Genomic DNA, 115,343 nt, shown 5'->3' with positions numbered 1-115,343 from the left:
GACGATACAGCCGACTTCCTGTTCATGCCAGTGAGCGACGCCAGTGCTTCGGATCCTGCTCGCCGCGGCACCCACTGGTCGCTGCTGCTCGTTGACCGTCGCGAGCGGGCAAGTCCAGTTGCCTATCACTATGACTCTAACCAGGGACAAAACGACGAGCTTGCAGAAATGCTCGCACAACGGCTGAGTGCTCGTCGGGAGGCAGCCGGCATGGCCCAGCAGCAGAACGGCTATGATTGCGGCGTCTTTGTCGTGGACGGCACGCGGGCGCTGGTTGGGCGATTGGCCCAAAGCCAGCGGCCAGCCCTGCGACATCTCGACAACCTCGTCGTCGATCGGCCGGCATTACAGGAACGACTGATGGGTGATGCCCCCTTGAGCCGACCGCCTCGTCGGCGGCGATAATGCACTGCTGGGAATCGATGATACCGCGGTGCCGAAGAAGGGCGAACGCTCGGTCGGTGTCGCAGCCCAATATGCATCGTCGCTTGGCAAGACGGCAAATTGCCAAACGTTGGTGTCGCTTGCGCGCGGCGATCTGGGTCGGAAGAGCGCGGCAACCTGGGGTTCTTCCGCATATTTGGTGCAGGTCCCTTTTGCTTTTCATCGAGCGCATTGTGCATTGTCAGGCGGCTGCCAGCAGCCTGTTTTTGAGCAGTGCATATCCTGAACGCCCATACATCTGGCGCTTGATCGTCTTGAGACGGTTGATCTGTCCCTCGACCGGGCTGGTGCTCCAGGGTTGGTTGATGGCTGCGCGGACAGCTTCAATGTCGCGACCGACGCCTTGCGCAAGCGAGGCCAGTTCGCTCCTCGATGCATCCTCGATCCATTGATCTAGACCCGCGTCATCGTTGCCCCGTATCAATGCCGCGAGCCGTCGAGCGAGCTTGCGTGCGTTCGAAAGCTCCGGCGCATTGTCATAGAGATGATGAAGGAACCGCTCGGTCTGCTTGTCAAGCGATGTAGGCTCTTTGCTCAGGAACCATGCACAGTTGCGGCGCGAGGGCAGTCGCCAACGCACATTTGGCCCAGCCGTCGATGAGCCTCGCTGGCAGGCAGTCCAACGGTAGACAGTCCCTTTGCTGCCTTCAAATCCGCGGAGCTTGATTTCGGTCCACAATTGCAAACCGCGCCGTTCACCTTCCTCCCAGCGCTTTGCCAGATAATCTCGAAAAGGATCAATGAAGACAGATCTGCCGGTGGCCGCCGGTGCTCAGGCTCACCGCCTGCAGCAAGCCAGCGTTCGACCGTCCTCACGTTCATGCCGATCCGCGGCGCGCAAATCGATAATTTCGGCATAGAGTGAACGGCGGTGGCCGCGTATTCCAGGGATGGTGATCAGCGATACCAGGCGATTGCGATCACGGATTCCAGTGATCGTGATCACCTTCGCCCCATGGAAGCGGGCTCGGCCTTCGGATCCACTCTTTTTCGAGGCCACATTGCGTTCACTGTTGTTACGGCCCGGTGACTCGTAGCCTCCCCAAGGGAGACCTTGTCGATAAGCTTCAGGACTTTGGTTTCCCGCAGCCCTGCTATCCAAACTACGGGGCGCCTGACTTTTGCCCCGGCAGGCTTACCCCCTGCTGAACACACCAGCCTTCACTGGTCGCACTTCCGTGTAAGGTATGCACACGAGGAGGGCCGCGTGATCGGCTCGTGCGCTCGTAAACGGTCCGCTCTATGATCGTCGCGCGTGAGGTTCAGGCCGCCCGCTGATCGGCAGTGGCCTGTTTTTTAGCTTCGAGCAGGCGCTTCCACTCCCAGGGCAGCAGTTCGTGCAGGTGCGAGGCGGGCAGATCAGCGATACGGGCCAGGACGTCGGCGAGCCATGCTTTGGGATCGACGTCGTTCAAACGGCAGGTAGTGATCATCGTCAGCATGACGGCGCAACGTTGAGCGCCGCGCTCGCTGCCTGCAAAGGTCCAGTTGCGCCTGCCCACAGCCACGCTGCGCAGCGCTCTTTCTGCGGCATTGTTCGTCAGGCAGATTCTACCGTCGTCGAGGAAGCGGGCGAAGTCGTCCCAGCGGCTGAGCATGTAGTTCATTGGCTTCAGGACCTCGGAAGAACGCGAGAGGGTTTCGCGCTCGCGCAGCAGCCAGGCGTGCAGTTCGTCGAACAACGGCTTGCTCTTTTCCTGGCGCACGGCACGCCGCTCGGCGGCTGTCTTGCCGTTGATCCCACGTTCGATCTCGAACAAGGCGTCGAGCCGTTTGACCGCCTCCAGCGCGATCGGGGAGATCGGCTTGCCCTTTCCGCCGTCCCGGGCATTCTTCTCGATGTCGGCTAGCTCGAAGAACCCCCTGCGGGCATGGGCCATGCAGAAGGCGGGCGTGAGCGGTCGGTCCTTCCGCCGTTCGTCGAACAACGGATTGAGACCGCTGTAACAGTCAGCCTGAAGGATGCCCTGGTACCCAACCAGGTGTTTCTGGGGATGTTCACCCCGTCGGTCGCTCGAGGCGTAATAGACTGCAGCTGGCGGAGCGGTGCCCGCGAAGGGCTTGTCATCCCGAACATAAACCCAGATGCGTCCAGTTGTGCACTTGCCCTTCGCCAGGATGCGGATGGTGGTGTCGTCGCCGTGAAGACGCTCGGCCGCGAAGACATGCTTCTCGATCAGCTCGAAGATCGGAGCCAGGGCGAAGGTCCCGTGGCCGACCTGGTCGGCCAGCGTGGTCACCGGCATGTCGATGCCCTCGCATTTGAACCGGGAGCTCTGGCGGTTGAGCGGGATCTGCATGCCGTACTTGTCGAACAGGATTGTCGCCAGCAGCTGCGGACCAATGAAGCCGCGCGGCGTGGCATGGAACGGCGCCGGTGCCTGGCTGACCTGCCCGCAATCGCGGCAAGTGAACTTCTCGCGGACCGTCTCGATCAACTTGAACCGGCGCGGGATCTCCTCCAGCGTCCTGTTTGCATCCTCGCCCAGCTTCGACAGCCGCGACCCGCCGCAACAGTGGCAGGCCGTTGGAGGATCGATGACGATGCGCTCGCGCTCGATGTCGTCCGGCCAGGGCTTGCGCACCGGCCGCTTGCGCGTGAAGGCGCGTACGCTCTGCGTCTTCGCCGCTGCAGCGGCCGCGGCGAGCTCGTCCTCGGTCGCCGACATAACAACATCTTCAAGCTGCAGTTCCAGCTGGTCGATCAGTCGCGCCCCGCGCTCGGAGCGCTGCCCATAAAGCTCGCGTTTCAGCGTCTCGATGCGCAGCTCAAGATGTGCAATCAGCGCTTCGTTGCCGGACAGCTTTGCCAGCGCGTTGGCTGCTTCGGCCTGCGCACTCGCAGCCTTCGTCTCGGCTTGCTGACGCGCTTCTCGTTCGGCCCGAAGAGCCTCGCGCTCAACCCGCAACGCCGCCAGGGCGCTCGCAAGGTCAGAGGGAAGATCGTCCGTTTTCGATGTCACGAAGCCATCGAATCAGATCAGCACAAATATGCAATCGCAAAATGCTATCCGACACGCGTCGGGCGCCATGTTTCCTGCGGATGACGCCAATCTATTCCGGACAGAAGATAACTCAGCTGCGCCGGCGATATTGGAACAGCGCCTCCATCAACGGTAGGCCAGATGAACTTCCCACGTTCCAATCTTTTTGTAAAAAGGCATGCGCCCTGGCCATCGTGCCAGATGCACTTCAAAAGCGAACCACTGCGACCGCGGAAGACGAAGAGATTGCCCTCCATCGGGCTCATTCGGAGCACCTCCTGTACCCGCAACGCAAGAGACGGGAATCCACACCGCATGTCGGTATAGCCCGTCGCTAGCCACACACGCACGTTCTGGCCAGAGGGAAGCGATATCACCGCAGCGTCTCCAGACCACGCATGATCCGAATCAGCACGTCAACATCGACGCCCCTATCCACAATCACCCGACAACCGTTAGAAGCCACAATCTCCATACGACTGCCGGCCGCGCTCGTCATCGGCGTCGCGGGCGCCGCCGGAACCTCCGGCACGATCACCGCTGGCACAAATCCTTCAACCGAAGTCGAACCAAAACGCCCGGCCCGGGCTGCGTTACGCCAATCAGCCAACTGCGAGCGCGTGATCCCGTATTTGCGGGCCGTGGCCGACCCTAAACGGGGCAATGAATAGCTCTCGGCGACGATTTTCAGCTTGGCCTCGTCGCTGAACCGACGTCGACCGCCCCTATCAACGATCTCAAGCCGACTGACAGAATTGACTGTATGCACGTCCATACAGGCGATTTCTCACCTGTTCGCCAAAATTCACAACGCGCAATTCAGCGGTCATGGTCGTACGCGTACCGTGTAAGAGCCTGCCATCAGGATCGTGCCGCCTCTACACCGGTCGTCACCCATCCAGTAACCAGGCTCCCGATCGGCTTGCTCCCAAGGAAGGGTTGACCCCTTGGTTTCGACAACGTCTGTACTGGTTTTCGATGCTTCATCGGCGGTTCGCTTCCGCTCGCCTTCCTGAGGCTTACCTGACGGGCTTGCGCCCGCCTTTTCCAACAACGCTCACCACCTCGACCGTTGTGTCGAAGCAGCTTGTGGTGGTTTGGACTCTGATCCTGCAATCCGAGCCCGAGGGGCCTACCCTCATCTCTTGCACAGCAAGGCTGTTTGAAGGTTTTAGGTCAACTGATCTTCCTCCTTCTTCGCGCCGTCGTGGCGCACCAATCCCGGCCAGCTCCGACGGAGTGATCACTACCGTCGCTCTACGGGGAGACAAGGAATTGCAACTTGACAATACCCCGTATTAAAGGGCCGAAGCGGGCGTCGATGAGGCTTGCGGCGCGCTTTGCCCACCTCAGGAAGCGATTCTACGAGCTGCACGTCAACCAAAGCTCGCGAGTCGACGCAGACCGTCACGACAATCGCTGAGCTATGGGAAATCGAGGCCGACATCCGCGCCCAGGATCCCGCAACGCAAGCGACAACGCGCCTGAAAAGGTCGATGCCTATCGTCTCGCTCGACTTATGGGAAAGAGAACTGCGGCGCCTGTCGGCAACTCCAAGCTCGCTGAGGCGATCCGCTATGCTCTATCGAGGCGTGCCGCTCTCGAACGCGTCCTGACCGAAGGTCGCAACGAGTCGTCAGATGCCTAAACTCGCACAGTGATCTTGGCAACCGCACACCCACCTAACACGCCAATCGCAGCGATCCTGAGCCGCAACGGGGCGGGACGCTGCGCTATGCGGAGGGCTCCGCGCCCCGCCCCGGTGACTCCACCGAGACCTTATGGGCGCAGATGGCATCGGGCCTCTCCCCATCGCTGGATGAAACGAGGGGCTCAGACACCACCTCGTATGGCTTGGGCCTGAATAGCTGTGGGGCCACACCGCGCCTCGCTCGCCATGGTCGGCGCCCATTCGTCGGCCTAACCAGCTTGTTGGATATCGATGCTTTTTTACGCAGGGATACCTGCAGCAGATCTACAAGTCCCGAGTTGAAAACGCGCTCTGACGAATCGAAATAACGCTCATAGTGATGAAACAACGGCTCGCCGTATCGATCGATAACCTTTGCCCGACTCTTGATGAGGCGAGCTTTCCATTCCGAAAGCGTTCTAGAGTAGTCTTTACCGATGCGCCGGAGCTCCATGACCTCGTAAATCCCGCTGCTCGCCTCCAAGACGTCATCAATGTACGGAAGCGCCGAACCCCTGAACACATCTTCAAGTAGAAACCGTACATCGCGCACCTCGCTCAAATCGCGCGGAGGCCGGGTGGAGATGATCGTCTGCAGGCCAAGGCTGGCCTGGTCCACCGAAATATCCGAGCACCACTGAAAGAACTTCCTATAGATGTCGCGATGAACATTTTCTGCGCGATCTTCCATCGATGCAAAATGCTCAAATGCGCCTACCGACATCACCGCGTCAAATTTCTCCATTGGCGCAGGATAGTCGGCCCATGAGCGAAGCTCCACACGGATGGTCTCTCTACTTCGTCCGGAGATATAGGCGAACTGATCGTTGCTTAAAGTAAGCCCGACCGCTGAAGCGGCGCCAAGTTCATCCAATGCGTAGCGAATCAAGCCACCCCATCCACACCCTACATCCATGATCCGATCCGAAGCTTTCACCCGGGCAAACGAAGCAATTCGGGCCAACTTTTCTTTTTGCGCATGCTCAAGGTCAAGCGCACCATCCCAGACGCCACAGCTATAGGCCATGTGATCCTTGTCCAGGAAGACTGCGTAGAACTCGTTATCTACATCATAATGATAGGAAATTTCGGATTGCGTCGCCATGCGTTATAACTCTGCTTCCATTTCAGTGTATTTAAGCTTTTTTCTGAACCGCTGGAGATCATTTGACGAATCGAACGTTTCGCCGAAAGCCGATGAGAGATTCACGAGGATCGCGTCCTTCACCTTCTTTCCCAGCCGGTCGCATTTGGAGTTATTCAGTTGACGGCGCTCAGCCTGCGCCGAGAAGTTGATTTCGGAACTCTCGTAGGCCCACGTCTGTTAGGAAGATCGGCGCTGCAATCGTCGTGAGGGCCAGAACAACATAGGCCGCCGGCAACCGACGCTTCGCACGCCGATAGTAGAATACCCGAAAGCTGAACCGTGCTTGTTCAAGCTGCGTTCTGATGAGACCGGTAATCAGGAAGCCCGTAATCACAAAAAACATATCCACGCCAAGATAACCCCGAGCGAACGGGCCAAGACGAGCATGGAAGAGGACAACCAGCAAAACAGCAAGCCCCCGCAAGGCCTGGATATCAATTCGAAAATCTCCCGACATAAAGGACCAATTATCGATCTAGCTAGACTAACTGAATGTTCAGTATTCTTGTGTTGTAAAATCGTTTGTTTAAATTGCATCTATTTGTACTGTGGATTGATCAAGACATGCGCTTTCAAATGCCTCCTCTAGGTGTATTCCGACGGGAACGACGTCCAGGAATTTAGCCGAGTTTGCCTTGTCCATCTGACCATCGCCGCCACCGGGGCCGTCCCCACTCTCTCAGGCCAACCACTTCGGCGACGACATACTCAGTTTGTGCGAGGATCATGAGAAAGGAGCCGAGCCGCGCGACGTAGTGGATTGTCATCGAAGCCAACAACTGTGGAGTAGTCGGTCCCGCTATGCACCTCGATGACGAAGCAGTGTGCGCGCTGCCATGATCGAGGCCAGCGCGAGCTCGTTCTGGCTGAGGCCATCATAGATTGCGGGTGGTTTCAGTGAGCACCGGAGCGGCCGAGACACCGTCAAGCTCTGCGCAGGCTTCGCCGATGATCAAGGCAAGCCGCTTGCTATCGTGGGCGACGCGCTGGCACACATAAGGTGCGCTTCGGAGGAGCAATTGGCGCTTTCACAGCTCTGGCCCGTTGCGCTCGATCATTGCGCCCGCAGGCCACTCGCTCATGGATCGCGCGATAGGGAAGACCACGAGCAGCGCATCATCGACGCGAGTTGGCGGCAAGTTGTCATAGAGATCGGGGAGAGTGGACCGCACGCGAATCCCCGAAACAATTGTCGCCAACCCCGGCCGGCCGAGTAGCCTCGAGATATGCTCTTTGAGTTCGTGTCGAACCGTGCCGAACCCGAAGGGAACACCAAGCTCCTGCAGCACCGGATAGATCACGCGCATAGCATGGCTGATTCCGAGTCCCTCCAGAACTGGACTGACCTGCCACTGAGTTTTCGTCCCGCGGCGGTTAGAGACTCGGGGTTTTTACGCCAAGTGGCGCGGGTGGAGAAACGGACGATCGGCGGAGCTGGTCGGGGTTGGTGCGCCACGACGGCGCGAAGAAGGAGTATAGCGCGACAAACAGGATGAGAACGGCGCGTCAATCAAGATGAGACAAAGCGGCCGAGTCAGGTGATGATTGACGCTGGCTGCGGGTTTGGCAAGCCCTGATTGACGCTGCGCGACAATCAAGCGGCATTTCCAGCGTCAATCACCGCTTTGTCGAGTTCGTTTGGAGTGGCGTGAACCGGCGGCCGGCCTGGACCGCGCTTGCGATCGAGGGCAACTTTTCGACGGTAGCTCTCGACGTTCATCTCGAGGATCGTGGCGTGGTGGACCAAACGATCGATGGCCGCCAACGTCATCGCTTGGTCGGGGAAGATTCGCCCCCACTCGCCGAATGGCTGATTGGCTGTGATCAGCAGCGAACGACGCTCGTAGCGGGAGGCGATCAGCTCGAACAGTACGCTGGTCTCCGCCTGGTCCTTGCTCACGTATGTGATGTCGTCGAGGATCAAGAGGTCATAGCGATCGAGTTTGGCGATCGCGGACTCCAGCGCCAGCTCGCGCCGCGCGACCTGCAGCCGTTGCACCAGATCAGTGGTGCGGGCGAAGAGAACGCGCCAACCGTTCTCGACGAGAGCCAGGCCGATCGCCGCGCCGAGATGGGTCTTGCCGCCGCCCGGGGGACCAGCGTCATAATGCCGGGTGTCTGGGATCTGAGGTGGAGATCCTTTATCCGTTCCATCCGCGATGCGGAGCGTCAGTCGTCGTTGTCGCCTGCAAGCGGCTTGGGGGTGAGACGCATTTTGTTATCAGACAACCTGACGCCACGTTAACGCTGCTGCCGGCATGGATGGCGGCTCCCGCCGCCGCTTCCTGCCATCTCAAAGCTGATCCGCGGCTTCCGGTGGATCGTCTACTGGAGGCGCGTCTTCTTGTCGACGCGCTCTTAGCCTCCTCTTCCAGGGAATCGTCCCATTCGCGAGGAGGCGGTCATGGCGGACGCATCACGTCGTCAGGGGGATCTGTTCGAGAGCCCTCCGACATACAGCAGCATTCCAATCGAAGCTCAGCAGCAAATGCTGGAGCTCTTAAAGGAGCTTCTGACCGAAGCGCTCACCGACAGCGTAGTCGAGGCACACGACGTGAACCGGGAGGACAGCGGTGAGCAAGATCACGCCTGAGCACCTTGCTCGCCAGGCCGTCGTCTACATTCGTCAGTCGACGGCCGACCAGGTTATCAACAACCGCGAGAGCCAGCGCCGCCAGTACGGCTTGGCCGACCGTGCGCGGCAGCTGGGCTGGAGCGAGGTGGTCGTAATCGACGACGATCTCGGTCGCTCTGGTGGCGGCACCGCGCGTCCCGGGTTCGAGAAGCTGCTCGCCGCCATTTGCGAAGGGCGAGTTGGCGCTGTGGTCTCGATTGAGGCCTCTCGGCTGGCCCGCAACGGCAGGGATTGGCATACGCTCCTGGAGTTCTGCGGGTTCGTTGGAACACTGATCGTCGATGAGGATGGCGTCTACGATCGATCATGTTGATACCTTCATTTGTTTGCTCTCGGGTCGAAAACGAGGTGATCTCGAGCTCCTGTTTTAAGCTCTCGCAATGCGACAATGCTGGCTTCCGTATCAGGAAAGAGGAATCGCTTGTCCCAAGGATCGCGCTGGATATCAATGGTGCCGCTGCGGATACGTCGCTTGATCCAAGAACTCGAAACTCCCAAACGCTTTGCCATTGCGGTCACCGGCAGCCAGCCAGCAATGTGACGAGCACGCGTTGCGACGCCGTCCTGCAGTACGCGATGGCGCTGCCGCACGATCTGAACGGTTCGTACTGGAACATAATTTCGGCGCGGTGAGCGGTGCCCCTCCTGGGTCAAGGTGTTGGCGATTTCGGCATCATCGAAACCCTGGCGGGCCAGCTCAAGGATCCGTGCTTGCATCTCAGTCCCTCGAGTTAGAGCATGCAGGGCATGGACCCTCGGCTCGACTTCCAATTCGGATATCTCGCCACCACACCAGACGATCCGGACCGCGATTCGATCGCGCGTGATGCGGTGGAGAACAACCTTGTCAATCAGCGTTCGTAATAACTGCTTCTTATCTGCCCGGCTCACATCAGGCCGCCGCCAGAGCTCAGGCAAGTGTGGACCAAGCGCAAGAAACTCATTCTGCTCCTCTGGGGTCAACATGGCTGATTTGCTCTTCGTGGCTCGGCGGGTGGTCAGCGCCTCTTCAGCCTGCCGGAGTTCGCGTAACGCTTTTTCCCATCGTCGCTCCAGCTCAGCGGCGATGAGGCGATTGTCAGGATCGACCCGATTATACTGTCGTTCGGCCAGGAGCGCCTGATAGCGCAGTCGCTCAACCTGCTGCTCTTCGGCGCGATCAAGCGCTTCGTCAGTCTGCTGCCGCGCATTGAGCGCACGCCTCCAGGCCTCCACCTCAGCGGGAGCGATCGCTGCAAAGAATGCAGCCACCACCTGTGCGTCGATCGGATCGGCGGGAAGATGCTGGCATAGCGTCTTGCCTTGGTGGTTCAACAGGGCATTGCAGACGTAGCGAGACCCGCCCTTGTATTGTATCGACATCTTGTGGCCGCACCGGCCGCACCAGGTGATGCCCTGCAAGATAGCGGCCCCCTCTCGGGGCACGCCACGCGTTTGATTGCGTTGGTATTCGGCATGGTTGTCGCGCAACATGGCCTGGATCCGCTCAAAGCCATCCCAATCGATGTATGCAGGATAGCGGTCCTTTACTACTACCTTCCACTCTGCCATTGGGCAGCGGGCCGTCTTCAGTTTACCACTTGCATAGGTCGTGCGGCAGGACCTGGTACGGCCATAGACGAAAGCGCCAGCATAGGCCGGATTCCTCAAAATTCCGGAAATCATGCTGGCCGATGGTGTCCGCCACGCAATATCGCCGAACCGGTCCCGCCGCGGTATGGAGAGCGCACGATCTCGGAATGACCGGATTACCTTGCCTACGGAGCCTCCCTCCAGAAACGTCGTGAAAACCAGTGATATCCGCTGCTGCACCTCCCTGCTTGGATCCTTCGATGCCACGCCATTGGCGTCACGTTCCAAACCCGCCGGTAACAGTAACGTCAACTCGCCGCGCTCGGCCTTGGCGCGCAGCCCCGCCGTCAGACGACCGCGCAGAGTGTGCAACTCCACTTCGGAGATTGTGCCCTTTAAGCCGAGTAACAGGCGCCCATTGGTTGAGCCAGGATCGTAGACGCCGTCGCGATCCGCAATGAGGCATTGCCGGTAGCCGCACAGATCGAGTAGCGGGTACCAATCAGAGCAGTTGCGCGCGAGACGCGTCACCTCGTAGGAGAGAATGATTCCGATTTCACCCAACGTGACGCGAGCGATAACGTCCTTGAAGCCCTCGCGATGCGCTGCTGTCGATCCACTCAATCCAAGGTCGGCATCAACGACATCAACATTGGTATCATCCCAACCGAGATCGGTGGCTCGCTGTCGCAGTGCATACTGCAGTCGCAGGCTCTCCTGGTTGGTCATCACCTGATGAGGCGTGGACTGCCGAATGTAAATTACGGCTCTGCGACACAGGTGGCTCCCCGTCACGAGATCCGACCTCATGGCTCTCCTCCCAGCGAACCACGCGAGCTCGCCAATTTTGATTCGGAGCCGTGCCCTAAAGAATCATTTGTCGGCTGATTCGCCAAGCTCGTCAGCACCACTTCTCTTGAAAGCCGAAGCAAGTCTCGAATGCTTTCGAGCGAAAGCTTGCTTGACGGGACAGACAGCCGCTCGCCATAGAGGTTGGTTGCTGCAGCTCGAACTCTCAGCAAAATGCCGTCGCGATAATGAACGAGAACGCAGCCGCCGGGTCGGAGCGAGCTTCCGGCCGATACCAAATCAAAGCACCGTCCGTATAGTGGATGGGTTGGGTCGGTTACGGTAATCTGCTCCAACTGATCAGATGGCTCCCGAATAGGGGCATCATGCGGTGTGGTCGTACGACCCGCGCCACCCCAACGATCGCCTTCTGCTCGGCATGAAGGGCACGATGAGCGAAATGGAGCTGTCTATCTTTCGGCAACGCTCGCTTGAAGCCTTGAAGCAGAAGGCACGCAGGGGTGAGCTCTTCCTCAACGTCGCCATCGGCTATCTCAAGGTCTCCCACGATCGGATCGAGAAGGACCCTGATCGGCGCATTCAGGAGGCGCTCGCACTCGTGTTCACCAAGTTTGCCGAGATGCAGACACTGCGCCAGGTCCACCTCTGGTTACGGCAGGAGCGAATCACTTTGCCCGCGGTCGGCCGTGGCCCCGAGGGCCGCCACGTCGAATGGAAGTTACCAGTGTACAATACGATCTACCACATCCTGACCAATCCCGCCTATGCTGGCGCCTATGTCTTCGGGCGCTCGGGCAGTCGGGTGACGATCGAGGCCGGCCGCAAGAGGATCGTGCGGGGCTTCCGGCGCGAGCGCAACGACTGGGATGTTTTGATCAAGGACCACCATGAGGGCTACATTACGTGGGCGGAGTTCGAGAGGAATCAGCGCCTGATCACCGACAACGCCAACGGAAAAAGCTTCATGAGTCGTGGCTCGGTCCGCCGCGGCGAAGGCCTTCTCGCGGGGCTTCTTCGTTGCGGCCACTGCGGCCGCAAACTTCACGTTGCCTACAGCGGCACGCACAGTACTGTCGGGCGCTATCATTGCCGCGGTAGCCAGATCAACCATGGTGGAGATCCGTGCATCTCATTCGGCGGTCTGCGCGCGGATCGCGCGATCAGCGCGGAGGTCATCGCGCGGCTGCAGCCGCTGGGTGTACAGGCGGCGCTGGCGGCCATGGAAGCGCGCGGGCGTGAACACGCCGACAAGCTGCGTCAGCTCGAGTTGACTCTGGAGCAGGCACGCTACGAGGCAACTCGCGCTCGTCGGCGATACGAGGCTGTCGATCCGGACAATCGCCTTGTTGCCGGCGAGCTGGAGCGGCGCTGGAACGAACGCCTGGTCGCTGTCCGCGAGCTTGAGGGTGAGCGCGAGACGTTGTTGGCTACGCCGGAGATGACGTTGAGCGACATCGATCGCGATCGGTTACTTGCGCTTGGTGCCGATCTCGAGAGAGCTTGGGAAAGTCCGGGTGCAACAGCTGCGACGCGCAAGAGGATCATCCGAAGCTTGATCCATGAGATCGTTGTGCGCATCCGCGACGAGGTGCTGGACTTGATTGTCCACTGGCATGGCGGCGATCACACGGCATTGCAGGTGAGGAAGAACCGCACCGGCGAGCACCGCGGCAGATGTGGTCGATCTCGTTCGTGTCCTCGCGCGTCAGATGCCCGACAGCACCATCGCCGCGGTTCTCAACCGCGCCAGTAAGTCGACGGGGCGGGGCAACAGTTGGACCCGTGTCCGCGTTCGCAGCCTGCGCAACCAACACGCCATCGCGGCCTACCGAGAGGGCGAGCGCGCCCAGCGTGGAGAGGTCACTTTGGACGAAGCTGCAACTGCGTTGAAAGTCAGTCCTTCGACGGTTCGCCGTCTGATCGAAGAACAGAGCTTGCCTGCGCAGCAGCTATGCAAAGGAGCACCGTGGATGATCAAAGCAGTTGATCTGGAACATCCAGATGTCAAGCGCGCCGCGCATGCGCGGCGGTTCCGGCGGCCATCGTCTGGCGATCCGGGTCAAAAAGAACTTCAACTCTAAGGGGGTAGTGAGATGGGCAGTATGAATCTGACTCGGGTGGACCGAACAAGAGCAAATTGGCGCCGGCCTTCAACCAGGCGTCGCCGGCGGCGAGCGCCATCGCCTGTGCCTTTGATAGCATTGGCACGCATTCGAAGTCGAAGGTGGCGAGCGTCTTGCCGGCGGGCAAACGCGCTTCCACCATGTGTCGCTCGATCCGACGGCGGGTGCGATCGGCGGCCTCGTGCTCGGCAAGGGCGGCGAGGAAGCGGGCGGCAGGCCACCCTTCCTTGTCCGACTGTGCGGCGAGCTTCGGCCAGATCGCCTTGACGCCCGGCAGGCGGAGCTCATTGAGAAGCAGCTCGACACGTGCAGCATCGATGGAGGTAGCGATACCGGTCATGCTGCCTCTCCCAGGTTCGAGCGGCCCGACATGACGCTGACAGAGGCGAGTTCATCGTAGACGTCGAGCGGCGCCAGCTTGACGGCGACACGCGGGATCGAGGCCGCCTCGGGTCGGAAGTGGTCGCGTAGCGCGGCAAGATCGGGTAACTGTCCGGCGTCCAGATCCATCGCGATCGCCTCGGCGAGTTCTGCTTCGCAGGCGCGCTCGTGAGCCAGCGCCAGAAGCTCGACTGTCACCTTGCAGGCGCGCCGGTCATCACCATGCTCCCGCAAGGTCTCGAACAGACGTTTGTAAGCTGCACGCGGGAAGAGTTGGTCGCGATAAACGAGATTGAGGAGCGCCATCGGCTTGCGCCGCAGGGCATGGATGACGTGCCGGTAATCCACGACATGACCGCCCTGGCTCTCGGACACAGGCCGACCGCGCCGCAGCGTCACGACCGGCGTGACGCCAAGGAAGCATTCGAGCCGGTCGTCGAAGATGCGCACACGCAGGCGATGGCCGATCATCTTGAAGGCACGGTGTAGAACACGCGCCGCAGGATGAAGCCGCCTGACGACGTCACCGGGATCACTTTCTCCTCGAAGTCGGTCGTGCGGCCTTTTGGCGGCGGCGTCAATGCCTCCTTCTCGAGCGCGATCGGCTTGGCGAGGTTAGCGTTGCGCCGGCCGACAATCTCGTCGACAAAAGCCCGGTACGCATCGAGACTGGCGAAGTCGCGCGTCCCTCGCAGCAACAGCGCATCTTCCAGTGCTCGCTTAAGATGGCCGTGCGCGCTCTCGATCGAGCCGTTCTCATGTGCGATGCCCGCATTGTCGCGCGTTGGCGCCATGCCATAATGGCCCATCAGGGTGGCGTAGCGCTGCGTCAGATCCTCCCGTGCGTCGGCCGCCAGATTGCGGAACGCTGCCGACAGGCTGTCGCTGCGATGCTCCCGCGGCACGCCGCCAAGCGCCCACAGCGCGTTCTGCAAGCCCTCCGCCAGGGCGACGAAGCTTTCGCCGCCGAGCACGACATGGGCATGCTCGAAGCCGGAGAACGCCAGCCGGAAGTGATAGAGCCGGTGATCGAGCGGCTCACCCGCGATGGTGATGCCGAGCGCGCTCGTGTCGGTGAAGTCGGATAGACCCAGGCGGCCGGGCTCGTGCTGCTGGCGGAAGATCACGTCCTGTTCGGGGCCGTTGAGCGCCCGCCAGGCGTTGATGCGCCGCTCCAGCGTGCGGCGGATGTTCGGGTTCAAGTCATGATGCCGTCGGCGCAGCTCGTCCAGCACGCCGATCACGCGGATGCCGGGCGCAGCCTTCAGGATCGGAACGATCTCGGCCTCCCAATACTGCGCGAGCGGATCGGACCGGCGCCGGCCCCTCGGCGTCTTCTTCTGCGATGGCGGGCGACAATCGCCCTCGATTCGATACGCGCTTGCCTTCGAGAACCCCGCCTTTGCCGCGGCGGCCTCGGGGGACAGTGTCTGTCGGTAGGTCATGTACAGCCTTCTGTGGTTGCCGCCCGTAATGCAAGAAGTTTCAGACCCTTTTGACGTGTGATCGAGTGCGGTCTTCTGTCAGGCCTTCTTTTACGGCATTTTCAGAAGCCGCTGGCCGGTATGGTGATCCGCGGATCAGGTCCAATTCTCATCTCCGAGCACGACGGCTCTTTGGCTCTAGCTGGTTTTCCTGATCCAGATCTGTTCGATCGTTGCGCCCATTCGGGTCGTCGCCTTCTCACACCCCCTTCACCAACGTCAGGCTATCTCGTGCTGCATGCGATCATGCCGTCACTGCCTGCGCCGGGTTCCGATAATCCTCCTTCCGGGTGAGCATGGCCCAAATCGTCCGAGCCATCTTGTTCGCCAAGGCGATCGCCACGAGCATGCGCGGCTTCCTCGCCAGCATCTGCGCCAGCCAGGATCCGCTAGGGATCGACTTGCGCCCCAGCCAGTTCAGCCGCGACATCGCCCCAACGATGAGCAACTGGCGAATGTCCGCCTGTCCTTCCCTCGAAACGCGTCCGAGCCTCTCCTTTCCCCCTGAGGAATGTTGCCGCGGGACCAGGCCCAACCAAGCCGCGAAGTCTCGGCCACGTTTGAAGGTCGCCATGTCGGGTGCGAAAGCCTCGATCGCCAGCGCGGTCAGTGGGCCGACCCCCGGCATTGTTTGCAGCCGCTGCGCCGTGCCAGCCCGCGCCGCCAACTTCTTGAGCTGCTCTGCCTTTCGGCCATTCGATCAGCAACCATTCCTCCAACCGCTGGGTGGTTTGCCAATAATCACGGTGCGCGGCACGGACCCGCACGCGGGCAAAGCGCGAGCTCAGCTTTTCGTTCGTTCCTTGCCGCCACGTGATGGTGCGCCAAGCTTTGGCCAGCAGGCCGATCGCGAGCGCTTTAACGGCGGCCGGCCGATGCCGACGATTGCGGCGCATCAGTTTCGGGGGACGGCCGCGGCCCGACCATGGCTTCGGCGGCAAGGGACCGGTGCCGGGCGCCCATACCGTTGTGCTCGACAGAAGACCCGCCACATAGGTCAATCCCAGCGCCGTGATCTCCGTGCGCAGATCGCTGTTGTTGCCATAGCCCGCGTCCATCAGCACGACACCGCGCGAAAGGCCGGTCGCACAGGCCCACTGCAACTGCTCCAGCGCGATCTCCGGCTTGGTCCGGAAGCCGACTTCGGCAGGAATGCCCACCTTGCGCCGCCGATCGCAATCCTCAGTCCATTCCTTCGGAAGATAAAGGCGATAGGCGACAGGCAGGCTGGCGTGGTGGTTGGCAATCGACAGTGACACCGCCACCTGGCAACTATCCTGCTTGCCGAGCTGCCCGCCATATTGCCGTGCAACTCCAACCGAATGTCGCCCCTGCTTGGGAAAGCCGGTGTCATCGATGATCCAAGCTTCGATCGGGCTCTGGTGTTCAATCGCCGGCAGGACCATCTCGCGTACCTTGCCCAGCACCTTCTCATCCGACCAGGTGCCGCTGCCGACGAAATGCAGCAGCGATTGATGCTGGGCGGCCGTCCGTTCCGGAGCCGTCACCGCCGCCATCGGCTCCACGCTCTTGCGACCGCCACAGGCCAGAAGGCCGACGCAATAGTCGCGCAGCGGTGCCTTCCGATCAGCATGACCGATGACGCTGGCAAGCCCTTCCAAATACGCCGCAAATCGCATCTCACTGGTCTTGGTGCCACGCCCGCTCATGTAGCCTCCTCGGCTGATGGTCCATGCTTCAACCATCGCTGATTCCGGCCGGACAAAGCCTGCGGTTTTGTGACTCAGTCAGACTAGAGCATTTTCCGATCACGTTGCATCGTAACCAGCAGCGACGAGATAATTTTGACATTCCTCGGGTGAGAAGCGTTTGAGCGCGCTGGCGATTGCTTGCCAAAGATCGGGCATGTTGCGGGCCGCAGCGGCGCGCAACAGCGCCTTCAATTTGGAGAAGGCCATCTCGATCGGGTTGAAGTCCGGACTGTAGGGCGGGAGATAGAGCAGGCTTGCCCCGACTGCCTGGATAGCCTCTCGAACGCCATGGACCTTGTGAGCGGGCAAGTTGTCCATGATAACGGTATCGCCGGGCCGCAGCGATGGGGCGAGCAATTGTTCGACGTAGGCCAGGAAAGCGTCGCCATCCATTGGACCGTCCAGGACGAGCGGCGCGATCAGACCGTTGGAGCGCAAGCCAGCGGTGAATGTCGTCGTCTTCCAATGTCCGTGTGGGACACCCGCGCGACATCGCTCGCCGCGAGGTGAACGGCCGTAAAGCCGCGCCATTTTAGTGTTGGCGCTGGTTTCGTCGATGAAGACCAGGCGCTCAGGGTCAAGATCGATTTGCCCTTCGAACCACTCCTCACGCGCGGCATTTATATCGCGGCGCCTTTGCTCGGCGGCGTGCGCTGTCTTTTTTTGAGTGTGATCTTTCTGTGCTGGAAGAAACGCCAGAGCGACGCGATGCCGGCCGATATTCCATGACGCGTCAACAGTTCTCGCAACTCGGCGAGCGTGATATCCGGCTTCGCTGTCACCGCGTCCAAAATCAATTGTGCATGTGCTTCGATGCGCTGCGATTTGCGGTCACCGCCTTGGCGTTTAGGAACGATGTCGCCAACTTCCTTGAGGCGACTTCGCCAGCGGATCGCGCTGGCCGCGCTGACACCAAAACGCTCCGCGGCCTGTCGACAGGACAAACCACCGTCAATTGACGCTACCACCCTCTGGCGAAGGTCAACTGAAAGCGTCCTGGTCATACATGCTGACCTCCTTCGCCAGCATGTAGCTTGAATCTGACTCGTGCCGTTTTGGGAATCCCTACCGATTCATTCCGGCCGGAAAACGCTCTAATTGGTGGGAGGTCGGCTCGCTTGCTCAACGCCGGCTCCGACAGTCCACCCGAAACGGCCGTAATCAAACTGCGTGACTTGCTGCGGGTAGCCGGCAAAGTCTCCATGCCGGAATTCGTTGTTGTTGGCGATATCGCCGCGATTGTTCTGCCAGGCTACTCCTGCCTTGATGTAGGCCAGCGTTTGGCCCTGCGGGCCAAGCGCGTAGCCGACACCCTGTGACAAAAACGTTTGGACCTGCTTTGCAGGTAGCGATCACAGCAATGCCTGAGAAGGCAAAGCAGCTGTTTGTGCCATCGGAGACAGCACGGCTCGCGTCTAATTCGGCGCCGAACACCCACCCATTCGTTTGCCAATTGTAGCCGATCTGCCCTCCGGCCAGGAACGCAGGCGTATTGCCGAGCACACGCATCGCCGTGGCGCGGGCGCTCACCAAGTCGCGCATGGCCTCATGCGCCGCATCCGGAACCCACACGGCTGTCAGCTCGCCAGCCCGGTGCAGATTGGCCAGCATCGCCGCGTCGCGCCGGTCGGTTTTAACCCGATCCCCCGGCCTTTATCGGGATCAACGAGGGGCCACCACGATGCAGTTGTGTCCCAGTCTGTGAATGCTGATCGAACATTGACCCCCATCGGCGTCGTCGAGACCCTTTCAGGCCGTTGATTTCATTGATTTGAGATGACGGGACCCCTACGCCGATCATGGTCGAGACCCCACGCCGAAACACGCTCTGCTCGCGCCAGCTTTGCATAATGGTCCACAATTTAGGCGGTCCATCGCATCCGCTTTGAAACTCAGTGTGCGGTCAGGTTACCGTCAGACCCGATCTGTATGCTGCTGGCAGTTAGAGCGCGGTCACTTCCGTGACCGCTCGCATGCAGATACAACACAGGAGAAAGACCTATGCCTGTAATCCGAGGCACAAACTCCGACGATCACTTGAATGGAACGCCCGACAGAGACTACATCGATGGCCAAGGTGGGAACGACTGGCTCTCTGGTGGCGCGGGCGCCGATGATGTACAAGGCAATAAGGGCAATGATGTGCTCTCTGGTGGTGACGGTGACGATTTTCTGTACGGCGATGAAGGCAACGATAATCTGTTCGGCAATCAGGGCAACGACAACTTCATCTTCACGAGCGGGGGCGGCAAGGATACCGTGAGGGACTTCACGATGGGGGACAAACTGCACATCGCGGATGGGATCAATAACACTAACATTCATACGGTTGCTAACGTTGTCGATCACGTCCACGCGGTTGGACCGGACACCACGGTTGTTGACCTCGGAAAGGGTAATTCGATCACGCTCTCCAATGTAAATGCTAACGATGTTCAGCATCACCCGGAGAATTATTTCTCCATCTCGCATATCACCGATCTACTCATCTGACTTGCTCGGTCAGCTTGGGCAGGCCGCGAGGTTTTCGTCCATGCCGTGATCGACAAGGCGGACGGCGTTGTTTTCCGCTGCACGCTGGATGGATCGGAGACGCAGCGTTTTCTGGAGATTCCATCCTGGATGTTCGATCGCGCGGCATGTGCCTGCGGTTGCTGCCTGACGGCAGAGCCCTTTGTCAGCCTGGAAGCGCTCAACGCGTTGTCGGCGCTACTCGATTCAGTGGTCAAGAGCGCGGCATCATCATTGAATGAACCGCTTTGCGGTGCATGCGGAGTCTCTCACCACCAAAATCGGGGAGAGGCTCATGGCAAGCAGGACGGCGATATCGGCGAACCCGGTTCGGCGCAACCGGCGGTTCGGCATGCATCAGATGGGCCTGTTCGCGGGTGGCATCGCGCACAGCGCCGTTGGGGTCAGAGTGGCGGGAGTTGCCGAAGGAGGCGCAGGATGCGCTGGTGAACCGTAAGCGGCGTGTCTCCCGCACCCTATTGCTGTTGAGCAGATCGGCAATATGCGTTCCGTCTTGACGAGGGCGGTTTGCATAGATGATCGGGCGTGTTATCGCATCGCAGCGACGGGTTCGGCGTCGGAGGAGCGACGAGGTCAAAGGACGGATCGTCTCGGAATCCGTTGTGCCGGGCGCGATCGTCTCGGACGTCGCGCGGCGCCACGGTCTGTCGCCGCAGCATTTGTCGATCTGGCGCAAGGCGGTGCGCGACGGGTTCCGACAGATCAAGCAGGCACGCGGCTTCCGCCAGTTCCTATTGCCGGGCCTGGCAAACTTGCGTGCCGAATGGGCGATGATCTGCACCGCCCACAACCTCGTGAAGCTCGCTAACCTCGCAAGGCCGCATCAGCGGGATTTCGTGTCAAAATGCGCCAACCAGAAAGCTATCTGGACGGGTTCCTAGCCATGTGCGTAAGCTGCGCTGTTCGCAGTTTATTTCCGAGGTGAGGCGCATGTTCACGCCGAATGAGATTGGCGCACAGTTGATGCATATCGAGCGTTCGCAAAACGAAAGGAACGTTGATGTTTTGGAGGAGCATGATCCGGCCGCAGTCGCGGAATGCGTTCAGCAGTTCATGCTAGTCAAGGAATTGCTGACCGCGCCCATGCTCGGTACTTCGTGACAGAATGTGAATTACTTCTCGATGTGGCGAGTGGCTCCCAAAATCGTGGACATTTCCGGTCGCAAGGTCTCACCGTCATGATGACGCTGGAACCCGTTCTTACCCCGCATGGTTTGCTGACGCTGCGACAAACGGCGCAAGCTCCTGCGTTGGAGCCCGATCAGGGCTTGCGGCTGGAGAAAGCATTTTTACGGGGCTCAGGACACGGATTGTTGTGGCTCGGCGCCAACGAAGTCGGGACGGTTCTCCCACCGGTGTTGTCGTATTGGCGAGAGCTTGGAATGCGCTACATGACTGCACTGTGCGCTCTTCCTAATATTGGAGACGGCCGTATCAAGCCACCTGTGCCGATTCCCGCCGATAGCGAGTTGGACACGATGGCAGCGGTCGTTCCGCCCATGACCGGCGCGGAATATTTGTCAGCGGCTGTCCTTGCCGATCTTTGGCGAGGTATGGATGCGGCCTTTGATGCCGAGCTGGTGCAAGCCAAGCTCTTCGTGCAGGAGTTTCTCAAGAGCCGTCATCCGGCCTGGAACCTGGTTGGACGCGTTCATTTTAACCTTGCGGAGAACCAGAAGGACGAGGATGCCCCGTTCGCGTTTCTTGCGACCTATACGACCCGGCTTTCGGCTGAGGCCAGGGCCCAGCATCTGCCGCTCGGCAAGGCCTTGCAGGAGTATGCCGGCGCGAGGAACCGCGAACGCCTGCTGTCGCTGCTGATGCCCGTCCAGCGCGCCTCCGAGAGGTGCCTGTGGCTGAAGACCATGGTCGATGCGGGTGATATCTTTCACCCGCTGCGCTGGAGCCCACAGCAAGCTCTGCAATTCCTTAAGGATGTTCCCGCGCTCGAAGGCGCCGGGGTGATCGTACGGATGCCAGCGAGTTGGCGCATGAACCGCCCGGCGCGCCCGCAAGTGAAGGCGACGGTCGGGGGCAATGCGCCATCACAAGTAGGAATGGACGCACTGCTCGACTTTCAAATGGAGGTGACGCTCGAGGGCGAAAGCCTCTCGAGGGCCGAGATCAAGCAACTCCTGGCGCATTCCGATGGATTGGCCTTCATCCGTGGCAAGTGGGTCGAGGTCGATCATGAACGACTGAATCGCACACTCGAGCAGTTTGAGGCCATCGAGCGCCGCGCCGACGCCGATGGTCTTTCGTTCGGTGAGGCGATGCGAATGCTGGCTGGGGCTGACATTACCGGAGATAAAACTGCCGCACCAGCCGACATCGATTGGAGCCAGACCGTGGCCGGCCCCTGGTTGGCGGAGAAGCTGGCCTCCTTGCGCCATCCCGATCGGCTGTTGCGGGTCGGTCCCGGTCAAAATCTTCGGGGCACGCTGCGACCCTATCAGCAGTCGGGTGTGCAATGGCTCTATCTGCTAACGCAGCTCAAGGTTGGGGCTTGCCTTGCCGACGATATGGGGCTCGGCAAAACCGTCCAGGTGTTGTCGCTGCTGCTGGTGATCAAGAATGAGAACAGGGAAAATCGGAAACCTTGCCTGCTCGTAGCCCCCGCCTCTTTGTTAGCCAATTGGGCCGCGGAGATTGGTCGATTTGCGCCAAGCTTGAAAACAGTCGTGGTCCATCCATCGGCTGCCCCGTCCGAGAAACTGAACGCATACAGTGCGGACGAATTCGCAGACGTCGATCTCGTAATCACAAGCTACGGCTTTCTGACGCGCACGCCGAGCTATGGCTGATTCTGGGTGACGCGGCCTGATCAGGCGGCGTGGCTTTCAGCGGTCGGAATGACCTCGATGCCGTCAGTAAACTTTACACCGGCGATGACCTTCGGCAACTGATTTGTTCCTTTCAGTCGGCGCCAGGTCTTCGATGCGGCGTCGATCAACTTGAACACCATCAGCTTGGCGGTTTTCGGCGAGAGCGATCCTTTCGTTCGCACCGTCCGGTGCCGCACCGTGGCGAACACGCTCTCGATCGGATTCGAGGTGCGCAGATGAACCCAATGCTCGGCAGGGAAGTCGAAGAACGCGAGCAGCGCCTCACGATCCTTGATCAAGCACTCGACCGCAGGTCCGTATTTGGCACGGTATTTCTCGACGAAGGTGTCGATCGCGGTTTCGGCTTTCGCCCGGCTCGGCGCCAGATAGTAAGCGGCGTGTCTCCCGCACCTTGTTGCTGTTGAGCAGATCGGCAAAATGAGTTCCGTCTTGAAGAGGACGGTTTGCATAGATGATCGAGCGTGTTGTCGACGCATCGCAGCTACGAGTCCGGCGGCGCTGGAGCGACGAGGTCAAGAGACGGATTGTCTCGGAATCCTTTGTGCCGGGCGCGATCGTCTCGGACGTCGCGCGGCGCCACGATCTGTCGCCGCAGCATTTGTCGGCCTGGCGCAAGGCGGTGCGCGACGGGTTGTTGAAGCTGCCGGAACGCACGGAGCCAGTGGCGACGAGGCCTGCTGGAGCGGTCGCGATCCAGGAAGCGAGTTCATCAAGCGGCGAGGCTGTTGGCGCCGTTAGCTCGCTCGGCGGCCCACGCCCAGGGCATGAGTTCGTCCAGGCGCGATGCCGGCCAGAGGTTGACGAGTCTGGTGAGGACGTCGGTCAGATAGGCCTGCGGCTCGACGCCGCAGAGCTTGCAGGTCTCGATCAGCGAAGCAATGCAGGCCCAGTTCTCCGCGCCCTCATCATGCCCCGCGAACAGCGCATTCTTGCGGTTAAGGATAAGAGGACGGATGCTTCGTTCGACGATATTATTGTCGAGCTCGATGTGGCCGTCGTCGAGGAACCGCGTCAGGCCAACCCAGTGGTTCAAGGCGTAACGGATGTGCTCGGCGATTGTCGCTTTGCCCGAGACGCGGGTGAGTTGTTGCTCGAACCAGGCCTTGAGCGCCACTACCTGCGGCTTGCTGCGCTCCTGGCGGACGGCACGGCGCTCGTCGGCGCTGCGGCCTTTGATCGACTTCTCGATGGCATAGAGAGCGGCGATACGCTCGAGCGCTTCACTCGCGATCGGGGCAGGACCGTCCTGGACAACGTCGAAGAAGCGCCGCCGCAGATGAGCCCAGCAGAAGGCGAGCGTGATCGCCGCGTCAGGCGCGGTGTCGGCAACGGTCTTGTAGACGGTATAGCCGTCGCATTGCACGATGCCGCGATAACCGTCGAGCAGCTTGAGCGCGTGGACGGCGCCGCGACCAGGCGCATAGGTGTAGGCCACTGCGGGCGGGTCGGCCCCGCCCCATGGCCGATCGTCGCGTGCGATCGCCCAGAAGAAGCCCTTCTTGGTGCGGCCGCGGCCGGGGTCGAGCACCGGCGCTGTGGTCTCGTCGACCGCGATCTTGCTCGCGGTCAGAATGGTCTCGCGCAGCCTGAGCCAGAGCGGACGAAGCTCCGCGGCCGCATAGCCGACCCAGAACGCCAGAACCGAGCGCTTGATATCGATACCCTGCGCCAGCAGCATCTGGGCCTGCCGATAGAGCGGCAGGTGCCAGGCATATTTGGCGACCAGAACATGGGCGACCATCGCCTCGGTCGGCAAGCCGCCCTTGATCAGCCGCTCTGGTGCCGGCGCCTGAACCACGCCATCCGTGCAGGCCCGGCAGGCATATTTGGGACGATGGGTGACGATCACGCGGAACTGCGCCGGGACGACGTCGAGCCGCCGTGAGGTCTCCTCGCCGATCACATGCAGAGGCGCGCGGCAGCACGGACAGCAGGTCACTTCCGGGGCAATCGTGACGTCGATATGCGGTAGATGGGCCGGAAGCGCACCACGGCTGGCACGGCGCCGTTCAGCACGCTGGCGTGCGCCTGCCGTGTCCTTCCTGTCCTGAGCCGCCTCGTCGCTGGCAATGGCCTGCTCGATGTCCTCGATCGCCAGCTGCAATTGCTCAGGATCGAGCTTCTCCGAGCGGCGACCAAACTGCGCGCGTTGCAGCTGGCGCAAGAGATGCTGAAGCCGATCCATTTGCGACACCGCATGGTCGCGTTCGACGATCGCAGCGTCGCACTTTGCGATCGCCGCGTCGCGCTCCGCGCGTGCCGCCGCAACCAGCGCCTGCAGCGCCTCGATATCGGTCGGAAGTTGATCCGTGGTCTCGCTCACGCCCGGTACTCAAGCTGATTCGCGGGCCGTTGTGGAATATTGTGGCCGACCTGATTCGATTGGTCACAGGGTTTATGAGGTTGCGGTCGGCTGAGCAATGTCGCGGGCATGCAGGCGCGACCAATCCAGACCGTCCATCAGCGCGGCGAGCTGTGAGGCAGACAAACGCATCACGCCATCGCTGATCGGCGGCCAGCGGAACGCGCTATGCTCCAGCCGCTTCCACAGCAGCACGAGCCCGGACCCGTCCCAGGCAAAAATCTTCAAACGGTCCGCTCGCTTTGAACGGAAGACGAAGATCGTTCCCGCGAATGGATCATGGTGGAGTTGCTCGCGCACCAGCGCGGCGAGACCATCGGCACCTTTACGGAAGTCGACCGGCCGCGTCGCGACCATGATCTTCACGCCCGCCGAAGCCGCGATCATGTTGTCGCCCTCACGGCCCGCAGCACATCGCGCAGCCAGGCCGGATCGACCCCGGCCGCTGCGCGAACCACCGCATCACCAATCTCGATGCTGATCGTTGTCGCGTTCCGCGTTGCCGCTTCCGCGGCCGCCCCAGCGGCGGGGTGCAGCTCCGATACCACCGGAACGAAGAATGGCGCATCTTCCGCCGGCAAGCTCAGCAGACCGGCACGCGCCGCCTTGCGCCAAACGAAGAGGTGTTGCGGCGCGAGGCCGTGCCGGCGCGCCACCTCGGACGCAACAGCGCCCGGCACATACGACTCCGCCACGATCCTTCCCTTGACCGCGTCGCTCCACCGCCGCCGACGCCCCGCTCCGACCTGGATATCCACCCGGCCCCGTGGCTCCGAAGCGTCGACCATATCGTCAACCATATATGCGAACCTAACTGTATATGACGGCTCGCATGTTGCCGATCAGCTCACGCCAAACAAGGTGCGGAAGACACGCCGCTTACGCCAGATAGACGTTCCGCAGATCGTTCTTCATCGCGCGCTGCACGGATTTGGCGACCTTGTCGAGCACGTTGCTGACTTTGTGGCACCAGCACCGCTGGTGGCGCGTGCCAGGGAAGACCTCATCAAGGGCCTTCCAGAACCCCAGCGCGCCGTCACCGACCGCCACTTGGGGAGCGATCCGCAGGCCGCGCTGCTTCACATCGATCAAGAGCTCACGCCAACTCTGGGCGCTCTCGCGGGCGCCGACCTGGAAGCCGACCAATTCCTTGCGGCCCTCCGGCGTCGCGCCGACCAGCACCAGGATACATTCGCTGTGATCCTCCATCCGGGCCTGCAAATAAACCCCATCGGCCCACAGATAGACGTAGCGCCGCGCCGACAGGTCACGTCGCTGCCAACGCTCGTACTCGGCCTGCCAGTCGGCCGTCAGGCGTGCAATCACCGACGGCGACAGGTTCGGCGCGTCCTTGCCGAGCAGCGCCGACAGCGCCTCCTGGAAGTCGCCGGTCGAGATGCCGCGCAGGTAAAGGATCGGCAGCAGGGCATCCAGGCTCTTCGTCCGCCGCGCCCACAGCGGCAGGATCGCCGAGCTGAAGCGGATCCGATCGGCTGAGCTGGCGCCGCGGTCTCTCACCTTGGGCCGGGCGACCTCGATTGCGCCGATCCCCGTGGCAGCCTTGCGCGTAGGGCCATGGCCGTGCCGGACCACACGGGCGCGGCCACCCGGCAGCTTCAGCTCCGCCGTCGTCTCCAGAAACGCCTGCAGTTCGATTTCGACCGCCCTGGCGAGCAGATCACGGGCTCCATTGCGCAGGATTTCTGTCAGTGGATCGTCAACCGCCGACCGCTGACGGAAGGGGAGAATCTTGGTAGTCTCGTTCATGGCGTATCGCTCTCCTTGAGGTTCTGGCAGGCTCGACACCCGCCTCACATGGGGGCGCGCCGTGTCAAGATCATTCATCGCAAAGCATGAGCAATTCTCCAAAACGGCATTCAAGTTCTGAGCCCGATTGCGTGACGCGGCTGGTTTGCCGAGCCTGGTCAACCTCACATTCGGTCGCCGCTCATTGCGGCTGCACCAATATCCCGCTTGCGCGCGGGCGGGGCTCAGGGTGGCGAAACCACTCTCGAAAAACGGCATTTCGCCAGAGGCGGGTACGGTTCGCCGACCTGAATCCGCCAAGACAGATCGAGTCCTGGTAGATTTCTAGAAGAAGTTGATGTTTGAGCTGCAGCCGATGTTTACTTGTTCTTCAGGACGGCGCCTTCGATAATGATGCCCGCAGTTACATACTTCCAGAGTGCAACGAGTAGCTTGCGCGCGAGCGCTACAATCGTAGACCTCTTCAAGCGACCGCCATTGCGCCGAACACGTTCGTTGAACCACTGAGCCAACGCGGAATTAGGCTGATGTCGTAGCCACAGCCAAGCCATTTGGATCATTGTCGTCCGTAGCCTTGGGTTACCCGCTTTCGATACCCCTTGCTCGTGATCAATTGATCCGCTCTGCCAAGGCGTCGGCGTCAACCCCGCGTAAGCGGCAACTTGACGACGATTGTCAAAATGGCGAAACAACCCTTCAGACCACAAAACGGCGGCGAACTCGGTGCCGACGCCCTTGAGGTCGAGCAGCATCGCGACAGGTTCCGGCGTTGCTGCAGCAGATTGTGCCGCAGCGATGAGCGCATCGCGCTCGTCCTCAACCGCTTTGATCTGTTTTAGCAAGAGCTCGAGCCGATCGATCTCCCGGCAGAGCTGCGCCTTCATATGCGCTGGCAGCATACGTCCATCGCCAGTTTGCAGATCGGCAAGCCGCTGTCGTCGATCCTTGCGCAGCGGCTCATAATTGGCGATCCCCTGCGAGAATAATAGACCTTTGATGCGATTGACGTGTGCGATACGTTCGATGATCAGAGCCTTGCGCTCGCGAGTGATCCTGCGTCTGTCCTCTTCCTCAGGCAAAGGAACTCGCGCCATGGAGCACACGCGCGGCTCTCCTCGCTTGTATGCCATTAGGGTCCGCAACAACGCCTCCCCATCGATACGATCGGTCTTTGCTCGCCTGGATCGGCGCGACGTCGCAATTGAGGCCGGATCCACGACGTGACTTTCAATAGCTTCCTTCTCAAGGACCCGGTGAATCCAGAAGCCGTCCAGGCCGGCCTCTTGAATGGCCACGATCGGATAGGCTTGTCCGGTCCTGGCACGACTTTTCTCGCGCAGCTTCGAAAATAACGCGAACAATCCCGAAACGTCGCCAGCCGACATCGAATATTTTGACATCTTCTCGCCGCTTCCCGGCGACAACGACGTGATCAACCAGGTCGAGCGACTGAGCTCCAAGGAAACGAAAATTGCGCTAAGATCAGTGCGGATGGTAGTCGGTTGTTCGGATCGTGCGGCCATAAGCATGGTCCCTCAGCATGTGTGTTATTGGCAACCACATTCTGCACCAAAAATGCCGGCTACCATCCACCCATGGGATCTCGATACGCCGCCTCTCTCAACCCGTCATCACCCAGTTTCGGCCATAGCTCTCTTGCTGAGCTCGGCAGGTGCTACGATCTGACGGTCACAATATGAGCTCCGTAGTCGGAGTATGTCGCGTCAAAATCCGTAGGGCCGTTCGGCCCAGCGCAGTAACACACGCGCATCTCGATCCGGCAATCGCACGCGCTCGTCGCGGAGTCCCTTTGCGATCGCTTGACCGACCTCCGGCTCAACTCGGTTGCCATGAGTCATCAAGAAGAACCAACCAAATGGGACGCCGACCTCTCGGTCGATGGTTTCAACGCGATCCATCAGGATATGAACCGAGGCCTCGCCGGCGCTGAGCTTCTCTTCCGGCAGATGCAGCGGGCGCGTTACGAATCCGATCTCGCGCGTGCCTTTATCGTCGTAGTCGTAAATGTCGAGCGCCCAGTGCGCGTAGACGCGCCGGACCGAGGCGCTCGATTCTTCCCAATCCTGGAAGAAACGATTCTCCCGCGGCACAAACTCGAACCAGTCCGGCACCAAGTCAAGAAACGGCGTCTCGGTCGTTCCCTCGCGTGTCACTTCACGCACTACACGGCGTTCCATCTCTGGCCGTTGCGCCTCGCGTTTCTCTCGCTCGAGGCGGGCACGCCGCGTCAGGAAGCTCCGGACATGGACGACGCTGCTGCCAGCGCGCCCAAGCATCCGATAGAGCGGACCGGTGATGACCTTGTCGTCGGACATATCTTCGTGCGTGATCCATGACGGATCGAGTAATTCCTCCTTGCCCCAAGGGCGGCACGTCGGATTGACGATCGGCCCGGCGCGCCATTCGACTTCTCGGCCGAGACGGATTTGCACATAGTCGGCCGCGCCAGAGCCGGTCGGCGCGAAGGCGTACACACTGTTGCCGTGCCATTCGGAGATCTGAAGATCGCTCTCGCGCAATCGCATCCAGAGTGCGCCGATGTCATCGGCGTGCTTGGCAAGCTCCGCTTCCATCCACGGCCGGTATTCTGCGATCCGAGTTCCGTCGGCGGCGATCACCGAGCGCGTGTCGCGCCAATATTGGTCGTCGATGGTCGCCGTCGAAAACAGAAATCCCGGAAACGCTTCTGTAAGCGCGGGCGCCAATGCCGCTTCATCAGCGCCGACCGGAAGACGCGCGAGAACCACCTCGATCGAGGCGGGATCGGGCAGTCGGACTGGGATGTTCTCCGGAGCTTCACCCATAGCGTGATCCTATCATGGTGGCCTGTCGAGTCCTGTTCGTTTTTCTCGCGACCTCTCTATGTGTTGGGCTATGCGTCAGCTGCGGCATTCAGGTGCTGCTCGAGGGCCTCGATGCTCGCCATGACGTCCGCAAAGGTGGGCGGCGTGCCGAAGATCATCGCCGACATCCGCTCATAGTCGGCGGCCAGCTTGGCCCGCATGTCCGCGGTCACAAGGCGATAACTGCCTGGCATCGCACGATCGTAGCGATGAACCGGCGCTCGAAACATCAGCTCTTTATGCTGCCGACAGGCCTCCGCAAGATCGCGCATTGACGCCGTGGCGACACCATAGTCCGAATGCGTCCATATCTGATGAACGTCGTAATAGTGGCGCGAGTAGCGATTGAGGTCCGGCACCGGACGGTCGGACTTGCCTTCGGCAGTTCGCTTCTCGGTCATTTCGGTCATGGCGTGCAGGATCAGCACCTTCTCCCAAAAGGTCCGCTCGGGTTTGACCATCTCCTCTGGCATTTCCGAAGCGATGTAGGAAAAGATCTCACGGGGCTCTGCGGGCTCGGGATCGGGACGCGCCCCCCTTCGATGCGGACCGCCGCTTGCACATAGGCGTCGCCAGAGTCGAAGACGCTCTTGTAGCCGACCACAAGAATGTCGAGTGCTTCCTTGTTGCGATAGGCGTCGAAGCCGAAGCCAAGTGAGAAATGTCCTGGCTGTTCAGCAGCGGCTTCGACGGCCACGATCTCCTTCGCCAGTTCCTCCTTGAGTGGACCGGAGATATATTGCCGCGCGGCCTTGTCGACTTTCTCGGCGAGTGTGCGCTGCTGCTGATTCACAGAGGGGAGGGCGGCGATCTCGGCTTCCAGCGGGACATGCAAATCGGCCTTGTAGATGCCGATGTCGATATCCTCGGAGAAGCGACGGATCAGTCCATACGCCTTGCTGAGGCTTGTGCCGCCCTTGAAATATAGACCGATCGGATCGTCGCTTCGCCGGTTGAACAGGAAGCCGAGCACCCAGCAAACATAGAGATTCTTCTCGACATTCTGAGCCTGTGTCTTCAGAGCCGCGGCAACCGTCTCGAAGAGGGTGCTGGCGCTCGTCGACGCTCGAGCGCAGGATTTCAATGAACGTCTTCTGCATGAGTGCCCTTCGCGCCTGGGACGCTCGACGCGCTTTCGCTTTGATCCTCGGCGAGCCGGCGCGTGATGGTCTCGACCAGCGGATACATCCACGCTGGAACCGCATGGATGTTGTCGCGCAGATCCTGCGCGACCTTTTCCCGGTTCGGATCCCGCGATAGGTGCCGGACGATTCCGTTCACGGCCGCATCGAGGCTCGATCGTTCATCCCGAAACCACGCCAGGGCCTGGACCACGCGCATGGCGGGACGACCGGCCCAAAATGCGGTCTTGGCCGAAATGCGCTTGAAGTCGAGCGTATAGATGACCGGCTTCGTTACCTTTGGATGCCGGCACTTGCCTCGATCTCGATCGTGCGCGGATAGGTATCGGCATAGATCGTCGACCGTGCCGGTACTGCCGTCGTCAGCCCGAGGTCGTTCGCGGCCGTCATGCCGTCGACCAGCACGCGCAGCTTGTCGCGTCGGGCGATGGCATCGATGAACGAGGCGCGGGTCGGAAACACCATCTTGCCGGTCAGCTTGCTGAGGCTCAGCTTGTCATAGAGACCGCGATAGGGCCGGCGGATGTCACCTCGCAGGGTCAGCCGCTGTAGCGCCTTCTCGACGGCGTTCAGTGTCCCAATGTCGAGAAAATCGGCGCGCGACCACACGCCGGCCGGCGCCGCCTTGGCAATCCGGTTATGGATGCGATCGAGAGTGTCGGACGTCGGGTCGGGCATGGGCCACCGCGTTCCGTCCGAAGATTATATATAGATATTGGTCAGTAGCAATTGGGGGAACCCTTACTGACCGAAATTTATATCTAAACGTTGGTCAGTAGCGTCCAGTAGTCCTCATTTTCTCCCGAAAGCACCCGTTGGCGTGCCAATTCCGGCGAGTGGCGCCGAGCGCGGAACTATTGCTCGGCGGCCCCTCCCTGCCGGTCGGTTATGTCAAACGCACTGCGATCGCCGTTTGATCCGCGCTCAGTCGAGATCAAACGCTCTTGGCGGCTGGGGCTGCTCTTGCTCACGCGGCTTAGGTGCCCGAGAGTTCTGGCGCATTGTCACGTGCAACTCTAATCCCATCGCGTTCAGAACGTTCAAGGCCGTACTACTGAAATTCGGATGCTTCTCTCGCCCGCGAACGCGCTATAAAGGCTTGTCCTTTCGATGCCAGCGCGGCGCGCGAGGTCTGCAACGTTGTGCTGCCGGGCGGCGACCTCAGGGCTGACAAATCTCGGCAATGTCGCCGGTCTCGAATGCAATGATGCGTTCCGCAATCGCTCGGCGGTTCATCCGACAAGATGATCTTGCTGGATTGCTTCGCAGTCTTTTCAGACATGCGCTTTCCGACAAATAGGCCGGGCAAACATGCCCGGCCCATTGTGCTGACAACGTCGAGAAGAAGATCAGTATTTCGCCGCGACCGGAACGCCATAGCCGCCGAAGCGGTAGTTAAACCGCACAGTGACCATATCAACGTCCTGGCTGATCCGGTCGTTGAGTACGGCCGCAAGGCGCGGATCTGTTACGGAGAAGGAGTTATTCGCGTGTCCCATCCACAGATGGTCGTATTCAATTCCGGCCGACCAGTTCGGTGCGAAGCCATACTCCCAGCCCACACCCAGGGCGCCGCCCCAGCGCGTGTTGTCTGCCGAGACCAGACCGACCCCGGTGGTGTTGTCGAAAATAAAGAGGCGGTTGCTGGTCACGGCCGCGCCGCCCTTCACGTAAAACAGTGAGGCGTTCCATGCCCAGCCGAGTTGGCCGGTGAAGAGACCAATGCCGTCGGTTTTCACAGTGGTTGAGAGCGTCGGGTTGAACAGGCTGACGCGCGTGTTGCTGAGATCGGCCCAATCACCTTGTGCTTCCAATCCGAACACAAACTGGTTGGTTTGCCAGCGATATCCGATTTGCCCGCCGACAACGCCTCCTGAACGATCCCGGCAACCGCTTGCGACTGTTCCTGCGAGCGTGACGAAATCCACGCAATTGTGGCTTTGGCCCCATCCGCCGTTGGCACCGATGTAGAAGCCAGTCCAATCATAGATCGGCGCAACCACCGGGGGCGGCGCTTTGACGTAGGGTCTAGCAGACAGATCAGCCGCCGATGCAGGGGCGGCCATGCCCAGCGCGAGCACGGTGCCCAGCAAAATCTTTTTCATTATCGTTGCTCCATCTCGTCGTTTCGACTGAAACGACCGCCATACTTGCTTCGAGATCTTTCCGGCATCCCAAGTCGAGATTAATCGATTTGATGGAGATGCGATGTAGCACGGTGGCAACACTTGGATTTTCAATTTTGGATGGAAAACGGACGCAAGGTGAGCATTGATCCGTCCACGATCAAACAGATGAAAGCTGGACGGCACGGAGCCGCTAGCCATTGCCACCTTAAGATTGGTCGCGCGTCCGCTATGCGATCTTCCTAGGTCTACCGTGAAGGCTTTGCTTGTCCGAGTTCGATCCCAGCCGATTTTAACGAGATTTTTGAACTGGTATTGTTTCCAACAATATCTCCCGATAGCGACCAAATTTCACCGCGCAGCCAAAGGACAAGATGGGCCATTAAGCGACATCGCAGGTTTGGCCTGATGAGCAAGGAGCCAGCCGACTGAGGCGGCCCTAAGGCGCGCGACGCGGTCCTGCGCGACGGCATCCGGGTGCTGGTCATCGATCCCTGGAATGAGATCGAGCACGCGCGGGACCGCGAGGAGTCGACACACGAGTACATCGGCCGCGCCATCCGCATGCTGAAGCGGTTCGGTCGTCGGCACGAGGTCGCCGTGATCGTGCTCGCCCATCCGACGAAGGACGTTTACGAGCGCGGCAAGCTGCGGACGGCGACGCTGTATGACATCGACGGCTCGGCGCATCGGTTCAACAAGCCGGACCATGGGCTGGTGATCGAGCGCGATCCCGTGAAGGCCGAGATCACTGTGCACATCTCGAAGGTCCGCTTCGAGCAGACCGGCTATCGGGGCGCGATCCGCATGCGGTTCGACCCCGAAACGCAGCAGTTCGATCAACTTCGGGAAATTCAGGGGCAGCTGACCTATGAGTGACATGCTGCTGATCCGGCGCGAGCCGATGAAGTTCAATCCGCTGGAAGACATGGTGATGGATGACGAGGCTCCCTCCATCTGGGACGGGCCCCACGTTGGCAAGCGCCTGTCCGAGGCGATGCAGACCCTGCGCCTGCTGCCGATGCCTGGCGTCTGTGGCTATCCATCACGTCCATTTAGGATTTTCGGCAGGCAGCACGAAGGCAGATCGTAGCCAGCTCAAGGGTCTCCTCCGCTCCAAGTTCGGACCATTGGAGCCGCATTCCTGTCCTCAATGATCTTTCCATGCCCTGAGCGGCACCACGTTGGCTGGCAAAACAGGCTGCCCGACTGAAGGCCCGGCCGGCCCCCATCCTACCAAGGCGCTGCTCATTGGGACCCATCAGACCCGGTAGTTGAGACGACGACCGCGTCGGCTCGCACGGGTGTGGCGCTACCCTGCACTGATCTCGTCCAGCGCTTCCGCGAGCGTCCTCAGAAACGGTTGATGCCAATCATATTCATCAGACAGCAGCCAAGGCGGTAGGCCGGCGACGTAGCGGCTCAGAGCGATGACGCCCGCAAGCGTGGTTGGTTTGGAGTGGATAAGCACGTCTGCGTACTCTGCGAGAGCCAACCTCCTTGCCTCGCTGATTGCGTCGGCCACATCAAATTCGGGGCCTTCGACAAGTTTCGCGGATATGGATGCCGCGGCATCGTGTTGCGCGGAAAGCGCGCGGTGATGCTCAATCACATCAAAGATCGAATCTAGTTCAGTCGCCATGGCGCATTTGCCCCAGGCCGCATGAGATCGGCACCAACCAATCCTGGTAGGCGCTTGGAGTCCTTCTCCGCGATAAAACTTGGCAGCCCCCGTGGATTACGCGCAACCCCAAGTCCCGGGGGCCAAGGTGGTCAGCTTTGCCTATTCCAGTCGGCAAGCAGGGGGGCAACGCTGGCCACCGGCGTTTGCGGCGCGTGGTAGGAACAGCGCTTCCTGTGGTCCACTACGCAAGCGCCGAGTCACCGCCGCTAACTTCACTGGCAGCGCGGGCGTGGTAGGGACAGCGTCGGCTTTCTTTGCATGTTTCCCCGACGCCGAGTCGCGCCCGCGCTGCTTCCGGGTCGTCAAGCCACTGGCGACGACCAGTCCTGGGAGTTGTGCCAGTGAAGTGTTTCCGGACGATACATCCAGCGGTCAGCTTCTGCCGCTTGAGGCTAGGCCGTTAGAGTTAGCGGGGGCGTGATAGGGACAGCGCCGTATCTCCATCGGGCGCCGAGTCATGCCGCCGCTAACTTCTATACTGTGGGTCGAATGGACGGCGATCACCAACAGGACAAACCTTCGCGCGCCGAGCTGAGGCGTGCGGAGCGGATAAAACGCCCCGACCAGATCGACCCGCGTGGTCCCACAAAGGCCGACGCAGCCTCCTACTGTGGCTGCTCCGAGGGCGCGTTCAACACGTAGATTCAGAACGGTATCGTCTCCGGCACTCACCGATGGGATCACAACGCGATTGATTGGTATTTGGACCGGGCTTCCGGTCTGCCAAGCGAATCGACTCCATCCAGCGATCCGTTGGCGGACTGGTTGGCCTCTAAACGTGCGGGCCGGTGATCTGCTCGCACCCAATTGTGCTACCGCGTTAGACGCGCGGCGATCATCTCCTGCACGTCGTTGCGGCTGTACGGCTCGGACAGGTTTTCCGCTTCGAAGCTCTCAAACGGTCGGTCGTGGAACGGTTTGTGGGTGCGCCCGTCGAAGCGTAGCACGCGGTCCTCGCGCTCGATTTGGTAGTTTGCAAAGAAACCTTCGCCCGTGAGACCGTAGCGAACGGCGTGTCCGTTATTGGCCACCAGATTGCCGAGTACGCCGCGGAAGTAGTTCGGATCAGTAATACGCTCGTGTGGGTGCATGAATGTCGTCCTGTAATCCATCACCAGCCTATTGGCGGGATTGCCCGCGCGCGTGAAGGGCATCTTAGCCCATAGCCATGGATTAGGCGGCCACCAATCCAGGTAGGTGCCCGGTGGTACTTCTTGACAATATTGCTTGGCAGCACCCTTGGGAATTGAGCCTCTCGGGGGGCGGAGGTGGTCAGCCTTGCTAATCCAAGGGCGAAGGCTGGCTACCGAAGTTTGCGGCGCGTGGTAGGGACAGCGCTTCCTGTGGTCCACTGTGAATGCTGATCGGAAAATGACCCCCATCGGCGTCGTCGGGACCCCTTCAGGCCATTGATTTCATTGAATTGAAACGATGGGACCCCCACGCCGATCATGGTTGAGACCCCACGCTAAAACACAGGCAGGCTTACGCATCCCGCTATGAAAGCTCCGACGACGTAAGCATCTCGCAAATTATCGATTCCTAGCGGCTGGGAGCGGCTGGGAGCTACTGCACCTCGTGGGTTGGAAAGTGACTAGCGCAGATCCAGCGCCATGCTGATCCACATCCACAAGGCGAGAGCCGCACCGGCGGCAATGCCGAGCCACAAGGCCGCCTCGGGCAATAATTGTTTGATTCTTGTAATCAGAGTTCGCCCCCGCTCTGGCTGTACTTGGGACGCGCCTTCGATCGGGCGCGTCCCCTAGCCTTCGAACTGAACCTGGCTTGCGGGCGAGCGTGCAGGGTTGGCTCAAAATAGGTGCGCATCCGGCGATGGCCCCGGTTCGGCCGTTTGGATCGTTTTCTGACTATGCGCAGAAACTTTTTTCCGACGGATCACGCCCCGAAAGACTAGCAGCGAGCCTCAATTGGGAGTAGGGCCAAAGCCGCCAGACGCGTCTGATGCGCTCCCGATAACGGCGCGGAGCGCCGAACTCGCAGGTAGACCAAGGCCGCGCACATAAAGCAGGCCGGCAGAACAGGTGCGCACGGCTCTACCGAGCTGGCGCACGCATGGACGCCGGTTGGCCCGGCAGCTTCAACCTGGACCCCGTCTCGGTCAGCTTGCCGCCAGCGAGGTCAAATACCTGCAGGTCCCTGTCGACATAGTTGGCCACATAGAGGTAGTCGCTGTTTGGGCTGTAAGCGACGCCCTCCGGCAGGCGGCCAAGCGGCGCGCGCGCTGTTACCGTCAGGCTACCGCCAGTGCCGATCGACATCAAAACGAGTTCGCCCCTCTTAGTCGAACTGCCAAGCAGCAGCGGGGTAGCTGCAGTCTTCCCATCGGGCGCTATCGCGAAACCTTCCGGTCCGACACCAGGGCTCATCAAGTCGACCACGTGGGGATGTGGGCCGGTTGCTTCGATAATCACCGCCGCATCAGCGTTGTTCTTCAGTGCGCCGGTGTTTGAGGCAATGACGTATTTTCCGTCTGGCGTGATGTCGATGTTGTAAGGATTGAATGCCGAAGGAATGTCCATCGAATTGTCGTAGGTGACGTCTTGTCCATCGATTGCCAACACGCCGATTTTGTTCGCGAGATTGAGGCAGACGAAGGTACGCTCGCCGTCAGGCGCGATGACTACGGCCGCGGCCTGCTGCTCCAGCGGCACTTCGCGGACGGCTTTGACCGTCGTACCCTGGATCGAGACAACAGAGACACTTTTGCCCTCTCGGTTGGCAATCAACGCGAGATCGCCCCTCTTCGAAATCGACAGGCCCGACGGCTGCCGTCCGACGGTAACCGCATCGATCACCTTCGGCGGGGCCGCAGTGAGGTCAATCACGTACAATTTGTCATCCGGGACCGTTTTCCAAGCGTTGCCCTCCTGAATGTGAACCACGGAATTGGCGACTAGGCCCAACTTGCCGTCCGGTGTGATCTGCAAATTGGTGGGCGGCCCCAGCAGGGAGTTCGCCACCGGCACGCTGGCGCGAATCTTGGGTTTGGCGGGGGCGGAAACATCAATGACTAGCACGGCGTCGTTACCCGGAGCGCCCTTCGTTTGGCCCTCAGGACCATAGGTGATCTTGCTGTCAAGTCCGATCAGGATATCGTTGGTTCCGGCCTGCGCCGAGCCGCTGCCGCCGATCAGGCCAACAAGGTACATGGCACAAAGAGCATTGCGTAGGTTCATGATGCGTTTTCGTTGCGCCATTTCTAAGTGAGCCTTCACCTTTCGCGCAGCATTGATAACTGGCACCTCTTACCGCGCTCAGGCCGCGCAGCCACGTGACCACCTCGGGTCATGAACGCCAAGCATCGAGTGAGCACACTGCGTCTGCTCTCGGGCGGATAGCATTCCCCGCTCCGTCTGCGGTCCCTAGTCCTGTGAATGTACAACGAAGGCGATTGAAACAGAAAAGTCCACCCGCCAAAAATGAGGGGGAATGATAAGCCGGAGTCACCGCACATGATCTCTGGGGGATAATCAGGTGCAATATCGTCTCTGCATCGCGAAGTGGCCGAGCCGGTAGCCTTGTAACAGACTGCGCCAACGGTATCCTGGAATCGCTCGAGCGCGGAAAGTACGCCCTGCAACTAGCCTAATAACCCGTCTTATTCGCGAGAGGGCGCCTGAGAGGCTGGCGAGCGTGGTGTAAAGCGCTGATGCGGCGTAGGATTCGGTTGCGAAGCCAATCCCATCACCTCAACCGCGAACGCCACGCCCGCCATGACCGATGATACGATTTTGCCCTTCTCGTTTCCAGCCGTTCACGCCAAGAAAGTCACAGCTGCCTTCGATGGTGGACGCCTAACCTCGAATGGGGGCGTGATGCTTCTGGCGATGGCCGAGCGGCGTCTCGGTTTGGCCGACAATTTGGCCCGGGTGTTCCCGGATCGGCGCGATCCGACGCGGGTCGTGCACAGCCTTGTCGATATGTTCCGCGCGCGCATGTTCGCGATCTGCTGCGGCTACGAGGACGCCGACGACCTCGATCATCTGCGGTCCGATCCCGCATTCAAGCTGGCCTGCGGACGGCTGCCGGACAGCGGTCGCGATCTGTGTTCCCAACCGACGCTGTCGCGCCTGGAGAATGCTCCGCGCCTGCGCGACGTGATCCGACTGACCTACACTTTGGTCGACGCATGGATGGATAGCTACCCGCGCGAGCCGGCATCCGTCACGCTCGACATCGATGATACCTGCGATGTCGTCCACGGCCATCAGCAGCTCTCGCTGTTCAACGCTCATTATGACGAACGCTGCTTCCTGCCGATCCACGTCTACGACACGGAGAAGAGCCGGCCCGTGGCGGTCGTGCTGCGGCCCGGCAAGACGCCGGGCGGCGTCGAGGTGCGTGCCCATCTGCGCCGCCTGATACGGCATATCCGGACGCGGTGGCACAAGACGCGAATTACGTTCCGTGGCGACGGGCACTATGCTCGGCCGGAGGCCATGACGTGGTGCGAGAACAACGGCATCGACTACATCTTCGGTCTGTCCGGTACCAAGCCTCTCGCCAGAAAAGTCGACGAGGTCGCCGACGACATTCGCACGCGACGCGCCATCGAGAACCTGCCTGTTCTGCGCGGCTATACCGAGACGCGCCACAAGGCAAAGTCCTGGGATCACGAACGGCGCACTGTCGCCCGTATTGAGGCGACGATGCTCGGCCTCGACATCCGCTTCGTCGTCACCAGCCTCGATGTCGGCTCGGCCGAGTGGATCTACGACAGCCTGTATTGCGCGCGCGGCCAAGCCGAAAATCTGATCAAGCTGCATAAGACGCAGCTCGCCTCCGACCGCACCAGTTGCCGTTCGGCGCTCGCCAACCAGGTCCGTCTCGTTCTCCACACCGCCGCTTATTGGTTGATGCTTACCGTGCGCGGCGCCATTCCCAAAGTCCGGGAATTGGCCACTGCCGAGTTCGCGACGCTGCGTCTTCGTCTCTTGAAAATCGCAGCCCGGGTCGTCGAAACCGCGAGCCGCATTCGCCTTGCGTTCGCCGCGGCATGCCCCGAAGCCGACCTCTTCCGCAGCTTGCCCGGCGCGCTGCTCCCGCTAGGCCCGTAACCGACCGGGCCTGCGCCCGCTCACCCGCCCCACTCCTCCAACGCGTACAAAACAGCTTGATGTAGAACCCGGTGACAAAAGGCCGGACGGTCACCCACGCCAGCCGCCAGCCCTCGTCAGACGTCAAGAACGACCGTGCTCTCGTGAATAGATCGGGCTAGCGATGAGCCTCTCTCCCGGCAGATGCAGCGGACGCGGCACGAATCCGATCTCGCGCGTGCCTTTGTCATCATAGTCGTAAATGTCGAGCGCCCAGTGCGCGTACATGCGTTCGGCAGAAGCGCTCGATTCGTCCCAATCCTGGAAAAAGCGATTCTCCCGTGGCACGTACTCGAACCAGTCCGGCACCAATTCCAGGAACGGCGTCTCGGTCGTGCCCTCTCGCGTCACTTCCCGCACCACCCGGCGTTCCATCTCCGGCCGCTGCGCCTCGCGCTTTTCGCGCTCGAGGCGCGCGCACCGAGTCAGGAAGCTCCGGACATGGACGACGCCGCTTCCGGCGCGGCCAAGCATCCGAAAGACCGGACCTTCGATGACATTGTTATCGGAGATAGCGTCGTGCGCGATCCATGACGGGTCAAGCAATTTGTCCTTGCCCCAAGGGCGGTATGTGGGATTGACGATTGGCCCGGCGCGCCATTCGACTTCCCGGCCGAGACGGATTTGCACATAGTCCGCGGCGCCCGGTCCAGTCGGCGCGAAGGCGTACACGCTGTTACCGTGCCACTCCGAGATCTGAAGATTGCTCTCGCGCAATCGTGTCCAGAGGGCGCCAATGTCGTCGTTGTCCTTGGCGAGCTCGGCTTCCATCCACGGCCGGTATTCTGCGATCCGTGTCCCGTCGGCGCCGATCACCGAGCGCGTATCGCGCCAATACCGGTCGTCGATGCTGACCGCCGAAAAGGAAAATCCCGGAAACGCCTCCGTCAGCGCGGCGGCCAGCGCCGATTCGTCGTAAGCGGGGCTCCGAGGCCCATCAGATTGTTTGTGCGTAGACCTGTGAGCACCGTTAGAAGAGTAGAAGAGTCATCTTCTGCAAGGGTGCTCACAATGGACGACCATTCGGACGACATAAGACGACCGTCGCCGCGTATCGAAGTGTATGCTGGCGCAGGCCGGAAGCAGTGGCCGGATGATTTGAAGGCCCAGATTGTCGCGGACAGCCTCGAGCCAGGCGCAGTTGTAACAGATATCGCCCGCCGCCATGGCTGCCGGCCCCAGCAGGTGCATGACTGGCGGCGCCGGGCGCGTTCAGGTCAACTGGTGCTGCCCGCCTCGACGGATACAGTATCATTCGTGCCTTTGGTTTCGGAAACGTCACTGCCGGCGACTGCCGCGCCCGCCGGATCACCGGAAGCTGCGGCTGTTACGGTTGAGTTCCTGGGGGCACGGGTGGAGGTGCGCGGAACGCCTGGGCTTGCCGTGCTGAGTGATGTGTTTGTGGCCTTACGCCGGACACGTTCATGCTGACGGCTCCCGCTGGCTTCATGATTTACGTTGCGACCCGACCTGTAGACTTCCGGAAGGGCGCGGATGGCTTGGCGTTGTTGGCGAAGGAGACGCTGGGCCACGATCCGATGAAGGGCGTGGCGGTGGTCTTCCGTGCGAAGCGCGCTGATCGGGTGAAGATCGTCGTCTGGGATGGCAGTGGCCTTGTGCTGTATTGGAAGCGGCTTGAGAGCAGCGCCTTCAAGTGGCCGCCCGTTGTTGACGGCGTCATGCGGATGAACGCCGCGCAGCTGTCGGCGCTTCTCGAATGCATATGGGGATATCCCTGCTGGTGAGTCTGATGAATCATCGGCTGAGGTGATCCAGGTTCTGGATCCGCGACATCCTCTGTATGGGCGCACATTCCGTGTGATCCGCCGTTCGACCCATGTGGGCGGCAACCTACCGCCATCCTATGAAGTCGAGCACCGGAGAGGGTCGAGTTTATTCATCTCGATTGCGGCGACAGAACAGTGTGATTTAGCGAAGAATCAGACCAAACTGAGCATCGAGTCGCTGCAGGATCTGGTTTCAGTGGCTGAATGTCTCAACGAGCATGAGTGTAGACCCAAAGGATCTCTGGATGCTGCTAACGCCGGCCTTGCGGCGTCAGATCATCGACGATGTCGCCGCGGTTCTGGCGGAGGTCTTTCATGAAGTCCGAACTGGTCAAACCGATGCACCTGGCGCGCAAAGCGGTCGTTTACATTCGACAGTCGACGCCCCACCAGATGGTGAGCAATCAGGAAAGCCTGCGACTACAATACGCGCTTCAGCAACGCGCTCACGAACTTGGATGGCATAAGGCTGATATCGAGGTGATTGACGCTGATCTCGGTCTGAGCGGCGCGTCTGCGGCTAAGCGGAGTGGCTTCAAGGAGCTTGTTGGTCGTGTCGGGCTCAATGAAGTAGGTTTGATCCTGTCGATCGACGTGACGCGCCTGGCGCGCAACTGTTCCGACTGGTATCCACTCCTGGACATCTGCGGGCTGCAGGGTTGTCTCATTGCGGATCGAGACGGTGTCTATGATCCCGGCAGTGCGAATGGTCGCCTGCTGCTTGGGTTGAAAGGGACGATATCGGAGCTCGAACTACACACGATCCGTAGCCGCCTGACGGCCGGACTTCTTGCAAAGGCCGAGCGCGGCGAGCTCGCGCTCACCTTGCCGATCGGCTTCATACGTGATCCGAGCGGTGTGGTCGTTAAGGATCCCGACATCGCGGTCCAGGAGCGGCTTGGGCTCGTGTTCCAGATGTTCCTGAGCTTCCGTACCGTGGCCAAGGTCATGCGTGTATTGAACGATCGCAAACTCGACCTACCACGCCGCGACCGACATGGCGATCTACGTTGGGCACAAGCAACACTGGCGGCGGTATCGACGATCCTGAGGAATCCCGCCTATGCTGGCGCCTTTGTTTACGGACGAACCCGCACCCGCGCTGGGAGACGTGAAGGTCGTTCATCAATCAAAATCGCCCGACCGATGGAGGACTGGCGGATTGTCGTTAAGAATCGATATCCCGCCTATATCGACTGGCTGACGTATGAAAAGATCCGCTTTATCATCAGAGACAACCGAGCCGAATACATGCGTATCAAAACAAGAGGAGCTCCTCGCGACGGTGATCTTCTGCTACATGGCATTGCCTGGTGTGCACGCTGTGGCCACAAACTGTACGTGCGCTACAAGAGTGGCGGTGAATACGTCTGCAATCACCTGCACACCCACAAGGGCTTGCCGGCATGCCAGCACATCCGTGCCGCGCGCATCGACGCGGCTGTGGCTGATGCGTTTTTGACGGCGCTCGCACCGGCCGAACTTGACGCACTCTCGAAGGCCAGGCGTGCCCAGCATCAGACGGATGCGGCGCTGCGCGCCAGCGCCGAACGCCAACTCGAACGGAAGCGTTATGCTGCGGCACTGGCCGAGCGTCAGTTCAATCGGGTCGATCCCGACAATAGGCTTGTTGCCAGTGAACTTGAGCGTCGATGGGAGGCAGCCTTGAACGAAGTCCGGGCGGCCGAGGAAGAACTCACCCGACAAGCTCCTCCCCAGCCCGTCGCTTCAATGGTGATAGGCAAGGTCCTCCACAGCAAGGTTGTTAGTCTCGCCGGCCGTCTGCCGCAGATATGGACGGACGCATCGACGACCGACGCGCAGCGCAAAGCTCTGCTGCGCTGCCTCGTTGAGAAGGTCGTTCTTGATCGCGGTGAACGTGACATCGCTCGGGTCAGGATCGTCTGGCGCGGCGGCGCAGTAAGCAATCTCGAAGTGAAGATGAAGGTCAACTCCTTCGCTATGCTCACGCGGGGGATGGAAATGCGCAATCGTCTGCTCGATCTGGCCCGTGACGGTATGCCCGACGATGAGATCGCCGCCGTCCTAACCAGCGAGGGGCATCGCTCGCCAAACTGTGCCGACAGGGTTCTGCCAATCACGGTGCAGCGGACTCGGCTTGCCGCCGGAATCAGGGTCGCCGTGCAGCGCAATAGGTGGTCCCACGCATCCAACTTGCTTAGCCCGCCGGAATTAGCTGCCAAGCTGAAGATTCCCGTCAACTGGCTCTATGTGCAGATCAGGCACAAGCGTCTTCTGATCGATCGTCATTCAACAGGAGCCTACCTCTTCCCCGACAAGCCGTCAGTGCTCAAGGCAATCCAAAACCTGCGAAACCACACTCTCAGTCGCGTAGATCTCAGAATCTGTCCGCCTCACCAGGAGGGGCATCAACATGCGTAATCGCTGGCCGGCATGGATTGGACACGCATGCACGCGCCTCGAATCCCGCAACCGAAAGCACTTGCGTAGGACATAAAATCTTCGCTGCATCGCGGCGCGAAGCATGGCAGACTCGGGCCAATGAGTGATTTGCCTGATGAGCTGCCGAGCGATCCAGCCGAGTTGCGTGCCTTTGCCGCGGCTCTGCTGGATCGCTGTGCTAGGCTCGAGCGGTTGCTCAAGCTTGCAAAAGATGCGCAGTTCGGTCGATCGTCGGAAAAGCTGGACGCTGATCAGCTCCAGCTTGTTTTGGAGGATATCGATCAGGCCGTCGCGGCTCTCGAAGCAGCCGAGGACCGCGCCTATCCCAAAACATGCGAGAAAACATGCGAGAAGAGAGCTGCCGAGCGCAGGGCCAATCGTGGTCAGCTGCCGGAGCATTTGCCACGCATCGTCGAAACGCTGATGCCGGCTGCAACCTGCTGCCCGTCCTGCAAAGGCGATCTCGTTGAGATCGGCAACGATGAGAGCCAGAGGCTGGACGTCGTTCCGGTGCAGTACCGGGTGATCGTGACCCGCCGTCCCAAACTGGCGTGCCGCGCCTGTCATGGCGTCGTCCTTCAGCACGCCGCGCCGGAACGATTGATCAAGGGGGGATTGCCGACCGAGCGGCTCGTCGCGCATGTGATCGACGCCAAGTATCATTGGCATTTGCCGCTCTACCGTCAGGCGCAGATGTTGGCGACGCACGGTATCGCCATCGACCGTTCCACGCTCGCCTTCTGGGTCGGCTATGCCGCCCAGGAATTGAAGCCCTTGTGGCATCGTCTGCGCGAGCTGCTGATCGCCTCCCCGAAACTCTGTGTCGATGAGACCCCGGCGCCGGTGCTGGATCCGGGGCGCGGCAGGACCAAAACCGGCTACTTCTGGGCGCTCTCGCGTGACGACCGGCCGTGGGCCGGGCCTGATCCGCCTGGGGTGGTCTACGCCTATGCACCGGGCCGTGGGGCCATCCATGGCTTGAGGCTGCTTGAGGGCTACCGCGGCATCATCCATTGCGATGGCTATGAGGCCTACAAGACCATGACCCGGACGACGCGTGCGGACGCCCTGTCCGGTCCGCTCGCCTTCTGCTGGTCGCATCTACGGCGCCAGTTTGTGAAGATCGAACGCGAGGCTTCGCCGGCACCGGCTCCGGTTGCCCGTGAGGCCCTCGAGCGCATCGCCCAACTCTACGCGGTCGAGAAAGCCCTCCGCGGCCGATCTGCTGACGAGCGCCGCGCGGGCCGACAAGCGCATGCCCGGCCTCTGGCTGCAGCCTTGAAGCAGTGGTTTGAGGCAACGCTTGATCACCTTGCGCAGAAGAGCGACACGGCGAAGGCTTTGCGTTATGCGCTGCGTCATTGGGACGGCCTGACACTTTACCTTGATGACGGGCGCATCGAGATGGACACGAATGCGGTCGAGCGTGCGATGCGGCCGATCAAGCTCAACGCCAAGAACTCCCTTTTTGCCGGTTGCGACGAGGGCGCCGAGAGTTGGGCAGTACTAGCTTCGTTAATCGAGACCTGTAAGCTCAATAGCGTCAGCGCCGAGCACTGGCTCTCCGACGCCCTCGCAAAGCTCGTCAACGGCTGGCCTGCGGCGCGACTGGACGAACTGCTTCCATGGGCGTCGACCTCCACGATGCATGCACACAATCCGAGGCTGGCGGCATGAGCCCCAACGAGACCGCCGTCCGGATCAAGGTGACCCTCAAGGACGTGAAACCGGAGGTGATGCGATGCCTTGTCGTGCCGCTCACGCTACGCCTTGATCGGCTGCATCTGACGCTTCAGGCGGCGTTTGGCTGGACAGACAGCCACCTCTTCGGGTTCCTCGCTGGCGAAGGACATTGGGGCATCCCCGATCCCGATGGTGATTTTGGTCCCCAGCCCATCGATGCTCGCAAGGCGCGGCTCTGCGATATCGTTCGCGAGACCGGCGCGAAGACGACCCATTATCTCTATGACTTTGGCGACAGCTGGGACCATGTGATCAAGCTCGAAAAATGGTTCGACAACACGCCGACGGACGGTCTGCCACTCTTGCTCGATGCTGCCGGCCGCTGCCCTCCAGAGGATGTTGGAGGTGCGCCCGGGTATGCCGACTACCTCGAAGCCATCGGCGACCCTACTCATCCAGAACATGAAAATATGCGCCTCTGGGGACCCGAACAGTTCGATCCCAACGTCATCGACCGGAAGGCGATCGAGGCCGCCGTCAACGCATTGTCCGCTCTTTCGAAGCCACGCCCGCGCAAGCCGCGATCAAAATAGGCGTCAAGCGCCAATCAAAAGGGTCGCAGAGCTACGCTTACGATTCGTCAGCTCCGGCCGGAAGACGCGCGAGGACCGCCTCCGATCGTGGCGGGATCGGGCAGTCGTGCAGGAATATTCTCCGGAACCTCATCCATGACTCAATCCTATCATCGCACCCTGTTCGCCGCGCGCTCGATCTCTTCCATCGACTCATTGGCGTTGTGTTTGCATAGTCACGCGCGAGCGGGTCGATCATGGCGGCGGTCGGCACGAGCGCGAACGATCCGGTCACGGCCGAGGCGAGATCGTAATCGGGCCGGTTGAAGAACATGAGGGCGTGACGGACGCAGTCGGCCCCCAACGCGGCGTCTTCGACCGCCGACCGGCCGACTTCGGAGGCGAAAAGGCAATACAGGTCGTAGAAGTGCCGCGAAATGCGCTGGCCTTCCTGGCGCAGCTCGCCCCGGCGCTCGTACCAGCGGCGCAGCCCGTGAGCGATAGTCGGGGACCATCCGCTTGCCTGTGAGATTGCTCTTTCGCGGCCCGTCATAGAGTCCACGGTCGATACGACGCAGCTCGCCAGCCGCGACCAGGCGCTGCAGCGTCTTGTCAACGGCCGCGCGGCTGCCGAGGTCGGCGAAATCGCCGGGTGTCCAAACCTCTGTCGGCGAAATCCGTGATGGGTTGACCAAGCATGTCCGAAATATGATGCAAACGGAAATTCGTGCTGCTGACGGCCGAACAGTTCGACAGGCTGGCCGCCAGCACCGCGCAGAGAGCGCATCGTGTCGAGGATCTCTCCGGCGCCGAGCGCGACGAAATCCTTACCGGCCTCGATGCGATAGCGAAGGACGCGGGCAAGGATGATTGATCCCCGGCACGGGGATGTCATCCTCTATTCTTATCTGTGGGCCCGCGAGCACGACCGGGGCGAGGCAAGCGGCCGGAAGGCGCGGCCCACCTGCGTCATGCTGATCTTGGCAGGGAACGACGGAAAACCGAAGCCGCTACTGTTTCCGATCACCAGCCAACCCCCGCGAGCCGATGCACGCTCAATCCAGATTCCCGAAACGGAGGCGCGGCGAGCCAAGCTTTACACGCCGGCATGGGTCATCGTCGACGAGTTCAACACTGACGACCTTGCGACGTCCTGGGCGGTCAAGCTGTCGTTGGGCGATGTCTGCCTACGGTTCAGCAACTTTTAACTATCCGCCGCACGCAAGCCGCCTCCTTGGAACTTCAGCGTCGTGTTCGCATTGCGCCCCAACAACCACCCTAAGGAGACACGCAGTGCAACATCCAATCCGAGACTTATGCCAGCCGAGCGCGCTCCTCGCGAGCCTTGCTTTCTGCGCCGCTTGGTTTGTGACAGCGAGGTTCAATGATGATCTCGCCAGGCTCGTCCTTGCAATGGCGGTTTCGAGCTGGGTAGCTATCGGTTCGAGCATTACTGGCTTTGTATTGCGGCAGGTTCAACAGCAGCCGCCGCAATAGCTTCCAGCGGCTACACTCGCCGCTCACGCGCTGGCGAATGCGGGCGCGCACCGCGATGCAGTGCTTGCCGTCCGCCTCGCTGATGCAGGCCTGTCGATATGGTGGCTCATGGCGGCACCTCTGTAGCTGGCTCGTTCATTCAGACGTTGACGATGGTCGACGTCGCGACTGGTTGGACCGAATGCCTGCCGCTGGTGACGCGCGAGAGCGGCCTCGTCGTGCGGGCTATGGAGCGCGCACAGAATCTGTTTCCCTGGCTCATTCGCGGCGCCGACTTCGACAACGACAGCGCGTTTATGAATCCGGTGGCGGGTCGTGCCAGTCGTTGAACGTCCGGATCGGCACTTCACGCCGTACCGCCGAATAGAATCCGGCACGGCGCCGCCTGCCGCCGCTCGCCGCGATCTTCACATCGACGAGCAGGCGATCAATGGTGGCGGCACTGACAGCCAGAACACGATCACGGTCCGATGGGCCAAGCTGCAACCGGCCATGTTGCTCAAGGGCAGGCAGCACGGTCGGAATCATGATCTTGAGCCGCTTGCCGCACACCCTATCCGACGCCTCCCACAGCGCCGCCAGCGCATCCTTTATAGTCGCGCCATATCTGCGTCTTCGCGTTCTTATTGTCGCGACCTCGCCCGGTCCATCCGTTTCGCGTCGCCGGAGCGCGCGCACCGCATGCTTGCGATGCCAGCCCGACGTCGCGCACAGCTCGTCGAGGATCCGTCCCTTCTCCGCTCGTTTGGCCGACCGGTAACGCTCCATTACCGCAGACACCACCTCGCGCCGCGCGCCCATGCTGATCTTTCCCGCCATACACGCCACCGAACCAATTCGATGGCACCGACCCAATCATCGGCGAGAAGTTGTCCAGTAACATTCTGGGTGAGGCAATGCGCATCGCAAGCACGCGGTGCGAGCACTGTCGCTTGCAAGGGATCGAACCGGACCGCCATCGAAAGAGGAAGTCACCGGCGCAACCGAACCAGCAAGAAGTCGGCGGCGCAGATACGCCAGTGTGCGCGACGCGCTGGTCGCGCTGTGGGAAGCCTCGGATCGCGTCTGCGGCAAACGCCTCGTATCGATGATCCCAGCGCTGTTGCCTGCACTCGAGCGGCATGGTCGGCTGAGGCCGACAAGCGAAGAGCGCGCGCTACTGGTAACGATGAGTGCGGCGACGATCGATCGAATGTTAATCGACGTCAAAGTTGCGGCTGCCGGGGGGCGCCGGCGGCGGGTTGGATTCTACTCGGCGATTCGACGCGAGGTGCCGATCAGAACCTTCAACGACTGGGCCAACCCGCCGCCTGGTTTTTGTGAGATCGACATGGTCGCGCATGGTGGAATCAGCGTGGCCGGCTCGTTCATCCAGACGCTGACCATGGTGGATATCGCCACGGGATGGACGGAATGTCTGCCCCTGGTGACCCGCGATGGTAGCCTCGTCGTCGAAGCGATGACGCGAGCACAAAGTCTGTTCCCGTGGGTGATCCGGGGTGCCGACTTCGATAACGACAGCGCGTTCATGAACGACGTCGTTGTTCCATGGTGCCGAGCACAGCAGATCGAGGTAACGCGATCCCGCGCCTACAAGAAGAACGATCAGGCTTTCGTGGAGCAGAGGAACGGCGCGGTGGTGCGGCGGCTCGTCGGCTACGGGCGGTTCGATGGGGTCGAGACGGCCCGCGTCATGGCGCGTCTCTACGCGGCGGCGCGCCTGCTTGTGAACTTCTTCCAGCCGTCATTCAAGCTCAAGGAGAAGCGCCGCGAGGGCGCGAAGGTCATCAAACGCTATCATCCGCCGGCTACGCCGTACGAACGTGCGCTGGCACACCCGAAACTCGCATCGGCGATCAAGCGCCGTCTGCGCGCGGAATACCGCACTCTGGATCCCGTGCAACTGCTTGCCGACATCCGTGCGGCGCAGGAAGAGCTCGGCGAACGCATCGGCAAGCGCGGTCTTGTGACGACGGTCGGCGTATCGCCGGCTGATCCGCTGATTTTTGCCCAATCGCTCGGCACCGTGGTAACGGCCACCGAGGTACGCGCCACACATCGTCGGCCGAAACGACGATACAAAAAGCGCATTCGCATGCCCTCGAAGCTCGATCCCCATTTCTCGACGATCGAGAATTGGCTCGCTGTCGAACCGCAGCTCACTGCGCTGGCCATCGTACGCAGGCTCATCGCCATCGATCCTTCGTTTAGCGACAAGCAGCATTCGATCGTTCAACGCCGGCTACGGTCCTTCCGGCGGAAGGTGGCGGAAACGATCATCGTATCCATGCCGCTGGAGGAAATACGGGCCGGGCTGTGGACGGCGCTGCGTGTAATGATCACTCCGCCCCGTCCACAGCCCCTCCACCGAGTTCGCCGCAGCTTCGAGACCGGTCTGGGAAACTCGCAGACCTTCATTCGGGGTAACATTCCTTCCTGAGGCAATACGGGGTCCTTATTCCATGCCGAAACACATGCGGCCACCGGTGCGACGAGCAACAAGAGTGTGAATGCTGATTGAAAAATGACCCCCATCGGCGTCGTCGGGACCCCGTCAGGCCATTGATTTCATTGAATTGAAATGATGGGACCCCCACGCCGATCATGGTTGAGACCCCACGCCGAAACACAATTGGGTTCATCTGCGCACCTCGAATCCGATCGAGAGCGTGTTCGCCACGGTGCGGCATCGCACGGAGCGAACGAAAGGATCGCTCTCGCCGAAAACCGCCAAGCTGATGGTGTTCAAGTTGATCGACGCTGCATCGAAGACCTGGCGCCGACTGAAAGGAACAAATCAGTTGCCGAAGGTCATCGCCGGTGTAAAGTTTACTGACGGCATCGAGGTCATTCCGACCGCTGAAAGCCACGCCGCCTGATCAGGCCGCGTCACCCAGAATCAGCCATAGCTCCCCCGAAGCCGACCTCTTCCGCAGCTTGCCCGGCGCGCTGCTCCCGCTCGGCCCGTAACCGACCGGGCCTGCGCCCGCTCACCCGCCCCACTCCTCCAACGCGTACAAAACAGCTTGATGTAGAACCCGGTGACAAAAGGCCGGACGCTCACCCACGCCAGCCGCCAGCCCCCGTCAGACGTCAAGAACGACCGTGCTCTCGTGAATAGATCGGCTAAAGGGTCGAATAACACATCTCCGCTACCTGTTGGATGCAACTGATATCACAATGCATGTTGGACCCACACATTCGGCTCCACGTAAACTCCATAATTCTGCTCAACCGATACAAGTACCGGTACCAATGCGCCCTCGACCTCTGCCTGGCCTGAACGATTGAAGGCTGCCCCCGTCCATTGCGTCCACTCCGCGATGGTCCCAACGATGGTCATGGAGTAGGGAGCGATCTTCAGTATTTTGCCTCCGACGCAAACGTGAGTTCGCAACCACGAGTCCGTTGGCAAACCGTCGGCACGTTGCAATGTGACATACTCGTGCATTGCCGTCCGCGAGTCGAGGTGCTTTTGGCTGGGCCGGATAGGGACAAACATTTCTGCAAAGCCCATTTTCTTCGCGCACGCCTTCAAGGCATCCAACATCGCCAGTGCATTGCCAATGCCCCTCGCCTTGGTGACAAGGGTGATTTCGAGCGCGCTTATCGTCGTCGGCCTACGCCCAACAAGCCTGTCTTCGTGAGCCCAGCGGATAACCTGGTCCCAGCCGCCGTCAGGCAATTCGGTGCGGCCCTCGATGTTGAAGGCAAATGGAACACCAAAGGCGCGCCCGACGATCTCGCCATCGAGAAGTGCCCCAAAGGCGTAGTCGAGGTAATCGAAAAATACAGATTGCCCAAAATAGAGCTTTGCCGTCGCGTCATGTCGCATGAACTCGGGCCACACCGCCTCCAAGTCATTCGAAAAGACCAACGGGATCAAATCTGGTCGTTCCCGCAATGAGAATATCTGTATCTTCATTCTTCGTAACACCACTGCAGCCATCGCGAAAACTCTTCTTAAAGACTCTGCCACCAGATTTCTAGCGGCCTAACTTAGCCGGGCTTGGCAACTGCGGTCTAAATCGACAGTCGAATGACGTCTCGTTCGATTTCAAAACAATCGATCTTCAGAACTTGAGAGATTCGTGTGCTTTGGCCACGAGAGGGAGCATTAGACCTCCACGGACCGGCCGCAGCGATCCGGTCTAAATGTCTTTGGATAGACGACTATTGGGCGACCGACCCCGTCCGCTCCGGTATGGCGCAACTCTCACGATGAGTGCGTGTCACCCTGATCGTCGCCGCCCACAATGCGTTGATCGAGGGTATTTGCTGACCAGAAACGCTGATCTCATTCTCCACGATGAGATCCAGCTGGCGCGCTTGGGCCGTAGTGGAACGAGACCTTCACCCTGTTCCAAAGGTTTTCACATCCAAGATCACGAACACGCTCGCGGTGCCCTTGTGCCGGTACTCACAGTCGTAGTGCTCGATCTGCACCGATTCGGGTCTGATCGGCGGGTGCACTTCGCCGATCAGTAAGCATGAACTCCAATCGAGGGAGCGTCACTTCTGCAATAACCGCTACTTTCTGCCCCCGTCAGCTTCTCGAAAGCTAACCATCGTAGTTTGACAATGTTGGATCTCTCGGTGCCGATACTGCCTTGAGCATCATGCAACATCTCGAACGGATGTCATCCGAGCTACGTCAAACAGTGCGGAATAGTTTGTTTCTCGCAGGTTAGATGAGGATAGAAATGGGCGGCTGCATCTCTCGGCTGAGCGGAAGTCATGACACCTCTCAGCACGATCAATACGTTCAGGAGACCGAATGTGCCGCTCACGTCCGGTCCTTACGGCCAAGCCAATCTCGATCCATTCAACGCCAGTCGCCAGGGTCATCTCGCCCCACCGACGACGGGACTACATCGAGCGCCCACGAGGCCCCACGCATTGGCGAGAAGCTCGAATTGCTCTCCCAAACGCTGCAGCGTGCGAGGCAAGCGCAGCTTTCATCTGGCCTGATGGAATACGGTCAGCAGGTCGCTTCCTATTTGTCTGCCAACAAACAGCCCGACGACCAACTCTTGTCGTTGGACATTGACAATTTCCATCAATTGGCGGCCAGCTATAACCAGCGCTCCTCGGACCTTAACCTTAGGCACATAGAGTCGCCCGCCCAGTTTCTCGCTGCGCTGGCCCACCAGTCGTCAGATTGCGCCTGGCGCGCTGTCGTGCGACTGAAGGACGGGAAATGCACCACGTTTCCGCCGATGTTCGGATGCGCGCGGGTGGAGCTCCGACCATCATCGTGATGGAGCCTGCCAACCTTTATACGTTCATAACTTTCTATTTTGGACTGCGGCAGCAATCGATACAACAGCTTGGATCACATTGACTTGGTTGGCGGACTCCCGCAGCGCGGAGTTACCACCCGCGGCCGAGCCACTTGTGCACGAAACGGTTAGCTGAGGTGTGAAATGGCGCATTCGTCTCCTCCGACGCTCGCAGGTAGTCGCAAAACGGCAGATCAGGATAGGCAACGGCTGGCAGTCCCGTCAGTTTCCTCTGAAATGGACCCGCGAAGCGGGACCGGTTGAACCGGCTTGTTAGTTGGAAACTGATCGCTCCTGATCCCTTTCTATCACGCAGCCAGAGATTCTGTCTGCTGCTGTTGCTGTGGGCATGTGGTCAACGCGTCAGCGTTGTCCACCATGTCCACAGCCTTCGCGGCCTGCATCCGTTCGCGCCAGACCGCCATCGGCGTGCGATAGCCGAGGGACTGATGAAGGCGACGATCGTTGTAGAAGGCGATCCAGCTCGCGATCCCTGCCTTGGCCTCGCGGCCGTCGGCATAGCCCTTGAGATAGATGTCCTCATGCTTGAGAGACCGCCACAGCCGCTCGATGAAGACGTTGTCCATCCAACGACCGCGGCCATCCATGGAGATCTTGATCTTTGCGGCCGCCAGCGCGCCGGTGAAGGCCACGCTGGTGAACTGGCTGCCCTGGTCGGTGTTGAAAATCTCCGGCGTGCCGTACTTCGCCAGCGCCTCTTCCAGAGCCGTCACGCAGAACGAGACCTCCATCGTATTCGATAACCGCCACGCCAGAACCGCACGGCTCGCCCAGTCGATGATGGCGACGAGATAGAGAAAGCCGCGGCCGATGGGCAGATACGTGATGTCGGCCGCCCATACCTGGTTCGGCCGGTCGATCGTCATGTTGCGCAGCAGATAGGGATAGATCTTGTGGCCCGGCGCCGGCTTTGTCGTGTTCGGCTTCGGTCCCAGCGCCGCGATGCCCATCTTGCGCATCAACCGCTGCACGCGCTTGCGATTGATCTGAAGCCCCTCAGTCTTCAGCATCGCGGTCATCCGCCGCGAGCCCAGGAATGGCCAGGCGGTGAACAGCTCGTCGATCCGCTGCATCAGGGCAAGGTCGTTGTCGTTGGCCGGCCGTGGCGGCCGGTAGACCCCAGAACGGGCGATGCCAAGCAACATGCATTGCCGGCGGATCGACAGCGCCTGGTCGGCGCGATCGAGCATTCCTCGACGGTCCGGCGTGCTCATCTTCCGGACCTCCGCGCTAAAAAATCGCGCTCGACTGTCAGTTGTCCAATCTTGGCGTGCAGCTTCTCGATCTCGCGTTCGCGCGTTTCCTCGCTCTCGCGCCCGACACCCGCGTCAAAAGCCCGGGCCGCCTGGTCCAGCAGCTGCTTCTTCCAGGCATAGATCTGGTTTGGGTGAACCTCATAGCGCTGGGCCAGATCGGCCACCGTCGCCTGCTCCCGCACGGCTTCCAGCGCGATCTTTGCCTTCAACGCCGCGTCGATCTTCCGTCGTGTCTTCTTCGTCATCATGCCCTCCGTCTATCAAACGGAGCGGCCCTTTTCCAACTTAGCCTCTGGTCCCAAAACCGGGGTCCATTTCACTCTGTGGTCTTTGTCGGTAGTGGTACGCTAGCTATCGGCTGCGCTCAGATAGCAATCGAGATGGGGTACGTCATCCGCGCAGTATTGTGTGCCGACCCTATATTCAGCGATTGGGCGGCGCGCACCAACGTCTTGTGCGTGGCGAGTGTTGAAGAGCTCTCCGCGTTCCTGAATACGGAATCGGTGGAGTGGATATTTTCCGTTGCAAATCCATTCATACTGCCAGCGGAAGTGTTTGGGCGAGCGCGTCAAGGCGCTTTCAATTACCACGACGGTCCCTTGCCGCGATATGCGGGAGTTCATGCGACGTCTTGGGCGCTGTTGTCTCAAGAGACTGAATACGCCATCACGTGGCATCGCCTCGACGAGGGGGTCGATACGGGTGATCTGGTCATTCAACGCCGGGTCTTGATTGCGCGCAGCGATACCGCCTTGACCCTGAATCTCAAATGTTATGAAGCAGCTGTCGAGGGCTTCCGCGAGCTCCTGACTGGGTTAACGAACGGGGGGTTCAACGCCCGTCCGCAGGTGCTAGGGGAGAGAACCTATTTTCAGAGGAATCGACGCCCGGATGCTGCGGGCTGTCTGCGATGGGATCGCTCCGCCCAAGAGCTATCAGCAGTAACACGCGCGCTAGACTTTGGGTCGTATCATACAAATCCGTTGTGCCTGCCGAAGGCTCTGCTTGGCGATGACGTTGTCGTAGTCAAATGCTTGGAAGTGCTGGCTGGACGCTCGTGCTTTCCGGCCGGCTCCCTGGTTGAAATCCACTCCAGCCATTGGCGGGTGGCGACAGGTACAGAGGATGTTGAGGTTTGCTTTAGCAGCTCAGATGGTCAGGCTTTCGACGCGCGGGCACTTGCGAGGCACTCCAATCTGAACATAGGCGATCGCCTCCCGATTTTGAGCGATGGGCAAGCGCGGAGCATAACTGTCGCCCACGAAATGTTGGCGCCTTGGGAGAAGTTTTGGCGACAGCGACTTGAGCAGTTTAAGTTATTGCAGCTTCCTTATCTGTCGTCTTCAGAAGCTGAGGCTCACCCGAGACGGCAGACGACTTCATGGCTCATTCCAAGTGCGTTGACCGAGTTGTCGCCAATGGAACGCGCGGAACACCTGTTGAGTGCTTGGCTCATCTATCTCGCCCGTATCATCGGCGAATCAGAGCTCCAATTGGGGTGGACTCCTGCAGCGAATGAAGCGCGAGCCGGGTTGAATGCGGTGGAGGCGCTTGTCGCTTCCGTCGTGCCGATGGAAATTACTATCGATCTTAGTCATGGTTTTGCAGAGGTGTGCAGGGCAGTTGCCGCCGAATGCGCTCAGCTGAAGAGGTGCGATAGCTTTGCGCGGGACCTTATCGCGCGCTGCCCAACATTGCAGAGTGCGGAGGCGCTACGATCGCGCCGCCCCTGGCCGATTGGCATTTCTGTCAGGACGGACAGCCGTTCTGCCCCTCATGATCGAGCGTCGAGGCCGAGTTCTGAGACGGCTCCAGCGGGTGATTTTCTAACATTTGAGGTTTGCGCTCTGGATGGGCGCTTTCGATGGAACTTTGATGAAAGTCGTGTGGAGCCTGAGCAGGTTGATCGCATTACGCGGCATTTGCAAACGTTATTGTGTGCTGTCGTCGTGGATGCGCAGCAGCCGGTTGGGCGGATTGAGCTGCTGTCGGCCGATGAGCGCGCGTACTTGCTGGAGGAGCTGAACCGGACGGCGGCGGCGTATCCGTCGGAGCGGTGCATCCACGAGCTGTTCGAAGCGCAGGTCGCCAAGACGCCGGATGCGGTGGCGGTGGTCCATGAGGACGAGCGCGTAAGCTATGGCGAGCTCAATGCGCGGGCCAACCGCCTGGCGCATCACCTGATCGCGCGCGGGGTGAAGCCGGACCAGCCGGTTGCGATCTGCCTGCAGCGCAGCGTGGCGATGGTGGTGGGGCTTTTGGCAATCCTCAAGGCGGGTGGTGCGTATCTGCCGCTGGACCCGACCTATCCGTCGGCGCGGCTCAAGCAGGTTCTAAACGATGCGGCGCCGCCTCTGCTGCTGGCCGATGCGGCGGGACGATCCGCGCTGGGCGCCGCGGCGCTGGCCGATGTGAACGTGGTGGCTCTCGACACGGCAATGCCGGTGTGGGCAAACCTGCCGGCCTCCGATCCGGACCCGCGCGCACTCGGCCTGAGCTCACGCCATCTCGCCTATGTGATCTACACCTCCGGATCAACAGGATCGCCCAAGGGCGTCATGATCGAGCATCGGGGGATGGTCAATTATTTGCAATGGTCAGATCACAGTTATTACAAGCGTGCTTTGAACGGATCGCTCCTGCTGCATTCGTTGAGCTTTGATGGAATCGTCACGACTCTATTTGGGCCTCTATTGGCAGGCGCTAAGCTTCATCTTGTAAAGCCGATTGCTCAGATAGATTCGCTTGCTGCTGTCGAGGATGGTCAGATCTATGATTTGATTAAGCTGACGCCATCACATTTGAGCATGCTGAATAAGCGGCTTGATGGTTACGAAGGACCTGCTCCGACAAGAGCACTGATGGTGGGTGGCGAGGCCTTAATCCCAGCAGATATACTATTTTGGCAAAAGCGCTTTCCGAACGTGCGCCTGATCAATCATTTTGGCCCGACAGAAGCAACGGTTGGATGTACCACTTTCGAAATATCTCAGGCTGTTGAGAGATTGAACTCGATCCCGATTGGGCGTCCGATCGCGAACGCGCAGGTGTATCTGCTGGATGGTCATGGAGCGCCTGTTCCGTTCGGGGCGGTGGGCGAACTCTACATTGGCGGAGCGGGGGTCGCGCGCGGCTACCTGAACCGTCCCGCGCTGACGGCGGAGCGGTTCATCGCCAGTCCCTTTGTGGAAGGCGACCGGCTGTACCGGACCGGCGACCTTGCGCGGTATCTGCCGGACGGCAATCTGGAGTTTTTGGGCCGCAGCGACGACCAGGTGAAGATCCGCGGCTTCCGGATCGAGCCGGGCGAGATTGCGGCGCGGCTTGTTGAGCACGCATCGGTGCGCGAGGCGGCGGTGGTGGCGCGCGAGGATCGCTCTGGCGAGAAGCGCCTGGTCGCCTATGTGGTGACGGCTGACGAGGATGCCGGCGAAGCTGAGGCGGCCGAGCTTGCCGGCACGTTGCGCACGCATCTCGGTGCGCGGCTGCCGGAGTACATGGTGCCGTCCGCGTTCGTGCGGCTTGCGGTGCTGCCGCTGACGGTGAACGGCAAGCTGGACCGCAAGGCGCTGCCGGCTCCGGAGGATGATGCGTATGCGCGTCGCACCTATGAGGCGCCGCGGGGCGAGATTGAGACGGCGCTGGCGCAGATCTGGGCGGAGCTTCTGGGGCTGGAGCGGGTCGGCCGGCACGACAACTTCTTCGAGCTGGGCGGCCACTCGCTCCTGGCCGTGCAGCTGATGGAGCGTCTGCGACGGCTGTCGCTTGGGATCGAGGTGCGGACCTTGTTTGCCAAGCCGGTGCTGGCGGATCTGGCGGTGAGCCTTGGCAGTCATCATGAGGTGACAGTCCCGGCCAACCTGATCACGGAGAGAAGCACGGCGATCACGCCGCAGATGCTGCCGCTGATTGAGCTGGCGCAGGGCGAGATCGACCGGATCGTCGCCACGGTGCCCGGTGGTCTCAATAACGTCCAGGATATTTATGCCTTGTCGCCGCTGCAGGACGGCATCCTGTTCCATCATCTGTTGGCGAGCCGCGGCGATCCGTACCTGTTGGTCTCGCAGATGGCCTTTGCCCACCGTGGCTTGCTGGAGCGCTATCTGGCCGCAGTTCAGCGGGTTGTGGACCGGCACGACATTCTGCGCACGTCGTTTGTCTGGGAGGGCCTGTCGGGCCCGGCCCAGGTGGTGTGGCGGAACGCGCCGCTGGAGGTGACCGAGGTTGAGCTGGATGCGTCCGCTGGTCCTGGCCCCGAGCAGCTCAGGCGCCGGTTTGATCCGCGCCAGCACCGCATCGATCTAGGGCTGGCGCCCTTGTTGCGGTTTGTGATCGCGCGCGAGCCCAGCAGCGGGCGCTGGCTGCTGCTTCAGCTGCAGCATCATTTGATCGGGGATCACACGACCTCGGAAGTGATGCATGCCGAGGTGCAGGCCGCGCTTGACGGACGCGAGCATGAGCTGAGAGCACCGCAGCCGTTCCGCAACCTGGTGGCGCAGACGCGCCTGGGCGTTGATGCAAAGGCGCATGAAGAGTTCTTCCGCTCGTGGCTCGCCGACATCGACGCGCCGACCACGCCGTTCGGCTTGAGCGAGGTGCGCGGCGACGGCAGTGGGGTCGGCGAGGCGCGCCGGATGCTGCCGCAAGAGCTCAACGATCGGTTGCGGGCGCAGGCGCGGCGGCTGGGCGTGAGCCTGGCGAGCCTGTGCCATCTGGCGTGGGGCCAGGTGGTGGCGCGCAGCAGCGGGCGCGAGCAGGTGGTGTTCGGCACGGTGCTGTTCGGCCGCATGCAGGGCGGCGCCGGCGCCGACCGCGCGATGGGCCTGTTCATGAACACCCTGCCGCTGCGGTTGGACTTGGACGGGACCGGGGTCGAGGCGAGCGTTCGGACCACGCATCGCCGGCTGGCTGAACTATTGGCACACGAACATGCCTCGCTGGCGCTGGCACAGCGCTGCAGCCGCGTTGCGACACCGGCACCGCTGTTCAGCGCGCTGTTGAACTACCGCCACAATACGCCGGCGGCGATCGCCGAACCGGATGATGTGCTCTCGGGCATGGAATGGTTGAGCGGGGAGGAACGCACCAATTATCCGCTGACGTTGTCGGTGGAGGATTTTGGCGAAGCGCTGGGGCTGACGGCGGACGCGGCGGAGCCGGTATGTCCGGACCGGGTCTGCGGCTACATGCAGCGCGCGCTTGCGCAGCTGGCTGAGGCGCTGGAGCGGACGCCGAACATGCCGGTGCGGGAGCTGGACATCCTGCCGGCCGACGAACGCAGCTATTTGCTGGAGGAGCTGAACCGGACGGCGGCGGCGTATCCGTCGGAGCGGTGCATCCACGAGCTGTTCGAAGCGCAGGTCGCCAAGACGCCGGATGCGGTGGCGGTGGTCCATGAGGACGAGCGCGTAAGCTATGGCGAGCTCAATGCGCGGGCCAACCGCCTGGCGCATCACCTGATCGCGCGCGGGGTGAAGCCGGACCAGCCGGTTGCGATCTGCCTGCAGCGCAGCGTGGCGATGGTGGTGGGGCTTTTGGCAATCCTCAAGGCGGGTGGTGCGTATCTGCCGCTGGACCCGGCCTATCCGTCGGCGCGGCTCAAGCAGGTTCTAAACGATGCGGCGCCGCCTCTGCTGCTGGCCGATGCGGCGGGACGATCCGCGCTGGGCGCCGCGGCGCTGGCCGATGTGAACGTGGTGGCCCTCGACACGGCAATGCCGGTGTGGGCAAACCTGCCGGCCTCCGATCCGGACCCGCGCGCACTCGGCCTCAGCTCACGCCACCTCGCCTATGTGATCTACACCTCAGGCTCAACAGGATCGCCCAAGGGCGTCATGGTCGAGCATCGGGGGATGGTCAATTACCTGTGCTGGGCCTGCCATGCTTACGCGCCCAGATCATCCTCCGTGGTCTCTTCGCCTGTCGCATTCGATGCGACAATAAACAGCCTGTTTGCACCTCTCATTCACGGCGGCTATGCAGATCTTCTAACGGAGGGCGATGAGGTTGAGGGGCTAAAAGCAAAGATCAGCTCGGAGTGCGGGCTGATCAACATCACCCCGAACCATCTGGATGCTCTTGGGCAACAGATGCTGGCGGACACCGCCGCCAGTCAAGTTGGAACGTTTATCATCGGCGGTGAAGCGCTGTCGCATTCGACAGTGGAGTTGTGGCGCCGGATCCAGCCCATCGCCAGGATGGTCAACGAATACGGCCCAACCGAAACCGTTGTCGGCTGCATCTTCCATGACATTGCGACAGAATTAACTCTCGCGACGAACGTCCCGATTGGGCGTCCGATCGCGAACGCGCAGGTGTATCTGCTGGATGGTCATGGAGCGCCTGTTCCGTTCGGGGCGGTGGGCGAACTCTACATTGGCGGAGCGGGGGTCGCGCGCGGCTACCTGAACCGTCCCGCGCTGACGGCGGAGCGGTTCATCGCCAGTCCCTTTGTGGAAGGCGACCGGCTGTACCGGACCGGCGACCTTGCGCGGTATCTGCCGGACGGCAATCTGGAGTTTTTGGGCCGCAGCGACGACCAGGTGAAGATCCGCGGCTTCCGGATCGAGCCGGGCGAGATTGCGGCGCGGCTTGTTGAGCACGCATCGGTGCGCGAGGCGGCGGTGGTGGCGCGCGAGGATCGCTCTGGCGAGAAGCGCCTGGTCGCCTATGTGGTGACGGCTGACGAGGATGCCGGCGAAGCTGAGGCGGCCGAGCTTGCCGGCACGTTGCGCACGCATCTCGGTGCGCGGCTGCCGGAGTACATGGTGCCGTCCGCGTTCGTGCGGCTTGCGGTGCTGCCGCTGACGGTGAACGGCAAGCTGGACCGCAAGGCGCTGCCGGCTCCGGAGGATGATGCGTATGCGCGTCGCACCTATGAGGCGCCGCGGGGCGAGATTGAGACGGCGCTGGCGCAGATCTGGGCGGAGCTTCTGGGGCTGGAGCGGGTCGGCCGGCACGACAACTTCTTCGAGCTGGGCGGCCACTCGCTCCTGGCCGTGCGGTTGTTGAGCCGGGTCTCGCAAGCTGTTGGCCTCGCCCTGCCGCTAACGACGCTGTTTGCCAAACCGGTGCTGGCCGATCTGGCCGAGAGCATCGTGGATGAGTTGAGCCGCTCCGGTCCACAAGAGCTGCCGGCCATTGTGGCTGTGTCGCGCGAAGAGCCGCTTGTGCTGTCCTTTGCGCAGCAGCGGCTGTGGTTCTTGGCGCAGCTGGATGAGACCGGCACGCACTATCACGTTCCGCTGGCGTGGCGGCTGGAAGGTGTGCTCGACCGCAGCGCCTGGCAGCGCAGCCTTGACTGTTTGCTGGCGCGTCATGAGGCGCTGCGCAGTATTTTTGTCGCCGACGAGGGCAGGCCCAGGGTTGAGGTTTTGCCGCCGGATATGCCGCTTCCGGTGCTGCAGCACGATCTGCGCGACAGGGTAGATGCGGAGGCTGCGCTGTCTGATCTGTGCCATGAAGAGGCGCGCGCGCCGTTCGATCTGGCACGTGGCCCACTGATCCGCGGCCGGCTGATCCGGATGTCGGATGAGGAGCACGTCTTCCTGCTGACGCAGCATCATATTGTCTCGGACGGCTGGTCGCTGGGCGTGTTGGTGCGTGAGCTCAGTCAGCTGTACCGGGCGTTTGTGGCCGGAGAGGACGATCCGTTGCCGCCGCTTGCGATCCAGTATCCGGACTATGCCGCCTGGCAGCGACAGTGGCTGTCGGGCGAGCGGCTCTCGAACCAGGCGCAGTATTGGCGCAATGCCCTGTCGGGCGCACCGGCGCGTCTTGCGTTGCCGACGGACCGTCCGCGGCCGGCCGAGCAGTCGTTTGCCGGGGCCAGTGTTCCTGTTGTCATCGATGCGGATCTGACGCGGGACTTGAGGCGGCTGAGCCGGCAGCATGGCACGACGTTGTTCATGACGGTGCTGGCGGCATGGGCCGCGGTGCTGTCGCGTCTGTCGGGGCAGGACGACATCGTCATTGGCGTGCCGAGCGCCAATCGGGGCCGGGGCGAGATTGAAGGGTTGATCGGCTTCTTCGTCAACACCCTGGCGGTTCGCCTCGACCTGTCGGGGGAGCCGAGCGTGTTGCAGCTTCTGGAGCGGACGCGGCGCACGGCACTGGCTGCGCAGGAGCATCAGGACCTGCCATTTGAGCAGGTGGTGGAGATCGTGCAGCCGCCGCGTCGTCTGGATCACACACCATTGTTCCAGGTGATGTTGGCCTGGCAGAACAACGCCGTCAGGTCGTTCGACCTTGCCGGGCTGAGCGTGGAGGCTGCCGGGGAAGGGCTCGATCAGGTCAAGTTCGATCTGGAGCTGAGTCTAGGCGAATGTGATGAGGTCATAACCGGAAGGTTTGATTATGCCACGGCGCTGTTCGATGAAGCGACGATCGAGCGGCAGCGTGGTTATCTGCTGGCGCTGCTGCGGGCGATGGTTGCCGATGCCGGGCAGCCGGTCGGCCGCATCGACATCCTGCCGGCCGACGAACGCGCGTACTTGCTGGAGGAGCTGAACCGGACGGCGGCGGCGTATCCGTCGGAGCGGTGCATCCACGAGCTGTTCGAAGCGCAGGTCGCCAAGACGCCGGATGCGGTGGCGGTGGTCCATGAGGACGAGCGCGTAAGCTATGGCGAGCTCAATGCGCGGGCCAACCGCCTGGCGCATCACCTGATCGCGCGCGGGGTGAAGCCGGACCAGCCGGTTGCGATCTGCCTGCAGCGCAGCGTGGCGATGGTGGTGGGGCTTTTGGCAATCCTCAAGGCGGGTGGTGCGTATCTGCCGCTGGACCCGACCTATCCGAGTGCGCGGCTCAAGCAGGTTCTAAACGATGCGGCGCCGCCTCTGCTGCTGGCCGATGCGGCGGGACGATCCGCGCTGGGCGCCGCGGCGCTGGCCGATGTGAACGTGGTGGCCCTCGACACGGCAATGCCGGTGTGGGCAAACCTGCCGGCCTCCGATCCGGACCCGCGCGCACTCGGCCTCAGCTCACGCCACCTCGCCTATGTGATCTACACCTCAGGCTCAACCGGCATGCCAAAGGGCGTCATGGTCGAGCATAAGAGCGCCGTGAACCTGCTGCATTGGAGCGGCGGAGTGTTCGCCCCCTCAGAGATCAGCCGCATGCTGTTCTCCACCTCGATCAGTTTTGATCTGTCTGTCTATGAATGCTTCGTTCCGCTTTCGCAAGGAAGCACGCTCTACCTTGTCGAGAATGCACTGGCGCTGGCGGAGAGGCCTTTGGATGTCTCCATGATCAACACAGTGCCCTCGGCGATCGCCTCTCTGGTCGACAAAAAAGCAGTACCGGCTTCGACAAGCATCATCAATTCGTGCGGTGAACGGTTGAAGGCGGACCTCGTAGAGATGGCCTTCGAGAGCAGCCACGTCCAGAAGATTTGTAATCTGTATGCTCCTTCCGAGACGACGACGTACTCAACCTGGATCTGCATGCCAAGGGGGGACGCTGTCGTCGAGACGATCGGCCGGCCGATCGCGAACACGCAGGTGTATCTGCTGGATGGTCATGGAGCGCCTGTTCCGTTCGGGGCGGTGGGCGAACTCTACATTGGCGGAGCGGGGGTCGCGCGCGGCTACCTGAACCGTCCCGCGCTGACGGCGGAGCGGTTCATCGCCAGTCCCTTTGTGGAAGGCGACCGGCTGTACCGGACCGGCGACCTTGCGCGGTATCTGCCGGACGGCAATCTGGAGTTTTTGGGCCGCAGCGACGACCAGGTGAAGATCCGCGGCTTCCGGATCGAGCCGGGCGAGATTGCGGCGCGGCTTGTTGAGCACGCATCGGTGCGCGAGGCGGCGGTGGTGGCGCGCGAGGATCGCTCTGGCGAGAAGCGCCTGGTCGCCTATGTGGTGACGGCTGACGAGGATGCCGGCGAAGCTGAGGCGGCCGAGCTTGCCGGCACGTTGCGCACGCATCTCGGTGCGCGGCTGCCGGAGTACATGGTGCCGTCCGCGTTCGTGCGGCTTGCGGTGCTGCCGCTGACGGTGAACGGCAAGCTGGACCGCAAGGCGCTGCCGGCTCCGGAGGATGATGCGTATGCGCGTCGCACCTATGAGGCGCCGCGGGGCGAGATTGAGACGGCGCTGGCGCAGATCTGGGCGGAGCTTCTGGGGCTGGAGCGGGTCGGCCGGCACGACAACTTCTTCGAGCTGGGCGGCCACTCGCTCCTGGCCGTGCGGTTGTTGAGCCGAGCGCGAGATCTTGGTCTGCAGTTTAGCGCCGCGGATCTCTTCCAGACTCCTAGTCTGAAGGAACTTGCGGCGAGAGTAGAGTTAGACCCGCACCGTCACCCAGCCGGAGTGCTATCCGTTCGTGTGATGGGATCGCAACCCCCACTTTTCTTTGTTCCGACAGGTCTGGGAGATTATTCATATGTCCTTAGCTTGACTTTGGCCAATTTTACACTTGTTCATCTTGTACGCGGAACCCTGAACATCGGATCGTTCTCGACGATTTCATGAGCGCTCGTGAGCATGAGTTTCATGCGCCCCATATTGCCAAAGGTCGTCCAGCGCCCCTTCACGTTCGACCAGTAGAAGAGCTCGAAGCGATCGGTATCTGGAATGGGGCGCAGCCGTGCGACCGGATTTGAAGTCCGACGGTTGATAACTAAATAACCGCCACTGCTCTTTTCTATGTCGTGATGCGTGAACTGAGCAGCAATCTGGGCAAGCGTTGGGTCGGATTTTGCCATAGCGCTCAATGTGCTCGATGGGTGCCGCGCGGGCCAGGATGAATCGGTTTGCCGACTCAATTTGTCGCAGCTGGACGAGGTTGCTGCGATTCATCGTGCCGATTCTACCGATGGGATGCAACATGCCCGCCTTCTCCCCCGCTCTTGCGATCCGCTGCCGCCGCGTTTTGTGGCCCGGCTTGCCGTCTTCACCGATCTGTTCACACGCCCCACTTGGCTGAATGTTCTGACGCTGCTCGCCGGCGTTATCCTGGCGCCCGGCCGGCGCACTGTCACGGCGGCGCTGCGCATCTTAGGGCGGGAGCGCGATCGCGATTTCTGTACTTTCCATCGCGTCCTCAACCGAGTGGCGTGGTCGTCGCGGGCCGCGGCAGGCCACCTGCTGCTCCTGCTGATCAAGGTCTTCGTGCCGGCCGGCGAGGCGGTGGTGATCGGGCTCGATGACACCATTGAGCGGCGCTGGGGGCCCAAGATCAGCGCCCGCGGCATCTATCGCGATCCGGTGCGCTCCTCCAAGGGGCACTTCGTCAAAGCCAGCGGCCTGCGCTGGCTTTCTGCCATGTTGCTGGTGCGCGTGCCGTGGGCCGATCGCGTCATGGCGCTGCCTTTCCTCACGCTGCTCGCCCCCTCCAAACGCTTCTATGACGGCAAATCGCGCTCGCCCAAGACGCTGCTCGATTGGGCCCGCCAGGCCGCCCGGCAAATCCGCCGCTGGTTGCCCGATCGATATATCGTACTGGTCGCCGACAGCGCCTTTGCGGCCATCGAATTCCTTGCCGCAGTCCGCAAGCACGTCTGCGTCGTCACCCGCCTGCGCCTCGATGCCAACCTGTTCGAATTTCCCCGACCAAAGCGCAAAGCTCGTGGCCGCCCTCCAATTCGAGGCAAGCCCCACAAAAAACTCTCTGCCATCCTCAAGGATCGCAACGTGTCCTGGACGCGTTATCGGGTCAGTCTCTGGTACGGCCGAACCAATCGCACCGTCGAGATCGCAACCGGCACTGCGCTGTGGTATCGCGGCGGTGTTCCGCCGGTGCCGATCCGCTGGCTGCTCGTCCGCGACCCAACCGGCGAACTCGACCCACAGGCTTTCCTGGCGACCGATCTCAACGCTCATCCCCGCGACATCCTCGCTTGGTTCGTCAGTCGCTGGCAGGTCGAAGTCACCTTCGAGGAAGTTCGCGCTCACCTCGGTGTCGAGACCCAGCGCCAGTGGTCGGACAAAGCCATTCTGCGCTCCACCCCGATTTTGCTCGGCCTCTACTCCATCATCACTCTATGGACCCACGACCTCGCCAAGGCACGAAAGCTGAAGCCCAGAACCGCAGCTTGGTATCCAAAAGCCACCCTGACCTTTAGCGATGCGATCGCCGCCGTTCGACGCCAAATATGGGCTCATCAGATTTCTTTCATGTCCCGGCCGCGCCGTGACAGCATAGAAATTCCGCGCCATATCTGGCGCCGGATGGAGAATGCGCTCGCCTACGCCGCATAAATCGGCCAAAGTCGAGCTTAGCTTGGCGCAAGAAATGGACATAGACTGTCCTGTTTATGCTCTGCCATGGCCGTCTTTCGACGAACTGTATCCACCAACTCTTGAAGCGATAGCCGCGCAAGTAATCTCGGTGATTAAAGAGATTCAGCCGAAAGGCCCGTATCGTTTCGCCGGGTATTCCTCGGGAGCCATCTTGGCTTACGCAATTGCCCAGCGCTTGCTAAGCATCGATGAAACCGTCTCATTCATGGCTTTCATCGATGTTACGCTACCTGCAAACCCATTGAGCATGTCGCAAGCTCAAATAGTACTGGAGATGGTGTTGGACCCTTTGGAGTCATTGGATGATGAGCGCTTTAAAGTCCTGGAGGGCTTTGCTGGAGAAGGTTCAATCGCCCAATTGCTCGAAAAAGCGCAACAAGTTGGAGCGATGCCTCTAAGTCGCGATTTCCATAGTGACTATCTCATGTACGAAAAAATTGCCCAATTCCAACGGGCGTTGCAGTTGTATCAAATGCCAGCTCTGTCAGTCAAAGTACATCAGTTTTATGCCACTGAGCCTCTCCTCAGTCGTCGGGCCCGACAAGCCGAGAGCTCAATGGATCGAGAGGCAAGTTCGCCCATGCGGGGCTGGGACCAAGTTTTGAATGCTGAAGCCATTCATGTCGTACCCATTCCAGGCAATCACATGACGATGATGAGTGTTCCGGAAAATCGCCGAGTTCTGGCACGATCCTTGTCCACGGCCTTAAATAGCTCGCCAACAACCTACCTCTGCAACAATAAACGTTCGGATATGGAATCATGACGCGGCTCTTCCACGCTGGCTCTTATCTTCCGCCAACTAACGAATTGTTGACTGAGGGGGGCGATGAGCGGATTCAACTTGACCCGAGGGGAGTGACCAATAAATACGGGTGCCAACCTAGCCCCGACAGCGGCCTGCTTGCATTTGGTTCTGCGACGGCGTCCACGATCTCTGAAGCTGGATATTTTGCGGCTGAGCAGATCCGAAGCAGGCTGTTGGCGACCTTGCATGGCGATAACGTAGCAGAAATCTATTTGGCGGAGATCTCCAGGATACGCAACGAATTCCTTGATCTCTACGGCCTAAGACAAGTTTCCAGAGTTGAGGCCATTGTGTGTCGGTCTGCGACGGACGCTCACATGCTCGCCGCGAAACTAGTGGCCGGAAGCCCTGCGGCAAAGATGTTGGCAATTATGGTTCAATCATCGGAGACCGGGAGCGGTGTCGCGGACGCTTTGACTGGAGCTATGCATCCTCAGTACGCAGCCCAGGATGCTTCGGGTGCAACAGGTAACCTCCGCAACTCCATTGATGTTGAAATGATCGCGATTCGCACCAAAGACTGCAGGCTCCGATCGATTGCGACCATTGATGATGAACTCGAAGCGATGGTATCAAGGGCTGTGACGCGGTACGATCGTATTCTAGTCGTGCTGACCGACCTTTCGAAAACTGGAGTGTTGGCTCCGAGTCCCACTCGGGTGCTAGATCTAAAGCGTCGCTGGCCTGATGCCATCGAAATTCTTGTCGATGCAGCTCAGTTCCGTTTGGCGGCAAGCACGTTACAGAGCTATCTCACCGCGGATTGTCTTGTGGTCATCACTGGGTCCAAGTTTGTGGGCGGTCCCGCATTTTCCGGGATGTTACTGATTCCAGCGGCGGCTGCGTGCCGCTTGATGAAGCACCCCGTGAATTTCTCGCTCAGTGAGACTAGCGCACGCGCGGAATGGCCACAACATTGGCCTGGCGTCCGCTCACTTGACCATGTCAGTAACTTTGGACTGCTTTTGCGCTGGGAGGCTGCCCTCGCGGAATTGCGCGCCTTCTGCGCTATTCCAGACCAGGATGTTGGAAAGGTCGTCCAATCTTTTCGCGATGCGATTGGCTCCTGGCTCGGCGAGGCCTGTCATTTTGATCTGCTAGAACAACCGGGCTTGCATCGCTTTCCCTCGGTGGCCGGAGAGCCGTGGGATCGGATGCCGACGATCTTTCCTTTCCTTTTGTTTCGAAGCGATCAGGGAGCAGGACGAAAGCCGCTGCCTGCCAAAGAGGTCAACAAAGTCTACATGCAGATGAGGGAAACCCTGGTCACGGCAGAGGGCTTGCCGGAGAAGTCCAAGACATTGGCTTCGCGCTGCGAATTGGGGCAGCCGGTTCTCTGTGGCGAGTTGGAGGGAACGGCCGTGGCTGCTCCGCGTCTATGTCTTAGCGCGAGATTAATCGTGGAAGCAGTCGCTGCCCGAGATCGAGGTCTCAACTGCCTGATCGAACGAGGACTCACTTTGCTTGAAAAGGCCGCTTTCCTCGCCAGCAACATGTCCTAGGTCTCATAACATTTGAGCCGCGGGGCATCCACTTTTCCAAGAATGCGTTGATGGTGGTGTCGAGCGCCCTGACCTTCGGCCCGCCGCGCCAGCCGGCGCAAACCGCTGCAAAATCCGTTCGAACCCGAACCGGCCGCGATCGTATGCGCTCAAGCATCGCTTGTGAAAACGAGTCTGCTCGTCAGCCGCCACAAACGCATGACAAGGAGCGCCGCGTAGACGGCCGTCCCGATTGATAAGCCAATCCAAATACCGATTGCGCCGAGGCCCATTTTCAAACCGAGCAGGTAGCTGAGGGAAAGGCCGACCAGCCAATAAGCGATGCCAGCGAACAGAAGCGGCACGCGCGTGTCCTTCAATCCGTGAAGGCTGCCCGCAGCGATGCTCTGCACGGCGTCGGTAACAAAAAAGCTTGCGCCGACCAAAAGCAGCTCTGCAGCGAGTCCAATCGTCGCGCCGGCATTTATGGACGATTCGCCCAAAAATAACTCAGCGATCTCAAAACGGGCCGCGATCACCGCAAGGGTCACAACTGCAGTGATTGCGACACCGAACAACATCGCGACCAGACCCGCGCGCTTAACGGCAGAGACGTCATTGCGGCCTGCAGCGTGTCCCACCCGCACGGTCGCCGCCATGCTGATGCCGAAGGGAATCATGAGCAAAATCGTGGCAACCTGGACGGCGATCTGGTGGGCTGCAAGCGCAGTGGTGCTGGTCGCGCCTACCAGGAAGGCCGAAGCAGAAAAAAATCCAGACTCGATCAGAATGGCCATGGAGATCGGCGTCCCGACCCCAAACAGCTGCCGCATCAGGGGCCAATCGAGGCGCCAGAGATCTGCAAGCACGTGGTAGTCATGGAAAGGTCGACGCTTGGTGACGAACCACAAGGCGGTCAAAAACGTCGCGCAGTTCACCATCGTCGTCGCAAGACCCACTCCTAACAGTCCGAGCTGTGGCAGCCCAAGCTGGCCGCAGACCAAGAGAAAGACCAACAGCGCATTGATGGGAATTGCCACCAGCGTGATCCACAAGGCTGGCTCGGGCCGGTTAATCGCAGCCATGAAACTACGGACGGCGGAGAACCACATGGCTGGCAGCGCGCCCCAGGCGAGCCCAAACAAATATTGCTGCGCAAGCCGAGCCGTTTCCGGAGGGGAGCTGAGTGCAAGCAGAAGTTCTTCGCCATACAGCGGAAAGGCCATCATTGGCATCCACAGTAGGAGCGCCGCCCAGAATCCCGTACGTAGGCAGCGTGCTACCAGAGCCGGATTGGCTGCGCCAAAAGCCTGAGCCGAAAGCGGCGCCACTGCTGACACCACGCCTGAGGCGAAGGTGAGGCTGATGGACAAGACTGTGCCCGCCAGCACTGCCGCTGCCATCGCTTCGGCGCCGATCCGTCCAATGAACGCAAGATCGGTCGTCATCATCGCGATTTGCCCGAGCTGAGTCAGCGCCATTGGGAACGCGAGTCTCGCTGTTTCGCTGAGCTCGACAGCGAGGTGATGGCAAGCCATCCATCTTGGCAGTCCATACCGCAAACGTGACGTCGCATTTGTTCCGGTTATCTTTTCCATAGAGGTTCTGCTCGGTTGGCTTCTTGTAAAGCAAACCGCTTCACTGAGAGCATCCTCCTTCCGCTCTGGTTCGCGACGGCACCCGATGCGGACCCACTATCCAGCGTGGCAGCGAAGCGCAGGCGAGCTCCTGTCCTACATTGGCGCCGGTTTCTGGCGAATTTCGACAAGCACCAGGGACTATGCCGGGCCGTATTGGTTCGACTGCAATCCTATTAAGTGGAGCGTTCGCCATTTTTGTTACTCGTTGAAAGCTTCTGCGCGAGAGACGTCGTCCCGATTTCGAGATCGTACAATTCAACGCTACGTGCGATTCAAGCCCCCTCAAGAGCCCCTTGTGTGCTTGGGCCGAAACCGAAAAAGAGAGCAGACGTGCGCATTATTGATGCTGGAGTCATCGACTTTTCGAGAAGCACTAAGGCTACGAGAAGAGCTCAAAGCGAAGTTCTTTCGTGCTCAATCGGATCTGGCCAGGTACAAGGCGGAGTTGTCGAAACTCGAGCAAAGGGTGGTCAGGGATCTGGTGAACCGCCCCGGGTTTGCCGGAGGCCATTTGGTTTAAGTTACGCCGCCATGGCGGGTTGTTCCAGCATAGCGTAGTAGCGTTGCTCGGCTTCGGCCGGCGGTATGTTGCCGATGGGCTCCAGAAGCCTTCGGTTGTTGAACCAATCGACCCATTCCAGGGTCGCGAACTCGACCGCCTCGAAGCTGCGCCACGGCCCGCGTCGGTGGATCACCTCAGCCTTGTAGAGACCGTTGATGGTTTCGGCGAGGGCGTTGTCATAGGAATCTCCGACACTGCCGACCGAAGGCTCCACGCCGGCTTCGGCCAGGCGCTCGGTGTATTTGATCGAGACGTATTGGGCGGACCCTGTCGCTGTGGTGCACGAGCCCGCCGCGGTGGACCGGCCGTCGATCATGCAGGGCCTGCTCCAACGCATCGAGCACGAAGCCTGCGTGCGCCGTACGCGAAGCCCGCCAGCCCACGATCCTGCGGGCATAGGCGTCGATGACGAAGGCGACGTAAACGAAGCCGGTCCAGGTCGCGAATGGAGTAAGAAGCGCATAAGCGCTTCTCCTCCCCGAACCGTACGGGCACCTTTCAGCGCATACGGCTCTCCGTTCAAGTCTGGTTGTGAATGCTGATCGAACATTGACCCCCATCGGCGTCGTCGAGACCCTTTCAGGCCGTTGATTTCATTGATTTGAGATGACGGGACCCCTACGCCGATCATGGTCGAGACCCCACGCCGAAACACAGATTGCTCGGATGCGTACCTCCACTGCTGGATTGGGTGCAGACGTATCGAGGCCCTGTTTATTCGGCGAAGCATGACGTCCGGCGAGTTCCGGCAACGAATTGCAAGGCCGACATCCAGGCGCACAGAAGGGAGCGCGTGCTGCGGGCATGCGCTCCCTTCTGTGGTTAAGACTTTTGCGCCAGCAATGACGCGTGATCAGTCATTTCCAGGCAGGTCTCGTCATTCCGAATCGGAGTGCTCCATAGACAGTCCTGCCATGTAGCGCTCCAAGTAGAACGCAGGATCATCGTCAGAGGATGCCGTCTCGAATCTCCCGGTATCATTGCCATCTGCATTGGAAAGATACTTTGTAGGCTTGTCTACTCGCTGCCACTGGTCGTTGTCGTTCTTCGTCCACACCTCGGGATGCTCGTGAGGATCAAGCACCCAGTAATTGCGGCCGAAGTGGTCAAAACCCATTTCCGTCAGACGGGGCTCCATGCCTTCTAAGGCAGGACGTGACAAGACCAGCGGATAGTCGCCATCCATTCGCAATTGATGTTCCAGCAGAATATCGCCCGCGTTCGCGACCTGCGGATGAGTAATGCGAAGGTCTACCACGGACGTGATATCGTTACGCCCATACCGTCGCAGAAAACGTTCTCCTTTGATCGTGGCTGCGCCTCCTGCTCTTAGAAGCCCGACACTTTCGTCACCCAACTGATAGCTGTAAAATTTCGCCTTTATATTCGGGTCATCGTAAGTGCTGGTATAGCCTCCAGCAACCATTGCTGCGCGCTCTGCTTTCTCGGATACGAAATTCGAGTACTCTTGCGGGTTAGCGGCGATGTGCCTGATGTCGCTACCCAAATATCTCCTCACTCCTTCCATGAAGGAAGATCGGTCAATCTCTATGACGGGAGGATTGGAAGCGAGAGTGTATCGCGTCGTTGATGATGACTCACCTGGCTCCATACCCGCCACCGCTTCCGAAAAGCGGGAGCTCTCTCCTTCCTCTCCCCATTCATCAGCGTGGCTCGCGCTTGTGGACTGGTCGGATGCCCCAACGATTCTGCCATACATCAGATTCGCTCTCCTATCGGCAAATTGCACGCTGTTGAGCTCGTGCCGCGCAAGCTCTACAGGCGAGGATACCCTGCCTAGCTGACCGCAACCTGACCCAGGCAAACCAGCTGTCTGCTCCCACGCGCGGGCTAGTAGTTCATCACAGTGATGTTGACTCTTTGGGATAGGCGCGGCCGAGGCGGCGCAAGTTGTGGCCGACGGCTGAGAGGACGACGTAGTTTGGCGCGGGCTTTATCTGTTGTGAACATCCATTTGATGAGGGCTCGGGTTTTATTCCGCCTCTTTTGCCATGCTGCGATCTCGTTTCGGAGCCTTTTGGGATCGTCGATGCGGCGGCCGAGACACTGGCGCTGTAGCACGCTGATCTCGCACTCGACCATATTGAGCCAACTGGCGTGCTTCGGGGTGAAGTGGAATTCGAGGCGGCGCAGGATGCGCCGGGCCTCGGCGGGCGCGAAGGCCTCATACAGCGCCCCAGGCTTGTGGATCGACAAATTGTCCTGCACGACACGGATGCAGGCGGCGTCGGGATAATGGACGTCGACGAGATCACGCATACAGTGGGCGTAGTCCACGGCGGCGCGGCGGTCGGTGACCTTGACGTTGCGCCAGCCCCGATGTGGATCGAAGGTGACAAAGAGATTGGCGGTGCCGTTGCGGCGATACTCGTAGTCGTAGCGCTCGCGCTGTCCCGGTTGGGCCGGGACCGGCTGGCGCACCTCGCCGATCAGCTGGACGGCAGTAAAGGGGCTCAACCACAGGCGCCGTCCCGCGCTGATCGAGCACGCGCAGGAGAATATCAACGAACGATGAGTTGCTGCACGATCCTGTGACGGCCGCCGGTGCGCGCCGCGAGGGCCCTGCGGTCAGGTCAAATCCTGAAGCGCGGCATTGCATCCCGTACGAACAGCCCCTGGTGATAGAGCTATGGCCGAAACTGGGTGATGACGGGTTGAGAGAGGCGGCGTATCGAGATCCCATGGGTGGATGGTAGCCGGCATTTTTGGTGCAGAATGTGGTTGCCAATAACACACATGCTGAGGGACCATGCTTATGGCCGCACGATCCGAACAACCGACTACCATCCGCACTGATCTTAGCGCAATTTTCGTTTCCTTGGAGCTCAGTCGCTCGACCTGGTTGATCACGTCGTTGTCGCCGGGAAGCGGCGAGAAGATGTCAAAATATTCGATGTCGGCTGGCGACGTTTCGGGATTGTTCGCGTTATTTTCGAAGCTGCGCGAGAAAAGTCGTGCCAGGACCGGACAAGCCTATCCGATCGTGGCCATTCAAGAGGCCGGCCTGGACGGCTTCTGGATTCACCGGGTCCTTGAGAAGGAAGCTATTGAAAGTCACGTCGTGGATCCGGCCTCAATTGCGACGTCGCGCCGATCCAGGCGAGCAAAGACCGATCGTATCGATGGGGAGGCGTTGTTGCGGACCCTAATGGCATACAAGCGAGGAGAGCCGCGCGTGTGCTCCATGGCGCGAGTTCCTTTGCCTGAGGAAGAGGACAGACGCAGGATCACTCGCGAGCGCAAGGCTCTGATCATCGAACGTATCGCACACGTCAATCGCATCAAAGGTCTATTATTCTCGCAGGGGATCGCCAATTATGAGCCGCTGCGCAAGGATCGACGACAGCGGCTTGCCGATCTGCAAACTGGCGATGGACGTATGCTGCCAGCGCATATGAAGGCGCAGCTCTGCCGGGAGATCGATCGGCTCGAGCTCTTGCTAAAACAGATCAAAGCGGTTGAGGACGAGCGCGATGCGCTCATCGCTGCGGCACAATCTGCTGCAGCAACGCCGGAACCTGTCGCGATGCTGCTCGACCTCAAGGGCGTCGGCACCGAGTTCGCCGCCGTTTTGTGGTCTGAAGGGTTGTTTCGCCATTTTGACAATCGTCGTCAAGTTGCCGCTTACGCGGGGTTGACGCCGACGCCTTGGCAGGGGCTCCGTGGGAATCTCTGCAATAATACCCGCTAGGAGATTTTTGCGCGTCGAAATCGACGGGGTGACCGGGCAATTATTTACGCGACAAACCCTGTCGGAATGTAAGACTGTGCGGCAACTCGGAATTTGAGGTTTGTCGTGCATGTTGATTGGTTACATGCGGGTATCGAGCAGTGATGAGCGGCAGTCGGTTGCCTTGCAGCGCGACGCCCTGCTCGCGGCCGGGGTCGATCAGCGTCACCTGCATCAGGATCGCGCTTCGGGCGCGCGCGACGATCGGCCGGGGCTGAAGGCTTGCCTTGCAGAATTGTGCGAAGGTGACGTGCTGGTCGTTTGGAAGCTCGACCGTCTGGGCCAGTCACTCTCCCACCTGATCCGGATCGTTGAGGATCTGAAGATACGCGGGGTCGCCTTCCGCTCGTTGACGGAAGCGATCGACACGACGAATTCGCACGGCGCATTCCTGTTCAACCTGTTTGGCACGCTTGCCGAATACGAGAGAGTGCTGATCACGGAGCGGGTCAACGCTGGTCTGGCGGCGGCAGGCCGGCGCGGTCGCAAGGGCGGCAGGCCACCGACGATCGACACCGAAAAGGTCGAGCAGATTCTGGCGGCGCTGGAAGCCGGCGCCAGCAAGGCGTCGGTGTGTCGGACATTCAAGGTGCCGCGCTCGACGCTCATCGACACATTGCGGCGAACCGGATGGACCGGACCGGGCAAAGAAGATGAGCCTGCTCCCCCAGTTTGAGAGCGGGTGTGACCGATGGCCTTCCTCGACGCGCAGTCGCGTACCGTTCTGTTCGACCCACCCGACGTTTATGAAGAGGCGCTTGCGCGCTATGCGCTGTCCGCTGAGGACATCGCTTTCGCCAGGGCGCATCGCCGATCGCATAATCGTCTGGGTTTTGCCATCCAACTCGCCCTGGTGCGTGATCTCGGTCGTCCGCTCCGCGCTGGGGAAGTTCCGCCTCAGGCGGTCGTCTCCGTTGTCGCCGACCAGCTGGGCATCGACGCTGCGGTGTTCGCACTCTATGCCCAGCGGGAGGAAACCCGTCGAGAACATACGCGGGAGATTGTCGTCGCACTGGATCTCCAGCCCGTCCGGGCGAGCGATTATCGATCCCTGATCACCGCGGCGGCACGCGATGCCGCCGCGACCGAACAAGGCGAGCCGATCACCAAGGCCGTGATCGAAGCCCTGAAGGACAGGAAGCTGCTCGTTCCTGTGCCGGAACTGCTGATACGTCTGGCGATGGCGGGCCGGGCGGCAGCGCGACGACAGGCTTATCGCGGCTTGATCCGGGGCATGGAGCAACCGTCCATCGAGGCGCTTGATCAGCTTCTCATCGATCGGTCCGGCGATCGGAGCCATCTCGGCTGGATTGCGGAAGCGCCGGAGGGGACGAAACTGAAAAACCTCAAGGGCCTGATTGCCCGGCTTGAGGTTCTGCGTTCGGCGGCGATTTCCGATGAGCGGCGTAAAACGATCCATGCCAACCGCTATGGCATCATCGCCCGGGACGCCCGCATTCTGCATGCCCGTGAGATACGACGCCTGACATCCGAGCGCCGCTACGCCACGCTGACGGCGTTCGTCATCGAGAGGCAGGCGGCAATCACCGACCTTGCGATCGACATGTTCTGCAAACTGATCGGCAGCACCCGTCGCAAGGCTGAACTGAGCCGCACAGAACGCCGGCTGAAAGAAGCCGAGATTCTTGATGGGGTGGCGCTCGATCATCTCAAGCTCGGCGAGGCGCTTCTGGCCGCCCGTGAGAGCAACACCGATCTCGCATCCGCAATTGCAGTCTCACTCGGCTGGGACGGATTGACCGCCAGCATGGCGGCAGCCAGGTCCGTTGTGCGCCCCGATCGCAGCGACGAATTCGATGAGCTCATAGAGCGGCACAAATCGCTGCGAAAGCTGGGCAGGCTCATGTTCGGCGCGTTCTCTTTCCGGTCGTTTCGTCCCGATGATCCGGTTTTGAGGGCAGTGGATCATCTGCGTGCGCTCTACAGTGGCAGGAAACTACCCGCGCAGGTGCCGTTCGCGTTCATGACCCGCAAGTGGCGGCGACGTGTGCGCTCGGACGGTGTCACCATCGACCTGCGGGCCTGGGAAGTGGCGGTGCTCGTTCACCTGCGGGAGCGCCTGCGGGCCGGCGACATATGGGTTGATGGCAGCCGAGCATGGCGCAGTTTCGAGGATTATCTTCTGCCTCGACCGATCTTCGCCCTGATGCGCGCCGAAGGGCGGCTCGGGCTTGCCATCCCTGACAGCTTTGCCGAATGGCGAGCTGAACGAACCGCCACACTCGACGCGAAACTCAAAGAGCTGGCAAGGGCGGCGGCCGCCAACGCCATTCCAGATGCGGCTATTTCCGACAAGGGTTTGTCGGTCTCCCCGATCCGCGAGGAGGAGCGTGACAGGATCGTCGCGCTCAGCCGGCGTCTTTATATCCTCGTGCCCCGGATCAGGATCACCAGCCTGCTTGCTGAGGTCCACAGCTGGACCAGGTTCCTTGACAGCTTCACACACTATCGCACCGGCGAGATGGCGAACGATGAGGCAGCACTGATGGCCGCTATCCTTGCCGACGCCACCAATGCCGGTGCTGAACGCATGGCGGAAAGCTCACGCGGCGTCACAATCCACCAGATGATGCTAATGGTGGATCGGCATCTACGATCAGAAACCTACGCCACGGCGACTGCCGTGCTGGTCGATGCGCAGCAAGCCCATCCGTTCGCCGAGGTCTGGGGCGACGGTCATATCTCCTCCTCGGACGGGCAGTTCTTTCCGGCAGGCGGGCGCGGTGAAGCCAGCTCGAATACAATGCAAAATACGGCAAAAGACCAGGTGCCTCGGTCTATGGCTTCCTGTCCAATCGTTTCGCCTCCTTTTTCTCCCGGATGATCCAGGCGTCCGAGAGCGAAGCGCCCTACGTGCTCGACGGCCTCCTTCACAACGAGAGCTCGGTCGAAATCCATGAGCATGCAATCGATACCGCCGGCGCGACCGAAACGACATTCGCTATGTTCCACGGCTTCGGCTATAGGCTCATTCCCCGTATCCGCAATCTCGGCAATCGCAGGCTCTTCGTCATCGATCCCGACCCGGCGTACGAGCCGCTCGGGGCGCTGATCGCGGGAACCGTCAACATGGATGTCATCGAGCAGCACTGGGATGAGGTCTTGCGGCTGAAGGCATCGATCGGCGCCGGCCTGGTGCCGCCGTCCGTCATCCTCAAGAAGCTTGCCGCATCGCCTCGGCAAAACCGGCTCAATCAGGCGCTGCGTGAAATGGGCCGGATTGAACGCTCGATCTTCATCTGCGACTGGTTGCTCGACACCAAGCTCCGGCGCAGATCGCATGCCATCCTCAACAAGGGTGAAAGCCGTCACGCCCTTGCCCGGGCGGTCTTCCTCCACCAGCTTGGCGAGCTGCGCAACCGCGTGGCGGAAACCATGGCCTATCGGGCGTCAGGTCTCAACCTCGTCGTCAACGCCATTATCCTGTGGAACACCGTCTATCTCAGCCGCGCTGTCGATTATGTCCGCACCCAGGGCATCGATATTCCCGCCGAGCTGCTCTCCCAGGTCGCACCGCTTCCCTGGGCTCATATCGCACTCACCGGCGACTATCTCTGGAACGAAATTGACCGACCCCTCGAACGCTTCAGGCCGATCCGCGCTAACCGTTTCAATCCAAACAACTTCGCTTTCCCTTAGCGGGTATTATTGCAGAAATGCCCACGGAGCCCCTGGCAGAGCGGATCAATTGATCACGAGCAAGGGGTATCGAAAGCGGGTAACCCAAGGCTACGGACGACAATGATCCAAATGGCTTGGCTGTGGCTACGACATCAGCCTAATTCCGCGTTGGCTCAGTGGTTCAACGAACGTGTTCGGCGCAATGGCGGTCGCTTGAAGAGGTCTACGATTGTAGCGCTCGCGCGCAAGCTACTCGTTGCACTCTGGAAGTATGTAACTGCGGGCATCATTATCGAAGGCGCCGTCCTGAAGAACAAGTAAACATCGGCTGCAGCTCAAACATCAACTTCTTCTAGAAATCTACCAGGACTCGATCTGTCTTGGCGGATTCAGGTCGGCGAACCGTACCCGCCTCTGGCGAAATGCCGTTTTTCGAGAGTGGTTTCGCCACCCTGAGCCCCGCCCGCGCGCAAGCGGGATATTGGTGCAGCCGCAATGAGCGGCGACCGAATGTGAGGTTGACCAGGCTCGGCAAACCAGCCGCGTCACGCAATCGGGCTCAGAACTTGAATGCCGTTTTGGAGAATTGCTCATGCTTTGCGATGAATGATCTTGACACGGCGCGCCCCCATGTGAGGCGGGTGTCGAGCCTGCCAGAACCTCAAGGAGAGCGATACGCCATGAACGAGACTACCAAGATTCTCCCCTTCCGTCAGCGGTCGGCGGTTGACGATCCACTGACAGAAATCCTGCGCAATGGAGCCCGTGATCTGCTCGCCAGGGCGGTCGAAATCGAACTGCAGGCGTTTCTGGAGACGACGGCGGAGCTGAAGCTGCCGGGTGGCCGCGCCCGTGTGGTCCGGCACGGCCATGGCCCTACGCGCAAGGCTGCCACGGGGATCGGCGCAATCGAGGTCGCCCGGCCCAAGGTGAGAGACCGCGGCGCCAGCTCAGCCGATCGGATCCGCTTCAGCTCGGCGATCCTGCCGCTGTGGGCGCGGCGGACGAAGAGCCTGGATGCCCTGCTGCCGATCCTTTACCTGCGCGGCATCTCGACCGGCGACTTCCAGGAGGCGCTGTCGGCGCTGCTCGGCAAGGACGCGCCGAACCTGTCGCCGTCGGTGATTGCACGCCTGACGGCCGACTGGCAGGCCGAGTACGAGCGTTGGCAGCGACGTGACCTGTCGGCGCGGCGCTACGTCTATCTGTGGGCCGATGGGGTTTATTTGCAGGCCCGGATGGAGGATCACAGCGAATGTATCCTGGTGCTGGTCGGCGCGACGCCGGAGGGCCGCAAGGAATTGGTCGGCTTCCAGGTCGGCGCCCGCGAGAGCGCCCAGAGTTGGCGTGAGCTCTTGATCGATGTGAAGCAGCGCGGCCTGCGGATCGCTCCCCAAGTGGCGGTCGGTGACGGTGCGCTGGGGTTCTGGAAGGCCCTTGACGAGGTCTTCCCTGGCACGCGCCACCAGCACCGCCGGTGTCTGCGCGCTCACCGCCGTCGCATGCGCTGGGGCTGCAGTACCGAGCTCGCGCGGGCTTCGGCTTTTCTTTCTTAGTCCCGAGGCCACAGCGGCTGGAAATGCCCCGGCGTGTGCAAAATGTGCACCAGCCGACCTTCCTGACCCAGGACAGGATGCACGGTCAACCCGCCATTCGCATGTACCTCGATGGCTTGAATGCGCAGGCGAAAACGGGTCGCCAGCGAGACCCCGACTCCAGCGCCGTAAAGGTCGATTTCGCCATGCGGATCGACCACGCCGTCTTGAACCAGGCTATTCCGCAACAACTGAGCCTGTTGCTGAAGTTGCTGAGTCTGCGGCGTTTCGTCGTCCGGTCGCTCCGTGTTGCTGGCCAATTGAAGAACCGTTTCCAGCAGGCAATTCAGTCCTTGGCCACTGGCTTGTCCCACGTAGGCATTGAATCGCGCCAAAAATGCTTGGAGCGTGTCGCTCAACGGGCCGACAGACAAGGCAGGCAGCGATGCGCCCGCGAGTGCCTGTGAGGGCGCCTGGTGATGTGCCGCGGGCGGCCCTCCGATGGCGGCGGCGCTGTGCCGATCGGAGCCAGAAGTACTGGTGTGTTGCCAAGGATCGCTGACGATGTTTTCTTCGAAATGACGCCCCCAAAAGCCCGTGGGCATCTCTGATGGTCCCATGCTTTCGGCACCGCTGGTGTCACCCCAGTCCTGTGCGCCAATCGGTCGTGTGTCGCCGTGAGCAAAGTCCTGGGGAACATACTCTCCGATGTCCGGAAGGCCGTACAGTGCCTGCGAACCGCCTTGCCCGGAGGACGATGCACCGGCTGTGGACGATGCCGCGACCGCAGATGATGGAACAGTTCCGGGGCGCACCTGCACCGCTCCCTGGTATTCAAACCCGGATTCCGGAATCAGCATAACGTCACCGCCGAGCAAATTATTTAAGGTCGCGACCTCCCTTCTTCCTCTCCCTGCCCACTGCGCCGAATACGATCGATCAAGGATCCTCAGATGTGTCGGCCGACACGGCCCCGGCAGGAGTCCGCGTGCGTCGAGGGCGCGGATCAGCTCGGGGGGAGCCGGTTGGCTGCCGTGCTCCCAGCTCAAACCGACGATACTTCCAAAATCGGCCGCCGACAGGCGAGCGACGAAACTCGATGACGCTTCCGAAGTACCGGCAAATGAAGATCGTCCGGTGGCTTGATCCCACGGCGGCGGCCGAGCCGGTAGGGCGGCTGCCGGAGCGGATGACTGTTGCGACAGGCTTAAGGAAGACGGCATGCCTGCCCAAAAGTTCGCGAGGTCCCAACCGTCGGCGGGCAGCTGGCCAGCTTGGTCCACTTCCTGCCAGAGTTCCCCCGGATCGACAGCTTGCAATGGCGAATGGGCTGCCTGTTCCCCCATCTGCCAGGAGCCGACTGCGCCCGAAGCACCGTCCCCGAGGCTACTGTTGCCGGACTCACGTATCAGGCCGATAGGCGGCGTAGTCTCTGTTCGCTGGTTGGAACGAGCTGCATCATCGATGATATGTCCGCGTTCTGCCGTGGAACTGTGATGTGGAGGCCCGCGATCAGCTAATGTGTTTGAGTCACGATACTCACGAAGCGCTCGCAAGCCGGCTTTCAGGTCCCTCAGGTGGTGGGCACCCCGTGATACCCTACCGGCGTGGTCGACCAGCGAATCGTGATCGAGTGCAGTAATCGTTTGACTTGGCCCGAGAGAATTCGCCAAGTCACGCAAAGCGCGATTATACCGCCGGGCGGTCTTGCTGAGCCACCCTCGGTCCCCAGCAGCTGCCTGGATGGCCCGGTCGATGAGGCGCACGTCGTCCACAGAGACAACTAGACCATATGGCGTATCAGGCTCGCGATACCACCGAAGAACCATCAGCGCGGAAACCACATTCCCGTCTTTCGGAAAAAACGCTTTGACGAGAGCGACCAAGGAAACATGATCGAGTGCATCAATGGTTAGGCCTCGCGCCCCGAGACGATCGCCCAATCGACGAAGAGCGCGACCGTAAGTGCATCTTGTTCCTTCTTTCAGACGCTCGCACGCAACCTCGGCCCCGAGAGCCGAGCTGATGAGGTTCTGGTCGTTATCGGACAGATGAGGATAGTCAGGGTTTGAGCGCGGTGGGCGGCCCCCTGCGATGGGAGCAGCACCGCCTTGGCGCTCCTCGGCCAAGTGCTGCTCAGAGTCCTCGTGTGCGACCTGGTCTACCGCTCCTGGCGCGGCCGGCTCTGCCTGTTGTTGCAACATGGCGTCGTACGCCTGCAGCCAACCTGGATCGAATGGATCGAATGGATCGAAATTGTCTGGGTCCACGCCAATCTCCCGCGTCCGAAGCTAGATCGTCGCAAGTTCTCCACTTCAGCGCCAAAAGCGGGAGGGGGGGTGAATTGATCGGGATAGGGCGACAGTCCCGCACGATCGTGGGTAACAACTTTGATCCCTGGCAGCGCGTCAGCCAGCTGCGCTGGGGTGGCTCCATTCACCGACAGGCCCATATTCGCACAGACCGTAGAATTGCGGACCTACCAAAGCTGGGCGGCGGCGATCAGGGTGAGCACACTCCGTCTCGTCTTCTTCCTTGTCTTCTTCGTTATCTATAGCGCGACAAACAGGATGAGAAGTCTCACCCTGATTGCCGCCGCGCAGCTCTTATTCGGACGAAGAGGCAGAACTTGTCACTGGTCTCGCGGCGACGGTCAACGATGATCCGGCAGTGACCCGCGAGCATGAAAGCGACAACGCTGGCATACTTGCCTTCACCACCAAGGACTTCCAGACAAATGTCGAAGGCGCGGCACTGTTGAAAATCGGGTGCGGCCAAACGATGGAGGTCACGAACGGCAACGTCCAGCACAAGGTGCCAAAAGGCATCTATGAGATCTCCGCCGAGAATGGCGTGTCAATCACTGCTGGCAGCGCTGCGACGTCCGCAGACATCACCCTGACGGCTTCCTTTGGCCGTGTTCGCAAGGCCGTTGGTAGGAATCTTATGGGAGAGCGGCGCTCTCGGCCTATCGATGGAACAGGTCGCCGCTGTGATTCCACACTCCGTCACGCCGATCAGTTTGATGAGTGGAGCGCAACGCCACGACATGAAGCGATGGCGTCACCCGATCGATGCCGGTGTGCATATCGAGCGCCCTGCGGAATTGATCGCAGCGATCGCCAATCTCGACGCCGTGGTTGGGCCCGACAGCTTCGCCGTCCATATCGCCGGAGCACTCGGAGTTCCCGGCGTGGTTTTCGTGCCATGCGGTTATCCCTGGTATTGGGCCCAGGCTGGCGGAAAGCCACTGTGGTACCCGTCGTTCGAAGTCGTCGCGCAGGAACGGTTCGGCCATTGGTCTGAGGCGATCGAGCAAGGCGGGCGTAAACTGGAGGCACTGTTGCGCGCGTCACCGAGCGAATTGGGGTAGCGTGCTCCCTCGATCACATCTGGAAGGCCATTTAAAGACAAAGCGAGATGGCCCGTTTTTTGGGGCCCTCTGAAATGGACCCCGGTTTTGGGACCAGAGGCTAAGTTGGAAAAGGGCCGCTCCGTTTGATAGACGGAGGGCATGATGACGAAGAAGACACGACGGAAGATCGACGCGGCGTTGAAGGCAAAGATCGCGCTGGAAGCCGTGCGGGAGCAGGCGACGGTGGCCGATCTGGCCCAGCGCTATGAGGTTCACCCAAACCAGATCTATGCCTGGAAGAAGCAGCTGCTGGACCAGGCGGCCCGGGCTTTTGACGCGGGTGTCGGGCGCGAGAGCGAGGAAACGCGCGAACGCGAGATCGAGAAGCTGCACGCCAAGATTGGACAACTGACAGTCGAGCGCGATTTTTTAGCGCGGAGGTCCGGAAGATGAGCACGCCGGACCGTCGAGGAATGCTCGATCGCGCCGACCAGGCGCTGTCGATCCGCCGGCAATGCATGTTGCTTGGCATCGCCCGTTCTGGGGTCTACCGGCCGCCACGGCCGGCCAACGACAACGACCTTGCCCTGATGCAGCGGATCGACGAGCTGTTCACCGCCTGGCCATTCCTGGGCTCGCGGCGGATGACCGCGATGCTGAAGACTGAGGGGCTTCAGATCAATCGCAAGCGCGTGCAGCGGTTGATGCGCAAGATGGGCATCGCGGCGCTGGGACCGAAGCCGAACACGACAAAGCCGGCGCCGGGCCACAAGATCTATCCCTATCTGCTGCGCAACATGACGATCGACCGGCCGAACCAGGTATGGGCGGCCGACATCACGTATCTGCCCATCGGCCGCGGCTTTCTCTATCTCGTCGCCATCATCGACTGGGCGAGCCGTGCGGTTCTGGCGTGGCGGTTATCGAATACGATGGAGGTCTCGTTCTGCGTGACGGCTCTGGAAGAGGCGCTGGCGAAGTACGGCACGCCGGAGATTTTCAACACCGACCAGGGCAGCCAGTTCACCAGCGTGGCCTTCACCGGCGCGCTGGCGGCCGCAAAGATCAAGATCTCCATGGATGGCCGCGGTCGTTGGATGGACAACGTCTTCATCGAGCGGCTGTGGCGGTCTCTCAAGCATGAGGACATCTATCTCAAGGGCTATGCCGACGGCCGCGAGGCCAAGGCAGGGATCGCGAGCTGGATCGCCTTCTACAACGATCGTCGCCTTCATCAGTCCCTCGGCTATCGCACGCCGATGGCGGTCTGGCGCGAACGGATGCAGGCCGCGAAGGCTGTGGACATGGTGGACAACGCTGACGCGTTGACCACATGCCCACAGCAACAGCAGCAGACAGAATCTCTGGCTGCGTGATAGAAAGGGATCAGGAGCGATCAGTTTCCAACTAACAAGCCGGTTCAACCGGTCCCGCTTCGCGGGTCCATTTCACCTCAGTTAAGTTGGAAGGCGACCGCTCCGTCAACCGCCAATAGAAACGCCCGGCATTTTGCGCGGCGTTTCTATTTGGCGGGTACTATGCTGGATAGTAACTGGGAGATGATCAAAGGGGGCCCCGGCCATCACATAGAGCAGCTAACAGCTAGATGGAGCGGATGATGAAGAAGACGAGACGGAGTGTGCTCACCCTGATCGCCGCCGCCCAGCTTTGGTAGGTCCGCAATTCTACGGTCTGTGCGAATATGGGCCTGTTTGGAGGCACCCCAGCGCAGCTGTGGCTGACGCGCCGCCAGGGATCAAAGTTGTTACCCACGATCGTGCGGGACTGTCGCCCTATCCCGATCAATCACCCCCTCCCGTTTTTGGCGCTGAGGTGGAGAACTTGCGACGATCTAGCTTCGGACGCGGGAGATTGGCGTGGACCCAGACAATTTCGATCCATTCGATCCATTCGATCCAGGTTGGCTGCAGGCGTACGACGCCATGTTGCAACAACAGGCAGAGCCGGCCGCGCCAGGAGCGGTAGACCAGGTCGCGCACGAGGACTCTGAGCAGCACTTGGCCGAGGAGCACCAAGGCGGTGCTGCTCCCATCGCAGGGGGCCGCCCACCGCGCTCAAACCCTAACTATCCTCATCTGTCCGATAACGACGAGAACCTCATCAACTCGGCTCTTGAGGCCAAGGTTGGGCACAGGAAGCTGACAGAAGGAACAAAATACGTTTACGCTAACGCTCTTCGTAAATTGGGGAATCGCCTCGGGGAGCGGGGCCAAACGATTGGTGCACTCGATCATGATTCCCTGCTCGCTCACGCTAAAAATGTCTTTTCGAATGTCGGGCATGTTGCTTCCGCGTTGACGGTCCTTCGGAGGTATCGCGAGCCTGACACCCCACATAACAAACGTCGACGAATTGATGTCTCTGTGGGGGCTGCTCCCGTCGCAGGGGGGCCACCGCGTTCAAACCCTAACCATCCTCATCTGTCCGATAACGACCGGAACCTCATCCGCTTGGCTGTCGAGGCCGATGTTGCGTGCAAGCGTCTAACAGAAGGAACAGCACGCACTTACGCTAACGCTCTTCGTCAATTGGGCAATCATCTCGGGAAGCGAGGGCAAACTATTGATGCACTCGATCACAATTCCTTGGTCGCCTACGCAAACGAGTTTTTTCAGGATAACCCGTATGTGGTTCCCGGGTTGACGGTCCTTCGGAGGTATCGCGAGCCTGACACGCCATATGGTCCAGTTGTCTCTGTGGAAGACGAGATTCTCATCGACCGGGCCATCCAGGCAGCAGCTGCTAGGCGCCGAAAGTGGACCAGGGACACTGCCCGGCGGTATTATCGAGTTTTGCGCAACTTGGCGAAATCTCTCGGGCCAGGTCAAACGATCACTGCACTCGATCACGAATCCCTGATCGCTCACGCTAAGAAGTCAACTGAGCTGAGAGCCGCCTTGCAAGCGCTTCGTGAGTATCGCGGCTCAAACACATTAGCTGATCGCGGGCCTCCACATCACAGTTCCACAGCAGAACGCGGACATATCATCGATGATGCAACTCGTTCCAACCAGCGAACAGAGACTACGCCGCCTATCGGCCTGGATATGACGCGTGCGTCCGGCAACAGTAACCTCGGGGACGGTGTTTCGGGCGCAGTCGGCTCCTGGCAGATGGGGGAACAGGCAGCCCATTCGCCATTGCAAGCTGTCGATCCGGAGGAGCTCTGGCAGGAAGCGGACCAAGCTGGCCAGCTGCCCGCCGACAGTTGGGACCTCGCGAACTTTTGGGAAGGCATGCCGTCTTCCTTAAGCCTGTCGCAACAATCATCCGCTCCGGCAGCCGCCGTACCGGCTTGGCCGTCGCCGCGTGATTTCGGATATCTCCTTCCCCTGCAATTTGATCCCTCGCAATTCAATGGCCCGCAACCGGCCCCCGGCGTCCTGATCGAAGCACTGGACAGAGCAGGGCTCCTACCGAGGCCGTCGCAGTGGCCGACGAATTTGTCTATTAACACTCAGCCTTACACGGCATCGTTCGATAGCCGAGCGTGGGAGCCGGCCGTAAACAATCCGCTAGGCAGACAAGTTATTATTCAGCCGGTCCACGATCCTAGCGGATCCTCGGCCGGTCGAGCATCTCGTCAGCCGCTCACCGATATCGGGCCTCTCGTGCCCCCCGGAGGATGGGAGCGCCGCGAAAGCTGGCTCCCAAACTATGCCGAGCCGCAAGTGGCAAGTTGCGATCAGTCGCAGCATTGGCGCGAGGCGAACCAGATCGCGGCACAGGTACCTGCCGGCTGGAGCTCCGCGTGGCCATTGCCGTCCGCGCAGTCGGACCGCAATTTCCCTGAGCCGGCAGCTCTGCCCTCAGGAGCTACGTTGTCAGATCTCTTCCCCGGCGCTGGTTATCCGATGCCATTCACCCCGCAGCAACTGCGAGATCATGCTCATTTTGCGCCGGCGTTTCCGAGTACATCCTCCGCTGATCAGATCGGGGCGTTGGAAACCCCATCTTCCGACCCCAGCGGGCGGGTGCTCGGCGCTAGGGAGTGGCTGGGTGACCAACATATCCACCGGGACTACGAACTGCTGAGGCAGGACTTGCAGCAGAACAATCCGGACCTCGCCGCCCGGACGCGGCTCGTCGATCCCCTCATCGCCCACTATCATCTGCGGCTGGGGTCGGCGAGCGTGATGCTCGCCGCCTTCCAGCGCATTGTAAATGTCGGTGGTAACGATACAGCCGACTTCCTGTTCATGCCAGTGAGCGACGCCAGTGCTTCGGATCCTGCTCTCCGCGGCACCCACTGGTCGCTGCTGTTCGTTGATCGTCGCGATCGGACAAGTCCAGTTGCCTATCACTATGACTCTAACCAGGGACAAAACGACGGGCGTGCAGAAATGCTCGCACAACGGCTGCGTGCGCGTCGTGAGCCCGTCCGCATGACCCAGCAGGAGAACGAATTTGATTGCGGCGTCTTTGTCGTGGACGGCACGCGGGCGCTGGTTGGGCGATTGGCCCAAAGCCAGTGGCCAGCCCTGCGGCATCTCGACAACCTCCTCGTCGATCGGCCGGCATTACAGGAACGACTGAGGGGTGATGCCCCCTTGAGCCGACCGCCTCGTTGGCGGCGATGATGCACTGCTGGGAATCGATGATACCGCGGTGCCGAAGAAGGGCGAACGCTCGGTCGGTGTCGCAGCCCAATATGCATCGTCGCTTGGCAAGACGGCAAATTGCCAAACGTTGGTGTCGCTTGCGCGCGCCAATCTGGGTCGGAAGAGCGCGGCAACCTGGGTGTGAATGCTGATCGAAAAATGACCCCCATCGGCGTCATCGGGACCCCTTCAGGCCATTGATTTCATTGAATTGAAATGATGGGACCCCCACGCCGATCATGGTTGAGACCCCACGCCGAAACACATCTCGACCCACCTGTCGCACAGCGCCTCGTCAGAGAGATTGTGCATGTGCTTGAGGATGAACAGTCCGGCTACCAATCGTGTCGGCAACGGTGGCTGCCCCGGCCCGAGGCGACAGACCGAACTGAAGCGTCCCGCCAGGAAGTCCCAATCGATCTCCGCCGCCAGACGCACCAACGGATGGCGAAGGTTGATGATCTTCTCCAGAGATGGACGAAACAGATCGTCCTGACGATCGTCGCGCGGATGGCTCATGGGTTCTCCCCAACAGCGAATCTCGCCGTCAAAGGAATCACGAAGTCGCCAAATCCGGAATCCAAAAAAACGCAAGAAAACCAACACCTACCCACGGCTTTCTTGCCCAATCGAATACTTGCTCACGTCAAATCACAGCGACAGATCAATCGCTTCCGAATTCTTCACATGGCGTAATCGCGGCTGACGACTTCTTGAGGACACGAGGGTCGGTAGGATGGATGGCCTCAGAAAGAGTGAGCAGGTAACCGAACTAGGAGCCCGTCCAGATAGCTTTCTGGTTGGCGCATTTTGACACGAAATCCCGCTGATGCGGGCCTTGCGAGGTTAGCGAGCTTCACGAGGTTGTGGGCGGTGCAGATCATCGCCCATTCGGCACGCACGTTTGCCAGGCCCCGCAACAGGAACTGGCGGAAGCCGCGTGCCTGCTTGATCTGTCCGAACACCGCCTCCACGATCTGCTTTCTTAGCCGGTAGGGGGTGTCGAAGCCGCCATCGGCAATCTTTTTTCTCATCGCCTGTGTCAGCGGTCCGCCGACCTTGCCGTTGTCGGCGGTGGGGCGCTTGGCGCGTCCGATGGCGATGTAGCCGTCGATCCCGCGCTGCTCGAGGCTCGCAAGATTGGCCTCGCTCAGATAGCCGCTGTCGGCGGAAGCTTGTTGTGGCTTGTGGCCGAGATTGGCTTGGATGCCATCGACCAGCGGCACCAGTTGGCCATGGTCGCTCGTGCTCGGCGTCAGCCCGTGTGCAACGATGATCTGCGCTTTGCCATCGACGGCCGCCTGCGCGTTATAACCCTGGATGAAGCCGTCCTTGGTTTTGAGAATGCGGCTTTCAGGATCGGTGAAGTTGCGCTGTGCCTTTGCGGCAGGCTCGTCGGATGGCGGCGCGGCGGGCTTGCCGGTCTTCTTGCGCCCCTCAGCTTCGCGGCTCTTCTGCTTCTCGGCCTCGATGCGACGCTGCTCGTCGGCCGCGGCCTTGGCCTCCGCCTCCAGTTCAGCCTTGGCCGCAACGATCCTGGCGATCCGCTTCTGCTTGTCGGCGACCCAGTCGGGCAGTTCGTCGCCACGTTTGGTGCCGTGCAGCTTGTCGTCTTCGGCATCCGCGGCCTCGGCGGCGGCCAGCCAGCGATCGACCTCGGCCTGCAGTTCGGCTTGGCGCTTCTTCATGTGCCCATAGCTCATCGCCTTGTGTTTGGACGCATTCGCCCTGATCTTGGTGCCATCGAGCGCGACATGCCCAAGCCGTACCAGCCCAGCCTTCTCGGCGAGCTTCAACACCTGCACGAATAACCCGGCCAGCTGGTTGAGGTGCCGCTTGCGGAACTCGCAGATGGTGCGGAAGTCCGGCGCATCGAGGGCTGCGATCATCATGAAGTCGGTGCGCTCGATGCACGCCTTGGCGATGCGCCGGGAGGAGTAGATGCCGCTCGCATAGCCGTTGAGCAGCAGCGACACCATCAGGCGCGGATCGAACGGCGGCTGGCCGAGTGCACTCGTGTAGCTGCTGCTAATCTCAGTGAGGTCGAGGCTCTCCCGCACCAGTTCCACGATGAACCGTGACAAGTGGTCCCTTGGTACGAAATCCTGCACGCTGGGCGGCAGAAGCTGCGGCTGATCAATCTTCCAGAGGCGAAAATACTTGCTCATCGCCGCCAATAGAATCAGACCCCCATCCAATTGAACAGGGACTACTCGGACAGGCTCCTAGAATTAGTTCGAATTCAGCCCGCGGAACGCAGCAGCGGCTCCCGACGCGCGTTGGCAGGTGGCTCCTGCCGAACAACGATATCGTGCCAAAGCTTTGCGACGCTCGCTTGTGTTTCGGGCGCCAGGAAGCAATGACCTTCGTTATCCAAGTCGCAGAAGCGGACGCCTGGATCACCGCGCAGTTCAGCAAGAGTGGCGTTGATGGCGTCCAGGCCCGTCATTACCTGCTCGATACTCTGCAGTTTGCTGTTGTGCAAAATATCCATCAGTCGGAAACTCTTGACCGGCGGATCTCCGAAAGCAATGCCGGGTTCTCGGAACTCGAATAGCGTGCTGAGGGCGACAGGCATTCCCCTCAATCGGCCGAAGATCGCCGCCAATTCGTCCTCACTGCAGATAGCTGGATGAGTGGCGCGTGGGGGCGACGAAGCCGGAGCTTGCGGTGCCAAGCGGAGGCCGGCAATGACCTCATGTTCAATCCACCGTCGCACCTCAACTGGGGCGTTCCAAATCTGATCTGCGGTCAACGTAATTCCGATCATGGCGATGCTCCCACTTTCTGTTGAGCATAGGCGGTCGCCTGGCAACGGTGTTGATGTCAATCAATTGCGGAAAGCGATGACGGCGAAACGCGCGAGCACCCAATAGACTGATATCTCAGTTGACGCACAAAGGTAGCGGTCCCTGCGAAAGGAGTCACCTCGTCAACGTGAGGACGGGCGAGCTTTCGTGCCATCACAGGCGCGAAAGAAAGTAGTTCGGCGAGGTTGCATTTGATCCGGATCAAGTCCGCGCCCTGTGGGGCTGTTAGTCTCCAATCTACGTAACCCGACCCCACGGTTACGCCCCCCAAGTTGCCGCCGAGATCCAATCCCCCCTTGGGCTCGGCGGCTCATTTCTTCTGGGCCGATGAAGCTCGACCAACCCGAGTGAGTGGGCAACGGGAATGAGCCGATGCCAAAGTTTCAGTTCTTCGCCTGAGTGCATTAACATCGGCTGATGTCGGTTCGAGCCCACCTCACTTCTTCTGTGCTTTTCCCATCGGGGCGAATATCTGATTGGCGGGCGGCTGCTGATCGGTCGGTACGCCTATCGCTATAAAGCTGCGCTCCAGCGAGGTGTGGCAGGCATTGCAGCCGTCCGTCAGCCCACGCATGGAAGCGGCGAACTTGCGGCCGTCTCTCGTTTCGATCGCGTCTGCTATTGAGAGCAGAGGTTCTTCCATCGTGGTCACGTTGCTCACGGGAATGCCCGGGTAGAATACAGCAGCTTGGGCAAGGCTATTCGTCAACTGACGCAATTCGTACGCGGCCAGCTCCCAGTTCTTCGACTTGCCTGCGAACCACAGCTTCAAGTGCTGGAGCTGCGCCGCACTCATGATTTCGACCAGACGAGGCGCATACTGTCTGATGTTCGGCGAGGGCTCGAAGTCCGATTGGGCAGTTGCAGCTGTGCCCGCCAACGCCGAGATCGCTAAAGCCATCCAGAGATTCCGTAGAGTCATCCAGCCACCCTCCAAAAATCGGCCCTCATTGCTCCAGCGTCTTCAGGAAGGCCATGAAATCGCCGACCTGGTCGGAATCGAAACGAAACTCCGGCATCGCCGGATGCCCAGTGACGATGCCCTCGGCCAGGGCCTCTTGCAGCATCTCGATCAGATATCGTTCGTGTAGCGTCCTGAACGGGGGAGCGATCTTGAGTGGACTGGGACTGACCTTGTCGGTCGCGTGGCACTTGGCACAATACAGCAGTGCGAGCCGCCGTCCTTGCGCGATGCTCGAAGCCGTAGTTGGGCCTGCGAAGAGAAGTAAAGCCGCAGCGAGAACGGCGCCTGCTATGGCGCGTTCAGTTCGGAGAAGTATCCTCACGTCGTGCTCATCAGTGCGACATCAGGACAGGGACAGTCATACTGCGGAACATCTCCCGCGTAACGCCGCCGAACACTGTTTCCTGAAGCCGAGAATGTCCGTAGCCACCCATAACCAAGAGGTCGAGGCCTTCGTCCGCAGCGATCGACAGGATGCTCGACTGCAGATTGCCACGGTCGGACTGAAGCGAAATGGCTTTCGTCGGCAGGCCTTTCCGCGCGAGGTGTCTCGCGAGCCGTTCGGGCGACGCATCGGCCGGAATCTCGGATGCGTTGAGGCTGATGGTCGTCAGAGCATCTGCTTCGGTAATGAATGGCATCGCGTCTCGCAAAGCGCGAGCGGCGAGGCGACTGCCGTCCCAGCAGATGCCGATGCGTGACGCCTTAAACGCGCCACGGGAAGTGTACGGGATGAACAGCACCGGCCCACCCGCCTGCAAGAGGAGCTCCTGTGGGAGCTGGTTGTCGAACGTTTCCACGTCCGAATTCCCCTGTGATACGACCGTCAAATCATGGAGGCGCGCCGCCGCACCAACCCTCGAAATGGTCTCCGCGATAGATTCGCTCAGTGCGTATTTTCCATAGGCGATCTTCGCGTTCTTCGCTTCAACCTCGAAAATGCGCAATGCGGCGTCGGCCCGCTCCAGCGCGCGTTCGTACTCGAATTGCAGAGACGATGCGATGGCCGCTCCGCCTTCCGCAACAAATGGTACGTTCGTCGACGCATATCCGGTTGCAATTGCGTCCAGGTGTGCGCCGGCGGTCATCGCCAGGGAAACGGATGCGTCGATGGCGGGCCGGGGCGACCGCTCCGTAGGAATGTGTACCAGCAGGTCTTTGAACATGCGTGCCTCCCGCTCCGATGTCTGGATTCAAGAGCAGCACATGTCGCCGCTCAGCATCTTGACGCACGTCAAAGCGGGAGCGAACGCGCCGGACATCGTTTCGGCAACGAGGCGGGGGCTTTTGATCGGTCATCGATCGTCAACGCTCTCAAACCGCCGAGCCGTCCACTCGCGGGCCTTACGGGTTTGAGACGGCGAGGCGCTTGGCAATCTCCGCCGAGATGAGATAAGAAGCCGCGATAGCGAGTATCGTCGCAAGCATCGCCGCAGAAGGCGCGGTGAAGCCGAATAGTCCTCCCCATGGGCCGAGGGCAAGCCCCACACCGCCGATGAGTGCGCCAAGAGATGTGGCGATGAGGATGATGTGAGGGCGATTCGCGCGCCACGGTCTCCAGCGAGACCTGATCACGAAGATCACCAGGATTTGCGTGGATATTGATTCGACGAACCATCCGGTCTGAAACAGTGCCGCATCCGCTTCAAACAGCTTGAGAAGTACGGCGAAGGTAACCACGTCAAACAGGGAGGAGACCATGCCCATGACGATCGTGAAGCGAAGGATATTTGCCATGTTCCAGGCTTCCGGGCGGGCAACGTCCTCGCGGTCGACCTCATCGAAAGGGATGCCAATTTCGGAGCAATCGTAGATCAGGTTGTTCAACAGGATCTGCAATGGCAGCAACGGCAGAAATGGAAGCACGATCGAGGCCAGGGCCATCGAAAGCATGTTGCCAAAATTCGAGCTCGTTCCCATTCGAACATACTTCAGTATGTTGGCAAAGGTTCTGCGGCCTTCGCGCACACCAGCCGCAAGGACTGAAAGGTCGGGAGCCAGCAGGATCATGTCGGCGGCCGCGCGGGCGACTTCGGTAGCGCCCGTGACGGATATGCCCACGTGAGCTGCATGGATCGCTGGGGCATCGTTGACGCCGTCTCCCATAAAGCCGACCACGTGATCGCGATGGCGGAGTGCGGCAATGATCCGTCGCTTCTGATCAGGATCAATGCGGGCAAACAGATCGATGTCATCGACCTTGGCCACGAGCGCGGCGTCGGTGAATTCGGAGATCTCGGCGCCCGTCATGATACGATCCGTCTGAAGACCTACCGATCGCGCAACGTGCGAGACAACTGCTCCGTGGTCACCCGAGAGAATCTTTATCGTCACGCCGAGCGAGGTGAGGGCGTTGATGGCCGAAGCCGCATCCTGCTTCGGTGGATCGGCGAAAACACAGAACCCAATCATGGTCAAATCCGCCTCGTCGCCGACGGCAATTGTCTGCTGCCCGGGCGAAATGGATTTCACGGCGACGGCAAGAAGCCGGAAACCGTCGCGAGCATATCGATCCTGGATCTCTCCCATTTTCTGCTGCAAGGCGTCGTCGAGCGGATGGGCCAGACCGTCGATGTCTACGGCGTCGCAGCGGACCAGGATGGATTCCGGCGCCCCTTTTGCGATCAGCATCTGCGCGCCGTTCCGCGCTACCAGAACTGAGAGGCACCTTCGCTCGAAGTCGAACGGCACTTCCGAGAGCCGAACCCAGCCATCTATGCCGTCGCTCCTCGCTGATAGTATCGCCTCGTCGAGGGGACTTCTGACGCCGGCCTGGAAGGCGCTGTTGAGATAAGCGAGGCTCAGGACGCGATCGCTGGATCGCCCCTTGGGATCGACGTGCGCCTCGAGCGTGATTTTGGCCTCCGTCAGCGTACCGGTCTTGTCGACGCAAAGCGTGTCCATCGCACCCAGATCGTGAATCGCGGACAGTCGCTTGACGATGACCTTTCTGTCGGCCATGCGCAGCGCGCCGCGGGCGAGCGTCACCGTCATAACCATGGGCAATAGCTCGGGCGTCAAGCCCACAGCGAGTGCGACCGCGAACAGGAAGGACTCCATTGCGGGTCGTTGCGCGAAGAGACGAGCCATCAGGACAAAGAGAGTGAGAAACAGCGTTAGCCGAAGGATTAGCAGTCCAAGCTTCCGCACGCCCTGTTCAAGAGCTGTTGGTGGGGCATTGGCCGCCAGTGCCGCAGCGATCGCGCCAAAGCGCGTCTGACCTCCAGTCCTCACGACCAACATCTTCCCGCTTCCGCCCACGGTGCTCGTTCCGGCAAACAGCGCATTCGTAGCTTCCGCGGGCAATGCTGCTGGGCAGGGGGCATCCGTCTTGAGGGCCGGAAACGGCTCGCCCGTCATCAGAGCCTCGTTGACCTGCAATTCCTGGGCCTCAAGGACAATGCCGTCGGCTGGTATGAGATCGCCGATACGGAGCTTTACGACGTCTCCCGGGACGAGGGCGGTCACCGGTATCGCAACGTCCTTACCATCCCGGACGGCGTCGGCCTGAATTGCGACCGAATCCCGCAACGCCTCTGCCGTCAGCTCGGCGCGATGTTCCTGAATGATGTCCAGAGTGAGGGATAGAGACAGCACGGTTGCGATGATGGCGAAACTGCCAACGTCGCCGCTTACCCCGGATACGAGTGCGGCCGCCAGTAGCATTGCAATCAACGGATTCCAAAGGCGTTGGCCGAGCTTGCGCAGGACCGAACGGCTTTGAGAGGCGTCAGCACGGTTGGCTCCGAAGATCGCCAGGCGCCGGTCCGCTTCGGCCTGCGAAAGCCCTTCCGGACCGGAGCCGAGCGCATGGTAGAGGACGTCCTTTGGCGCTTGCCAGAACTCGGCAGGAGCCAAAGCCTTGGCCGCGTTGGGCTGCTCGATCATTGAAGGGCTCGCCGGTCTATTAGGTCACTTGGGCCAGGCGAAGGTAGGAGCCAGCTCGATCTTCGGGTTGATGCAGCTCAATTCGGTCTTGGACGACATGGATAGCTTGTGGGCGCCAAAGGAGTTCAATATGTCGCCTCCAGCATCCGTCGGCCGCATTCTCACAGCTTCCATTCTGATCAGGTCCCCGTGGAGCCTCCGATCAGTGAGAGACCCGTGCTAGCGCAGCAGTCGGGCTCTGATCCCGCCGTCGAGGCCATCGATCGAGTCTTCCACGCGGCGCTTGCGCGCATTACCGGAGGTCTCTCTCCGGCAGCCCTGGCCCTGGCTTTTGCCGACTGGCGGTGCATCTTCTGGCCTCGCCCGGAAAGCAGGCCAGTCTTGTCGGTCGGGCGATCCAGAACGCATTTGATCTTGTCGACGCCATGGTGCCGAGGCATGCAAGGTTCCAGCCTTGGTCCGTGATCAGGCCGCCGGAGAACGCCCGCCGTTTCACGGGTACGGATTGGGAGCTGCCTTCCTTCAATCTTCTTGCCCAGGCCTTCCTGCTGACCGAACAATGGTGGCATTCGACAACAACCGGTATTCATGGATTGGCGCATTCGAAAGCAACAATCGTGGACTTCACGCTGCGTCAATGTCTGGACACGGTGGCTCCCACGAATTTCGCCCTCTGCAATCCTGAAGTTCTTCGCAAGATCATGGAGACCGACGGCGGCAATTTCGTCTATGGCTGGCACAACTGGATCGAGGATTGCCAGGCTCTGCTCGCCGGTGCAAAGCTGAGGAGCGATCAGACCCACGTGGTGGGTAAGGACGTTGCGATCACACCCGGCAAAGTCGTCTATCGCAACGAATTGATCGAGCTCATCCAATATTCTCCGACGACGCCGACCGTGCGGCCCGAATCCGTTCTGATCGTGCCGGCCTGGATCATGAAGTACTACATTCTCGACCTGCTGCTTCTCGAAGATGAGCAGCCGAGCACGAGCGAGGAAGAGGAAGTCACGTCGTCGACCGTAGCCGCCTCGTACTCCGGGCGCGTGAGCATGATTTGGTCAATGACTGTGGTGGTTGCAGTCTTCATCTTTGGCGATGTTGTCTAGGAGCTCACATTGGTCGGCCAACTTGGCATATGTTTTGGAGATGCTGACCAAGACGCACAATCGCCTAGGCGACACATCACCGGCTCTCGACATGTCCCTGTAGATCTGAGCTAGTTCGCGATATTCTTTAGGTCTCAGCATGCCCATAGCTCCGCGACACATCGGCATTTCTCTAGCTCCGCGACCGCACCGCAACCATCAATGCGTATCAGTTGAAACTGCATCATATGGCCTACTAACTTTCGTAGGCGTACGCGACCTCCTATCTACCTATATTTAATTGCATCATGACCTCTCGCGGAGTGTCCTATGGTGAGACGAGGTCGGATCGGCAAATCGCTGCATGAACGGCTGACGGCAGTTGCGAAAGAGGCGCGGGACAAGGCGTCGCGGTTACCCCCGGGACCGGAGCGCAATAGCTTGCTCATCAAGGCCCAACAGGCAGAAGCAGCATCTCAGTTCGACGAATGGGCCAAATCTCCAAGCCAAGCGCCCAAGCCGTGACGCAACCCGCCTGCGCCCGCCCGTGGTGCGTTATCTGGAACCCGCAGCTACTCGTCATAGGCTCAGACAAACGTCTCTCAGCGGGCTCCGTAGATGGCAATCGCCCTCGGAGCGGCTCTCGCCATGGTCGCGATGCGGCGCGGCGGGACGCACCGTTGGGGCCGAACGTCATCACCAACCAGGCCGTCTGCTTTCTTCAGCAAGGCGGCCTCAAGCGGGGCACTGGCCCAAACTCCGGCCGTGACGAAATGATGCAGCTGTTCGCCGCTGCGGCCGCAGCCATCAATCTTTGCCCGGAAAAACGATGGATCGACGGAAGTAAGTCATCGATCCCTCGCGGCGCTCGATCTGGAGCCTGGGACGAAACATGTGCTGATCGCGTGGCGCAAGAAGGGAGGGCAGCGCTTCGCCTATGACACGGCTCAGATCGAAACTCTCTTCATCGAGTTCCCCGAGCTTCCAATTCCCACCGCCGATTGGGCAAAGTTAGACTGGACGAGGCTCGGTTTCCAGACCGGTAACCTAACCCTGTACTTCGCTTCGATTGCCGCAAGCGGCCGCATCGAGGTGAGATGGGGCAGAGACTTTCTCACTCTCTTGCGCATCGCCGCCGTGCCGAAATTTGCATCGATGCTCGTTTCACAGACCCGCTTGTCGACGATTTCCACACTGGCACCCTCGAGATCGACTGGACTTTCAGCGTGGATCTGCAGGCTTCCGCTATCCTCGCGTCGCGGACGACAGCGTCGCCCACCGATTGGCCCTTGGCTCAAAATCCGACGCAGAATTTGCTCCAAACGCCTGCAAACGGTGGTTGACTGATTGCGCGCTGGGTGAGTTCTGAAGGAGGGATCGACGATGACAGACAGTCCGCCGCGCAAAAAGCAAAAGCACGGCTCATCCGGTAGCTCTTCCGTCCAGCCAGAACCGGGCCCCCACGACGTTGATGCGGCACTAATTGCTCGCTTCGCGAATCAAGCCGAGGGCGGCTTCAACAGAGATTACGTGCTATGGATGAGGCGCCTCGCGCGAAACTTTAGCGAATGGCTTCGCAAGACTGAAAGGCCGCCACTGGCCGGTCGGTTGAGCCAGCTGGATGACGATTTGCGGGCCTATGCGATCAGGCTTCGCAAACCTGACCGACGACTTCTAAATTTAACGTTGGACCGCCTTCGAGCTGTCAGTGCCGGCGTGCGTCTTCCCGCCGGATTCAATGAGAGGTCTATCGCCCGCAGGAACTCTGCCCCACAGCACCAGCTCTTCGAAAGGGATGCGCAACTCAGCCGCGCTGGCCGCCACCCCATCAAAGCGATGTGTGCTGAGGATGAGAGGCTTATTTCCGGCTTTAGGATGGCACGCTTGCCCGTGCAACCAGCCACTGCCCGCAACTACGCTTCTGCTCTTTGCGGATTCAGTATTTGGCTCCAGGCGCAAAAAAAGAGGTCGATAGCTAGCCGCCTGTACGACAATACGCTGACCCAGGATGCTGAACACTATAAGAACCACGTGCTGCCGGCTGCGTTGGGGTACCTTCGAGAATTGTGCCGCAAGCAGGCGCAATCGAGCGCCGGGCCGGGCACTCAGTACATGGTTGTCGCGCCGGATGTGTCCACGAGCTATGAGCCGCGTCACGATGCTCAAGTTACCCCGGCCTCAGCTGTGCTTCGGCCATTATCGCCTGCCGGACGTGGGGAGCCATCCTCGGCGTACGGCGGCTCGGCGGCGCCTGGCGCATCGTCGGAGGCTGCGGCATCGCCAGTTGACTTCAGCTTGCTAGATGACTTCGCCTTCCGTGAGGGCGATCATGAACTGATCATGTCGTTTCTAGACGATGCGGCGGCCGAAAGCGCTCCGCAGCCCGGCGCGTCGCAGGTACCTCCCCCGTTTGTGGGCGGCATCGGCGATGCTTCGCCGCTGTGGGATCAAGCCATCGGACGATCTTCATTTGCCGGTACTTCGGAAGCGTCATCGAGTTTCGTCGCTCGCCTGTCGGCGGCCGATTTTGGAAGTATCGTCGGTTTGAGCTGGGAGCACGGCAGCCAACCGGCTCCCCCCGAGCTGATCCGCGCCCTCGACGCACGCGGACTCCTGCCGGGGCCGTGTCGGCCGACACATCTGAGGATCCTTGATCGATCGTATTCGGCGCAGTGGGCAGGGAGAGGAAGAAGGGAGGTCGCGACCTTAAATAATTTGCTCGGCGGTGACGTTATGCTGATTCCGGAATCCGGGTTTGAATACCAGGGAGCGGTGCAGGTGCGCCCCGGAACTGTTCCATCATCTGCGGTCGCGGCATCGTCCACAGCCGGTGCATCGTCCTCCGGGCAAGGCGGTTCGCAGGCACTGTACGGCCTTCCGGACATCGGAGAGTATGTTCCCCAGGACTTTGCTCACGGCGACACACGACCGATTGGCGCACAGGACTGGGGTGACACCAGCGGTGCCGAAAGCATGGGACCATCAGAGATGCCCACGGGCTTTTGGGGGCGTCATTTCGAAGAAAACATCGTCAGCGATCCTTGGCAACACACCAGTACTTCTGGCTCCGATCGGCACAGCGCCGCCGCCATCGGAGGGCCGCCCGCGGCACATCACCAGGCGCCCTCACAGGCACTCGCGGGCGCATCGCTGCCTGCCTTGTCTGTCGGCCCGTTGAGCGACACGCTCCAAGCATTTTTGGCGCGATTCAATGCCTACGTGGGACAAGCCAGTGGCCAAGGACTGAATTGCCTGCTGGAAACGGTTCTTCAATTGGCCAGCAACACGGAGCGACAGGACGACGAAACGCCGCAGACTCAGCAACTTCAGCAACAGGCTCAGTTGTTGCGGAATAGCCTGGTTCAAGACGGCACGGTCGATCCGCATGGCGAAATCGACCTTTACGGCGCTGGTGTCGGGGTCGTGCTGGCGACCAGTTTTGGCCTGCGCATTCAAGCCATCGAGGCACATGCGAATGGCGGGTGGACCGTGCATCCTGTCCTGGGTCAGGAAGGTCGACTGGTGCACATTTTGCACACGCCGGGGCATTTCCAGCCGCTGTGGCCTCGGCACTAAGAAAGAAAAGCCGAAGCCCGCGCGAGCTCGGTACTGCAGCCCCAGCGCATGCGACGGCGATGAGCGCGCAGACACCGGCGGTGCTTAAAGTCAGCAACGTGCTCGACAAGGTCGCCAAATCCGTGCAGGGCGCGATGAAGAACGATCTGCGCACCAGTCGGAGGCGATAACCGTCGTATTTCACTTCGTGGAGCCAATCGGGGCCGTCCGGAACAGGTGTGCCCTTGGTCGGCAGGCAAAACTCAAATGAACGCATCCGGGAAAAATAGGCATTCTCGGCTGAATTGGGAGTGGAACCTGCCGGGATGCCGCCTTAACCTTCGTTCATGTCGCGGTGCGGCGCTCAAGACTGAAGGACATGGGAGATGCGCTTGGGCTTGGCGGGTTGGGTATCACTATTAGTCGTCGTACTTCCATCCATTTGTTCTGAAGAAGCGATGGGAGGAGATCCGACGACTTTCGATTTCAACTATTTCGAGTCCTTGCCGCGAAAGGAGATTGTGAGCGCCGCGCAAACGTATCTGAACAGTCGCTTTCCTGCGGGTTCAGATCTTCAAGTTTTGCAGAAAGAGCTGGTTTCCGCTGGCGCGAGATGCGCGAGGGGAGTCGGGCGGCGCGGCGTGTACTACGAATGCGATTACGAAAGATGGGCTGGAGTGCCACTGGTCACAATTGAATGGAAGATAATATTGCGTCCAGATGCAGATGAGAAGAGGCTGCAAGAGATATCAGTAAACCGTGGACTGACGGGGCTTTAGAACGCGCTGTCCGCTTCCGTGACTTTCGGCGAAGTGGCAGCATCGCTCCAAGAAGTCGGCATTCGCTTCGGAGGAATGAAGTACCAAGGCCCGGCGAAGCAGGTAGCGGCTATGCTGCACAGCAGGAAACGGCTCATTTGTTTGATGCCGGTGCGACGTTAAACCTTTGCCGATGCTATGCGAGGTCCGGAGTTAAGCCAAGGCTCCGAAATTTCAGATGAATGTGTCCCTTAGCTGTGCGCTGGAGATGAATCAATTCGCCGCGCCTTGGCTCCGGGCGGCCTTGCGATTTATCATTTTCTCCGTAGCCTCAGCTACAGCAGTACAACGAACCCAAGAGGCCATCCATTGTGACAACTGGGCCGACACACCACTTGAACGATACGCTCCATGCCGAGGCGGAGCGTCTATTGACGGCCGCGAAAATTTGGAAGCTCGGGAACTTTGGATGGCTGAATGCATATGATGCCGATCCCGATCTCTTCGGACATGCGCAATGGCAAACAGACCCTCCAATCGACAATCCAATGATCTTCAATGCGCGCGGAACGCACAAAGCCGCGCAACCCGAGCCGCCGGAATGGCTGAAGACGATTGCTATCGCTGGCGCAGACTTTGAGGGATTGATGGAAGCCGCGCGAATGTCGATGGGGCTGTTATTACTGTCAATCGATGCAGCGAGGGGGAGGCATTTTGTCAACGACCCCTTTTTTGATCTTCACCGCATGAGCGCGCTGATTTATCTCGCGACCGCATCGGAGCGCCTACGCGAATTGTTCATTGCCGCCGCGTTCAGGCGGGGACAGGAGGACTATAATAGATCCAAGGGCACGGTTCACGGCGAGCCCCGCAGAAAGTTTTCATCACCCTTCATTGAGGCGGCCGACAAATTCACAAACAACGGATGTCTGTCGAAATTGATTGCTCTCGCTCCTGATATCGTCGAGATGCGCGACGAGAGGAATACTTTGGTCCATGAGATCGCTACTGAGATCGCGCAACGTGAGCGCCAATCTCATGCGGAACAAAGTGGACCACCTGCGCCGACTATCGAAAACTTCCAAAAGCTTCAATCTATCCAAGCTTCCTTTCGTGAGAGGTTCGCTAGAGAACGCGAAACCGTAATCAAAAATCTGTCCGATCGCTATTCTCTCTTGGTGCGTGTCAGCAACGAAATCTTCGAGTTCGAACATCACGTTCGCCGCCGACCATGAAACGTGCGCCGATCCGGGCCGGATTGCCGTGCTGGCGCGGTTTGCGGTGCGCTGGTGCGTTGAACCAGCAGGATCAACCGAGGTCGGTGGCGTAGCGCAAGACGAGGTTAAAGGTAATCGCGATGTGTAATCTTTATTCGATCACCACTAACCAGCCGCCATCCTCGCGCTCTTCCGCGTCGTCAACCGCTACGTCGGCAACTTACGCCGATGCCCGGCGTCTTCCCGGACCATCCCGCGCCCGTGATCCAACACAGAAGCCGGAAATGAAATGACGCTGATGCGGGGGGGGGGGCATGCCATCGCCGCCGCGCACAGGCGCCGCGCCGGTCACCAATATCCGCAACACTTCATCGCCGCACTGGCGCGGCTGGCTTAAGCCCGAAAACCGTCGTCTCGTGCCGTTCAACAGCTTCGCCGAATACGCGCCCGAGCCGAACCCGGCGACCAAAAAGAAGGACGTCGTCTGGTTTGCGCTGAATGACGACCGTCCGCTCACGGCGTTTGCGGGCATCTGGACTGAGTTCAAAGGCGAGCGTGGCACCAAGTCCAAGCCGATCCCTGCTCCGCACCTTGTCTATGGCTTCCTGACGACCGACGAGGAGCGGGACGTGTGGATGCGCGCGGCATGGGATGAGGCCAAGGCATCGCAACGACCGTTGCCGGATGATGTACTCAGGATTGTGATGCGCGGAGCGGATAAGGAAGATCGTACGGCGGCCTAATCGAAGGCAGCAGACGACGCCCAATACATATTACTTGTCTGCTCAGGGGAATATTGCGGGGGATCAATTGTTTGATCGCCCGGTTGTTTTTTATCGGAGCAGGCGCATAGTGCAGACTACGACATGGCGCTACGATCCCACCCATGGGCAGTGAACCGGTCTATCACAATCGTTGTGTTCGGCTTGCTGCGGTGGCGCTGCTCGCCTTCCTCCTTTTCAGAATGTGATCCGGGTGGACAGTCACGATGTCTTTTGATCAACCTCCTCGAACTTTCCCAATAGGTCGTAGAGGCTGATAAACAAGCCGACGCCGTCCTGCGCCTGCTTCTCCAGCAGCGCTGGCCATTTCGATTGTGCTTTCCGACTTCAAGTTTTGCCGTGATCGATGCGTAACCGCGCCACCTTCCATGAAAGGAAACCACTGACCGTGAACGACCTTGACTCTGGTGTCGTTCATTGCCCGACATTGGCTGATGAGTTTTTTAAGCTGTTTTTTATCCGCATCGGTCTTGAGTTTGTCCGAAAAGGTCACAGCGACGGCCGTGCACAGCAGGGCAAAGTCGTGCGTGATGATGATGTCCATGTGGACCGGGCTGAGCTTGACCGCTTGGGCGAGGTGATATCGCAAGGCCCACTCAACTGATGCGAACTGGTGGATGAACATCCCGATGGCGCGATAGGTGGCCTCGCGGGTGGCGTGTTCGTCCATCTGCTCCGGTGTGCTCAAATTGGTCTCCTGCGCCGGGCGCTGTCATCTCCGGCAAGGGAAGTTTTTCTGCAACATCACAACCACCGCCGCACCCAACGGGGAGTCGTGAAATTCGGGATAGCGCGCGAGCATATCCTTGAGCATTCCGACATGTTGCTCGACCGTCAGAACAATACCGGGAGGCGGACAGTATAGCTTTACCGTGCTAGCCGTGTTTGCCCAGTCAACACCTTGCGTCATCCCCTGCATGAAGGCTCGCCCGACTGGATTACCGGAGTCGTACAGGGCGAGCGCATCAGTGATGATGGCATCGGCCATCGATACTGACGTCGTCAACAAGAGCATCGCACCAGCCAGTGCACCCCTGATCATTGCATCCCCCCGCGAAGGGCCGCTCCGTAAAGCTTGGATATCATGCAACCGGAGCGATAGCGGAACAAGTGCACTTTCGACTCGCATTTTCAAGGCCGGATCAATCGCCGCCAAGGTTCTGGTATTGCGCGCGAAGATTGACGAGCCGTTCCTCCAACGAGGGCAAGCGCTCGTGTATGTCATTGGCTAGCCCGATCTATTCACGAGAGCACGGTCGTTCTTGACGTCTGACGGGGGTTGGCGGCTGGCGTGGGTGACCGTCCGGCCTTTTGTCACCGGGTTCTACATCAAGCTGTTTTGTACGCGTTGGAGGAGTGGGGCGGGTGAGCGGGCGCAGGCCCGGTCGGTTACGGGCCGAGCGGGAGCAGCGCGCCGGGCAAGCTGCGGAAGAGGTCGGCTTCGGGGCATGCCGCGGCGAACGCAAGGCGAATGCGGCTCGCGGTTTCGACGACCCGGGCTGCGATTTTCAAGAGACGAAGACGCAGCGTCGCGAACTCGGCAGTGGCCAATTCCCGGACTTTGGGAATGGCGCCGCGCACGGTAAGCATCAACCAATAAGCGGCGGTGTGGAGAACGAGACGGACCTGGTTGGCGAGCGCCGAACGGCAACTGGTGCGGTCGGAGGCGAGCTGCGTCTTATGCAGCTTGATCAGATTTTCGGCTTGGCCGCGCGCGCAATACAGGCTGTCGTAGATCCACTCGGCCGAGCCGACATCGAGGCTGGTGACGACGAAGCGGATGTCGAGGCCGAGCATCGTCGCCTCAATACGGGCGACAGTGCGCCGTTCGTGATCCCAGGACTTTGCCTTGTGGCGCGTCTCGGTATAGCCGCGCAGAACAGGCAGGTTCTCGATGGCGCGTCGCGTGCGAATGTCGTCGGCGACCTCGTCGACTTTTCTGGCGAGAGGCTTGGTACCGGACAGACCGAAGATGTAGTCGATGCCGTTGTTCTCGCACCACGTCATGGCCTCCGGCCGAGCATAGTGCCCGTCGCCACGGAACGTAATTCGCGTCTTGTGCCACCGCGTCCGGATATGCCGTATCAGGCGGCGCAGATGGGCACGCACCTCGACGCCGCCCGGCGTCTTGCCGGGCCGCAGCACGACCGCCACGGGCCGGCTCTTCTCCGTGTCGTAGACGTGGATCGGCAGGAAGCAGCGTTCGTCATAATGAGCGTTGAACAGCGAGAGCTGCTGATGGCCGTGGACGACATCGCAGGTATCATCGATGTCGAGCGTGACGGATGCCGGCTCGCGCGGGTAGCTATCCATCCATGCGTCGACCAAAGTGTAGGTCAGTCGGATCACGTCGCGCAGGCGCGGAGCATTCTCCAGGCGCGACAGCGTCGGTTGGGAACACAGATCGCGACCGCTGTCCGGCAGCCGTCCGCAGGCCAGCTTGAATGCGGGATCGGACCGCAGATGATCGAGGTCGTCGGCGTCCTCGTAGCCGCAGCAGATCGCGAACATGCGCGCGCGGAACATATCGACAAGGCTGTGCACGACCCGCGTCGGATCGCGCCGATCCGGGAACACCCGGGCCAAATTGTCGGCCAAACCGAGACGCCGCTCGGCCATCGCCAGAAGCATCACGCCCCCATTCGAGGTTAGGCGTCCACCATCGAAGGCAGCTGTGACTTTCTTGGCGTGAACGGCTGGAAACGAGAAGGGCAGAATCGTATCATCGGTCATGGCGGGCGTGGCGTTCGCGGTTGAGGTGATGGGGTTGGCTTCGCAACCGAATCCTACGCCGCATCAGCGCTTTACACCACGCTCGCCAGCCTCTCAGGCGCCCTCTCGCGGATAAGACGGGTTAGTTATTCAGGAAGTTGAGCATCGATCTCTCTTAGAAACTTCAAGAACTCAACCCCCGGTGCGGATCTTGCGCAATGCCTGAGGTCGGAGGAGGGGATCTCCATCGAGCACGCGCGTGGCACCTTGTTCAGACGACATCTCCAGGGAGGCGCCGCCGCCCAGCGAGCCCGGAACTTGCGGGCTTGAGCTCAGCTGGCTATCGCCTGACCTCGGTTGTCTCGTAGCCTGCATAACATTTTTGAATCGTTGGCCCGGATCGATTCATTTATTTAATTGGACGGTCGATTCGGCGGCTGCGATTCTAGCGCATGTCCGAACTCACCGTGCAATATCTCGTGCTCGAACGCCGCGATCCGGCCTGGAACATGGCGCGGTTCTATGTGCTCACGATCGAGCCGACCCTGTTTGGCGATACGGCATTGGTGCGCGAATGGGGCCGTCTCGGTGGACGCGGTCGACGGCGGCTCGATCTGTTCGATGGACACGTGCAGGCCGCCGAGGCCCTCGAGTCTTGGCTGGAGCGCAAGACCCGTCGTGGCTACGTCCAGCGGCATTCGCCATGCCTGGAGCGAACGTGCGACCCGGCGTGAGAGTCTGACTCAAATTGCATTGCTGTTTTTATGGCTGCGATGCGCCTTGTCATGAGTTGGACGGAGGCGAGGAAGAGCCAGGCAGTTGCGCTTTCGATGGTTCGCTCGAAGTCCTTGGCCAATCTGCGGTTGCGGCCGAGCCAGGCGAAGGTTCGTTCGACCACCCAGCGGCGCGGAAGCACCTCGAAGCCCTGTGCGGCATCGGAGCGCTTGATGATCTCGACAGTCCACCGGCCGATCTTTTCTAGCACCGCCTTGAGCTTTTCGCCGGCATAGCCGCCATCGGCGAAGACATGGCGCAGCCAGGGGAAGCGGTAGCGAATGCTGCACAGGACATCTGGCGCGCCATCGCGATCCTGGACGTCGGCAGCGTGAACGATCGCGCCGACCAGGAGCCCTTGGGTGTCGGTGACGATGTGGCGCTTTCGACCCTTGATCTTCTTTCCCGCGTCGTAGCCGCGAGGGCCGCCACCTTCGGTGGTCTTGACCGATTGGCTGTCGATCACACCAGCCGTCGGCGAGGCCTCCCGGCCGATCGCCTCGCGCGCCAGCATCAGGAGTGCGTGGTTGATCGATTGCCACAATCCGCTGTCGCGCCATTGGTAGAAATAGTACTGCACCGTGGTCATTGGTGGAAACAGAGTGGGCGGCAGCATGCGCCACGGCAACCCGCCGCGCAGCAGATAGAGCACTGCCTCGACGATGTCCCGATAGCTCCATTTCGGGCGCCGCCCGCGCTTGGCCCGCACAGGAAGCAACCTCTCCAGCACGACCCATTCCGCATCCGTCAAGTCGCTTGGCAAACGCAGCTCCTCTCGGGCAAACTGTGCCCGGGTGATATCAGTCCACATTCTCGATCCCTTTGATGCTTCGCAACACCAATGGAATCAGAACTCGCTGATATCACTCAACTTATTTTTCGGTCGGACACTCAGAAACGTTCTTCACGAACGACTCCGGAGGCGGTGGAGGGCGACGTCGACGGCCGATCGAGTGCCGGTGTCCGCAAAATCGCGTGCGGTCCATACCTTGCTCGGCTGAGTGTCTGTTCGAAAACATGTTGAGTCGAATGAATCGGTTGTGATTCAAGGTGAGCGGCCTGATTCGATGGGGACGCGCCGCCAATGTGGACTACCGAGAACCGTGCACGCTACGACCGCAGCCGGCTGCGCTATCCGAGCGACTTGACCGACGCGGAGTGGGCGCTGATCGCGCCTCGCATCCCGCCGGCCAAGCGCGGCGGCAACAAGCGTACGGTGGACCTGCGTGAGATTGCCAACGGGCTGATGTACATCCTGAGCACAGGTTGCCAGTGGCGCGCGATCCCCAAGGACCTGCCGCCGCGCTCGACGCTGTATGGCCACTTCGATCTGTGGAGCTGGAACGGCACGCTCGATAATATTCATCACACCCTCTATGTCGAATGTCGCGAAAGGGCCGAGCGCGAGGCTTCTCCCACCGCCGCCATCATCGATAGCCAGAGCGTGAAAAGCGCTGAAAAAGGGGGCCTCATGATCTCCATGGCTACGACGCGGGCAAGAAGATCAAGGGCAAGAAGCGGCACATTCTCGTCGACACGCAGGGCCTCTTGATGCACGCCATCGTGCATGCGGCGGACATCCAGGATCGCGACGGCGGCGTGCTCCTGATGGCAACGTTGTTCGGCCTCTATCCCTTTCTTCTGAAGCTCTACGCCGACGGCGGATATCAAGGGCCACATTTCCAGAAGGGGCTGCGTAGCGCTCTGAAGCGCGTGAACCTCGAAATCGTCAAACGCTCCGATCAGGCTCACCGTTTCGTCGTCTTGCCCAAACGCTGGATCGTCGAGCGTACCTTTGCCTGGCTCGGGCGATGCCGAAGACTGTCCAAAGATTGGGAGTGCTTCAATCACAGGGCGCTCGCCTTTCTCAAGCTTGCCTCCATCCGACTCATGCTGCGAAAGCTATGCAATCCAAGATAATCTTTCCGGACAGACTCTGAGGGTCATGGCTCATCCGATCGTATCTGGTTCGCTGTGCTGGCCATTTTACTGTCCACTTGTAAGAGATATGCATCAAAAATCTTACGACGTCATGTAAGAAATATGGATCAAACTCCTTACGACCGTTAGTTTCGGCGCCCGAAGATATCGGAGCCGCGAAGAACCTTGCGAGGTCCTCTTCTAGGAGGTTTTCTGGGGGGTTTACCCTGCATTGTCCCAACTGCAATCACGAGATCCGGCTGACGGAGTCACTGGCCGCTCCCCTCCTCGCTGAAATCCGTCAGCGCTTTCAACAACAGCTGGCCAGCAAAGATGCCGAGATGGAGCGTAAGACCGAGGCGCTGCGCCTAGAACGCGAACAGCTGGTCAAAGACCGCGAGCAAATCGAAGACCACGTCGCGAAGCGATTGGCCGCCGAACGCGCCCAGCTGGTCGCGACCGAAAACAAGAAGGCGCGGGAGGCGGCCGCGGCCGAGCTCCAGGCGAAGGAATCGGAAGCCGCTGAGCTGCGAGCAACCCTCCATACCAACAACGCGAAGCTTGCCGAGGCCCAAAAGCAGCAGGCCGAACTGATGCGGCAGCAGCGGGCGCTCGAGGAGGAAAAGCGCGAACTCGACCTGACGATAGAGAAGCGCGTTCATCCTCATGGGCTCGGATGCGCGTAGGGACTGTCCGCATCTTGACTTACAATGCAAATGCATTACATCAGTTCGGTACGACGAAACAAGGGAACCGGCAATGGCAAAGACGGCTGAGATCCTCGAAATCCCCGCGACCATCACCGAGCGCGGCCAGACGACCGTGCCCGCCGCCATCCGCAAGATGCTGGCGCTCGGCAAACGCGACCAGGTGGTGTTTCGTGGGCTGGCCGACGGCACCGTCGTGATCGCGAAAAAGCAAGCGCGTGCCGACGAAGGCGATCCCGTGATCGGTAAGTTTCTCGCATTCCTCACCCGTGACATGGCGACGGCGCCCGCGCGGATTCGGCCCGTGCCCAAATCGCTGGTCGCCCGCGGCAAGTCCCTCGTCAAGGGCGTCGAGGTCGATCTCGATGCGGCTCTGCCGAAAGATGATGCGTGAGCGACGACACCATCACGATCAGCGGGTGGACGATCTATGCGCATCCTCTCTTCCTCGACCAGCTCGAGGCAATGATCGAGGCTGTCGAGAAGGCGCGCAAGAAAGACCCCAGGGGCTACAAGAAGAAGCGCGCGACAAAGCTCCTCGCCGCGGTTCTCAAAGTGGCGCTCGAGGATATCCCCAGCGACCCCACGCGCGATGTCTATCGCCAGGGCGCCACGCTCGGCGAAGACTACAAGCACTGGTTCCGGGCAAAATTCCTGCAGCAGTTCCGTCTCTTCTTTCGCTACCAGCACTCGGCTGACGCCAAGATCATCGTCCTCGCATGGGTGAACGACGACTCGAGCCTGCGCGCCTATGAGAGTGCCACGACGCCTACGCCGTGTTTCGGAAAATGCTGACACGCGGCAACCCGCCCAACAGCTGGAAGGACCTCTTGGCCGCCGCCTCGGATCCCTCGGCGAAGCGCCGGCTCGCGCGATCCGCGCCTGAGGGCTAAACAGATCGTATTCCGCATCGGTCATCAACGTGCGATCGTATTCCTCATAGCGCGAACGATCGGTGCGGTTGATCAGGTCCAGAAGCTCCGGCGGGGCATAGCGCCCGTTCGTTCTTGCGCACCAGCTCGATGATCTGCGACCGCGGGAAGTCGCCGCCATATTCGACCTCCGCGCTGGATGAGCGCTGCTTGTCTGAGTGCCTCCCAAGCGTTTGCGACTCGATGCCGAATTGACTCAAACGGTGTCATTCGCGGCCGGGTCGAGCCAGTAGCAAGTCCGGCCAAGTCCGCTATGTCTACTGGGGGACAAAGACGAGGGCGAAGAGGAAAGCAAAGAGCTGACAGCCTTCACGCCCCACGACCTTCGGAGAACGGCTGCAACCATCGTGTGAGCTGGTCCCGGTTGTCTGAACAGAATCTCCGTATCGATAAGTGGAGCCTCTGCCGGGTTAGGCTGCCGTGCGGAGCGGCAGCGAGGTGAAGTAAGCTTGATCCGGTGTGCTGCCGTCAAGGCTCGAATGTGGGCGGCGGCAATTGTACAACAAGGCTTGAGAACGCCCACGGGACCGTATGCCGTGAGGTTCTATACCGGCTTCACCCTTGGGCAGGCCGCGAGGTTTTCGTCCATGCCGTGATCGACAAGGCGGACGGCGTTGTTTTCCGCTGCACGCTGGATGGATCGGAGACGCAGCGTTTTCTGGAGATCCCATCCTGGATGTTCGACCGCGCGGCATGTGCTCGCGGTGGCAGCCTAACGGCAGAGCCCTTTGTCAGCCTGGAAGCGCTCAACGCGTTGTCGGCGCTTCTCGATTCAGCGGTCAAGAGGACCGCATCATCATTGAATGAGCCGCTTTCCGGTGCATGCGGAGTCTCTCACGATCAGAATCGGGGAGAGGCTCATGGCAAGCAGGACGGCGATATCGGCGAAGCCGGTTCGGCGCAACCGGCGGTTCGGCATGCATCAGATGGACCTGTTCGCGGGTGGCATCGCGCACAGCGCCGTCGGGGTTCCAGAGTGGCGGGAGCTGCCGAAGGAGGCGCAGGATGCGCTGGTGAACTTGATGACGCAGCTGGTGCTGGACCATGCGCGGCTGAGCGCAACGCTCGCGAAGAGGGAAGACAGTCATGATCAGTGACAAGGTCCGCCCTCACCACCTTGAGCGCAAGGCGATCCTCTATGTGCGCCAGTCCTCCGCCCATCAGGTGCTGCACAATCGTGAGAGCAGCGCGTTGCAATACGCGATGCGCGACCGATTGACGGCGCTGGGGTGGTCCGAGATCGAGGTGATCGACGATGACCTTGGGCGCTCCGCTGCCGGCGGCGTCCAGCGCACGGGCTTCGAGCGGATGGTGGCCGAAGTTTGCCTCGGCAAGGTCGGCGCAGTCTGTGCGCGGGAGGTCTCGCGCTTCGCCCGCAATAGCCGGGATTGGCAACAGCTGATCGAGATGTGTCGCGTCGTCGACACGGTGCTGGTTGACCAGGAAACTGTCTATGCTCCGCGGCATGGCAACGACCGACTGCTTCTGGGGCTGAAGGGTAGCCTCAACGAGTATGAGCTGGACCTTTTGCGACAACGCTCGCTCTCGGCACGCTACGAGAAGGCCCGCCGCGGCGAACTGATTGCGGCCACGCCCGTCGGGTTTGTGAAGGTCGGTGATCGCTACGAGAAGGATCCGGACCGGCGTGTGCAGGACGCCATTACGCTCGTCTTCGACAAGATCGAGGAACTCGGGACCGCGCGGCAGGCGCTGCTATGGTTCCATGAGCACGGCCTCGACCTACCGGTGAAGCAGCCGAACGGCGACACAGCCTGGCGGCGGCCCAGCTACGCGACCCTCCACAGGATGGTCGAGAACCCGGTCTACGGCGGAGCCTACGCCTATGGTAGAACAGCCGTAGCGACGGGGTACGGCGTCCATGGCGCAGGCGTGAAGATCCGCCGGAGGGCACGCGCGGAGTGGCTCGCCCTCAAGCCGGACGCCCACGAAGGCTATGTGAACTGGGAGAGGTTCGAAGCGATCCGTACAATGGTCTCCAGTAACGTGCCCACGAGCCGGCATCATGGCGCGCCCAAGCATGGCGAGGCGCTGCTCGCTGGGCTCATCCGCTGCCGGCGTTGTGGCCGCAAGCTGACGCTGCGCTACAGCGGTATGAAGCATCACATCCCCCGTTACAGCTGCTCGCGCGGCTGGATGGACAACGGCGAACCGCGCTGCATCGCGTTCGGAGGCTTGCGCGTCGATGATGCGATCGAAGAGGCACTGCTCGGCGTTGTCGGGCCCGGCGCCGTTGCGGCGGCTACGGCCGCCGCAGCCCAGGCCACACATCAGAGGGATCAAGTTCGCGAAGCGCTCGGCCGTGATCTCGAAGCGGCCCGTTACGCCGCCGATCGCGCCTTCCGGCAATATGACACGGCGGATCCGGCAAATCGTCTGGTTGCCGCGGAGCTTGAGGCGCGCTGGAATCGCTCGCTTGCCCGCGTCGCCGAGGTAGAGAGCAAGATTGCCGCGCATGATGCGGCGACCGCACCGACAGCGATCGATCCAACGCTGCTCAGCGTACTGGCCTCAAACCTCAAGTCAGTCTGGTCAGGGCCGACCACCGATGCGCGGCTGAAGAAGCGCATCGTCCGTACGCTGATTCACGAGGTCATTGCCGATATCGATGACGAAGCGTCCGAGATCGTTCTCGTCGTGCATTGGGCGGGCGGCGCTCACAGCGAGATGCGGCTGCCGAAGCGTCGACGTGGGCAGCGTAACAGCACCTCCGACGACATCATCGCAGCCGTCCGGCAACTGGTGCTGATCGCCAGCGACGACCTGATTGCGGGCTTGCTCAACCGCAACGGCCTTAGGACAGGCAACGGCAACCGCTGGACCCGCGAGCGCGTCACAACCACACGATCTTATCATCGGATACTCGTCTTCCGGCGGGCCGAGGATAGCGTCGAGCCATGGCTCAATCTCTCCGACGCCGCCAGGCTTCTCAAGGTCGCATCCAAGACGCTGCGCTTGGCCGCAGAAGCTGGTCAGATCGAAGCCGTCCACCCTCTACCGGATGGGCCATGGATCTTCGCGCGCGCGGCTTTGACCACGGATGCCGCCACATCCATCACCGAACGAGCGCGGCAGAACCCAAGATACCCCGCAGGATCGCATCCCGATCAGCAAAGTCTCTTCTCTTCAACAACATAGACAAATGGGTGTTCTGATGCGCGGTTGTAAAAGTCGAGGTATCGGCCGATCGAGGCGCGGGCGTCGGACACGCTGTCGTAGGCCCGCAAGTAAACCTCCTCATATTTGACGCTGCGCCACAGCCGCTCGACGAGCACATTGTCCCGCCAGGCTCCTTTACCGTCCATGCTGATGGCGATGCCGTTGCTGGCGAGCGCGCCGGTGAAGGCCGAGCCGGTGAACTGCGAGCCCTGATCCGTGTTGAAGATTTCAGGCCTGCCGTGACGCGCCAAAGCGTCCTCCAGCGTCTCGACGCAGAACGCCGCCTCCATGGTGATCGAGAGCCGCCACGACAGAACCCGGCGGGTCGCCCAGTCCAGCACGACAGCGAGATAGACGAAGCCGCGCGCCATCGGGAATGGAGTAAGAAGCGCATAAGCGCTTCTCCTCCCCGAACCGTACGGGCACCTTTCAGCGCATACGGCTCTCCGTTCAAGTCTGGCCCATGGCCATTGCGACATCCTGATATCGCGAGCTTGTGCTGCATTTCACTGATTATCAAAGGTCTTCACCTCATTAGGTCAGATCACGTGCACTCCAAGCAACTCAAACTGCTCCCCTTCGCCATGTGACCGGCTTTCCCGGCCTCGGACTACTACGGGAGCTCTGCCAGCATGACGGACATCGGGGTCAACTCCCTTGCCATTCCGCTCATGCCTTCCCTCGTTCATATGTTGGACTACCAGCGCATCGGTGAGGTTGCCGGTCGCAGTCTTTTCCCTTGCTTGCTGCAAGTCGATGCCGTTGCCTCAGGTTTGGCTGTGTTCTCCCCTCGGCCCACGCAAGACGCCCTACATCTACGCTCGCGTTCGGGTGTCTCCGGCTACATATCCTTCGACACCATTCAGCATTCCGCCTGTTAAACCGTGTAGGCGGAGGCGACATTTCAGCCCACAGACGCGGATGAACCGGTTCGTGTTCCTCAACCTTCCGATACTCAGCCTCGGGAACCATCTCGGCGTAACGGTTTCGCCTCAATCCCCTTTACCTGCGGGCTACGTCACCCTGCCAGTTGACAGCAGGTCACCGCCGCTTGGGCTCATGCTTCCTCACAGCAGGAAGCAGGCTCGTCAAATTCCTCCTTTCTCAATGCATTCCAAACATACGCTTCCCCGATTCCTCAGGGCGAGGCGCACTGTAGGTGATGTCCATGGCCCAGACCTGGTTCGGACGCGTGATCTCCATGCCGCGCAGCAGGTAGGGATAGATCTTGTGGCCGGGCTCGGGCTGGGTGGTGCGCGGACGCCGGTACAGCGCCTCTATCCCCATCCGCCGCATCAGCGTTTTGACATGCCGGCGGCCGATCTTGCACCCCTCGGCAGCCAGCAGGCCTCGCAACATACGCGAACCGGCGAAAGGAAACTCCAGATGCAGCCGGTCAAGCCGTTGCATCAGCGCGAGGTCGTCGGGCGACACCGGACGCGGCAGATAATAGACGCTGCCGCGGCTGATGTTCAGAGCTTCCGCCTGCTTGCTGATCGGCAGATCGTGGTCACGGTCGATCATCGCTTTGCGCTCAGCAATCCCGCCTTGGTGAGCGCTCCTTCTAAAAAAAACTATGCGCGGCGCTGCGCTCCCCCTGTGGGATAGAAACGGGCCGGCGCTAGATTGCCGACCGGAAGGGAGCGGCCGATACGATTTTGGTGGCACGTAACCCCGTTAAAAAACCTGGTCCATGGGTTGTTGCGCACTTGAGAGTGGTGACGCCATCCGGCGATCCCGTTTAGGAATCTGACCAATAGCCCAGCCCAGCCTTCCGCCGCCGTCAGCAGGAGGATTGGATATATGACCCCCAAAAGATCGAAGTCGAGGAACGGTGGTAAGATGCCGATGGTGCACCCGAACGCGGGTGCCATCGACGTCGGAGCGACTATGCACATGGCTGCTGTGAGGGCAGATCGCGCACCGGAGCCAGTCCGCAGCTTCGGTACCTTCACGACCGATCTGCATCGGCTGGTCGACTGGTTTACTGAATGCGGCGTCGAGACCGTCGTCATGGAATCGACCAGCGTCTACTGGATTCCGATTTTCGAGCTTCTCGATGCCCGGGGATTTACCGTGTTTCTTGTCAACGCGCGCGATGCCAAGCACGTGCCGGGGCGCAAGACCGATGTCAGCGATGCGCAATGGCTGCAGCGGCTCCATTCATTCGGGTTGCTGCGGGCCAGCTTTCGGCCCAAAGGGAAGATTGCCGAGCTGCGAGCCTACGTGCGTCAGCGCGAGCGTCTGCTGGAGTACGCGGCCTCACACATCCAGCATATGCAGAAGGCCTTGACGGAGATGAATCTTCAGCTGCACCACGTTGTCGCCGACATCACCGGCGCGACCGGCCTGCGTATCATACGCGCGATCCTTGCCGGCGAGCGCGATCCGGAGGCGCTGGCGTGCTTGCGCCATTACAATTGCCACTCCAGCGCCGAGACGATCGCGAAGGCGCTCACCGGAAGCTATCGCGCCGAGCA

The 115,343-nt window shown here is 60.5% G+C and carries 72 protein-coding genes and 36 pseudogenes (2 of these 108 cut by a window edge); 52 read left to right on the top strand and 56 right to left on the bottom strand.

Annotation, left to right across the window (positions count from 1 at the left end; genetic code table 11):
- Positions 1-405: the 3' portion of a Ulp1 family isopeptidase gene (locus NLN62_RS53790; protein WP_371933159.1), read on the top strand. Its footprint begins 1,089 nt before the window's first position; only the last 405 of its 1,494 coding nucleotides appear in the window; its start codon lies beyond the left edge, outside the window; its stop codon occupies positions 403-405.
- Positions 380-541, top strand: a pseudogene (locus NLN62_RS48875) (transposase); the annotation flags it as partial. The gene NLN62_RS53790 and the pseudogene NLN62_RS48875, both read left to right, overlap by 26 nt.
- Before the next feature lie 84 nt (positions 542-625).
- Here NLN62_RS48875 and NLN62_RS48870 read toward each other — a convergent pair.
- The 9 genes and pseudogenes from NLN62_RS48870 to NLN62_RS48830 form a co-directional block, all read right to left on the bottom strand.
- Entirely contained in the window at positions 626-1,123 is a 498-nt protein-coding gene (locus tag NLN62_RS48870) for a transposase (protein ID WP_254113976.1), read from the bottom strand.
- Between the two features lie 583 nt (positions 1,124-1,706).
- Positions 1,707-3,407 carry an IS66 family transposase gene (locus NLN62_RS48865; protein ID WP_254113975.1) on the bottom strand — a complete coding sequence of 567 codons (1,701 nt, stop codon included), beginning with the start codon at positions 3,405-3,407 and terminating at the stop codon, positions 1,707-1,709.
- Positions 3,408-3,451: 44 nt separating this feature from the next.
- Positions 3,452-3,772, bottom strand: coding sequence for an IS66 family insertion sequence element accessory protein TnpB (gene tnpB, locus NLN62_RS48860; RefSeq protein WP_371930196.1), 321 nt, complete (start codon positions 3,770-3,772; stop codon positions 3,452-3,454).
- Positions 3,773-3,801: 29 nt separating this feature from the next.
- Complete coding sequence (locus NLN62_RS48855) at positions 3,802-4,203, bottom strand: transposase (RefSeq protein ID WP_254106358.1); 402 nt, start codon at positions 4,201-4,203, stop codon at positions 3,802-3,804.
- A 958-nt stretch (positions 4,204-5,161) separates the two neighbouring features.
- Complete coding sequence (locus NLN62_RS48850) at positions 5,162-6,223, bottom strand: cyclopropane-fatty-acyl-phospholipid synthase family protein (protein ID WP_254113974.1); 1,062 nt, start codon at positions 6,221-6,223, stop codon at positions 5,162-5,164.
- A gap of 169 nt (positions 6,224-6,392) precedes the next feature.
- On the bottom strand, positions 6,393-6,722 hold the full coding sequence (locus NLN62_RS48845; RefSeq protein ID WP_254113973.1) for an acyltransferase: 330 nt from the start codon (positions 6,720-6,722) through the stop codon (positions 6,393-6,395).
- A gap of 135 nt (positions 6,723-6,857) precedes the next feature.
- Positions 6,858-7,141 (bottom strand): annotated as a pseudogene (locus NLN62_RS48840) (hypothetical protein); the annotation flags it as partial.
- Between the two features lie 152 nt (positions 7,142-7,293).
- Positions 7,294-7,617, bottom strand: a pseudogene (locus NLN62_RS48835) (acyltransferase); the annotation flags it as partial.
- Positions 7,618-7,859: 242 nt separating this feature from the next.
- Positions 7,860-8,363 (bottom strand): annotated as a pseudogene (locus NLN62_RS48830) (ATP-binding protein); the annotation flags it as partial.
- 306 nt (positions 8,364-8,669) lie between these two features.
- Here NLN62_RS48830 and NLN62_RS48825 point away from each other — a divergent pair.
- Both NLN62_RS48825 and NLN62_RS48820 read left to right on the top strand, forming a co-directional pair.
- Positions 8,670-8,858: a hypothetical protein gene (locus NLN62_RS48825; RefSeq protein WP_254113972.1), complete on the top strand. Its 189-nt coding sequence runs from the start codon at positions 8,670-8,672 to the stop codon at positions 8,856-8,858.
- Positions 8,839-9,201, top strand: a pseudogene (locus tag NLN62_RS48820) (recombinase family protein); the annotation flags it as partial. The gene NLN62_RS48825 and the pseudogene NLN62_RS48820, both read left to right, overlap by 20 nt.
- A gap of 17 nt (positions 9,202-9,218) precedes the next feature.
- On the opposite strand, the gene NLN62_RS48815 reads toward NLN62_RS48820, so the two are convergent.
- On the bottom strand, positions 9,219-11,282 hold the full coding sequence (locus tag NLN62_RS48815) for a recombinase family protein (protein ID WP_256575945.1): 2,064 nt from the start codon (positions 11,280-11,282) through the stop codon (positions 9,219-9,221).
- A 370-nt stretch (positions 11,283-11,652) separates the two neighbouring features.
- Between NLN62_RS48815 and NLN62_RS48810 the strand changes: the two genes are divergently transcribed.
- The gene (locus NLN62_RS48810; protein WP_371933158.1) at positions 11,653-13,035 is read left to right on the top strand and encodes a recombinase family protein; all 1,383 of its coding nucleotides are present in this window, start codon (positions 11,653-11,655) and stop codon (positions 13,033-13,035) included.
- Positions 12,992-13,363, top strand: coding sequence for a helix-turn-helix domain-containing protein (locus NLN62_RS53785; protein WP_371933157.1), 372 nt, complete (start codon positions 12,992-12,994; stop codon positions 13,361-13,363). The genes NLN62_RS48810 and NLN62_RS53785 overlap by 44 nt, the downstream gene beginning before the upstream one ends.
- 34 nt (positions 13,364-13,397) lie before the next feature.
- Here NLN62_RS53785 and NLN62_RS48805 read toward each other — a convergent pair.
- The 6 genes and pseudogenes from NLN62_RS48805 to NLN62_RS48780 all read right to left on the bottom strand — a co-directional run.
- Positions 13,398-13,745: pseudogene (locus tag NLN62_RS48805) on the bottom strand (ATP-binding protein); the annotation flags it as partial.
- Positions 13,742-15,231 (bottom strand): annotated as a pseudogene (gene istA / locus NLN62_RS48800) (IS21 family transposase). The pseudogenes istA and NLN62_RS48805, both read right to left, overlap by 4 nt.
- Before the next feature lie 283 nt (positions 15,232-15,514).
- Positions 15,515-15,967: pseudogene (locus tag NLN62_RS48795) on the bottom strand (transposase); the annotation flags it as partial.
- A pseudogene (locus tag NLN62_RS48790) lies at positions 15,957-16,940 on the bottom strand (IS701 family transposase); the annotation flags it as partial. The pseudogenes NLN62_RS48790 and NLN62_RS48795, both read right to left, overlap by 11 nt.
- Before the next feature lie 99 nt (positions 16,941-17,039).
- Entirely contained in the window at positions 17,040-17,702 is a 663-nt protein-coding gene (locus tag NLN62_RS48785; RefSeq protein ID WP_254114247.1) for an IS630 family transposase, read from the bottom strand.
- Positions 17,603-17,986 (bottom strand): transposase, encoded by a 384-nt coding sequence (locus NLN62_RS48780; protein ID WP_254113971.1) that lies wholly within the window; start codon positions 17,984-17,986, stop codon positions 17,603-17,605. The genes NLN62_RS48785 and NLN62_RS48780 overlap by 100 nt, the downstream gene beginning before the upstream one ends.
- Before the next feature lie 114 nt (positions 17,987-18,100).
- On the opposite strand from NLN62_RS48780, the gene NLN62_RS48775 reads away from it, so the two are divergent.
- Positions 18,101-18,301, top strand: a complete 201-nt coding sequence (locus tag NLN62_RS48775; RefSeq protein WP_254113970.1) for a hypothetical protein — start codon at positions 18,101-18,103, stop codon at positions 18,299-18,301.
- Positions 18,302-18,479: 178 nt separating this feature from the next.
- Here NLN62_RS48775 and NLN62_RS48770 read toward each other — a convergent pair.
- A pseudogene (locus NLN62_RS48770) lies at positions 18,480-18,680 on the bottom strand (IS110 family transposase); the annotation flags it as partial.
- Between the two features lie 303 nt (positions 18,681-18,983).
- Between NLN62_RS48770 and NLN62_RS48765 the strand changes: the two are divergent.
- The 5 genes and pseudogenes from NLN62_RS48765 to NLN62_RS48745 all read left to right on the top strand — a co-directional run bounded on the left by NLN62_RS48765 (position 18,984) and on the right by NLN62_RS48745 (position 22,318).
- Positions 18,984-19,475 (top strand): calcium-binding protein, encoded by a 492-nt coding sequence (locus NLN62_RS48765; RefSeq protein ID WP_254113969.1) that lies wholly within the window; start codon positions 18,984-18,986, stop codon positions 19,473-19,475.
- A gap of 554 nt (positions 19,476-20,029) precedes the next feature.
- Positions 20,030-20,149: pseudogene (locus NLN62_RS48760) on the top strand (hypothetical protein); the annotation flags it as partial.
- A 54-nt stretch (positions 20,150-20,203) separates the two neighbouring features.
- Positions 20,204-20,395: pseudogene (locus NLN62_RS48755) on the top strand (hypothetical protein); the annotation flags it as partial.
- Positions 20,396-20,444: 49 nt separating this feature from the next.
- Complete coding sequence (locus NLN62_RS48750) at positions 20,445-20,615, top strand: hypothetical protein (RefSeq protein WP_254104115.1); 171 nt, start codon at positions 20,445-20,447, stop codon at positions 20,613-20,615.
- 77 nt (positions 20,616-20,692) lie between these two features.
- The gene (locus NLN62_RS48745; RefSeq protein ID WP_254113968.1) at positions 20,693-22,318 is read left to right on the top strand and encodes an SNF2 helicase-associated domain-containing protein; all 1,626 of its coding nucleotides are present in this window, start codon (positions 20,693-20,695) and stop codon (positions 22,316-22,318) included.
- Positions 22,319-22,338: 20 nt separating this feature from the next.
- Here NLN62_RS48745 and NLN62_RS48740 read toward each other — a convergent pair.
- Positions 22,339-22,722: pseudogene (locus NLN62_RS48740) on the bottom strand (transposase); the annotation flags it as partial.
- Positions 22,723-22,811: 89 nt separating this feature from the next.
- Here NLN62_RS48740 and NLN62_RS48735 point away from each other — a divergent pair.
- Positions 22,812-22,967 (top strand): annotated as a pseudogene (locus NLN62_RS48735) (transposase); the annotation flags it as partial.
- Positions 22,968-23,069: 102 nt separating this feature from the next.
- Here NLN62_RS48735 and NLN62_RS48730 read toward each other — a convergent pair.
- The 9 genes and pseudogenes from NLN62_RS48730 to NLN62_RS48690 all read right to left on the bottom strand — a co-directional run bounded on the left by NLN62_RS48730 (position 23,070) and on the right by NLN62_RS48690 (position 32,600).
- Positions 23,070-24,683 (bottom strand): IS66 family transposase, encoded by a 1,614-nt coding sequence (locus NLN62_RS48730; RefSeq protein WP_254113966.1) that lies wholly within the window; start codon positions 24,681-24,683, stop codon positions 23,070-23,072.
- A gap of 72 nt (positions 24,684-24,755) precedes the next feature.
- Positions 24,756-25,079, bottom strand: a complete 324-nt coding sequence (gene tnpB, locus NLN62_RS48725; RefSeq protein WP_371933181.1) for an IS66 family insertion sequence element accessory protein TnpB — start codon at positions 25,077-25,079, stop codon at positions 24,756-24,758.
- Positions 25,080-25,105: 26 nt separating this feature from the next.
- On the bottom strand, positions 25,106-25,522 hold the full coding sequence (locus NLN62_RS53780; protein ID WP_371933156.1) for a transposase: 417 nt from the start codon (positions 25,520-25,522) through the stop codon (positions 25,106-25,108).
- 88 nt (positions 25,523-25,610) lie between these two features.
- Positions 25,611-26,444 (bottom strand): annotated as a pseudogene (locus NLN62_RS48715) (IS256 family transposase); the annotation flags it as partial.
- 404 nt (positions 26,445-26,848) lie between these two features.
- Positions 26,849-28,012 carry an IS110 family transposase gene (locus NLN62_RS48710; protein ID WP_254113964.1) on the bottom strand — a complete coding sequence of 388 codons (1,164 nt, stop codon included), beginning with the start codon at positions 28,010-28,012 and terminating at the stop codon, positions 26,849-26,851.
- Between the two features lie 201 nt (positions 28,013-28,213).
- A complete protein-coding gene (locus NLN62_RS48705) occupies positions 28,214-29,314 on the bottom strand; it encodes a hypothetical protein (protein ID WP_254113963.1) in 1,101 nt (366 codons plus the stop codon).
- Between the two features lie 68 nt (positions 29,315-29,382).
- Positions 29,383-30,453 (bottom strand): annotated as a pseudogene (locus tag NLN62_RS48700) (nucleotidyl transferase AbiEii/AbiGii toxin family protein).
- Positions 30,434-31,173, bottom strand: a pseudogene (locus tag NLN62_RS48695) (DUF6088 family protein). Before NLN62_RS48695 ends, NLN62_RS48700 begins: the two co-directional pseudogenes overlap by 20 nt.
- Before the next feature lie 671 nt (positions 31,174-31,844).
- Positions 31,845-32,600, bottom strand: coding sequence for an outer membrane protein (locus tag NLN62_RS48690; protein WP_254113962.1), 756 nt, complete (start codon positions 32,598-32,600; stop codon positions 31,845-31,847).
- 498 nt (positions 32,601-33,098) lie between these two features.
- Here NLN62_RS48690 and NLN62_RS48685 point away from each other — a divergent pair, with 498 nt between their 5' ends.
- Positions 33,099-33,500 carry a hypothetical protein gene (locus tag NLN62_RS48685; protein ID WP_254113961.1) on the top strand — a complete coding sequence of 134 codons (402 nt, stop codon included), beginning with the start codon at positions 33,099-33,101 and terminating at the stop codon, positions 33,498-33,500.
- Positions 33,493-33,714: a hypothetical protein gene (locus NLN62_RS48680; protein WP_254113960.1), complete on the top strand. Its 222-nt coding sequence runs from the start codon at positions 33,493-33,495 to the stop codon at positions 33,712-33,714. Before NLN62_RS48685 ends, NLN62_RS48680 begins: the two co-directional genes overlap by 8 nt.
- Positions 33,715-33,933: 219 nt before the next feature.
- On the opposite strand, the gene NLN62_RS48675 is transcribed toward NLN62_RS48680, so the two are convergent.
- From NLN62_RS48675 to NLN62_RS48665, 3 genes are all read right to left on the bottom strand, one after another.
- Positions 33,934-34,263: a hypothetical protein gene (locus NLN62_RS48675; RefSeq protein WP_254106675.1), complete on the bottom strand. Its 330-nt coding sequence runs from the start codon at positions 34,261-34,263 to the stop codon at positions 33,934-33,936.
- Positions 34,264-35,117: 854 nt separating this feature from the next.
- Positions 35,118-35,459: a hypothetical protein gene (locus NLN62_RS48670; RefSeq protein ID WP_254113959.1), complete on the bottom strand. Its 342-nt coding sequence runs from the start codon at positions 35,457-35,459 to the stop codon at positions 35,118-35,120.
- A gap of 900 nt (positions 35,460-36,359) precedes the next feature.
- A complete protein-coding gene (locus NLN62_RS48665; RefSeq protein ID WP_254113958.1) occupies positions 36,360-37,502 on the bottom strand; it encodes a YncE family protein in 1,143 nt (380 codons plus the stop codon).
- A gap of 537 nt (positions 37,503-38,039) precedes the next feature.
- Between NLN62_RS48665 and NLN62_RS48660 the strand changes: the two genes are divergently transcribed.
- Positions 38,040-39,383, top strand: coding sequence for an IS1380 family transposase (locus tag NLN62_RS48660; protein ID WP_254113927.1), 1,344 nt, complete (start codon positions 38,040-38,042; stop codon positions 39,381-39,383).
- 159 nt (positions 39,384-39,542) lie between these two features.
- On the opposite strand, the pseudogene NLN62_RS48655 reads toward NLN62_RS48660, so the two are convergent.
- Positions 39,543-40,337, bottom strand: a pseudogene (locus NLN62_RS48655) (hypothetical protein); the annotation flags it as partial.
- Between the two features lie 96 nt (positions 40,338-40,433).
- Here NLN62_RS48655 and NLN62_RS48650 point away from each other — a divergent pair.
- The 5 genes from NLN62_RS48650 to NLN62_RS48630 all read left to right on the top strand — a co-directional run bounded on the left by NLN62_RS48650 (position 40,434) and on the right by NLN62_RS48630 (position 45,909).
- On the top strand, positions 40,434-40,853 hold the full coding sequence (locus NLN62_RS48650) for a transposase (protein WP_254113956.1): 420 nt from the start codon (positions 40,434-40,436) through the stop codon (positions 40,851-40,853).
- The gene (gene tnpB, locus NLN62_RS48645) at positions 40,847-41,167 is read left to right on the top strand and encodes an IS66 family insertion sequence element accessory protein TnpB (RefSeq protein ID WP_254113955.1); all 321 of its coding nucleotides are present in this window, start codon (positions 40,847-40,849) and stop codon (positions 41,165-41,167) included. Before NLN62_RS48650 ends, tnpB (NLN62_RS48645) begins: the two co-directional genes overlap by 7 nt.
- Before the next feature lie 357 nt (positions 41,168-41,524).
- Positions 41,525-43,612 carry a recombinase family protein gene (locus tag NLN62_RS48640; RefSeq protein WP_254108388.1) on the top strand — a complete coding sequence of 696 codons (2,088 nt, stop codon included), beginning with the start codon at positions 41,525-41,527 and terminating at the stop codon, positions 43,610-43,612.
- 120 nt (positions 43,613-43,732) lie between these two features.
- On the top strand, positions 43,733-45,310 hold the full coding sequence (locus tag NLN62_RS48635; protein ID WP_254113954.1) for an IS66 family transposase: 1,578 nt from the start codon (positions 43,733-43,735) through the stop codon (positions 45,308-45,310).
- Positions 45,307-45,909 (top strand): plasmid pRiA4b ORF-3 family protein, encoded by a 603-nt coding sequence (locus tag NLN62_RS48630; RefSeq protein WP_254113953.1) that lies wholly within the window; start codon positions 45,307-45,309, stop codon positions 45,907-45,909. Before NLN62_RS48635 ends, NLN62_RS48630 begins: the two co-directional genes overlap by 4 nt.
- A gap of 211 nt (positions 45,910-46,120) precedes the next feature.
- Here NLN62_RS48630 and NLN62_RS48625 read toward each other — a convergent pair.
- Positions 46,121-46,390: pseudogene (locus tag NLN62_RS48625) on the bottom strand (nucleotidyl transferase AbiEii/AbiGii toxin family protein); the annotation flags it as partial.
- Positions 46,344-46,613, bottom strand: a pseudogene (locus NLN62_RS48620) (hypothetical protein); the annotation flags it as partial. The pseudogenes NLN62_RS48625 and NLN62_RS48620, both read right to left, overlap by 47 nt.
- 2 nt (positions 46,614-46,615) lie before the next feature.
- On the opposite strand from NLN62_RS48620, the gene NLN62_RS48615 reads away from it, so the two are divergent.
- From NLN62_RS48615 to NLN62_RS48605, 3 genes are all read left to right on the top strand, one after another.
- On the top strand, positions 46,616-46,762 hold the full coding sequence (locus NLN62_RS48615) for a hypothetical protein (RefSeq protein WP_254113952.1): 147 nt from the start codon (positions 46,616-46,618) through the stop codon (positions 46,760-46,762).
- On the top strand, positions 46,755-47,096 hold the full coding sequence (locus NLN62_RS48610; protein WP_254113951.1) for a hypothetical protein: 342 nt from the start codon (positions 46,755-46,757) through the stop codon (positions 47,094-47,096). Before NLN62_RS48615 ends, NLN62_RS48610 begins: the two co-directional genes overlap by 8 nt.
- A gap of 441 nt (positions 47,097-47,537) precedes the next feature.
- The gene (locus NLN62_RS48605) at positions 47,538-47,714 is read left to right on the top strand and encodes a hypothetical protein (protein WP_254113950.1); all 177 of its coding nucleotides are present in this window, start codon (positions 47,538-47,540) and stop codon (positions 47,712-47,714) included.
- Here the strand turns inward: NLN62_RS48605 and NLN62_RS48600 are convergent.
- On the bottom strand, positions 47,680-48,204 hold the full coding sequence (locus NLN62_RS48600; RefSeq protein WP_254113949.1) for a hypothetical protein: 525 nt from the start codon (positions 48,202-48,204) through the stop codon (positions 47,680-47,682). The two genes, NLN62_RS48605 and NLN62_RS48600, sit on opposite strands and share 35 nt — an antisense overlap.
- Before the next feature lie 202 nt (positions 48,205-48,406).
- On the opposite strand from NLN62_RS48600, the gene NLN62_RS48595 reads away from it, so the two are divergent.
- Together NLN62_RS48595 and NLN62_RS48590 are read left to right on the top strand one after the other, a co-directional pair.
- Positions 48,407-49,825, top strand: coding sequence for a DDE-type integrase/transposase/recombinase (locus NLN62_RS48595; protein WP_254113948.1), 1,419 nt, complete (start codon positions 48,407-48,409; stop codon positions 49,823-49,825).
- Between the two features lie 181 nt (positions 49,826-50,006).
- A pseudogene (locus NLN62_RS48590) lies at positions 50,007-50,264 on the top strand (IS256 family transposase); the annotation flags it as partial.
- Between the two features lie 296 nt (positions 50,265-50,560).
- Here the strand turns inward: NLN62_RS48590 and NLN62_RS48585 are convergent.
- Both NLN62_RS48585 and NLN62_RS48575 read right to left on the bottom strand, forming a co-directional pair.
- The gene (locus NLN62_RS48585) at positions 50,561-51,220 is read right to left on the bottom strand and encodes a hypothetical protein (RefSeq protein WP_254106754.1); all 660 of its coding nucleotides are present in this window, start codon (positions 51,218-51,220) and stop codon (positions 50,561-50,563) included.
- A gap of 1,755 nt (positions 51,221-52,975) precedes the next feature.
- A protein-coding gene (locus NLN62_RS48575) for an IS3 family transposase (protein ID WP_254107226.1) occupies positions 52,976-54,189 on the bottom strand; the annotation gives its coding sequence in 2 pieces (ribosomal slippage) (positions 52,976-53,913 and positions 53,913-54,189; 1,215 coding nt in all).
- A 75-nt stretch (positions 54,190-54,264) separates the two neighbouring features.
- Here NLN62_RS48575 and NLN62_RS48570 point away from each other — a divergent pair.
- A pseudogene (locus NLN62_RS48570) lies at positions 54,265-64,416 on the top strand (amino acid adenylation domain-containing protein); the annotation flags it as partial.
- On the opposite strand, the gene NLN62_RS48565 reads toward NLN62_RS48570, so the two are convergent.
- Positions 64,365-64,649: a hypothetical protein gene (locus tag NLN62_RS48565; RefSeq protein WP_254113946.1), complete on the bottom strand. Its 285-nt coding sequence runs from the start codon at positions 64,647-64,649 to the stop codon at positions 64,365-64,367. The pseudogene NLN62_RS48570 and the gene NLN62_RS48565 sit on opposite strands and share 52 nt — an antisense overlap.
- A gap of 169 nt (positions 64,650-64,818) precedes the next feature.
- Between NLN62_RS48565 and NLN62_RS48560 the strand changes: the two genes are divergently transcribed.
- The 3 genes from NLN62_RS48560 to NLN62_RS48550 are packed head-to-tail and all read left to right on the top strand — an operon-like array spanning position 64,819 to position 68,496.
- Positions 64,819-66,144 carry a transposase gene (locus NLN62_RS48560; RefSeq protein WP_254107167.1) on the top strand — a complete coding sequence of 442 codons (1,326 nt, stop codon included), beginning with the start codon at positions 64,819-64,821 and terminating at the stop codon, positions 66,142-66,144.
- A complete protein-coding gene (locus NLN62_RS48555; protein WP_254113945.1) occupies positions 66,122-66,952 on the top strand; it encodes a thioesterase domain-containing protein in 831 nt (276 codons plus the stop codon). Before NLN62_RS48560 ends, NLN62_RS48555 begins: the two co-directional genes overlap by 23 nt.
- On the top strand, positions 66,949-68,496 hold the full coding sequence (locus NLN62_RS48550; RefSeq protein WP_254113944.1) for a hypothetical protein: 1,548 nt from the start codon (positions 66,949-66,951) through the stop codon (positions 68,494-68,496). Before NLN62_RS48555 ends, NLN62_RS48550 begins: the two co-directional genes overlap by 4 nt.
- Positions 68,497-68,645: 149 nt before the next feature.
- Here NLN62_RS48550 and NLN62_RS48545 read toward each other — a convergent pair whose 3' ends face one another.
- The 4 genes and pseudogenes from NLN62_RS48545 to NLN62_RS48530 all read right to left on the bottom strand — a co-directional run.
- Positions 68,646-70,073 carry an MATE family efflux transporter gene (locus tag NLN62_RS48545; protein ID WP_371933155.1) on the bottom strand — a complete coding sequence of 476 codons (1,428 nt, stop codon included), beginning with the start codon at positions 70,071-70,073 and terminating at the stop codon, positions 68,646-68,648.
- A gap of 563 nt (positions 70,074-70,636) precedes the next feature.
- A pseudogene (locus NLN62_RS48540) lies at positions 70,637-71,129 on the bottom strand (DDE-type integrase/transposase/recombinase); the annotation flags it as partial.
- A gap of 425 nt (positions 71,130-71,554) precedes the next feature.
- On the bottom strand, positions 71,555-72,397 hold the full coding sequence (locus tag NLN62_RS48535) for a host specificity protein (RefSeq protein WP_254113943.1): 843 nt from the start codon (positions 72,395-72,397) through the stop codon (positions 71,555-71,557).
- Positions 72,398-72,528: 131 nt separating this feature from the next.
- Positions 72,529-73,134 (bottom strand): annotated as a pseudogene (locus NLN62_RS48530) (IS630 family transposase); the annotation flags it as partial.
- Positions 73,135-73,453: 319 nt separating this feature from the next.
- Here NLN62_RS48530 and NLN62_RS48525 point away from each other — a divergent pair.
- From NLN62_RS48525 to NLN62_RS48500, 5 genes and pseudogenes are all read left to right on the top strand, one after another.
- A pseudogene (locus NLN62_RS48525) lies at positions 73,454-74,353 on the top strand (IS110 family transposase); the annotation flags it as partial.
- A 145-nt stretch (positions 74,354-74,498) separates the two neighbouring features.
- Positions 74,499-75,104, top strand: a complete 606-nt coding sequence (locus NLN62_RS48520; protein ID WP_254106652.1) for a recombinase family protein — start codon at positions 74,499-74,501, stop codon at positions 75,102-75,104.
- 15 nt (positions 75,105-75,119) lie between these two features.
- Positions 75,120-78,088, top strand: a pseudogene (locus tag NLN62_RS48515) (Tn3 family transposase).
- A 27-nt stretch (positions 78,089-78,115) separates the two neighbouring features.
- Positions 78,116-78,391, top strand: a pseudogene (locus NLN62_RS48505) (transposase); the annotation flags it as partial.
- 404 nt (positions 78,392-78,795) lie between these two features.
- Positions 78,796-79,551: pseudogene (locus tag NLN62_RS48500) on the top strand (IS256 family transposase); the annotation flags it as partial.
- Between the two features lie 71 nt (positions 79,552-79,622).
- Here NLN62_RS48500 and NLN62_RS48495 read toward each other — a convergent pair.
- Positions 79,623-81,875, bottom strand: a complete 2,253-nt coding sequence (locus tag NLN62_RS48495; protein WP_254113941.1) for a hypothetical protein — start codon at positions 81,873-81,875, stop codon at positions 79,623-79,625.
- 755 nt (positions 81,876-82,630) lie between these two features.
- On the opposite strand from NLN62_RS48495, the gene NLN62_RS48490 reads away from it, so the two are divergent.
- From NLN62_RS48490 to NLN62_RS48475, 4 genes and pseudogenes are all read left to right on the top strand, one after another.
- Positions 82,631-82,978 carry a hypothetical protein gene (locus tag NLN62_RS48490; RefSeq protein ID WP_254113940.1) on the top strand — a complete coding sequence of 116 codons (348 nt, stop codon included), beginning with the start codon at positions 82,631-82,633 and terminating at the stop codon, positions 82,976-82,978.
- A gap of 144 nt (positions 82,979-83,122) precedes the next feature.
- Positions 83,123-84,336 (top strand): IS3 family transposase gene (locus NLN62_RS48485; RefSeq protein WP_254107226.1). Its coding sequence is split into 2 segments (ribosomal slippage): positions 83,123-83,399 and positions 83,399-84,336, totalling 1,215 coding nucleotides; the frame shifts between segments, so codons are not numbered across the junction.
- Between the two features lie 501 nt (positions 84,337-84,837).
- Positions 84,838-87,561, top strand: coding sequence for a Ulp1 family isopeptidase (locus NLN62_RS48480; RefSeq protein WP_254113939.1), 2,724 nt, complete (start codon positions 84,838-84,840; stop codon positions 87,559-87,561).
- Positions 87,536-87,691, top strand: a pseudogene (locus tag NLN62_RS48475) (transposase); the annotation flags it as partial. The gene NLN62_RS48480 and the pseudogene NLN62_RS48475, both read left to right, overlap by 26 nt.
- A gap of 158 nt (positions 87,692-87,849) precedes the next feature.
- Here the strand turns inward: NLN62_RS48475 and NLN62_RS48470 are convergent.
- The 7 genes and pseudogenes from NLN62_RS48470 to mgtA form a co-directional block, all read right to left on the bottom strand.
- Positions 87,850-88,101, bottom strand: a pseudogene (locus NLN62_RS48470) (transposase); the annotation flags it as partial.
- Between the two features lie 329 nt (positions 88,102-88,430).
- Positions 88,431-89,750: pseudogene (locus NLN62_RS48465) on the bottom strand (IS1182 family transposase); the annotation flags it as partial.
- Between the two features lie 74 nt (positions 89,751-89,824).
- Positions 89,825-90,352 carry a hypothetical protein gene (locus tag NLN62_RS48460; protein WP_254113938.1) on the bottom strand — a complete coding sequence of 176 codons (528 nt, stop codon included), beginning with the start codon at positions 90,350-90,352 and terminating at the stop codon, positions 89,825-89,827.
- A gap of 476 nt (positions 90,353-90,828) precedes the next feature.
- A complete protein-coding gene (locus NLN62_RS48455) occupies positions 90,829-91,293 on the bottom strand; it encodes a hypothetical protein (protein ID WP_254113937.1) in 465 nt (154 codons plus the stop codon).
- A gap of 46 nt (positions 91,294-91,339) precedes the next feature.
- Positions 91,340-91,585 carry a cytochrome c gene (locus NLN62_RS48450; RefSeq protein ID WP_254114244.1) on the bottom strand — a complete coding sequence of 82 codons (246 nt, stop codon included), beginning with the start codon at positions 91,583-91,585 and terminating at the stop codon, positions 91,340-91,342.
- Between the two features lie 103 nt (positions 91,586-91,688).
- Positions 91,689-92,522, bottom strand: a complete 834-nt coding sequence (locus NLN62_RS48445) for a universal stress protein (protein ID WP_254113936.1) — start codon at positions 92,520-92,522, stop codon at positions 91,689-91,691.
- Positions 92,523-92,700: 178 nt separating this feature from the next.
- Positions 92,701-95,244: a magnesium-translocating P-type ATPase gene (gene mgtA, locus NLN62_RS48440; protein ID WP_254113935.1), complete on the bottom strand. Its 2,544-nt coding sequence runs from the start codon at positions 95,242-95,244 to the stop codon at positions 92,701-92,703.
- A gap of 108 nt (positions 95,245-95,352) precedes the next feature.
- Here mgtA and NLN62_RS48435 point away from each other — a divergent pair, with 108 nt between their 5' ends.
- Both NLN62_RS48435 and NLN62_RS48430 read left to right on the top strand, forming a co-directional pair.
- On the top strand, positions 95,353-95,709 hold the full coding sequence (locus NLN62_RS48435; protein ID WP_371933154.1) for a poly-beta-hydroxybutyrate polymerase N-terminal domain-containing protein: 357 nt from the start codon (positions 95,353-95,355) through the stop codon (positions 95,707-95,709).
- Positions 95,598-96,350 carry a hypothetical protein gene (locus NLN62_RS48430; protein WP_254114243.1) on the top strand — a complete coding sequence of 251 codons (753 nt, stop codon included), beginning with the start codon at positions 95,598-95,600 and terminating at the stop codon, positions 96,348-96,350. Before NLN62_RS48435 ends, NLN62_RS48430 begins: the two co-directional genes overlap by 112 nt.
- Positions 96,351-97,276: 926 nt before the next feature.
- Here NLN62_RS48430 and NLN62_RS48425 read toward each other — a convergent pair.
- The gene (locus NLN62_RS48425; protein WP_254113933.1) at positions 97,277-97,522 is read right to left on the bottom strand and encodes a hypothetical protein; all 246 of its coding nucleotides are present in this window, start codon (positions 97,520-97,522) and stop codon (positions 97,277-97,279) included.
- Between the two features lie 190 nt (positions 97,523-97,712).
- Here NLN62_RS48425 and NLN62_RS48420 point away from each other — a divergent pair, with 190 nt between their 5' ends.
- The 3 genes and pseudogenes from NLN62_RS48420 (at position 97,713) to NLN62_RS48410 (ending at position 102,602) form a co-directional block, all read left to right on the top strand.
- Complete coding sequence (locus NLN62_RS48420) at positions 97,713-99,905, top strand: hypothetical protein (protein WP_254113932.1); 2,193 nt, start codon at positions 97,713-97,715, stop codon at positions 99,903-99,905.
- A 1,132-nt stretch (positions 99,906-101,037) separates the two neighbouring features.
- Positions 101,038-101,877 carry a hypothetical protein gene (locus NLN62_RS48415; RefSeq protein WP_254113931.1) on the top strand — a complete coding sequence of 280 codons (840 nt, stop codon included), beginning with the start codon at positions 101,038-101,040 and terminating at the stop codon, positions 101,875-101,877.
- A 122-nt stretch (positions 101,878-101,999) separates the two neighbouring features.
- Positions 102,000-102,602, top strand: a pseudogene (locus NLN62_RS48410) (SOS response-associated peptidase family protein).
- Positions 102,603-102,858: 256 nt separating this feature from the next.
- Here NLN62_RS48410 and NLN62_RS48405 read toward each other — a convergent pair.
- The 3 genes from NLN62_RS48405 to NLN62_RS48395 form a co-directional block, all read right to left on the bottom strand.
- The gene (locus tag NLN62_RS48405) at positions 102,859-103,329 is read right to left on the bottom strand and encodes a hypothetical protein (protein ID WP_254113929.1); all 471 of its coding nucleotides are present in this window, start codon (positions 103,327-103,329) and stop codon (positions 102,859-102,861) included.
- Between the two features lie 24 nt (positions 103,330-103,353).
- Positions 103,354-103,683 (bottom strand): hypothetical protein, encoded by a 330-nt coding sequence (locus tag NLN62_RS48400; protein WP_254113928.1) that lies wholly within the window; start codon positions 103,681-103,683, stop codon positions 103,354-103,356.
- Between the two features lie 347 nt (positions 103,684-104,030).
- The gene (locus NLN62_RS48395; RefSeq protein ID WP_254113927.1) at positions 104,031-105,374 is read right to left on the bottom strand and encodes an IS1380 family transposase; all 1,344 of its coding nucleotides are present in this window, start codon (positions 105,372-105,374) and stop codon (positions 104,031-104,033) included.
- 431 nt (positions 105,375-105,805) lie between these two features.
- On the opposite strand from NLN62_RS48395, the gene NLN62_RS48390 reads away from it, so the two are divergent.
- Entirely contained in the window at positions 105,806-106,087 is a 282-nt protein-coding gene (locus NLN62_RS48390; protein WP_254113926.1) for a WGR domain-containing protein, read from the top strand.
- Between the two features lie 35 nt (positions 106,088-106,122).
- On the opposite strand, the pseudogene NLN62_RS48385 reads toward NLN62_RS48390, so the two are convergent.
- A pseudogene (locus NLN62_RS48385) lies at positions 106,123-106,938 on the bottom strand (IS5 family transposase); the annotation flags it as partial.
- A 273-nt stretch (positions 106,939-107,211) separates the two neighbouring features.
- On the opposite strand from NLN62_RS48385, the pseudogene NLN62_RS48380 reads away from it, so the two are divergent.
- From NLN62_RS48380 to NLN62_RS48355, 6 genes and pseudogenes are all read left to right on the top strand, one after another.
- Positions 107,212-108,047: pseudogene (locus tag NLN62_RS48380) on the top strand (IS5 family transposase).
- Positions 108,048-108,388: 341 nt separating this feature from the next.
- Positions 108,389-108,733, top strand: coding sequence for a hypothetical protein (locus NLN62_RS48375; protein WP_254113925.1), 345 nt, complete (start codon positions 108,389-108,391; stop codon positions 108,731-108,733).
- A gap of 73 nt (positions 108,734-108,806) precedes the next feature.
- Positions 108,807-109,148: a type II toxin-antitoxin system PrlF family antitoxin gene (locus tag NLN62_RS48370; protein ID WP_254113924.1), complete on the top strand. Its 342-nt coding sequence runs from the start codon at positions 108,807-108,809 to the stop codon at positions 109,146-109,148.
- Entirely contained in the window at positions 109,145-109,549 is a 405-nt protein-coding gene (locus tag NLN62_RS48365) for a type II toxin-antitoxin system YhaV family toxin (protein WP_371933153.1), read from the top strand. Before NLN62_RS48370 ends, NLN62_RS48365 begins: the two co-directional genes overlap by 4 nt.
- Positions 109,550-110,546: 997 nt before the next feature.
- Positions 110,547-110,783, top strand: a complete 237-nt coding sequence (locus NLN62_RS48360) for a hypothetical protein (protein WP_254113923.1) — start codon at positions 110,547-110,549, stop codon at positions 110,781-110,783.
- Entirely contained in the window at positions 110,773-112,842 is a 2,070-nt protein-coding gene (locus NLN62_RS48355) for a recombinase family protein (protein ID WP_254113922.1), read from the top strand. The genes NLN62_RS48360 and NLN62_RS48355 overlap by 11 nt, the downstream gene beginning before the upstream one ends.
- 8 nt (positions 112,843-112,850) lie before the next feature.
- On the opposite strand, the pseudogene NLN62_RS48350 reads toward NLN62_RS48355, so the two are convergent.
- Both NLN62_RS48350 and NLN62_RS48345 read right to left on the bottom strand, forming a co-directional pair.
- Positions 112,851-113,249 (bottom strand): annotated as a pseudogene (locus NLN62_RS48350) (transposase); the annotation flags it as partial.
- 769 nt (positions 113,250-114,018) lie between these two features.
- Positions 114,019-114,435, bottom strand: a pseudogene (locus NLN62_RS48345) (IS3 family transposase); the annotation flags it as partial.
- A gap of 231 nt (positions 114,436-114,666) precedes the next feature.
- On the opposite strand from NLN62_RS48345, the gene NLN62_RS48340 reads away from it, so the two are divergent.
- Positions 114,667-115,343 carry the 5' portion of an IS110 family transposase gene (locus NLN62_RS48340; protein WP_254113921.1) on the top strand. The gene runs 706 nt beyond the window's last position, so 677 of the gene's 1,383 nt are visible here — the first part of the coding sequence; the start codon lies at positions 114,667-114,669; its stop codon lies beyond the right edge, outside the window.

This window comes from Bradyrhizobium sp. CCGUVB23, from assembly GCF_024199885.1.
GTDB lineage: Bacteria > Pseudomonadota > Alphaproteobacteria > Rhizobiales > Xanthobacteraceae > Bradyrhizobium.
The sequence above is the reverse complement of the archived record's forward strand: the minus strand, read 5'-3'. Positions and strand labels throughout refer to the sequence as shown.

What these genes read in the sequence shown, in the direction of transcription:
- NLN62_RS48855 (WP_254106358.1), bottom strand. Translation starts at nt 4,203, where the DNA reads ATGGACGTGCATACAGTCAATTCTGTCAGTCGGCTTGAGATCGTTGAT.
- NLN62_RS48850 (WP_254113974.1), bottom strand. Translation starts at nt 6,223, where the DNA reads ATGGCGACGCAATCCGAAATTTCCTATCATTATGATGTAGATAACGAG.
- NLN62_RS48845 (WP_254113973.1), bottom strand. Translation starts at nt 6,722, where the DNA reads ATGTCGGGAGATTTTCGAATTGATATCCAGGCCTTGCGGGGGCTTGCT.
- NLN62_RS48825 (WP_254113972.1), top strand. Translation starts at nt 8,670, where the DNA reads ATGGCGGACGCATCACGTCGTCAGGGGGATCTGTTCGAGAGCCCTCCG.
- NLN62_RS48815 (WP_256575945.1), bottom strand. Translation starts at nt 11,282, where the DNA reads ATGAGGTCGGATCTCGTGACGGGGAGCCACCTGTGTCGCAGAGCCGTA.
- NLN62_RS53785 (WP_371933157.1), top strand. Translation starts at nt 12,992, where the DNA reads ATGCCCGACAGCACCATCGCCGCGGTTCTCAACCGCGCCAGTAAGTCG.
- NLN62_RS48780 (WP_254113971.1), bottom strand. Translation starts at nt 17,986, where the DNA reads ATGACCAGGACGCTTTCAGTTGACCTTCGCCAGAGGGTGGTAGCGTCA.
- NLN62_RS48765 (WP_254113969.1), top strand. Translation starts at nt 18,984, where the DNA reads ATGCCTGTAATCCGAGGCACAAACTCCGACGATCACTTGAATGGAACG.
- NLN62_RS48750 (WP_254104115.1), top strand. Translation starts at nt 20,445, where the DNA reads ATGTTCACGCCGAATGAGATTGGCGCACAGTTGATGCATATCGAGCGT.
- NLN62_RS48745 (WP_254113968.1), top strand. Translation starts at nt 20,693, where the DNA reads ATGATGACGCTGGAACCCGTTCTTACCCCGCATGGTTTGCTGACGCTG.
- tnpB (WP_371933181.1), bottom strand. Translation starts at nt 25,079, where the DNA reads ATGGTCGCGACGCGGCCGGTCGACTTCCGTAAAGGTGCCGATGGTCTC.
- NLN62_RS53780 (WP_371933156.1), bottom strand. Translation starts at nt 25,522, where the DNA reads ATGGTTGACGATATGGTCGACGCTTCGGAGCCACGGGGCCGGGTGGAT.
- NLN62_RS48710 (WP_254113964.1), bottom strand. Translation starts at nt 28,012, where the DNA reads ATGGCCGCACGATCCGAACAACCGACTACCATCCGCACTGATCTTAGC.
- NLN62_RS48705 (WP_254113963.1), bottom strand. Translation starts at nt 29,314, where the DNA reads ATGGGTGAAGCTCCGGAGAACATCCCAGTCCGACTGCCCGATCCCGCC.
- NLN62_RS48690 (WP_254113962.1), bottom strand. Translation starts at nt 32,600, where the DNA reads ATGAAAAAGATTTTGCTGGGCACCGTGCTCGCGCTGGGCATGGCCGCC.
- NLN62_RS48680 (WP_254113960.1), top strand. Translation starts at nt 33,493, where the DNA reads ATGAGTGACATGCTGCTGATCCGGCGCGAGCCGATGAAGTTCAATCCG.
- NLN62_RS48675 (WP_254106675.1), bottom strand. Translation starts at nt 34,263, where the DNA reads ATGGCGACTGAACTAGATTCGATCTTTGATGTGATTGAGCATCACCGC.
- NLN62_RS48670 (WP_254113959.1), bottom strand. Translation starts at nt 35,459, where the DNA reads ATGCCCTTCACGCGCGCGGGCAATCCCGCCAATAGGCTGGTGATGGAT.
- NLN62_RS48665 (WP_254113958.1), bottom strand. Translation starts at nt 37,502, where the DNA reads ATGAACCTACGCAATGCTCTTTGTGCCATGTACCTTGTTGGCCTGATC.
- NLN62_RS48660 (WP_254113927.1), top strand. Translation starts at nt 38,040, where the DNA reads ATGACCGATGATACGATTTTGCCCTTCTCGTTTCCAGCCGTTCACGCC.
- NLN62_RS48650 (WP_254113956.1), top strand. Translation starts at nt 40,434, where the DNA reads ATGGACGACCATTCGGACGACATAAGACGACCGTCGCCGCGTATCGAA.
- tnpB (WP_254113955.1), top strand. Translation starts at nt 40,847, where the DNA reads ATGCTGACGGCTCCCGCTGGCTTCATGATTTACGTTGCGACCCGACCT.
- NLN62_RS48640 (WP_254108388.1), top strand. Translation starts at nt 41,525, where the DNA reads ATGAAGTCCGAACTGGTCAAACCGATGCACCTGGCGCGCAAAGCGGTC.
- NLN62_RS48635 (WP_254113954.1), top strand. Translation starts at nt 43,733, where the DNA reads ATGAGTGATTTGCCTGATGAGCTGCCGAGCGATCCAGCCGAGTTGCGT.
- NLN62_RS48630 (WP_254113953.1), top strand. Translation starts at nt 45,307, where the DNA reads ATGAGCCCCAACGAGACCGCCGTCCGGATCAAGGTGACCCTCAAGGAC.
- NLN62_RS48610 (WP_254113951.1), top strand. Translation starts at nt 46,755, where the DNA reads ATGATTGATCCCCGGCACGGGGATGTCATCCTCTATTCTTATCTGTGG.
- NLN62_RS48605 (WP_254113950.1), top strand. Translation starts at nt 47,538, where the DNA reads ATGGTCGACGTCGCGACTGGTTGGACCGAATGCCTGCCGCTGGTGACG.
- NLN62_RS48600 (WP_254113949.1), bottom strand. Translation starts at nt 48,204, where the DNA reads ATGGCGGGAAAGATCAGCATGGGCGCGCGGCGCGAGGTGGTGTCTGCG.
- NLN62_RS48585 (WP_254106754.1), bottom strand. Translation starts at nt 51,220, where the DNA reads ATGCGACATGACGCGACGGCAAAGCTCTATTTTGGGCAATCTGTATTT.
- NLN62_RS48565 (WP_254113946.1), bottom strand. Translation starts at nt 64,649, where the DNA reads ATGGCAAAATCCGACCCAACGCTTGCCCAGATTGCTGCTCAGTTCACG.
- NLN62_RS48555 (WP_254113945.1), top strand. Translation starts at nt 66,122, where the DNA reads ATGCGCTCGCCTACGCCGCATAAATCGGCCAAAGTCGAGCTTAGCTTG.
- NLN62_RS48550 (WP_254113944.1), top strand. Translation starts at nt 66,949, where the DNA reads ATGACGCGGCTCTTCCACGCTGGCTCTTATCTTCCGCCAACTAACGAA.
- NLN62_RS48545 (WP_371933155.1), bottom strand. Translation starts at nt 70,073, where the DNA reads ATGGAAAAGATAACCGGAACAAATGCGACGTCACGTTTGCGGTATGGA.
- NLN62_RS48535 (WP_254113943.1), bottom strand. Translation starts at nt 72,397, where the DNA reads ATGTATGGCAGAATCGTTGGGGCATCCGACCAGTCCACAAGCGCGAGC.
- NLN62_RS48520 (WP_254106652.1), top strand. Translation starts at nt 74,499, where the DNA reads ATGTTGATTGGTTACATGCGGGTATCGAGCAGTGATGAGCGGCAGTCG.
- NLN62_RS48490 (WP_254113940.1), top strand. Translation starts at nt 82,631, where the DNA reads ATGAGTGGAGCGCAACGCCACGACATGAAGCGATGGCGTCACCCGATC.
- NLN62_RS48460 (WP_254113938.1), bottom strand. Translation starts at nt 90,352, where the DNA reads ATGATCGGAATTACGTTGACCGCAGATCAGATTTGGAACGCCCCAGTT.
- NLN62_RS48455 (WP_254113937.1), bottom strand. Translation starts at nt 91,293, where the DNA reads ATGGCTTTAGCGATCTCGGCGTTGGCGGGCACAGCTGCAACTGCCCAA.
- NLN62_RS48445 (WP_254113936.1), bottom strand. Translation starts at nt 92,522, where the DNA reads ATGTTCAAAGACCTGCTGGTACACATTCCTACGGAGCGGTCGCCCCGG.
- mgtA (WP_254113935.1), bottom strand. Translation starts at nt 95,244, where the DNA reads ATGATCGAGCAGCCCAACGCGGCCAAGGCTTTGGCTCCTGCCGAGTTC.
- NLN62_RS48420 (WP_254113932.1), top strand. Translation starts at nt 97,713, where the DNA reads ATGACAGACAGTCCGCCGCGCAAAAAGCAAAAGCACGGCTCATCCGGT.
- NLN62_RS48400 (WP_254113928.1), bottom strand. Translation starts at nt 103,683, where the DNA reads ATGATCAGGGGTGCACTGGCTGGTGCGATGCTCTTGTTGACGACGTCA.
- NLN62_RS48395 (WP_254113927.1), bottom strand. Translation starts at nt 105,374, where the DNA reads ATGACCGATGATACGATTCTGCCCTTCTCGTTTCCAGCCGTTCACGCC.
- NLN62_RS48390 (WP_254113926.1), top strand. Translation starts at nt 105,806, where the DNA reads ATGTCCGAACTCACCGTGCAATATCTCGTGCTCGAACGCCGCGATCCG.
- NLN62_RS48375 (WP_254113925.1), top strand. Translation starts at nt 108,389, where the DNA reads ATGGAGCGTAAGACCGAGGCGCTGCGCCTAGAACGCGAACAGCTGGTC.
- NLN62_RS48370 (WP_254113924.1), top strand. Translation starts at nt 108,807, where the DNA reads ATGGCAAAGACGGCTGAGATCCTCGAAATCCCCGCGACCATCACCGAG.
- NLN62_RS48360 (WP_254113923.1), top strand. Translation starts at nt 110,547, where the DNA reads ATGGCAAGCAGGACGGCGATATCGGCGAAGCCGGTTCGGCGCAACCGG.
- NLN62_RS48355 (WP_254113922.1), top strand. Translation starts at nt 110,773, where the DNA reads ATGATCAGTGACAAGGTCCGCCCTCACCACCTTGAGCGCAAGGCGATC.